The 115,343-nt window shown below is 38.9% G+C and carries 113 protein-coding genes, 2 tRNA genes and 1 other RNA gene (1 of these 116 running past the window's edge); 75 read left to right on the forward strand and 41 right to left on the reverse strand.

Annotated elements, in window-relative coordinates; genetic code table 11:
• Together HMPREF1128_RS10370 and HMPREF1128_RS02510 are read left to right on the forward strand one after the other, a co-directional pair.
• Nucleotides 1-1,295, forward strand: a 1,295-nt coding sequence (locus tag HMPREF1128_RS10370; protein ID WP_007524913.1) for a YadA family autotransporter adhesin, incomplete at its 5' end; no start/stop codon positions are given.
• A 145-nt stretch (nucleotides 1,296-1,440) separates the two neighbouring features.
• Nucleotides 1,441-2,577 carry a DUF2827 family protein gene (locus tag HMPREF1128_RS02510; RefSeq protein ID WP_007524697.1) on the forward strand — a complete coding sequence of 379 codons (1,137 nt, stop codon included), beginning with the start codon at nucleotides 1,441-1,443 and terminating at the stop codon, nucleotides 2,575-2,577.
• A gap of 42 nt (nucleotides 2,578-2,619) precedes the next feature.
• Here HMPREF1128_RS02510 and HMPREF1128_RS02515 read toward each other — a convergent pair whose 3' ends face one another.
• Nucleotides 2,620-4,152 (reverse strand): glycosyltransferase, encoded by a 1,533-nt coding sequence (locus tag HMPREF1128_RS02515; RefSeq protein WP_007524916.1) that lies wholly within the window; start codon nucleotides 4,150-4,152, stop codon nucleotides 2,620-2,622.
• Nucleotides 4,153-4,181: 29 nt separating this feature from the next.
• Nucleotides 4,182-5,033: a DUF808 domain-containing protein gene (locus HMPREF1128_RS02520; RefSeq protein ID WP_007525143.1), complete on the reverse strand. Its 852-nt coding sequence runs from the start codon at nucleotides 5,031-5,033 to the stop codon at nucleotides 4,182-4,184.
• Nucleotides 5,034-5,234: 201 nt separating this feature from the next.
• On the opposite strand from HMPREF1128_RS02520, the gene infC reads away from it, so the two are divergent.
• The 7 genes from infC to HMPREF1128_RS02555 all read left to right on the forward strand — a co-directional run bounded on the left by infC (nucleotide 5,235) and on the right by HMPREF1128_RS02555 (nucleotide 10,309).
• Complete coding sequence (gene infC / locus HMPREF1128_RS02525) at nucleotides 5,235-5,777, forward strand: translation initiation factor IF-3 (RefSeq protein ID WP_081466978.1); 543 nt, start codon at nucleotides 5,235-5,237, stop codon at nucleotides 5,775-5,777.
• Nucleotides 5,778-6,180: 403 nt separating this feature from the next.
• A complete protein-coding gene (gene rpmI, locus HMPREF1128_RS02530) occupies nucleotides 6,181-6,378 on the forward strand; it encodes a 50S ribosomal protein L35 (RefSeq protein ID WP_005596065.1) in 198 nt (65 codons plus the stop codon).
• 63 nt (nucleotides 6,379-6,441) lie between these two features.
• A complete protein-coding gene (gene rplT, locus HMPREF1128_RS02535) occupies nucleotides 6,442-6,795 on the forward strand; it encodes a 50S ribosomal protein L20 (RefSeq protein ID WP_005596075.1) in 354 nt (117 codons plus the stop codon).
• Between the two features lie 118 nt (nucleotides 6,796-6,913).
• Entirely contained in the window at nucleotides 6,914-7,207 is a 294-nt protein-coding gene (locus HMPREF1128_RS02540) for a YajG family lipoprotein (protein ID WP_007524585.1), read from the forward strand.
• 161 nt (nucleotides 7,208-7,368) lie between these two features.
• Nucleotides 7,369-8,034, forward strand: coding sequence for a response regulator (locus tag HMPREF1128_RS02545; protein ID WP_007524445.1), 666 nt, complete (start codon nucleotides 7,369-7,371; stop codon nucleotides 8,032-8,034).
• The gene (locus HMPREF1128_RS02550) at nucleotides 8,027-9,394 is read left to right on the forward strand and encodes an ATP-binding protein (RefSeq protein WP_007525045.1); all 1,368 of its coding nucleotides are present in this window, start codon (nucleotides 8,027-8,029) and stop codon (nucleotides 9,392-9,394) included. The genes HMPREF1128_RS02545 and HMPREF1128_RS02550 overlap by 8 nt, the downstream gene beginning before the upstream one ends.
• Nucleotides 9,395-9,424: 30 nt before the next feature.
• Nucleotides 9,425-10,309, forward strand: coding sequence for an NAD(+) kinase (locus HMPREF1128_RS02555; RefSeq protein ID WP_007524885.1), 885 nt, complete (start codon nucleotides 9,425-9,427; stop codon nucleotides 10,307-10,309).
• A gap of 66 nt (nucleotides 10,310-10,375) precedes the next feature.
• Here the strand turns inward: HMPREF1128_RS02555 and ttcA are convergent, their stop codons facing one another.
• Nucleotides 10,376-11,311 (reverse strand): tRNA 2-thiocytidine(32) synthetase TtcA, encoded by a 936-nt coding sequence (gene ttcA, locus HMPREF1128_RS02560; protein WP_007524998.1) that lies wholly within the window; start codon nucleotides 11,309-11,311, stop codon nucleotides 10,376-10,378.
• Nucleotides 11,312-11,379: 68 nt separating this feature from the next.
• Nucleotides 11,380-11,814, reverse strand: coding sequence for a terminus macrodomain insulation protein YfbV (yfbV, locus tag HMPREF1128_RS02565; protein ID WP_007525357.1), 435 nt, complete (start codon nucleotides 11,812-11,814; stop codon nucleotides 11,380-11,382).
• 109 nt (nucleotides 11,815-11,923) lie between these two features.
• Here yfbV and HMPREF1128_RS02570 point away from each other — a divergent pair, with 109 nt between their 5' ends.
• From HMPREF1128_RS02570 to HMPREF1128_RS02595, 6 genes are all read left to right on the forward strand, one after another.
• Nucleotides 11,924-12,643, forward strand: coding sequence for a hypothetical protein (locus tag HMPREF1128_RS02570; protein WP_007524301.1), 720 nt, complete (start codon nucleotides 11,924-11,926; stop codon nucleotides 12,641-12,643).
• 1 nt (nucleotide 12,644) lies between these two features.
• Entirely contained in the window at nucleotides 12,645-13,184 is a 540-nt protein-coding gene (locus HMPREF1128_RS02575; RefSeq protein WP_007524642.1) for a septation protein A, read from the forward strand.
• Nucleotides 13,184-13,657, forward strand: coding sequence for an acyl-CoA thioester hydrolase YciA (gene yciA / locus HMPREF1128_RS02580; RefSeq protein WP_007524439.1), 474 nt, complete (start codon nucleotides 13,184-13,186; stop codon nucleotides 13,655-13,657). The genes HMPREF1128_RS02575 and yciA overlap by 1 nt, the downstream gene beginning before the upstream one ends.
• Nucleotides 13,658-13,710: 53 nt before the next feature.
• Nucleotides 13,711-13,992 carry a YciI family protein gene (locus HMPREF1128_RS02585; RefSeq protein WP_007524104.1) on the forward strand — a complete coding sequence of 94 codons (282 nt, stop codon included), beginning with the start codon at nucleotides 13,711-13,713 and terminating at the stop codon, nucleotides 13,990-13,992.
• An 86-nt stretch (nucleotides 13,993-14,078) separates the two neighbouring features.
• The gene (gene glnE / locus HMPREF1128_RS02590; protein ID WP_007524765.1) at nucleotides 14,079-16,928 is read left to right on the forward strand and encodes a bifunctional [glutamate--ammonia ligase]-adenylyl-L-tyrosine phosphorylase/[glutamate--ammonia-ligase] adenylyltransferase; all 2,850 of its coding nucleotides are present in this window, start codon (nucleotides 14,079-14,081) and stop codon (nucleotides 16,926-16,928) included.
• A gap of 38 nt (nucleotides 16,929-16,966) precedes the next feature.
• Nucleotides 16,967-17,344: a YacL family protein gene (locus HMPREF1128_RS02595; protein ID WP_007525442.1), complete on the forward strand. Its 378-nt coding sequence runs from the start codon at nucleotides 16,967-16,969 to the stop codon at nucleotides 17,342-17,344.
• Between the two features lie 75 nt (nucleotides 17,345-17,419).
• Here the strand turns inward: HMPREF1128_RS02595 and HMPREF1128_RS02600 are convergent, their stop codons facing one another.
• The 9 genes from HMPREF1128_RS02600 to proB all read right to left on the reverse strand — a co-directional run bounded on the left by HMPREF1128_RS02600 (nucleotide 17,420) and on the right by proB (nucleotide 28,890).
• On the reverse strand, nucleotides 17,420-19,153 hold the full coding sequence (locus HMPREF1128_RS02600) for an FTR1 family iron permease (protein WP_035530078.1): 1,734 nt from the start codon (nucleotides 19,151-19,153) through the stop codon (nucleotides 17,420-17,422).
• On the reverse strand, nucleotides 19,116-20,336 hold the full coding sequence (efeB, locus tag HMPREF1128_RS02605; RefSeq protein WP_007524879.1) for an iron uptake transporter deferrochelatase/peroxidase subunit: 1,221 nt from the start codon (nucleotides 20,334-20,336) through the stop codon (nucleotides 19,116-19,118). The genes HMPREF1128_RS02600 and efeB overlap by 38 nt, the downstream gene beginning before the upstream one ends.
• 14 nt (nucleotides 20,337-20,350) lie before the next feature.
• Complete coding sequence (efeO, locus tag HMPREF1128_RS02610) at nucleotides 20,351-21,199, reverse strand: iron uptake system protein EfeO (RefSeq protein ID WP_007525020.1); 849 nt, start codon at nucleotides 21,197-21,199, stop codon at nucleotides 20,351-20,353.
• A gap of 159 nt (nucleotides 21,200-21,358) precedes the next feature.
• Entirely contained in the window at nucleotides 21,359-22,768 is a 1,410-nt protein-coding gene (locus HMPREF1128_RS02615) for a YdgA family protein (RefSeq protein ID WP_007524531.1), read from the reverse strand.
• A gap of 58 nt (nucleotides 22,769-22,826) precedes the next feature.
• Nucleotides 22,827-24,944: a 3-hydroxyacyl-CoA dehydrogenase NAD-binding domain-containing protein gene (locus HMPREF1128_RS02620; RefSeq protein ID WP_007524632.1), complete on the reverse strand. Its 2,118-nt coding sequence runs from the start codon at nucleotides 24,942-24,944 to the stop codon at nucleotides 22,827-22,829.
• 12 nt (nucleotides 24,945-24,956) lie between these two features.
• Nucleotides 24,957-26,261 (reverse strand): acetyl-CoA C-acyltransferase, encoded by a 1,305-nt coding sequence (locus HMPREF1128_RS02625; protein WP_007525269.1) that lies wholly within the window; start codon nucleotides 26,259-26,261, stop codon nucleotides 24,957-24,959.
• A gap of 130 nt (nucleotides 26,262-26,391) precedes the next feature.
• The gene (nth, locus tag HMPREF1128_RS02630; protein ID WP_007525381.1) at nucleotides 26,392-27,027 is read right to left on the reverse strand and encodes an endonuclease III; all 636 of its coding nucleotides are present in this window, start codon (nucleotides 27,025-27,027) and stop codon (nucleotides 26,392-26,394) included.
• A 2-nt stretch (nucleotides 27,028-27,029) separates the two neighbouring features.
• Nucleotides 27,030-27,791 (reverse strand): TSUP family transporter, encoded by a 762-nt coding sequence (locus HMPREF1128_RS02635; RefSeq protein ID WP_007524013.1) that lies wholly within the window; start codon nucleotides 27,789-27,791, stop codon nucleotides 27,030-27,032.
• 7 nt (nucleotides 27,792-27,798) lie between these two features.
• The gene (gene proB / locus HMPREF1128_RS02640; RefSeq protein WP_007524282.1) at nucleotides 27,799-28,890 is read right to left on the reverse strand and encodes a glutamate 5-kinase; all 1,092 of its coding nucleotides are present in this window, start codon (nucleotides 28,888-28,890) and stop codon (nucleotides 27,799-27,801) included.
• A gap of 91 nt (nucleotides 28,891-28,981) precedes the next feature.
• Between proB and folA the strand changes: the two genes are divergently transcribed.
• Nucleotides 28,982-29,485 (forward strand): type 3 dihydrofolate reductase, encoded by a 504-nt coding sequence (gene folA, locus HMPREF1128_RS02645; RefSeq protein ID WP_007524762.1) that lies wholly within the window; start codon nucleotides 28,982-28,984, stop codon nucleotides 29,483-29,485.
• Between the two features lie 7 nt (nucleotides 29,486-29,492).
• Here the strand turns inward: folA and radA are convergent, their stop codons facing one another.
• Nucleotides 29,493-30,875: a DNA repair protein RadA gene (radA, locus tag HMPREF1128_RS02650; RefSeq protein WP_035530214.1), complete on the reverse strand. Its 1,383-nt coding sequence runs from the start codon at nucleotides 30,873-30,875 to the stop codon at nucleotides 29,493-29,495.
• A gap of 178 nt (nucleotides 30,876-31,053) precedes the next feature.
• Here radA and ppdD point away from each other — a divergent pair, with 178 nt between their 5' ends.
• From ppdD to HMPREF1128_RS02700, 10 genes are all read left to right on the forward strand, one after another.
• On the forward strand, nucleotides 31,054-31,524 hold the full coding sequence (ppdD, locus tag HMPREF1128_RS02655) for a prepilin peptidase-dependent pilin (protein ID WP_007525164.1): 471 nt from the start codon (nucleotides 31,054-31,056) through the stop codon (nucleotides 31,522-31,524).
• Between the two features lie 28 nt (nucleotides 31,525-31,552).
• Nucleotides 31,553-32,941 (forward strand): GspE/PulE family protein, encoded by a 1,389-nt coding sequence (locus HMPREF1128_RS02660; RefSeq protein ID WP_007524435.1) that lies wholly within the window; start codon nucleotides 31,553-31,555, stop codon nucleotides 32,939-32,941.
• On the forward strand, nucleotides 32,934-34,130 hold the full coding sequence (locus tag HMPREF1128_RS02665) for a type II secretion system F family protein (protein ID WP_007525394.1): 1,197 nt from the start codon (nucleotides 32,934-32,936) through the stop codon (nucleotides 34,128-34,130). Before HMPREF1128_RS02660 ends, HMPREF1128_RS02665 begins: the two co-directional genes overlap by 8 nt.
• 4 nt (nucleotides 34,131-34,134) lie before the next feature.
• Entirely contained in the window at nucleotides 34,135-34,761 is a 627-nt protein-coding gene (locus HMPREF1128_RS02670; RefSeq protein WP_007524322.1) for an A24 family peptidase, read from the forward strand.
• Between the two features lie 68 nt (nucleotides 34,762-34,829).
• Nucleotides 34,830-35,462: a dephospho-CoA kinase gene (coaE, locus tag HMPREF1128_RS02675; RefSeq protein WP_007524804.1), complete on the forward strand. Its 633-nt coding sequence runs from the start codon at nucleotides 34,830-34,832 to the stop codon at nucleotides 35,460-35,462.
• The gene (gene yacG / locus HMPREF1128_RS02680; RefSeq protein ID WP_007525090.1) at nucleotides 35,459-35,641 is read left to right on the forward strand and encodes a DNA gyrase inhibitor YacG; all 183 of its coding nucleotides are present in this window, start codon (nucleotides 35,459-35,461) and stop codon (nucleotides 35,639-35,641) included. Before coaE ends, yacG begins: the two co-directional genes overlap by 4 nt.
• A gap of 125 nt (nucleotides 35,642-35,766) precedes the next feature.
• Entirely contained in the window at nucleotides 35,767-36,426 is a 660-nt protein-coding gene (locus tag HMPREF1128_RS02685; RefSeq protein WP_007524396.1) for an amino acid ABC transporter permease, read from the forward strand.
• The gene (locus HMPREF1128_RS02690; protein ID WP_007524761.1) at nucleotides 36,416-37,084 is read left to right on the forward strand and encodes an amino acid ABC transporter permease; all 669 of its coding nucleotides are present in this window, start codon (nucleotides 36,416-36,418) and stop codon (nucleotides 37,082-37,084) included. Before HMPREF1128_RS02685 ends, HMPREF1128_RS02690 begins: the two co-directional genes overlap by 11 nt.
• A gap of 9 nt (nucleotides 37,085-37,093) precedes the next feature.
• The gene (locus HMPREF1128_RS02695; protein ID WP_007524141.1) at nucleotides 37,094-37,858 is read left to right on the forward strand and encodes an amino acid ABC transporter ATP-binding protein; all 765 of its coding nucleotides are present in this window, start codon (nucleotides 37,094-37,096) and stop codon (nucleotides 37,856-37,858) included.
• On the forward strand, nucleotides 37,842-38,693 hold the full coding sequence (locus HMPREF1128_RS02700; RefSeq protein ID WP_007524178.1) for a cysteine ABC transporter substrate-binding protein: 852 nt from the start codon (nucleotides 37,842-37,844) through the stop codon (nucleotides 38,691-38,693). The genes HMPREF1128_RS02695 and HMPREF1128_RS02700 overlap by 17 nt, the downstream gene beginning before the upstream one ends.
• 76 nt (nucleotides 38,694-38,769) lie before the next feature.
• On the opposite strand, the gene dcd is transcribed toward HMPREF1128_RS02700, so the two are convergent.
• Complete coding sequence (dcd, locus tag HMPREF1128_RS02705) at nucleotides 38,770-39,354, reverse strand: dCTP deaminase (protein WP_007525168.1); 585 nt, start codon at nucleotides 39,352-39,354, stop codon at nucleotides 38,770-38,772.
• A 1-nt stretch (nucleotide 39,355) separates the two neighbouring features.
• Nucleotides 39,356-40,012, reverse strand: a complete 657-nt coding sequence (udk, locus tag HMPREF1128_RS02710) for a uridine kinase (RefSeq protein ID WP_007524984.1) — start codon at nucleotides 40,010-40,012, stop codon at nucleotides 39,356-39,358.
• A 216-nt stretch (nucleotides 40,013-40,228) separates the two neighbouring features.
• On the opposite strand from udk, the gene HMPREF1128_RS02715 reads away from it, so the two are divergent.
• Complete coding sequence (locus tag HMPREF1128_RS02715) at nucleotides 40,229-40,837, forward strand: NlpC/P60 family protein (RefSeq protein WP_035530215.1); 609 nt, start codon at nucleotides 40,229-40,231, stop codon at nucleotides 40,835-40,837.
• 60 nt (nucleotides 40,838-40,897) lie between these two features.
• Here HMPREF1128_RS02715 and cmoB read toward each other — a convergent pair whose 3' ends face one another.
• Both cmoB and ycaO read right to left on the reverse strand, forming a co-directional pair.
• Nucleotides 40,898-41,860, reverse strand: coding sequence for a tRNA 5-methoxyuridine(34)/uridine 5-oxyacetic acid(34) synthase CmoB (gene cmoB, locus HMPREF1128_RS02720; RefSeq protein ID WP_007525513.1), 963 nt, complete (start codon nucleotides 41,858-41,860; stop codon nucleotides 40,898-40,900).
• A 74-nt stretch (nucleotides 41,861-41,934) separates the two neighbouring features.
• On the reverse strand, nucleotides 41,935-43,698 hold the full coding sequence (ycaO, locus tag HMPREF1128_RS02725; protein ID WP_007524459.1) for a 30S ribosomal protein S12 methylthiotransferase accessory factor YcaO: 1,764 nt from the start codon (nucleotides 43,696-43,698) through the stop codon (nucleotides 41,935-41,937).
• Between the two features lie 162 nt (nucleotides 43,699-43,860).
• Here ycaO and rng point away from each other — a divergent pair, with 162 nt between their 5' ends.
• From rng to HMPREF1128_RS02760, 7 genes are all read left to right on the forward strand, one after another.
• Nucleotides 43,861-45,336, forward strand: a complete 1,476-nt coding sequence (rng, locus tag HMPREF1128_RS02730) for a ribonuclease G (protein WP_007524431.1) — start codon at nucleotides 43,861-43,863, stop codon at nucleotides 45,334-45,336.
• A gap of 127 nt (nucleotides 45,337-45,463) precedes the next feature.
• A complete protein-coding gene (lysS, locus tag HMPREF1128_RS02735) occupies nucleotides 45,464-46,966 on the forward strand; it encodes a lysine--tRNA ligase (RefSeq protein WP_007525135.1) in 1,503 nt (500 codons plus the stop codon).
• Nucleotides 46,967-47,166: 200 nt separating this feature from the next.
• A complete protein-coding gene (gene lolA / locus HMPREF1128_RS02740) occupies nucleotides 47,167-47,805 on the forward strand; it encodes an outer membrane lipoprotein chaperone LolA (protein WP_007524345.1) in 639 nt (212 codons plus the stop codon).
• A 67-nt stretch (nucleotides 47,806-47,872) separates the two neighbouring features.
• Nucleotides 47,873-48,181 (forward strand): trp operon repressor, encoded by a 309-nt coding sequence (gene trpR / locus HMPREF1128_RS02745; protein ID WP_010129902.1) that lies wholly within the window; start codon nucleotides 47,873-47,875, stop codon nucleotides 48,179-48,181.
• On the forward strand, nucleotides 48,168-48,944 hold the full coding sequence (gene mtgA, locus HMPREF1128_RS02750) for a monofunctional biosynthetic peptidoglycan transglycosylase (RefSeq protein WP_010129901.1): 777 nt from the start codon (nucleotides 48,168-48,170) through the stop codon (nucleotides 48,942-48,944). Before trpR ends, mtgA begins: the two co-directional genes overlap by 14 nt.
• An 8-nt stretch (nucleotides 48,945-48,952) precedes the next feature.
• Entirely contained in the window at nucleotides 48,953-49,672 is a 720-nt protein-coding gene (gene nfsA / locus HMPREF1128_RS02755; RefSeq protein WP_007524924.1) for an oxygen-insensitive NADPH nitroreductase, read from the forward strand.
• Complete coding sequence (locus HMPREF1128_RS02760; RefSeq protein ID WP_007524814.1) at nucleotides 49,669-50,592, forward strand: ATP-grasp domain-containing protein; 924 nt, start codon at nucleotides 49,669-49,671, stop codon at nucleotides 50,590-50,592. Before nfsA ends, HMPREF1128_RS02760 begins: the two co-directional genes overlap by 4 nt.
• 97 nt (nucleotides 50,593-50,689) lie before the next feature.
• Here the strand turns inward: HMPREF1128_RS02760 and HMPREF1128_RS02765 are convergent, their stop codons facing one another.
• The 5 genes from HMPREF1128_RS02765 to frr all read right to left on the reverse strand — a co-directional run bounded on the left by HMPREF1128_RS02765 (nucleotide 50,690) and on the right by frr (nucleotide 54,532).
• Nucleotides 50,690-50,899, reverse strand: a complete 210-nt coding sequence (locus HMPREF1128_RS02765; protein ID WP_007525241.1) for a TOBE domain-containing protein — start codon at nucleotides 50,897-50,899, stop codon at nucleotides 50,690-50,692.
• Between the two features lie 68 nt (nucleotides 50,900-50,967).
• Nucleotides 50,968-52,002 (reverse strand): ABC transporter substrate-binding protein, encoded by a 1,035-nt coding sequence (locus HMPREF1128_RS02770; protein ID WP_007525110.1) that lies wholly within the window; start codon nucleotides 52,000-52,002, stop codon nucleotides 50,968-50,970.
• A gap of 21 nt (nucleotides 52,003-52,023) precedes the next feature.
• A complete protein-coding gene (locus tag HMPREF1128_RS02775; RefSeq protein WP_007524944.1) occupies nucleotides 52,024-52,812 on the reverse strand; it encodes an ABC transporter ATP-binding protein in 789 nt (262 codons plus the stop codon).
• Nucleotides 52,812-53,798 carry a FecCD family ABC transporter permease gene (locus HMPREF1128_RS02780; RefSeq protein ID WP_007524589.1) on the reverse strand — a complete coding sequence of 329 codons (987 nt, stop codon included), beginning with the start codon at nucleotides 53,796-53,798 and terminating at the stop codon, nucleotides 52,812-52,814. The genes HMPREF1128_RS02775 and HMPREF1128_RS02780 overlap by 1 nt, the downstream gene beginning before the upstream one ends.
• A 176-nt stretch (nucleotides 53,799-53,974) precedes the next feature.
• Complete coding sequence (gene frr / locus HMPREF1128_RS02785; RefSeq protein ID WP_007524556.1) at nucleotides 53,975-54,532, reverse strand: ribosome recycling factor; 558 nt, start codon at nucleotides 54,530-54,532, stop codon at nucleotides 53,975-53,977.
• Between the two features lie 153 nt (nucleotides 54,533-54,685).
• Here frr and HMPREF1128_RS02790 point away from each other — a divergent pair, with 153 nt between their 5' ends.
• On the forward strand, nucleotides 54,686-55,534 hold the full coding sequence (locus HMPREF1128_RS02790; RefSeq protein ID WP_007524370.1) for a DUF4189 domain-containing protein: 849 nt from the start codon (nucleotides 54,686-54,688) through the stop codon (nucleotides 55,532-55,534).
• A gap of 73 nt (nucleotides 55,535-55,607) precedes the next feature.
• Nucleotides 55,608-56,489 carry a DUF4189 domain-containing protein gene (locus tag HMPREF1128_RS02795; RefSeq protein ID WP_007524150.1) on the forward strand — a complete coding sequence of 294 codons (882 nt, stop codon included), beginning with the start codon at nucleotides 55,608-55,610 and terminating at the stop codon, nucleotides 56,487-56,489.
• A gap of 61 nt (nucleotides 56,490-56,550) precedes the next feature.
• On the opposite strand, the gene pyrH is transcribed toward HMPREF1128_RS02795, so the two are convergent.
• A complete protein-coding gene (pyrH, locus tag HMPREF1128_RS02800) occupies nucleotides 56,551-57,264 on the reverse strand; it encodes a UMP kinase (protein WP_007524599.1) in 714 nt (237 codons plus the stop codon).
• 88 nt (nucleotides 57,265-57,352) lie between these two features.
• Here pyrH and HMPREF1128_RS02805 point away from each other — a divergent pair, with 88 nt between their 5' ends.
• The 7 genes from HMPREF1128_RS02805 (at nucleotide 57,353) to HMPREF1128_RS02835 (ending at nucleotide 64,445) form a co-directional block, all read left to right on the forward strand.
• Nucleotides 57,353-58,903, forward strand: a complete 1,551-nt coding sequence (locus HMPREF1128_RS02805; RefSeq protein WP_007524410.1) for a phosphoethanolamine transferase — start codon at nucleotides 57,353-57,355, stop codon at nucleotides 58,901-58,903.
• The gene (gene yejK, locus HMPREF1128_RS02810; protein WP_035530087.1) at nucleotides 58,903-59,904 is read left to right on the forward strand and encodes a nucleoid-associated protein YejK; all 1,002 of its coding nucleotides are present in this window, start codon (nucleotides 58,903-58,905) and stop codon (nucleotides 59,902-59,904) included. Before HMPREF1128_RS02805 ends, yejK begins: the two co-directional genes overlap by 1 nt.
• Nucleotides 59,905-59,968: 64 nt before the next feature.
• Complete coding sequence (gene bamE / locus HMPREF1128_RS02815; RefSeq protein WP_007524003.1) at nucleotides 59,969-60,325, forward strand: outer membrane protein assembly factor BamE; 357 nt, start codon at nucleotides 59,969-59,971, stop codon at nucleotides 60,323-60,325.
• Between the two features lie 79 nt (nucleotides 60,326-60,404).
• Entirely contained in the window at nucleotides 60,405-61,034 is a 630-nt protein-coding gene (locus HMPREF1128_RS02820; protein ID WP_007525345.1) for a hypothetical protein, read from the forward strand.
• Nucleotides 61,035-61,336: 302 nt separating this feature from the next.
• Nucleotides 61,337-62,686 (forward strand): NADP-specific glutamate dehydrogenase, encoded by a 1,350-nt coding sequence (gene gdhA, locus HMPREF1128_RS02825; protein ID WP_007525492.1) that lies wholly within the window; start codon nucleotides 61,337-61,339, stop codon nucleotides 62,684-62,686.
• Nucleotides 62,687-62,823: 137 nt separating this feature from the next.
• Nucleotides 62,824-63,840 carry an HTH-type transcriptional repressor PurR gene (gene purR, locus HMPREF1128_RS02830; protein ID WP_007524936.1) on the forward strand — a complete coding sequence of 339 codons (1,017 nt, stop codon included), beginning with the start codon at nucleotides 62,824-62,826 and terminating at the stop codon, nucleotides 63,838-63,840.
• Nucleotides 63,841-63,842: 2 nt separating this feature from the next.
• Nucleotides 63,843-64,445, forward strand: a complete 603-nt coding sequence (locus tag HMPREF1128_RS02835; protein ID WP_007525097.1) for a DedA family protein — start codon at nucleotides 63,843-63,845, stop codon at nucleotides 64,443-64,445.
• Nucleotides 64,446-64,491: 46 nt separating this feature from the next.
• On the opposite strand, the gene holA is transcribed toward HMPREF1128_RS02835, so the two are convergent.
• From holA to leuS, 3 genes are all read right to left on the reverse strand, one after another.
• The gene (gene holA, locus HMPREF1128_RS02840; RefSeq protein WP_007524355.1) at nucleotides 64,492-65,517 is read right to left on the reverse strand and encodes a DNA polymerase III subunit delta; all 1,026 of its coding nucleotides are present in this window, start codon (nucleotides 65,515-65,517) and stop codon (nucleotides 64,492-64,494) included.
• 35 nt (nucleotides 65,518-65,552) lie between these two features.
• Nucleotides 65,553-66,059, reverse strand: a complete 507-nt coding sequence (locus HMPREF1128_RS02845) for an LPS-assembly lipoprotein LptE (RefSeq protein ID WP_007524077.1) — start codon at nucleotides 66,057-66,059, stop codon at nucleotides 65,553-65,555.
• Between the two features lie 87 nt (nucleotides 66,060-66,146).
• Nucleotides 66,147-68,735 carry a leucine--tRNA ligase gene (leuS, locus tag HMPREF1128_RS02850; RefSeq protein ID WP_007524895.1) on the reverse strand — a complete coding sequence of 863 codons (2,589 nt, stop codon included), beginning with the start codon at nucleotides 68,733-68,735 and terminating at the stop codon, nucleotides 66,147-66,149.
• A 258-nt stretch (nucleotides 68,736-68,993) separates the two neighbouring features.
• On the opposite strand from leuS, the gene hemA reads away from it, so the two are divergent.
• The 5 genes from hemA (at nucleotide 68,994) to purF (ending at nucleotide 75,196) form a co-directional block, all read left to right on the forward strand.
• On the forward strand, nucleotides 68,994-70,304 hold the full coding sequence (gene hemA, locus HMPREF1128_RS02855) for a glutamyl-tRNA reductase (RefSeq protein ID WP_007524644.1): 1,311 nt from the start codon (nucleotides 68,994-68,996) through the stop codon (nucleotides 70,302-70,304).
• A gap of 239 nt (nucleotides 70,305-70,543) precedes the next feature.
• Entirely contained in the window at nucleotides 70,544-72,550 is a 2,007-nt protein-coding gene (mnmC, locus tag HMPREF1128_RS02860) for a bifunctional tRNA (5-methylaminomethyl-2-thiouridine)(34)-methyltransferase MnmD/FAD-dependent 5-carboxymethylaminomethyl-2-thiouridine(34) oxidoreductase MnmC (protein ID WP_007525192.1), read from the forward strand.
• Nucleotides 72,551-72,558: 8 nt separating this feature from the next.
• Nucleotides 72,559-73,026 (forward strand): ribonuclease HI, encoded by a 468-nt coding sequence (gene rnhA / locus HMPREF1128_RS02865; protein WP_007524807.1) that lies wholly within the window; start codon nucleotides 72,559-72,561, stop codon nucleotides 73,024-73,026.
• Between the two features lie 126 nt (nucleotides 73,027-73,152).
• Nucleotides 73,153-73,659, forward strand: a complete 507-nt coding sequence (locus HMPREF1128_RS02870) for a CvpA family protein (protein WP_007525477.1) — start codon at nucleotides 73,153-73,155, stop codon at nucleotides 73,657-73,659.
• A 13-nt stretch (nucleotides 73,660-73,672) separates the two neighbouring features.
• Nucleotides 73,673-75,196 carry an amidophosphoribosyltransferase gene (purF, locus tag HMPREF1128_RS02875; protein ID WP_007525228.1) on the forward strand — a complete coding sequence of 508 codons (1,524 nt, stop codon included), beginning with the start codon at nucleotides 73,673-73,675 and terminating at the stop codon, nucleotides 75,194-75,196.
• A gap of 139 nt (nucleotides 75,197-75,335) precedes the next feature.
• On the opposite strand, the gene HMPREF1128_RS02880 is transcribed toward purF, so the two are convergent.
• From HMPREF1128_RS02880 to HMPREF1128_RS02890, 3 genes are all read right to left on the reverse strand, one after another.
• Nucleotides 75,336-76,367 (reverse strand): ATP-binding cassette domain-containing protein, encoded by a 1,032-nt coding sequence (locus HMPREF1128_RS02880; protein WP_007525141.1) that lies wholly within the window; start codon nucleotides 76,365-76,367, stop codon nucleotides 75,336-75,338.
• An 8-nt stretch (nucleotides 76,368-76,375) separates the two neighbouring features.
• Nucleotides 76,376-78,385 carry an ABC transporter permease gene (locus tag HMPREF1128_RS02885; protein WP_035530219.1) on the reverse strand — a complete coding sequence of 670 codons (2,010 nt, stop codon included), beginning with the start codon at nucleotides 78,383-78,385 and terminating at the stop codon, nucleotides 76,376-76,378.
• 81 nt (nucleotides 78,386-78,466) lie between these two features.
• The gene (locus tag HMPREF1128_RS02890; RefSeq protein WP_007525190.1) at nucleotides 78,467-79,513 is read right to left on the reverse strand and encodes an ABC transporter substrate-binding protein; all 1,047 of its coding nucleotides are present in this window, start codon (nucleotides 79,511-79,513) and stop codon (nucleotides 78,467-78,469) included.
• Between the two features lie 199 nt (nucleotides 79,514-79,712).
• Between HMPREF1128_RS02890 and HMPREF1128_RS02895 the strand changes: the two genes are divergently transcribed.
• Nucleotides 79,713-79,788 (forward strand) — tRNA-Gly (locus HMPREF1128_RS02895).
• A gap of 23 nt (nucleotides 79,789-79,811) precedes the next feature.
• A tRNA-Cys gene (locus HMPREF1128_RS02900) sits at nucleotides 79,812-79,885 on the forward strand.
• A 74-nt stretch (nucleotides 79,886-79,959) separates the two neighbouring features.
• Here HMPREF1128_RS02900 and HMPREF1128_RS10440 read toward each other — a convergent pair.
• The 6 genes from HMPREF1128_RS10440 to znuC all read right to left on the reverse strand — a co-directional run bounded on the left by HMPREF1128_RS10440 (nucleotide 79,960) and on the right by znuC (nucleotide 87,444).
• On the reverse strand, nucleotides 79,960-80,088 hold the full coding sequence (locus HMPREF1128_RS10440; RefSeq protein WP_424320154.1) for a transposase-like zinc-binding domain-containing protein: 129 nt from the start codon (nucleotides 80,086-80,088) through the stop codon (nucleotides 79,960-79,962).
• A 105-nt stretch (nucleotides 80,089-80,193) separates the two neighbouring features.
• Complete coding sequence (gene sucD, locus HMPREF1128_RS02905) at nucleotides 80,194-81,063, reverse strand: succinate--CoA ligase subunit alpha (protein WP_007524543.1); 870 nt, start codon at nucleotides 81,061-81,063, stop codon at nucleotides 80,194-80,196.
• Nucleotides 81,064-82,230 (reverse strand): ADP-forming succinate--CoA ligase subunit beta, encoded by a 1,167-nt coding sequence (gene sucC / locus HMPREF1128_RS02910; RefSeq protein ID WP_007524364.1) that lies wholly within the window; start codon nucleotides 82,228-82,230, stop codon nucleotides 81,064-81,066.
• 108 nt (nucleotides 82,231-82,338) lie between these two features.
• Nucleotides 82,339-83,565 (reverse strand): 2-oxoglutarate dehydrogenase complex dihydrolipoyllysine-residue succinyltransferase, encoded by a 1,227-nt coding sequence (gene odhB, locus HMPREF1128_RS02915; RefSeq protein ID WP_007524073.1) that lies wholly within the window; start codon nucleotides 83,563-83,565, stop codon nucleotides 82,339-82,341.
• Nucleotides 83,566-83,634: 69 nt separating this feature from the next.
• Entirely contained in the window at nucleotides 83,635-86,448 is a 2,814-nt protein-coding gene (gene sucA / locus HMPREF1128_RS02920) for a 2-oxoglutarate dehydrogenase E1 component (protein ID WP_007525267.1), read from the reverse strand.
• A gap of 189 nt (nucleotides 86,449-86,637) precedes the next feature.
• On the reverse strand, nucleotides 86,638-87,444 hold the full coding sequence (znuC, locus tag HMPREF1128_RS02925; protein WP_010129894.1) for a zinc ABC transporter ATP-binding protein ZnuC: 807 nt from the start codon (nucleotides 87,442-87,444) through the stop codon (nucleotides 86,638-86,640).
• Between the two features lie 126 nt (nucleotides 87,445-87,570).
• On the opposite strand from znuC, the gene mepM reads away from it, so the two are divergent.
• The 8 genes from mepM to rdgB all read left to right on the forward strand — a co-directional run bounded on the left by mepM (nucleotide 87,571) and on the right by rdgB (nucleotide 96,446).
• Nucleotides 87,571-89,118, forward strand: a complete 1,548-nt coding sequence (gene mepM, locus HMPREF1128_RS02930; protein WP_007525392.1) for a murein DD-endopeptidase MepM — start codon at nucleotides 87,571-87,573, stop codon at nucleotides 89,116-89,118.
• Between the two features lie 18 nt (nucleotides 89,119-89,136).
• Nucleotides 89,137-89,829, forward strand: a complete 693-nt coding sequence (gene dsbC / locus HMPREF1128_RS02935) for a bifunctional protein-disulfide isomerase/oxidoreductase DsbC (protein WP_007525022.1) — start codon at nucleotides 89,137-89,139, stop codon at nucleotides 89,827-89,829.
• Nucleotides 89,830-89,933: 104 nt separating this feature from the next.
• Complete coding sequence (recJ, locus tag HMPREF1128_RS02940) at nucleotides 89,934-91,649, forward strand: single-stranded-DNA-specific exonuclease RecJ (protein WP_007524872.1); 1,716 nt, start codon at nucleotides 89,934-89,936, stop codon at nucleotides 91,647-91,649.
• Nucleotides 91,650-91,766: 117 nt separating this feature from the next.
• Nucleotides 91,767-92,618 (forward strand): OmpA family protein, encoded by an 852-nt coding sequence (locus HMPREF1128_RS02945; protein WP_007524601.1) that lies wholly within the window; start codon nucleotides 91,767-91,769, stop codon nucleotides 92,616-92,618.
• Nucleotides 92,619-92,710: 92 nt separating this feature from the next.
• Nucleotides 92,711-93,529, forward strand: a complete 819-nt coding sequence (locus HMPREF1128_RS02950; RefSeq protein ID WP_007525209.1) for a pyridoxal phosphatase — start codon at nucleotides 92,711-92,713, stop codon at nucleotides 93,527-93,529.
• Entirely contained in the window at nucleotides 93,529-95,256 is a 1,728-nt protein-coding gene (gene narQ, locus HMPREF1128_RS02955; RefSeq protein ID WP_007524164.1) for a nitrate/nitrite two-component system sensor histidine kinase NarQ, read from the forward strand. The genes HMPREF1128_RS02950 and narQ overlap by 1 nt, the downstream gene beginning before the upstream one ends.
• Nucleotides 95,257-95,311: 55 nt before the next feature.
• Nucleotides 95,312-95,845 (forward strand): GNAT family N-acetyltransferase, encoded by a 534-nt coding sequence (locus HMPREF1128_RS02960; RefSeq protein WP_007524749.1) that lies wholly within the window; start codon nucleotides 95,312-95,314, stop codon nucleotides 95,843-95,845.
• A gap of 10 nt (nucleotides 95,846-95,855) precedes the next feature.
• Entirely contained in the window at nucleotides 95,856-96,446 is a 591-nt protein-coding gene (rdgB, locus tag HMPREF1128_RS02965) for an RdgB/HAM1 family non-canonical purine NTP pyrophosphatase (protein WP_007524636.1), read from the forward strand.
• Nucleotides 96,447-96,475: 29 nt separating this feature from the next.
• Here rdgB and HMPREF1128_RS10205 read toward each other — a convergent pair whose 3' ends face one another.
• Genes HMPREF1128_RS10205 through HMPREF1128_RS02975 form a run of 3 tightly spaced genes read right to left on the reverse strand, consistent with a single transcriptional unit; the run spans nucleotide 96,476 to nucleotide 97,682 of the window.
• Nucleotides 96,476-96,628, reverse strand: coding sequence for a YoaH family protein (locus tag HMPREF1128_RS10205; protein ID WP_007525180.1), 153 nt, complete (start codon nucleotides 96,626-96,628; stop codon nucleotides 96,476-96,478).
• Entirely contained in the window at nucleotides 96,621-97,367 is a 747-nt protein-coding gene (gene truC / locus HMPREF1128_RS02970; protein WP_007524921.1) for a tRNA pseudouridine(65) synthase TruC, read from the reverse strand. The genes HMPREF1128_RS10205 and truC overlap by 8 nt, the downstream gene beginning before the upstream one ends.
• A gap of 3 nt (nucleotides 97,368-97,370) precedes the next feature.
• Nucleotides 97,371-97,682, reverse strand: a complete 312-nt coding sequence (locus HMPREF1128_RS02975) for a YqcC family protein (protein ID WP_007525159.1) — start codon at nucleotides 97,680-97,682, stop codon at nucleotides 97,371-97,373.
• Between the two features lie 67 nt (nucleotides 97,683-97,749).
• Here HMPREF1128_RS02975 and trpCF point away from each other — a divergent pair, with 67 nt between their 5' ends.
• The 15 genes from trpCF to HMPREF1128_RS03045 all read left to right on the forward strand — a co-directional run bounded on the left by trpCF (nucleotide 97,750) and on the right by HMPREF1128_RS03045 (nucleotide 112,974).
• Entirely contained in the window at nucleotides 97,750-99,168 is a 1,419-nt protein-coding gene (gene trpCF / locus HMPREF1128_RS02980; protein WP_007524966.1) for a bifunctional indole-3-glycerol-phosphate synthase TrpC/phosphoribosylanthranilate isomerase TrpF, read from the forward strand.
• A 46-nt stretch (nucleotides 99,169-99,214) separates the two neighbouring features.
• An RNA gene (gene rnpB / locus HMPREF1128_RS10155) (RNase P RNA component class A) lies at nucleotides 99,215-99,591 on the forward strand.
• 74 nt (nucleotides 99,592-99,665) lie between these two features.
• Nucleotides 99,666-100,289, forward strand: a complete 624-nt coding sequence (locus tag HMPREF1128_RS02985) for a DUF1007 family protein (RefSeq protein WP_007524347.1) — start codon at nucleotides 99,666-99,668, stop codon at nucleotides 100,287-100,289.
• A complete protein-coding gene (locus HMPREF1128_RS02990) occupies nucleotides 100,280-101,278 on the forward strand; it encodes a nickel/cobalt transporter (protein WP_007525362.1) in 999 nt (332 codons plus the stop codon). Before HMPREF1128_RS02985 ends, HMPREF1128_RS02990 begins: the two co-directional genes overlap by 10 nt.
• A 100-nt stretch (nucleotides 101,279-101,378) precedes the next feature.
• Entirely contained in the window at nucleotides 101,379-102,824 is a 1,446-nt protein-coding gene (locus tag HMPREF1128_RS02995) for an alanine/glycine:cation symporter family protein (RefSeq protein WP_007524748.1), read from the forward strand.
• A gap of 162 nt (nucleotides 102,825-102,986) precedes the next feature.
• Nucleotides 102,987-104,780 (forward strand): translation elongation factor 4, encoded by a 1,794-nt coding sequence (lepA, locus tag HMPREF1128_RS03000; RefSeq protein ID WP_010129889.1) that lies wholly within the window; start codon nucleotides 102,987-102,989, stop codon nucleotides 104,778-104,780.
• 93 nt (nucleotides 104,781-104,873) lie between these two features.
• A complete protein-coding gene (gene lepB, locus HMPREF1128_RS03005; protein WP_007524376.1) occupies nucleotides 104,874-105,830 on the forward strand; it encodes a signal peptidase I in 957 nt (318 codons plus the stop codon).
• A 108-nt stretch (nucleotides 105,831-105,938) separates the two neighbouring features.
• Complete coding sequence (rnc, locus tag HMPREF1128_RS03010) at nucleotides 105,939-106,610, forward strand: ribonuclease III (protein ID WP_007524262.1); 672 nt, start codon at nucleotides 105,939-105,941, stop codon at nucleotides 106,608-106,610.
• 48 nt (nucleotides 106,611-106,658) lie between these two features.
• Nucleotides 106,659-107,564 carry a GTPase Era gene (gene era / locus HMPREF1128_RS03015; protein ID WP_007524849.1) on the forward strand — a complete coding sequence of 302 codons (906 nt, stop codon included), beginning with the start codon at nucleotides 106,659-106,661 and terminating at the stop codon, nucleotides 107,562-107,564.
• 23 nt (nucleotides 107,565-107,587) lie between these two features.
• Nucleotides 107,588-108,316, forward strand: a complete 729-nt coding sequence (gene recO / locus HMPREF1128_RS03020; RefSeq protein ID WP_007524640.1) for a DNA repair protein RecO — start codon at nucleotides 107,588-107,590, stop codon at nucleotides 108,314-108,316.
• A gap of 128 nt (nucleotides 108,317-108,444) precedes the next feature.
• Nucleotides 108,445-109,668, forward strand: coding sequence for an ATP-dependent RNA helicase RhlB (gene rhlB, locus HMPREF1128_RS03025; protein WP_007524614.1), 1,224 nt, complete (start codon nucleotides 108,445-108,447; stop codon nucleotides 109,666-109,668).
• 10 nt (nucleotides 109,669-109,678) lie between these two features.
• On the forward strand, nucleotides 109,679-110,119 hold the full coding sequence (locus tag HMPREF1128_RS03030; RefSeq protein WP_029495359.1) for a hypothetical protein: 441 nt from the start codon (nucleotides 109,679-109,681) through the stop codon (nucleotides 110,117-110,119).
• A gap of 27 nt (nucleotides 110,120-110,146) precedes the next feature.
• On the forward strand, nucleotides 110,147-111,631 hold the full coding sequence (locus HMPREF1128_RS03035; RefSeq protein WP_007524575.1) for a helicase HerA-like C-terminal domain-containing protein: 1,485 nt from the start codon (nucleotides 110,147-110,149) through the stop codon (nucleotides 111,629-111,631).
• A gap of 31 nt (nucleotides 111,632-111,662) precedes the next feature.
• Nucleotides 111,663-112,421, forward strand: a complete 759-nt coding sequence (gene udp / locus HMPREF1128_RS03040) for a uridine phosphorylase (RefSeq protein ID WP_007524307.1) — start codon at nucleotides 111,663-111,665, stop codon at nucleotides 112,419-112,421.
• An 85-nt stretch (nucleotides 112,422-112,506) separates the two neighbouring features.
• Nucleotides 112,507-112,974, forward strand: a complete 468-nt coding sequence (locus HMPREF1128_RS03045; RefSeq protein WP_007524532.1) for a hypothetical protein — start codon at nucleotides 112,507-112,509, stop codon at nucleotides 112,972-112,974.
• Between the two features lie 40 nt (nucleotides 112,975-113,014).
• On the opposite strand, the gene HMPREF1128_RS03050 is transcribed toward HMPREF1128_RS03045, so the two are convergent.
• Nucleotides 113,015-113,473, reverse strand: a complete 459-nt coding sequence (locus HMPREF1128_RS03050; RefSeq protein WP_007525552.1) for a MarR family winged helix-turn-helix transcriptional regulator — start codon at nucleotides 113,471-113,473, stop codon at nucleotides 113,015-113,017.
• 151 nt (nucleotides 113,474-113,624) lie between these two features.
• Between HMPREF1128_RS03050 and HMPREF1128_RS03055 the strand changes: the two genes are divergently transcribed.
• Nucleotides 113,625-114,464, forward strand: a complete 840-nt coding sequence (locus tag HMPREF1128_RS03055) for an ABC transporter six-transmembrane domain-containing protein (RefSeq protein WP_010129888.1) — start codon at nucleotides 113,625-113,627, stop codon at nucleotides 114,462-114,464.
• A gap of 113 nt (nucleotides 114,465-114,577) precedes the next feature.
• Here the strand turns inward: HMPREF1128_RS03055 and HMPREF1128_RS03060 are convergent, their stop codons facing one another.
• Nucleotides 114,578-115,063 carry a hypothetical protein gene (locus HMPREF1128_RS03060; RefSeq protein WP_007525212.1) on the reverse strand — a complete coding sequence of 162 codons (486 nt, stop codon included), beginning with the start codon at nucleotides 115,061-115,063 and terminating at the stop codon, nucleotides 114,578-114,580.
• 203 nt (nucleotides 115,064-115,266) lie between these two features.
• On the opposite strand from HMPREF1128_RS03060, the gene HMPREF1128_RS03065 reads away from it, so the two are divergent.
• A protein-coding gene (locus HMPREF1128_RS03065) for a TIGR02117 family protein (RefSeq protein ID WP_007525373.1) crosses the window boundary here: on the forward strand, nucleotides 115,267-115,343 show its beginning. 601 nt of this gene lie beyond the right edge of the window; the window shows 77 of its 678 coding nt (coding positions 1-77); it begins with the start codon at nucleotides 115,267-115,269; its stop codon lies off the right edge, out of view.

Genomic DNA, 115,343 nt, shown 5'->3' on the forward strand with positions numbered 1-115,343 from the left:
CGACAGCAGCAGGTTCATCTGCAACAGCAGCTGAAAGCTCAGCAACAGCAGCAGGTTCATCTGCAACCGCAGCAGGCTCATCTGCAACAGCAGCAGGTTCATCAGCAACAGCAGCAGAATCTTCAGCGACAGCAGCAGGCTCATCTGCAACTGCGGCAGAATCTTCAGCGACAGCGGCAGGCTCATCTGCAACAGCAGCAGGTTCATCTGCAACAGCAGCAGGTTCATCTGCGACAGCAGCAGAATCTTCAGCGACAGCAGCAGGCTCATCTGCAACAGCAGCAGGTTCATCAGCAACAGCAGCAGGTTCATCAGCAACCGCGGCAGGCTCATCTGCAACCGCAGCAGGCTCATCTGCAACAGCAGCAGGTTCATCTGCAACAGCAGCAGAATCTTCAGCGACAGCAGCAGGCTCATCTGCAACAGCAGCTGGTTCGTCTGCAACAGCAGCGGAATCTTCAGCGACAGCGGCAGGTTCATCAGCGACAGCGGCAGGCTCATCTGCAACAGCAGCAGGTTCATCTGCAACAGCAGCAGGTTCATCTGCAACAGCAGCAGAATCTTCAGCAACAGCAGCAGGTTCATCAGCAACTGCAGCAGGTTCTTCAGCAACAGCAGCAGCATCTTCTGCAACAGCAGCAGAAACTTCAGTGAAACGTATTGAAGATTCTGGTTTGATCAGTAAAGACGGTAAAACAGCATCTGCAGCTGATAACACCAGCAAACGCGATAGTGCGAAAGCGAAAGGTAAAGATGCAACAGCTGTGGGCTATGGTTCAAATGCAAGTGGTGAAAACGGCACTGCGTTAGGCAATAACTCACAAGCGTCAGGTAAAAACTCAACAGCTGTGGGTCAAGGTGCTAAAGCTACTGCAAATAACTCTGTAGCACTTGGTCAAGGCTCTGTAGCAAATGAAGCGAATACTGTTTCAGTAGGTAGCCAAGGCAATGAGCGTCGTGTAACGAATGTTGCGGATCCAATCCGTAGCACTGATGCAGCGAATAAACAATATGTTGATCGTTCAGTTGGTGCAGTTCGTAGCGAATTGAAGAAAACTGATAAGAAACTTCGTGGTGGTATCGCAGGAGCAACAGCTGCAGCGAATATTCCACAAGTGACTAAACCAGGTGGCTCAGTGCTTGGTCTTGGTGTAGGTAACTACAAAGGTCAAAGTGCGGTAGCTGTAGGTTACTCTCGTGCGAGCGATAACAACCGTGTTATCTTCAAAGTGAGTGGTGCGGCAACTACACAAGGTGACTACAATGTTGGCGCAGGTGTTGGTTACCAATGGTAATTAAGCGCTAATTAGTGAATAAATCACTCGGGGTAACCCGAGTGATTTTATTATTTGATGGTTTTTATTTGTAAAATTTGACTAGAATAAGACCGCTTGTGAAAGCTATCAGATAATAAAATTAGAAAGAAACAGGATTAAAAATATGCGTAAATATAAAATTGGGATTACATTTAATTTAGAATCTGATGTGACCGATATTTGGGCGAATGGCGCTAATCAAAATGTCATTCATCTTTTTCATTTATTTCAACATTCATCTATTGTAGAAGATGTGGTTTTAGTATCTTGGGGGCCAGAGAAACGAACCACACCTCCAGAAGGATTTATGTTGGATGGATTGAATCTTAAATATGCTTATATTGAAGATGTTATTGATCAATTAGATGTGTTAATTGAAGGTTCATTGATTATTGAGCCTCATCAAGTGGCTCGTATGCATGAACATGGTGGAAAAGTGGTTTGTTATAAAATGGGTAATGATTTTATTATGGACATGGAATATTTTCTTTTTGATAAGAAAGCCGGCAGAGTCTTTAATGGAACCTTATTTGATGCAGTCTGGATGATTCCACAACATGAAAATACTTGTAAATCTTATTTTTCAATAATGTATCGCTGTTCAGCTTATGTTGTACCGGCAATTTGGTCTCCAATTTTTTGTGATAAAGTAATTAAACAGATTAAAGATGAGCACAATTTAACTTTTGGCTATCAACCTGATCCAGATAAAAAAGCAAAACGAATTGCATCTTTTGAAGCGAATATTAATGTAGTAAAAACTTGTTTTACCCCGATATTGATTGCGGAGCAAGCTTATCGTGAACAGCCAGATAAAATAAAAAATGTTTATATGTGTAATACTTATGATAAAAAAGATAATCCAACTTTTTTTAATTTTATAGGTAGAACAGAGTTAGTTAAAAATGGTGTGATGACAGTAGAAAAGCGTTATCAAATGCCAGATTTTTTGACGCGTTATGTGGATATAGTGTTAAGTCATCAGTGGGAAAATGGTTTGAATTATGCCTATAATGATGCTTTGTATGGTGGCTATCCATTTATTCATAATTCAAAACTAATCCCTAAAGGTGTAGGTTATTATTACGATCAGTTTGATGCATTTGAAGGCGCGAAAGTATTACTTGATGTGATTGATAACCATGATAAACATCATGATGAATATGTAAAAAGAGCAAATGAATACTTGGATTCTCAGTTACCGACAAATCCAATAAATATCTATTTATATGAGAAAGAAATCAAGCGGTTATTTTCTTAGTGAGATTAACAAAAATCCCTCAGCCCGAGGGATTTTTTTGATTTATTTATCTATGTTTGTGAGTAACTCTTTCAACTTGTTAAATTCATCTTGATATGTTTTTTGATGTTCTTCAGCCAGTAATGTGAAAGAATCATAGATAAACTGTTTTTGTTTAATTAAGTATTCACAAAGTCCTTTAGCTAAAGGCGAATTCTTCATATTTTCAATTTTATTTAGTTTTTCTAGTACAATATCTATTAAATCTTTAGTGTTTTTAGGCTTCACAAATTCAGTAATTGATCCTAATCGTTTAGTTCTATAGGTATAAAAATAGCTATCATAAATTGCATAGCTTAAGATATACGGAGCAAGATTAAAGCTCCAATCTAAATCTTCATGATTTTTTCCTTTTGGAAAAAAAAGTTGATTATCGATGATGATTTTTCTTTTAATTACCTTATTACATGCTGAAGGTCTATATATATTTCGATTAGTTAATAGATAAAAGTCAGTAATATAATTCCCGCTTAACCCATCTTTAGAAATAGGATAATGTTCTTTTTTATTATCTTTATAACTAAATGTAAGGTCATAGGTGATAAGATCTGGATTTTCTTTCGAAATATTAGCAAGGTCAGAAAGAATATTTGTGCCTTCCCAATAATCGTCACTATCTAAAAACATTAAATACTCTCCTCGAGCTATTTGAATGCCTGCATTTCTTGCATCAGATAATCCACCGTTAATTTTATGGATAACAACAATATTAGAATATTGTTTAGCATATTTGATGCAAATATCAATAGAATTATCTGGAGAACCATCATCAACGAGAATGAGTTCATAATTGGAGTAATCTTGTGCTAATACAGATTCAATACATTGGGTTAGGTAACGCTCAACATCATAGATAGGCACGATAATACTAAATAGGGGATTTTCTATTTTGGGTTGTAATGTTTTTTGAGGCAGTTTACCTAATAAATAACAAGCTTGGGCTATGTTTTTAGGATCGTAAAATGCGGTGAATTGATCAGCAAGCCAATAGGGCTTAGTTTCATTTAAAAGGGTAGTTAACTTTTTAGCCACATCTTTACGAATGAGATATAGTGAACAACCATAGTTATATTGATTAGTATCGCCATAAATTATGGCATAGGGTTCATCACCAGTTTGAAATAAGCGCTCTCCAGAACGATGAGCACCGTCGTGCTGTAATTTTATAATTCCATAATCAGGATATTTATTAGCATAGTTGATAGCAAGTTGAGTAAAATTCTCAACGAGTTGTATTTCACTTTCAGCAATTAAGGCAAAATCATTCTCTTGTAACTGTTCATTTTCAGCAATAGCTTTCCAGCATTGAATATGAGAAAGCGTACGAGCAATTTCTTTGTCATTAACCAATCTATTACGCTCTTCATTATTTTTATTTATATTAAATAATGCTGATGAATTACCTAATAATTTAACTTGTTCTTTACTTATGGCAGTTATCGGGATAACAACAGAATTATCTGCGCATTTTAAAAAATGGTTAAGCGTCTCAGCCTTTTCAGCGTCATAAATAATGTAACTGGTTAATTTTTCCATAATAGTCTTCTTCTGTATTAAAGTTAAAATTATTTTTTTAATAATCTGAGAATAGGTAAGCTAATTAAACAAAGCAACAAGCCAACTAATGCACCTACAATAAAATCACTCAGTGAGAATAATAAGGGGGATAGATTTAATTGCTCAATAAAATGATGAACAAATGGAAGATTATGTGAGAAAATGCCTCCTCCAACCATAAACATGGCGATAGTGCCTAAAATAGAGAGACTTCTCATCAACCATGGCATGAGAAAAATAATGCTATTTCCAACCATTTTAGCTAACGCATTTTTCTTCTCTAGCATCCATAAACCAATATCATCTAGTTTTACGATGAGCCCAACTAATCCGTAAACAAAAATAGTAATGCCGAAGCCGATTGCGGAAAGGGTAAGGATTTTTGTTAATGTAGAGGAATCTTGTACTGTACCCAATACGATAATGATGATTTCTGCTGAAAGAATAAAATCAGTACGAATTGCACCTTTAATTTTACTAGCCTCAGATACTGCTTCATGATGTTCAGAGGATTTTCGATGAAACAGTGAATGGAGTACTTTTTCTGCACCTTCAAAACAGAGATAAGCGCCACCTAATAGTAATAACACTGTAATGGCTTGAGGTAGGTAAATAGAAAGTAGTAAGGCGAGTGGAATTAAAATGATTTTATTGATAAGGGAGCCTTTAGCAACAGCCCAAACAATCGGTAATTCTCGTTCTGGTCGAATATCTTTACCACTAACTTGATTGGCATTCAGTGCCAAATCGTCTCCGATAACACCGGCAGTTTTCTTTGCTGCAACCTTAGACATAATGGAAACATCGTCTAATACTGCAGTAATGTCATCTAATAATGTAAGTAATGAGCTAAATGCCATTGAGATTCCTAAATAAAGGTAAAAATTAAACTTTGCTATTTTACGCTATTTCACCGTATTACGAAAGAATGCGCTCTGTTATTGCATAATAAAATAAAATCCTTTAAAATCCACAACGTTTATGTCGAATTTACGACGGAATATTCAATTTTGTTGCATAAAACAAAATTGCAAATGCAAACTAACTAGAGGACTAGAATTATTAAACCTGTCAAACGTGTACAATCGAATCGTGCACATCGTCTTAACGATGAAATTCGTGGTGTGAAAGAAGTTCGTTTAACTGATGAAAATGGCGAACAAGTTGGTATCGTTTCCATTCAAGATGCGTTAGCAAGAGCAGAGGAAGCGGAATTAGATTTAGTGGAAATTAGCCCTAATGCTGAACCACCAGTTTGTCGTATTATGAACTACGGTAAGTTCATTTACGAAAAAGAAAAAGCGGCTAAAGAGCAAAAGAAAAAGCAAAAAGTAGTCCAAGTGAAGGAAATTAAATTCCGTCCAGGTACTGATGAAGGTGACTACCAAGTTAAATTACGTAGCATTCTTCGTTTCTTAGAAGATGGCGATAAAGTAAAAATTACCGTTCGCTTCCGTGGTCGTGAGATGGCGCACCAAGACATTGGTTTGGATGTGTTAGAGCGTGTAAAACAGGATACTGCAGAAATTGCAGTGGTTGAAGCTGCACCAGGTAAACTGGAAGGTCGCCAAGCAATTATGGTGATTGCACCGAAGAAGAAATAATAAACAATAAAAAAGCAACCTTGAGGTTGCTTTTTTACTTTGTGTGCAATGCCTTTATTTTAGCTTTTTTAATGCCTCACAGCCTTCTTTGCTTTCCCATTCACAAGATTTTTTATAATTCTTTTCGTCTTCATCAACATCAATTTGGTTTTCATACACAATATTCTCTATAAAAGTGAAGAAACATCAAAATTATATTGAAAAAAATAAAAAAAAAAGTATAATGCCCAAGTTTTTCTGTGTAAATAAGAAAAACTAAAGCAAACAGGCAAACTCAGCAGCCTGAGTTGCTTTTTAGATGGCGATGTAAATCGCAAAGTAGTGTAATTAGTGCTAGCAAGTAATTCGCAAGAGTTCGCCTGATTATTCATTTAAACCAAAAACAATGCGGAGTTTTTTAACAATGCCTAAAATTAAAACAGTACGTGGTGCTGCTAAGCGTTTCAAAAAAACAGCTTCTGGCGGTTTCAAACGTAAACAATCTCACTTACGTCATATTTTGACTAAGAAAACCACTAAACGTAAACGTCACTTACGCCACAAATCAATGGTAGCGAAAGCAGACCAAGTATTAGTAGTAGCGTGTTTACCATACGCATAAGCGTTTGCGTGAAGACGTACTTTAGTGAATTTTAGTTTTTAATATACATTAGGAGATTTAATAATGGCTCGTGTAAAACGTGGTGTTATTGCAAGAGCACGCCATAAGAAAGTTCTTAAGGCTGCTAAAGGTTATTATGGTGCGCGTTCACGTGTTTATCGCGTTGCGTTCCAAGCAGTAATTAAAGCTGGTCAATATGCATACCGTGACCGTCGTCAACGTAAACGTCAATTCCGTCAATTATGGATTGCTCGTATCAACGCCGCGGCTCGTCAAAACGGTTTATCTTACAGCAAATTCATCAATGGTTTGAAAAAAGCATCTGTTGAAATCGACCGTAAGATCTTAGCTGACATCGCTGTATTCGATAAAGTAGCATTTGCTGCATTAGTTGAAAAAGCAAAATCTGCACTTTAATTTTAAAGTTAGATAAAAATTAGGACGCCATTGGCGTCCTTTTTTATTATAATTTAGGATAAAATCGCATAACAAGCGGTCTAAAAAATAGATTTTTTGCAATTTATAAGGAATCATGATGAAAAAATTAATGTTATGCAGTTCAATAGCTTTGCTTGCAGCTTGTTCTACACCGCCACAGCAAAGTTCTGTGCCAATGGATATGCAAGCCGTAGCAGCTTATCAGCATCGTGTTGCAACAGGCAAAACGATTGATAAAAATAATCCTGCGAATAATGAAGCTTTAAATCAAAGTGATCGTCGTTCTAAAGAAGTAAGAATACAGTCAGTACCAGCTATTTATCCATCAGTGGGATATGGTTATGGCTGGGGACGTCATCATATTGGTTTGGGTTCTGGATATTGGTATTAAAATAAAAAAATCATTTAGCTTAAGATTTCTTTAAGCATTTCTTGATTTAATAGTTTTAGTACAAAGATTGATGTGGTTGAAAATCACAATAAATGAGCCACAAGCGGTCGTTTTTGTAAATAATTTTGCAAAATCGACCGCTTGTTCTATGAGGAAATTCGATGCGAGTATTATTGATTGAAGATGATAGGCTAATTGGAGAAGGCCTAAAATTAGGGCTAACTAAACAGCAATTTGTTGTGGATTGGTTTGAAGATGGTAAACAAGGATTTGAAGCGCTATTTATGACAGATTATGATGCCGTAGTTTTAGATCTGACATTACCAAAAATGGATGGTATGGATATTTTAAAAAAATGGCGAAAAGAAAACCAAGATACACCTGTTTTGATTCTGACTGCTCGCGATACTTTAGATGAACGAATTTCTGGTTTTCAAGCGGGGGCAGATGATTATTTATGTAAACCCTTTGCGCTAATGGAAGTTGTTGTCAGATTGCAAGCTTTGGCTCGCCGCCGTTATCAGCAAAGCAGCACGAATTTAACAATTGGCTCATTAGTAATTGATCAAAATGCACATACTGTCATGCTCAATAATCAGCCAATTTCATTAACAGCTAAAGAATTTAAATTGTTAGAGCTCTTTGCAAATAATCAAACAAGAGTGCTATCTAGAACAATGATTGAAGAAAAATTATATAGTTGGGATAGTGAGCTAAGCAGTAATGCGCTTGAGGTTTATATTCATAATTTACGTAAGAAATTAGGCAAAAGCTGGATTAAAACGGTGCATGGAATTGGTTATAAATTAGGGAATAGCGATGAATAAAATCTGGGCAAATAAAAGTTTGCGGTTACGGCTAATGCTTGCGTTATCCAGTATTACGCTGTTGATTTGGCTGATTGCGACGGCCATTGAATGTGTCAGTTTTAAAAAAGAGATGAATCGCCAATTTGATACCCAGTTGGTTTTTTTTGCTGAACGGCTCGCTTCCTCTAATTTAATGCAAGGTTTCCATGAAGTTCAAGAGCCTGAAAAACGTTATGAAAAGCATGTTGATGATGATGCATTGGCTTTTGCAGTTTTTACCGAACGTGGTGATCTGATTATGAACGATGGGCGTAACGGGCAATTTATTGCTTTTACTCCTAAAAAAGGGTTTCATACTAGTCAAATTTTAGAGGCCGATGATGATGAAAGCGAAGCGTGGCGAATATTCTGGTTAAAATCTAACGATGTATATATTGCTGTAGCGCAGGAGTTAGATTATCGCGATGATATTATCATGGAAATGATGCTTTCTAAGTTATGGGGAGGTGTAATTGCGTTACCTTTATTGTTGATTGCTATTGGTAGCATACTTTCTAAAGAACTTTCACCGTTAAGACGATTAGAACAACAAGTTTTACAACGTAAACCAGATGATACGAATCCAATAATGGTTCCATCTTTACCAAAAGAAATCCAGCCATTGGTCGCAAGCTTAAATCATTATTTTGAACGTAGCCATACGATGCTCAATCGTGAACGCCGCTTTACTTCTGATGCAGCGCATGAGTTACGCAGCCCACTTGCAGGTTTACGAATTCAAACTGAAATTGCACAAATGACACAAGATGATCCTAAGGCACATAAGCGTGCATTAAACAATTTATTGGGGGGTATCGATCAAATCACACAACTTATGGATCAGTTGTTAACGTTGTCTCGATTAGAAAGTTTAACGGAGCTTGATTCGTTAGAAGAGATTAACTGGCAAACATGGATTGAGCAAGGTGTGAGTCAGTGCTATCATCAAGCAGAATTAAAAGGTTCAGATATTCAATTTAATTGCATTGGAATTCCTAAAGGGCAACAAGGGAAAGGGACTTTATTAGCGATGGTATTGCGTAATCTGCTTGAGAATGCAATAAACTACACGCCAGAGAAAAGTCTAATTCAATTAACATTAAGCCCCAAAAGCTTCATTATTGAAGATAATGGACAGGGGGTGAGTGATGAACATCTAGCTAAACTCGGTCAACCTTTTTATCGCCCTGCAGATCGCCCTGTAGAGTCTGAACAAGATAAAAAAGGCAGTGGTTTAGGTATCTCGATTATTCAGCGTATTTTAACCTTACATGGTTTACGTTTTGCTTTGTCTCGTAGTTCTTTGGGCGGGTTAAAAGCTGAAATTTTCTTTGATTAGCTTAAGGCTATCAATATAAGTAGAGCAACAATGAATAAAAATAGACATTTTCAGACAATTGGAATTGTTGGAAAACCGCGCTATGAAAGCGCATTAGAAACGCATTTAGCGGTATATAATTGGCTTAAAGATCGTCATTATACGATTCTTGTAGAAGCTAAAATTGCCCAATCACTCAATCTACCTAATTCAACAGAATTAGCGGAGATTGGGCAAAAAGCTGATCTCATTATTGTGATTGGTGGTGATGGAAATATGCTAGGAATGGCGCGTTATTTCGCACCACATCAAGTGCCATTGATTGGCATTAACCGTGGTAACTTAGGTTTCCTAACTGATATTGCACCACAATTTGCTTTTGAGCAGCTTTATAGCTGTTTAGAAAAAGGTGAATATGAACTAGAAGAGCGTTTTTTACTTGAAGCAATTGTTGAGCGTAATGGTAAAAAAATTGCTAGCAGTAAAGCGCTCAATGAAGTGGTCATTCACCCAAGCCAAGTGACCAGAACCATTGAATTTGAAGTGTATATTGATGGTAAATTTGCCTTTACTCAACTTTCTGATGGATTAATTATTGCAACCCCAACTGGTTCTACGGCATATTCGCTTTCTGCAGGTGGGCCAATCCTGACTCCTAATATGAATGCGATTGCATTGGTACCGATGTATCCGCATACGCTTTCTTCTCGTCCGTTGGTTATTGATGGAGAAAGCCATATCTCAATGCGTTTTGCACAACATAAACAGCTAGCATTAGAGGTAAGTTGTGATGGACAAGTTGATCTGCCGTTTACTCCAGACGATCGCATAGTTGTTCGAAAAAGTAGTGCGAAATTAAAGTTGTTACATTTAAAAGATTATAATTATTTTACAGTACTTGCTTCAAAGCTGGGGTGGGGAAGTAAGTTGTTTTAGTTAACAGCATTGTTCGTTAAACGAAGAAGGGTTGAATTCAATAATTGAATTCAACCCTTTCTTACATTATGCGACAGACTTAAATTGAATTAAGCCATTATCTGCATAGTCGTTGTCATCATCTGCTTCAAGTGCAGCTGGAACGGCTGGTAGTTCTTCTTCGTCAAATGCAGTGTCTCCTTCAACCCCCGCAATGATTTGACCATGTTTAATGCCTTTGAAATCGAATAACTTCGGATCACAAAGATGAGAAGGTACGATATCTTGCATAGCACTGAACATCGTTTCTAAACGCCCTGGATATTGACGATCCCAAGTGTTTAACATTTCTTTCACCACTTGGCGTTGTAAGTTCGGTTGTGAACCACATAAGTTACACGGAATAATTGGGAATTGTTTTGCAATGGCGTATTTCTCAATATCTTTTTCTTTGCAATAAGCTAATGGACGAATCACAATTTGTTTGCCATCATCTGAAATCAATTTTGGTGGCATAGATTTTAATTTACCACCGTAGAACATATTCAAAAAGAGTGTGGCTAACATGTCATCACGGTGATGTCCAAGTGCAATTTTAGTTGCTCCTAATTCCGTTGCGGTACGATATAAAATACCGCGACGCAGACGAGAGCAGAGTGAGCAAGTTGTTTTGCCTTCAGGAATTTTTTCTTTCACGATGCCATAAGTATTTTCTTCAACAATTTTGTATTCCACCCCAACACTTTGTAAGTATTCTGGTAATACATGTTCAGGAAACCCAGGTTGCTTTTGGTCAAGATTAACGGCCACAATATCAAAATTGATTGGTGCATTGAGTTTTAGATTTAGCAAAATATCTAACAAAGTGTAGCTATCTTTTCCGCCAGAAAGGCAAACCATGACTTTATCGCCTTCTTCAATCATATTGAAATCAGCAATGGCATTTCCTACGTTGCGGCGTAAACGTTTGTGTAATTTATTTAGGTTGTAGTTTTGTTTTTTATCTTTATCAGTTTCAGTCATAACAATTCAATCTAAAGTGAAAATAAAAGGCACAAGCAATGCTTGCGCCGGTGTTAAAATTGGTCGAATTATAACTCATCGAAGTATTTATTGCCCCACGTTTTTTCAGCTAAAGCAAGCAAATTTGCAAAATCTTGGTAAGAAGGCACCGCTTGTACATCGATTTTGACTTGCTCACTCAGTAGTTTTTGGCGCAAGGTTTCATACCAATCTAAAAAATGCAGTGGTAGCGGAGAGTTAGCACGCCGACCTAGCCAAAATAGCCCTTGAAACGGAATACTAAGTGCAAAAAGGGCAGTAATGATGGCGTTAATGAGCACGGATTGGCTTGCATCGTTAAAAAAGTATTGCCATAAAATCGCAAAGCAGGCGAATGCGGGCATAAAACGGTTAGCAAATTTAACCAAACGAATCAGACGATAATCAGGCATAAAAAGCGAGAGTTTTTTCTGATTCGGATAAGTTTGCAAATAGCGCAGACCAGCCTTGAGCATTTCGTTCATGATAGTTCTCAATCAGGGAAATTCAGCTGTTAGAGTAAGGCAAATTTTAATGCACTTCAAGCCATCTGTTGCTATACTTTGCTAACTTTTATTTTGGAAAGGATTTTCTATGCCAATCAATTTTCTACAACTTTTAGAAGAGAGTTGGAATTTTATACGTAATCAAACCCAATTTTCGATTATCGCTGTTGGTTTGTTTTTATCATTGAGTATTTTTAATCTTTATATGGCAGAACAATTTACGTCGGTTACATTAGAACCCACGCAAGGGCAGTCATTATTGGCGATTATACTCAGTTTATTGAATCTTTATGTTTCGGTGTTGATCATTTTAAATATTAAAGCGATCAACGATGGCAGTTTCCGCCATTTCTTTCAATCTGTAGGCATGGCACTTGCTCGTTTACCTGCTGCGATTGGCGTGAGCATGTTGGCGGTATTGCCTCTTTCTTTAGGCGCATCTTCTATTATTGTTGGGAATATGATGGGAAATGGCGTTTCAGTCGTTGGTTTGCCGTTATTAGTATTTGGGATCTATATTTTCCTTCGATTATGCCCAGCGCTGTATGCGACCTTGATTGAAAATTTACCGGTAATGCAAGCGGTCAAATTAACTTGGCGTTTAACCAAAGGCAAAATGTTAGTGATGATAGGCTATGCTGTATTCGCTTATCTTATTCCGCAGCTACTACCTGCATTATTGTCTAACTTGGGTAAGAATTTAGTTTTCCAAGTAATTTCTATTGGATCCAGTATTTTCTTTGCCTTGTTTTTAACGATTTTTGGCTTCCGTTTTTATCAAGTGCTTCGTCAATCTTATGAGGGCTAATATGAAACAGTTGATTGAATTTATTCCGCTGATTCTCTTTTTTGTTGTTTATAAATTATTTGGCACTCAAGAAGCGGCGATTGTTTTAGTGGTTGCAACGCTAGTGCAATTAGTTTTACTTAAAAAGCTGTACGGAAAAATTGAAAAAATGCAGCTGTTTATCGCAGGTTTTGTGGTTGTTTTTGGTGGATTAACCGCTTATTTTAATAACGATGAATTTTTAAAATGGAAAGTGACACTAATTAACGCACTTTTTGCCTTAGCGTTATTATTTAGCCAATTTGTGCTTAAAAACCCTTTAATTAAGCATATTTTAGGTAAAGAGATTCGTTTACCGGATGCCGTGTGGGCAAAATTAAATTTAGGTTGGGCAGGCTTTTTTATTCTCTGTATGCTGTTAAACCTATATGTGAGTTATTATTTATCTAGTGATGCTTGGTACACCTTTAAAGTTTTTGGACTGACAGGGTTGAGCTTAGTTGCCACTTTAGTGACAGGCATTTTTATTTACCCTTATCTTAAAGAACAGGAAAAGTCATAATGAAACAGACGCTTTATACAAAACAACCAGAAGGAAAATTACTACTAAGAACTTTAGCAATGCCTTCAGATACTAATGCAAATGGCGATATTTTTGGTGGTTGGATTATGTCGCAAATGGACTTGGGCGGCGCGATTTTAGCAAAAGAATTAGCAAAAGGCCGTGTGGTCACCGTAACCGTAGATAAAATGATTTTCCACCGCCCAATTTCAGTAGGTGATGTGGTGTGTTGCTATGGCACTTTAGTTAAACTAGGCCGCACTTCAATGCAAGTTAAAGTTGAAGTGTTTATCAAAGAGGTTTATCAAGGCATCAATGAACGTTTTAGAGTCACTGAGGCGCTCTTTACTTATGTAGCGATTGATAAAGAAGGCAAACCAACTCCTGTGCCACGCGAGAATAATCCAGAATTAGACGAAGCGATTCGTATTATGGAAAGTTTAAGCGATGAAGAGCGTGGTATTGTCTCTTAATATTTTTTATTGAAAATTGAACCAAACTATTTAACCCAAAAAAGGAGTCGAACATGTACTATGTAATCTTTGCGCAAGACAATCCAAATATGCTTGAAACCCGTATGGCGGTACGCCCAGCGCATTTAGCCCGCTTAGAAAAATTACAAGCGGAAGGTCGTTTATTAACGGCTGGCCCAAATCCTAGTGAAGATGGCAGCACGGTAACAGGTTCAACCGTGATTGCAGAATTTGATTCATTGGCTGATGCACAAGTTTGGGCATCAGAAGATCCTTATGTAGAAGCGGGTGTGTATGGTGATGTCATCATTAAACCATTTAAAAAAGTGTTCTAAAATTTTGGGGTAACATTTACCCCGCTTATATTTCAGCAAGTGGGGCAATCATGCCCCTTTTTTATTCAATCTAAGGATGCCGCCCAATGCTATTATCCGATTTGCAAAATCTCGCACAAAACTCACCGCTTGCACTTGCTCAAATGCTTTCCCCTTTTGTTGAACAAACCTTACAAAAACAGCCGAAACTGCTTGCCGAGTGGCAGAAAAAAGTGCCAATAGCTGAAAGCACAGGCAATTATGCCGAACGTTTGGCGCAAGTGTTAGCAATGGTTGAAGATGAAGAGGCATTGGCACATCAGTTACGTTTGTTTCGTCACCGTGAAATGGCCACTCTGAGTTTTTTGCAATCGAATAAATTGGCTTCCGTAGATTGGATTTTTGGCCAGCTTTCTGAACTTGCAGAAGTGTTAATTTTAGGTGCTAGAGATTGGCTTTTTGCACGCTGCTGTGAAGAATACGGCACACCGATGAATAGCTTAGGTGAGCCACAAGAGTTATTGATTCTTGGCATGGGAAAATTGGGGGGACATGAACTGAATTTCTCTTCGGATATTGATTTGATTTTCACTTATCCAGATGCAGGAGAAACCGTTGGCGGGCGTAAATCGATTGAAAACAGCAAGTTTTTTACTCGTTTAGGCCAACGATTGATTAAGGCATTAGATCAAATTACCCTAGATGGCTTTGTTTACCGGACAGATATGCGCTTACGCCCGTTTGGCGATAGTGGCGCACTCGTGCTGAGCTTTGCGGCAATGGAAGATTATTATCAAGAGCAGGGAAGAGATTGGGAACGCTATGCGATGATTAAGGCGAAAATCCTAGGTGAAGATCTGCAAAATATCAATCATCGCTATTTGAAATCGATGCTGCGTCCTTTTGTTTATCGCCGTTATTTGGATTTTAGTGCGATTCAATCGTTGCGTGAGATGAAGGAAAAAATCAGCCGAGAAGTGGTGCGTCGTCAGCTAAATGACAATATTAAATTAGGCGCGGGCGGCATTCGTGAAATTGAATTTATTGTTCAGACCTTCCAAATGGTTAGAGGCGGTCGCGATAAAATTCTTCAAGAGCGAAGCTTATTAAAAGTGTTGCCACATTTAGCGACACTAAAATTATTACAAGCAGAGCAGGTTGAACAGTTGCGCAATGCTTATCTTTTCTTGCGCCAAGTAGAAAATGTATTACAAGCGATTGAAGATAAACAAACTCAAACGCTACCAACAGATGCGCAAGATCAAGCTCGGCTTATTTTTGCTTGCCGTGAATATTGGCAAGGAAGTGGCGAAAATGCGCAATGGATTCAACACGATATGTCAGATTGGTCTACATTTTTAGCGGTATTAGACAGTTATCAGCAACAAGTGCGAGCGGTGTTTAATCAGATTATTGGTGAAGAGGATGATGAAGACGACACGCCATTAAATGCGCAATTAGCTGTTTGGCAAGATATTTTAACCGCTGAAATGACAGAAGAAGATTTAGCAAGCGTATTGCTCAATTATCCAGTCAAACCAGAGGATTATCAGACAATTTTCCAATTACTTTCAGCAACATTCCAAGATTGGGTTAAGCGCCCAATTGGGGTTCGAGGGCGCAAAGTACTCTCTCAACTCATGCCAAAAGTGATTGATGCAATTTGTCAGCGTGAAGATTACTTAGTATTGCTGCCTAGGATTTTAAATATTCTAGATAAAATCACGTTACGAACAACCTATTTAGAGCTTTTGCAAGAAAGAGATCAAATTCTACCGCTATTGCTCACGCTCTGTGGCCAGTCAATAATGATCGCCGAACAAATTGCGCGCCATCCAATGTTGTTAGATCAACTCATTATTCAAAATAGCCTAACACAAGTTATTGCATTAAGTGATTATAAAACGGCACTCAATGAATTTTTGATTCGAATTCCAGAAGATGATGAAGAAGCACTAATTGATACCCTTCGTCAATTTAAACAGAGCCATATCTTACGCATTGCCAGCGCAGATATTTTAGGCGTGCTGCCGGTGATGAAAATTAGTGATCATTTGACTTATTTAGCTGAGGCGATTATTGGTGCTGTAGTGAAAATGGCTTGGAAATCGGTACAACAACGTTTTGGGCAGCCTTCACATTTAGGCGCTGGCGAACAAGGTTTTGCGGTAATTGGTTATGGTAAACTTGGCGGCATTGAATTGGGGTATAATTCAGACTTAGATTTAGTGTTCTTGCATAATGCGCCATTAGATGCAGAGACGGTCGGCGGCAAAAAATCGATCAGTAACCATCAGTTTTATTTAAAACTCGCACAAAAAATCAATGCAATGTTTAACTTAAATACCAGTGCTGGTGTGCTCTATGAAGTCGATATGCGCCTTCGTCCTTCTGGCGAAGCGGGGCTATTAGTGAGCACCTTTAGTGCTTATGAAAGCTATCAGCAGACAGAAGCATGGACGTGGGAATCTCAAGCATTGGTGCGAGCGCGTTGTGTTTATGGTGATGCTGAATTAACCGAAAAATTTGAACAAATTCGCCAAAAAACGCTAGCAAGTGAGAGAGCAAGCGGTCAATTACGCCAAGAAATTTGCGAAATGCGCCAAAAAATGTATCAGCATTTAAGTGCTCACCATAGTGAAAGTTTCAATTTAAAAACCGATAAAGGTGGCATTACGGATATTGAGTTTATTGCACAATATTTGGTGCTTAATTATGCGCATCAGTCACCGAAAATGGCGGTGTGGTCGGATAATGTGCGTATTTTTGATGCTGCGGTTGAGTGTAACATTCTCAGTGAATCTGAAGGGGAATTGCTGAAACATTGCTATACGACCTTGCGCAATCGCATTCATCATCTTAATTTGCTCGGACAACCGAGTATTGTGCCACAAGCCGAATTCGTTGAAATGCGCCAGCAAGTTGAGCAAATGTGGCAGAAAATTTTTTATGAATAATGCTTTATCGGCATGACAGATTTTAAATGAGGAAATATATGGAATATCAATTTACCCATAGTATGCACGGCGTGATTGCTCGTTGTTCTATGGATCATGAGGCTTTTGCCCGTTGGTTAAATACTGAAATAACGGAAAACAGCAAAGATTTATCGCTTATTCTGACAGAAATTGAGCGCTGTAAACAGGCATTTCCTAATCAATACCAAGCGGTTTTTGAAGGGCGAGAATATACGTTAATTTTAGATAGCGATGAAGTCATCGTTAAAGCCAATAATTTGGAAGATCCGATAGATGAGGATTTAATGGAAGAAGGATTGCAATTTTACGATCAAGAAAGCATTGCTTTTTGTGGCTTAGAAGATTTTGAGGCATTTTTAAATGCTTATCGTGAATTTATGCAACGTTATCATTAAGATTTGCAAATTTTCTGAGAAAATTGACCGCTTGTCACTTAAAAGAAAGCCTCCGTATTTACGGAGGCTTTGACTTTATGCTTTTTCTGAATGGTTAAAACATTTAGCGATAATTGGAATGAGGCAGAGATAGAGCAGTTGTGCACCAATGCCTTCCCAACTTGGGTAAAATCCAATTTCAGGCAGGGAGAATGTGAAACCTTCTACAATATGCGTTGGTAAAATATTGGTAAGTTGGAGTGCATGCACACTGACACCCAAAATTTTGAAACCTAATGCATAAATCAGGAATGTCATCACTTTAAATAGGTGATGAATTGGCAATTTGGTTGCACTTTTTGCCATCACAAACGCTAAAACAATTAAACAGAGAATTGCAAGCCCAATCCCGAGGAGCAAATCATTTAGGCTAATGAGTGGTAGCATACCTACATAGAATAGGATAGTTTCAGCCCCTTCTCGGAACACCGAAAGAAAAGCGAGCGAAAGCATTGAAAGCAAGCTCCCTGTGGCTAAAGCTTTACTTACGTGTTTTTGGACAAAGTTTTTCCACCCTGTAATAGAGGATTTTGAGTGTAACCAAGCACCAACTAAGAGCATCATTGCAACGGCTAGAATCCCTACACCGCCTTCGATGATTTCACGGTTACTACCGGCAGAAATCGCAGGGAAGAGCTGTTGTAAAGCAATCGCACCTAATATGCTTGCCACAATACCAAGAATGCTACCCGCATAAACCCAGCGTTTGGCTTTCGGTTGGTTTGCAACATTTAAGGTGGTTAGCAACGCCATAATAATGAGTAATGCTTCGACCCCTTCTCTTAATAGAATCAGCATGGCATCTACAACGCCGTAGCTGCCAGAAACATCAATCGCTTTTAGCTCGCTAATCAATTGTTGGAATTTGGCTGTATTTTCCAGCGTATTACCTTTAGCAAGAATAACCGGTAATTCACTTTCTACTTTGGTATAAAGGGCACCATCACGGGTGCTGACTTCACCTTCAAAAATCGGCCATTGTTGAATAAATAGGGTTAAATCAGCTTGTGCACTTGCACTATCATTTTGTGTTAGTGCGGCGTAGCTTTTCTCTAACAAGGCAATACCTTCAGCTAACGTATTTGGTGCATCGGTGCGTTTTTCGACTTTTAATACGTTGCCACTTTTAAAATCAAGCAAGGCTGCTTTAAGTGCTTGGGATTGCGTTTCCATTTCTGCAAAATTGGCAGGATCACTTAACATGGCAATTCGCATTAAAGTCATTGCAGTTTCAATTTTCCCATAATGCCCGATACTGCTTTCACGTACAGCCATTTCATTTGCCGTCCAAGTGTTATTAAAACGCTTGTAGGTTTCTTGTGTTTGCTCAAGATTTTTCGCTTTAATCGCATCTGCTAATTGCTGATAAACTGGCATGACGCGTTTAGCAAACTGTTGGCGTTTAGCCGTATAATCAACAGGGTTTTGCTCTTTTTCAAACGCGACTAAGGCTTTTGAAAGGACAGCTAAGTTATCTAAATCTGGCTGAGAAATAGCCTGATTTAATGCTTCTGTGACCAGTTTTCCTTTTTCAGATTGATGTGCTTCAAGGGCTGAAAATTCCTGTTGCAAGGCTTTCAGTTGCGCTTGCGCTTGTTCTGTTTGATTTTCTTTGGTTGCAGTCATTACATCCGAAAGTTGAACAAACAGATGGCTAACGTTAAGCGCGCCGAAGCTCGGCGCGCCAAATAGCATCAAGCATAATAGCAAGAGGCTTTTAAAGGAAAAACGATTAAACTTGTTCAAATAAGGCTTTGCCCAGATAGTCATCTTGATCTTTTACTCCTGCGAAACAAGCAAAAATACCGCTACCAACGTGGGTAATGTACTCGTTCATTTTGTCGATATTGCCCAGCATTTTTTGGATTTTGATAAAGTTTTCCGGATTATGCTGGAAGGAAATGAATAATAAACCGGTATCAAATTGCCCAGTTTTTTGATCTACACCGCTAGCATAAGAGTAAGAGCGACGTAAGATTTCCATGCCCGCTTTTTTAGCTAAATGAACATGTGAATCTTCTGGTAGTATTGGCTTTTCATCTGTACCAAGCTCAACTTTATCAAATTCTTCTTTTTGCCCGTAAGCTGCGCCATTTTGTTTATAGCGCCCGAAGGTATTTTGTTGTTCATTAAGATTGGTGCGATCCCATGTTTCTAAGAACATTTGTACGCGACGAGCAATTAAGAATGACCCCTCTTTTAACCAGTTATTACCTTGATACCAAACTACTTTATCTAGCGCTTCACCCTGTTGATGGTTTGCAGTGCCATCTCTAAAGCCGAATAAGTTACGAGGGGTATGTTTATCAAAAGAGTTAAAACCAGATTGGCTCCAATGCATGGTGATATGGCTACGTGCCACTCTCACTAAATTACGTACGGCATGGAATGCCACTTGAGGATCATCTGCGCAAGCTTGGATACAAATATCGCCGCCGCTATATTCTTCACGTAACTGATCACGAGGAAAATGTGGTAAATCGACTAATTCTGGTGGGCAGAATTTTTCGATATTTAATTTTTTAAAGAAACTTGGGCTAACCCCAAAGGTCAGTGTCAGATTGTAGGTTGGGAGATCTTCTGCTTCACCTGTATCTTTTGGCGGGATATAGCCATTTTCACTATAACCTTCTACCATTTCACCTTTGGTAAGTTTTTGGCTGTATTTTGTCCAAGTGTGGAACATTTCTTTAATTTCATTGATGTCTTGGCTGTGTAAATCCAACACCATAAAATAGATATGTTTTTGCGCAGGCGTAGTGATACCGGCTTGGTGAGTGCCATAAAATGGCGTTTGTTGATGGTCATGATTGCAAGCAGAGGAAGCAGAAGAGGCGGTGGTTTGTGCCACCGCAGGAAGGCTTGAAGTGCCGGCAAGAAGTCCGGCACCAAGAAATCCAGCTTGCTTAATGAAATCACGACGCCCACGAAGTTGTGAATCTTGTTTTTTCATTATTTTTGCCTCGATTATTTACCTAAAATAATACCCATTTGAGAAAGTGGTTCACCTAATTTGTTTACCGCTTCAGCTAGTGCTTTAGTATCCGCTTGGGTAAGTTTGTCATAACCAACATAGTGATAACCATCTTTAGATTGGTTATATTTAGCTAAAAGCGTATTTACATGAGCAAATTTTGATTCAATATCTTTAGCTAATTTAGCATCTTTTTGAACGATGGTTGGTTTGAGTAAAGCAAAGATTTTTTCAGCCCCTTCAATGTTGGCTTTAAAATCGTAGAGGTCGGTTCTAGAGAAGATGTCTTCTTCACCAGTAATTTTACTGGTTGAAACTTCATTAAGTAGGTCAACGGCACCTGTGATCATCAATTCTGCAGTCACCTCTGTCGTTGGGATTTTTGCGCGTAATTCTTTTACATCTTTTAACAGTTGATCAGCAACAGCTTCTGTTCCTTTGGTAGTGTTTTCAGTCCATAAGATTTTTTCAATTTTATGGAAACCAGTCCATTCGTTTTCAACGGTTTTTTCATCACTTGGCTTGTTGTTGCTTTTTGCATCTTCTTGAAGATCGGCAAGACGAGCATCAATGCGTGGGTCTAATTCACCAAAGCTTTCTGCAATAGGCTCAGAACGCTCATAGTACATACGGGCAAGCGGGTAGATTCTTTTTGCTTCTTCCACATTACCTGCTTTTAATGCTGCCACAAATTTTTGTGTATCTGCTTCTAAGTGATCGATTTGCTCAATCACAAATTGTTTATAAGCTTCAGTTTCTTTTTGAAATGGTTGAGCGGCAGAAGCACTATTTACCATGAAAAGGGCAGTTGAAATGGCAAATGCTAGTGATTTAATACGCATACAAACTCCTAGTGTGTATAAATGAAATAATTCTCATTTATCTTACTATTATTGAGAAATAGATACAAGAAAGAATTTTTCAAACAAGCGGTCGTTTTTAAAGAAAATTTTGCAAAAAAAACCTAGCACAGGTGCTAGGTTTGTATAAAAAGCGAGAGGTTAGTGACCAAAAATTGACATGCCACTAAACATAATTGCTAACATTGCAGTTTGTAATTGTTCTTCAGAAACGGCTTCACCATTGAAATACATTTTTTGATCATCACGCACTTCAAGTAATCCGTGAATCTGTTTACCATCTTTTGATAAAAGGCCTGACTGTTCAGCATTTTGGCGAATTTGTTCTATCTGTTCTTTTACTAACTCTTCTGATTTTGCACCTTCATCAAATTTAGCTGCTTGGGACAGAATCTGTTCTAGCGAACTTAAATCAATTTTGAGCTCAATTTTTGATGGATTAAAGATTTTGAATGTTTCTGAGATAGTCTGGCTTTGCGCAACATCTTCAGGTTTAAATGGCTTGAGACTAATATCTACGGTTAATTGCTGTTTTCCTTTTTCATTAGTTAAAGAGAAATCATTAAGTTTAAATACTGGAGCATGGTAAAGAAGGTCTGCCTCTTTTTCTAGTATCGCGATAGAATCTTCTTCTGTCATGTTTTTTTTCTGTTCAATGACTGCAGAAAGTTCTTCCAATGTTTTCGCATCTAGGTTCATTGCTAAATCTGAATGGAATTGTCCAACTTTCACTAAATTATTCGCATTTGTGCCGAATTTAGCATCAAGTTGAAGGTCCATAGTCCCATCAACGCGATCATTCTTAACTTGGCTATCGCCTTTTATACGGATCTGATCAGCAACTAAAACAGTACCTTTACCATTGATAGTTAGATTATCAATGTTTAAAGAATAAGGACCAATGCCGGTCAGACGAGGATAAGTACTATTTGAGGTAAAATCTGAAGAGTAGTGGAGACCTGAAATGATAGAGTTCTCTTCATCTGTTCCAATTTTGATTTTATCTGCCTGAATACTTTGTTTTGAGGTATTAGAGAAATTACCACTTACCTTGATTTCTGAGCTAGAAATAGTTGAAGTATTGATTGGCGCAATAACATAATGACTATTTGGTGTACCATCATAGCCAACATCGGTTGTGCCTGAAATTAATTCTTTTTGACCAAATAAAGTTTTAGTTTCCTCATTTGCGGCAAAAATATGGTTTTCTGCACTGAATAATACTGGGGCTAAATCTAGTTTAGCTAAGCGATTTAATGGGAAAGGCCCGTGATGGAGTTTATCTTTACCACTAAATTGGTAAGTTTCGCCATCATAGGTGCCTTCTACGGTATAGGTAACATCAGAGCTAAAAAAGCCTTTTGTTAATACAACATCCTTAATTTGCGCGTTTTCAATATTGTATTGAGCAAGTAACTTGAGCTCTTTATTTGAGTTTTCAATCAGTTGCGCGTAACGTTGTTCAATTTGAGAACCTGTAAACCACGCACCGCCGACTGCGGCTACACCAAGTGCTGCTACAAGTGAAATGGCAATTGTCGATTTTTTCATATAAGTCCTTATGAAGTTAAGAAAATAAGTAAAATTTTATTAAAATATGACCGCTTGTTTAGCCTTTAGCTTGCTCAATGAGCCAGTCACAAGGAGCAAAACGTGCGCCATATTGTTGGCTGTGCAGTTTTAATTGATGCACAATTTCTTTCGCACCAATGTGATCCATATAAGCATAAATGCCTCCTAAAAATTCAGGAAAACCGATACCTAATACTGAGGCAACGTTACCTTCTTCTTTAGATTGAATCACATTATCTTGTAAACACCATGCTGCTTCGTTAAGCATTCTCAGCAAGCAACGGCGAACAATTTCTTCGGCTTCTAAATCATTACGCGCGATAGTTTCCATGACATGATAAATACTTTTATCTTCTTGTACACGCTCATTATATCGATCATAAAGATAGAACCCGCGTTTATTTTTCAGCCCTTTACGTTCGTTACGAATCAATAAATCTACTTCATCTGGCAAGTCAAAACGTTGCCCGAGGGAGGCTGCTAATGTAGGTGTTGCGCGTGTTAAAATATCTAACCCCATTTCATCAATCATGGCTAAAGGCCCAATTTCAAAACCGAATTCTTGTAATGCTCGGTCAATAAATTCGATGGATTCACCTTCAACTAAGCAATGAATGGCTTCGTTTAAAAATGGGATTAACAAACGATTGATAAAACCGCCTGGCGAATCTGAAACGAGTAGCGGAATTTTGCCTTGTTGAATGGCAAAGTGAATTGCTGTCGCTATCGTATGTTCGCAAGTGCTTTCATGGGGAATAATTTCCACCATTTTCTGTTTAATTACTGGGCTAAAGTAATGAAAGCCAATTACATTTTGGGGACGTTCAGCAACTTTTGCAATTTCCGCAATGCGGAAGGTTGAGGTGTTCGTGGCTAAAATCGTCTGTTCACTGTAATACGATTCACTTTCTTTAATGAGCTGTTGTTTAAGCGGCAGATTTTCATAAACCGTTTGAATGACAAAATCTGTTGATTTTGCACCAACTAAACGTTCTCCCCCAGTAATAAGATTCATCCGTTGCAGCATTTCACCTGCAGATAACTGCTGATTTTTGACCGCTTGTTGCATCAATGCATAACTTTTCTGTAACGCTTTTTGAATTTCCGATGGATGAATATCCTTGATGCGCACTGGGATTTTAGCATTAAATGCCGTTAAATAGGCAATATCTGCACCAATATAACCTGAACCAAGGATAGTTACTAACGAAACATCTCGCACGTTACCTCGAATGCGGTATTTATCTCGCATTAAACGTTCGGTGCGCTGTAAATCAATCAACACTTTAGAAGTGTTAGAATGCAGCAATTTAGCAAAAGCTACTTGCTCAAGTTTTAACCCCGCTCTAAAGTGCGGCTCTTTAAGTAATTCTAGCAATTCAGTAATTGCTGGGTAGTGCCCAAAGGTTTTCTGCCAGGTTTGGTTTTCGATGCGATCTAATAATTTATTTCGCAGAAAAGTATTGCCTTCTAACTGTTTACGCCATTGTTGTATCCATGTTCGCGTTTTCTTTGGATCTGCTTTTTTGACTTGTTGATTTAACAGTAATTGATAAGCGATTGGCAATAACTGTGGCGAAGGCACAATTTGATCGATAAGCGAAAGCTTTAATGCGCGCTCAGTGTTAATTTTTTCGCCTGTAAGCAATAAATTTGCTGCTTGCCATAAACCAATTAAACGCGGTAGGCGTTGTGTCCCTCCAGCAAACGGGAGTAAGCCTGAGCGCACTTGTGGCATAGCAAATTGCGTATGCACCGATTCTGCCGCAATGCGGTAATCGCAGGCTAAAGCGAGTTCGAGCCCTACACCAAAGCAGTTGCCTTCAATCGCAGCAATAACGGGTACTTTCAGCATATTCAGTTCGCGCATTAAATTTTGAGCATCTTCTGAAAAGCTTAATAGTTGTGCTTCGCTATATTCTTGCAATAAGCTTGGCTTGAGGCCTTGAATAAAGGTATTAGGGCAGTCGGAATACAAAATAACGCCCTTTGCCTGTGTATATAAAATCTTGCCAATTAAATAACGCAGTTCGCTAATAAAATTAAGTGATAACCAGTTGGCTTCAGCATTTGGCGTACGAATTCGAATTAAGGCAATTTGATTTTCATCTATTTCAAAATGAAAGCTATTTTCTGGAGAAAGTTGTTCTGTCATTGTTACGCCTGCTTATTCTGTTTCTAAAACCATTGCGGCACCTTGTCCGCCCAAACCACTTGAAGCCACGAGAGAAATTCCCCCACCTTGGCGTTTTAACGCATGAAGTGATTGAATAACGGTGCGCAAACTGGTTACTGCGCGTGGATTACCAAAAGCAATGGAGCCACCTAAATGATTGAGCTTAGTTTGGTTAATTTCACCTAAACAAGCGGTGCGATTTAGATGATTTTTTGCAAAATCATTGTCTTCAAACAGTCGAATATTCATCAACATTTGGCTTGCAGAAGTTTCATGAATATCAATTAAATCCATATCTTTTAAAGTCAAACCTGCACCAGTTAAGGCTTTGGAAGACGCAATCGTCGCACCCGCAAACATATTTTGCCAAATATCGTTGCCAGTAATCGCATAACTTCGAATGTAGCCAAGCGGGGTATAACCGAGCGCTTTTGCCTTGCTTTCATTCATCAATAACACTGCCGCTGCGCCATCCGTAGGTTGTGGCATATTTGCTTCTGTTACTGTGGCATAGGGTTTATTGATAAGCGGAGAAAAACGCTGATAATAGGCTGGTTTAGCCGCTGCTGCTGTTAAGGTATCTGAAACAACAAAATCGGTATAAGGACGAGGGCAAGATTGCATCACTTCTTCTTTTAATAACCCAACTTTCCACGCATTCAATGCTTTTTCATTTGAATGGCGGGCGTATTCATCTTGCGCTTCACGGCTAATTTGATGCTGTTGTGCCATTTGCTCAGAAAGTTCAGCAACCGACATTTGTGTAGTGAAATCTTTAAGGTTTACGCCATGCAATTTAAGATCTCGCCAAGAAAATTGACGAAAACGGCGATACTTTTCTTCTAATGTCTCTGCAGTAAAAATTGACTTAAGCTTATAAATTACGCGAGGGCTCAAGCTTAATGGCGCATTAGAAATGGAATCCGCACCACCTGCGATTCCGGTTGTACTTGCGCCACTTAATATGCTGTTAGTCACATTCACAATCGCTTGCAATCCGGAAAGGCAAGAGCTACTAATACTGTAGGCTTGAATTTGCGGCATATTTAATGCTAATGCAATTTCACGGGCAGGGTTTGGAATATCGGGCTGTTGAATCACTTGCGCAAAAACTAACTGATCAATTTCTTGGCGAGAAAGTGCCGTGCGACTTAATAATTCATTGGTCACCATCGTACCAAGACTGGTGGCATAGGCATCTTTAAAGCCAGTATCTCGACGAGCAAAAGGCGTTCTTAAGCCAGAAACGATGGCAATACGTTCTCCTTTTGCGGTGCGAAGTGATTGATTTAACATGGATTATCCTTATTAGCGGTATTTGGGCTGGATTTTATCAGCCAAACCCTAAATAAACAAACCGTCTGCAGAAATTAGAAATTCTACAAGCGGTTGTTTTTTGAGTGCGTTTTACCAATTTTTTATTGAATTAAATGTCGGTTTTTTCTTTATATTCGCATAAATCTTCAATAATGCAGGAACCACAGCGTGGCTTGCGAGCAATGCAAGTATAACGCCCATGAAGAATGAGCCAGTGGTGGACATCGACTTTAAATTCGCTGGGTACAACTTTATTGAGTTTTTCCTCAACTTTAACCACATCTTTGCCAGGGGCAAAGCCTGTACGGTTGGCAACGCGGAAAATATGGGTGTCAACTGCAATGGTCGGATGACCAAATGCAGTATTTAAAACCACATTTGCCGTTTTTCTTCCTACGCCTGCAAGCGCCTCAAGGGCTTCTCGATTTTCTGGCACCTGACTATGATGCTTTTCTACTAAATCTCGGCACGTCTTTATAATATTTTCTGCTTTACTATTAAATAACCCGATAGTTTTAATATACTCTTTTAATCCATCTACCCCGAGCGCTAAAATTGCCTCGGGTGTATTAGCTACGGGGAATAATTTATCAGTCGCTTTATTGACCCCTTTATCTGTGGCTTGTGCAGAAAGAATGACGGCAATCAGCAATTCAAATGGGGTTGAAAAATTGAGTTCCGTGGTTGGATGTGGGTTTTCGTTACGTAAACGAGTTAAAATTTCAATACGTTTTGCTTGATTCATATTTAGAAAAATCCTTGGTCGTAGAGCATTTTAGCGACCATTAAAAATGAAATTGTTACTAACATTGGACGAATTAAGCGCTTACCTTTCGTAACAACCATTCTAGCCCCCAGCGTACCGCCGATAAATTGACCTATCATCATCACAATACCAACTTGCCAAATGACTGCACCACCTAAAATAAAGAAGATGAGCGAGGCTAAATTTGAAGTAAAGTTTAGTACTTTTGCATGGGCGACGGCTTTGGTTAAGTTAAAACCAAGTAATAACACAAAAGAAAGCGTATAAAATGAGCCAGCAGCAGGACCAAAAACACCATCGTAAAAACCAATTGTAGCACCCACTAATACCGCAAAAAGTGGATAGCTAATCCGTTGTTTCTTATCATCATCACCAATGCTAGGTGCAAATAAAAAATACAACCCAATTGCGAGTACTAAAAACGGCAAAAATACTTTAAGCGATTGTACATCAATGCGTTGAACTAAAATTGAACCGATTGCCGCACCTAAAAAAGTTAAGGCAATGAGTAAAAGGATTTCACGCAAGTTCACCGCTTTTTTTCTTACAAAATAGAGTGATGCTGAAAAAGAACCGCCGCAGGCTTGTAATTTATTTGTACCAAGCGCAAGGGCGGGGTGCATACCGGTTGCCAGCAATGCCGGTATGGTCAGTAATCCGCCACCCCCTGCGATAGCATCAATAAAACCTGCAAAAGTAGCTACCGAAAAGAGTAGCGCTAAAAGCTCAATAGAGATTTCCATTTAAACCTCAATAAACAACCATTTCGTCACTATGTAAAGCAACTGAACCGAATTCATAACCTAGAATAGTTTCAATATCTTGTGACTTTTTGCCCTTAATACGTGCTAAGTCATCGCTACTGTAACGAGTCAGCCCGATAGCAAGCGCTTTACCGTCGGCATTAAAAATTTTCACGACTTCGCCGCGAGAGAATTCCCCTTTAATTTGAATAATTCCAACGGGTAATAATGATTTATGTGCAGATAGCGCAGTTTCGGCACCGCTATCAACATAAATAGAACCTACTTGTGGGGCAGCAAATAGCCACTGTTTTCTGCCTTCCAAGCGGTCGGATTGGACTAAAAATTTACTACCAATAGCTTTGCCGTTGGCTAAATCAACCAGTACATTTTCACGTGAGCCAGAGGCAATGATGGTTTCTACACCTGAACGCGTGGCAATGTCGGCCGCAATAATTTTGGTACTCATTCCGCCTGTACCAAGGCCTGTTGAGCTACCGCCAGCAATTTCACGGATATGCGGAGTAATTTTCTCAACGACGGAAAGTAGCATCGCATTTGGATCTTTACGAGGGTCGGCACTAAATAAGCCCTCTTGGTCAGTTAATAGGTAAAGTTGATCTGCTTGCGCAAATATCGCAACAAGGGCGGAAAGGTTATCGTTATCGCCCACTTTAAATTCTTCGGTGGCAACGGTATCGTTTTCATTGATGACGGGGATAATTCCGTGTTCAAGCAGGGCGTTAAGCGTATCACGCGCATTTAAAAAACGTTCGCGATCATCAATATCGGCACGAGTCAGTAAAATTTGCCCAATATGAATGCCATAAATATCGAACAAACTTTCCCAAGTGCGAATTAACTGACTTTGCCCTACGGCAGCTAGCATTTGTTTATTGGCTAAAGTTTTTGGTAATTCCGGATGGCCTAAATAATCTCTTCCAGCGGCAGCAGCGCCGGAGGTTACAACAATCACGCGGTGGTGTTGGTGTAATTGGGCAATTTGTTTTACTAATTCCAGCATATATGGACGGCTTAAACTTTTTTGTCCATGAGTAAGCGTGCTAGTGCCAAATTTAATTACAATCGTTTTTTTCATTATTGCCTCAAATAAGTCGTGAAATTTTTGCAAAAGTAGCACTTTTGTTTGTTAAAATCACGCGTAATTTTTTAGAAAACGGAAGAAATTCATGATTAGTTTAATTGTTGCACGGACTCAAAATCATATCATCGGAAAAGAGAACCAAATGCCGTGGCATTTACCACGAGATTTAGCTTGGTTTCGTCAAAATACATTAGAAAAGCCCGTGATTATGGGGCGTAAAACTTATGAATCTATCGGGCGCTTATTGCCTAAGCGCCCCAATATTATTCTTTCTCGTTCAGGTTTTGCCGTAGAAGGTGCATATTCTGCCACTAACTTAGAACAAGCGGTCGAAATTGCACAACGTTTTGCAAATGCGGAAAATGCCAATTTTGAAGTGATGATCATCGGTGGAGGCGAGCTGTTTAAACAAGCACTATCGATGGCTAAACGCCTTTATTTGACCGAAATTCAAGCTGAGATTGTAGGCGATACTTTCTTTGAGTTTGATGAAGAAAATTGGCAGCAAATAAGTTCAGAGCGCGTTGAAGCGGATGCGCAAAACGCTTATGCCTGCCAATTTATGATTTTTGAACGCAAAAAGCCCTAAATAGGCTTTAAAGGTTACCAATGATATCAAGTGCATCACTAAGTTTTTTCACGGTAATCACTTCCATGTCTTTAATCGCTTTTTTCGGTGCATTGGCATAAGGCACAATAGCACGTTTAAAGCCATGTTTTGCAGCTTCAGAAATTCGCTCTTGTCCACTGGGTACAGGGCGAATTTCTCCTGCCAATCCCACTTCGCCAAAAACGACTAAATCTTGTGGTAGCGGGCGATTTCTAAAGCTAGAAATCAACGCCAAGATCAAGGCTAAATCTGCGCTGGTTTCGGTGACTTTTACCCCACCTACTACATTAACGAAGACATCCTGATCCGACATTTGTAAACCACCGTGGCGGTGTAATACGGCCAATAATAGTGAAAGACGGTTATGATCTAGCCCAACAGCCACACGGCGTGGATTGGCCAGCATGGAATGATCGACTAATGCCTGAATTTCGACTAAAAGTGGTCTGGTTCCTTCCCACAATACCATGACGGAACTGCCTGGTACTTGTTCATCACTACGGCTTAAAAAGATGGCGGAAGGGTTTTTGACTTCTTTCAGTCCTTGCTCCGTCATCGCAAAAACGCCTAATTCATTTACTGCACCAAAACGGTTTTTTTGCGAACGTAAAGTTCTAAACCGTGAATCGGATTCACCTTCCAGTAAGAGTGAGGCATCAATCGCATGTTCTAACACTTTCGGGCCAGCAAGCGTGCCATCTTTAGTTACGTGACCAACCATAATAATCGCCACTTGCCTTGTTTTGGCATAACGGGTAAGAAATGCAGCACATTCTCTTACTTGGGCGACTGAACCTGGGGAAGATTGAATATCCGCTAAATGCATTACTTGAATAGAGTCGATAACCATCAGTTTAGGTTTTTCTTGATCGGCAATATTACAAATATGTTCAACAGAAGTTTCTGAAAGCATTTTCAAATGTTCAGTCGGTAAACCTAAGCGATTAGCTCGCATCGCCACTTGTTGAAGAGATTCTTCGCCTGTTACATATAAGGTAGGTAAAGCTTGAGATAAGCCACACATGACTTGTAGTAATAATGTCGATTTCCCTGCACCGGGGTGACCGCCAATAAGAATTGCTGAGCCGGGTACGACACCACCACCTAACACGCGATCTAACTCTTGAAAGCCACTGCTAAATCTTGGCACTTCTTGTAAGCTAATTTCTGAAAGCGCTTGAACTTTGCCCGAAGTTTCACCCGCATAACCGCTAAAACGATCGCCTTTTGATTTATTCTCTTTGGCTGAAATTAAGCGAACTTCGCTAATAGTATTCCAAGAAAGACACTCTTTACATTGCCCCATCCATTTTGAGTATTCTGCGCCACAATCATTACACACATAGGCTGTTTTCGGTGCTTTAGCCATATCATCCCCAATAATCTGTAAAAACAGCCAGATAATAGCAATTTTCACTGAATAAATAAACATGCCTCTAAATTATTTCTGCGATCTCGCTCGAAAATTTGAAAAGCCTTTCTCGCAAAAAATTCGAAAACTTGCAAACTAGCGCCGCGTGAATGGCACGCTTAATAAAGGAACTTTTATGCATTTTTCATTTATGACAAAACCGCTTCAGCGGGCATTTACTTTAATTGAACTGATGATTGTTATCGCCATTATTGCCATTTTGGCAACGATTGCGATTCCGGCATACAGTAATTACACCAAAAAGGCAGCACTGTCTGAGTTATTACAGGCTTCTTCTACATATAAATCGGATGTAGAAATCTGTATTTATAACACTAACAATGTGGCTAGTTGTTCTGGCGGTTCAAATGGTGTTCAAGCAAATAAAACCTCGGCAGATGATTCTAAATATTTAGCTAGTGTTTCTGTAGCGAGTGGCGTGATTACCGTAACCGGTAAGGGAAGCCTTAACGGCTATAGTTATACGATGACGCCAAAATTTAACGCTAATACGATTAGTTGGACAACCAGTTGTAAAGGAGATGATGTGGGGATATTTCCTGCGAATTTCTGTGGTGCAACAACAGCAAGTTCTGGCACAAATTAAAGCTTAGGTAATAAATAAGGAAATCAAAATGTCTTACTCGGTTTGTGATATTCAAAACCAAAGAATCTTTGAAATTTCAGAACAGCAATGGACAAAAAATTGCCATGAAAAGAACATTTTATTGCGCTATTTGGCGATTCCATTGAAAGAAGATCATGAAACCCTTTGGTTAGCAATAGATAACGAAAATAATCTCAACGCTTGTGAAATTTTTGCATTTATTGCACATAAACGAATTGAGCCCGTTTTGATTTCCTCTTTGGAACTAAAACGACTACTTGGCTTGTTATCGCATGAGGAGTCCGTTAATGAAGAAATAGATGAAATTGCGCATTATCAAATTGTGAGTGAAGAAGAGAACATTGATTATCAAGACCCCATTATTCAAGTACTAGAGAAGCTTTTTAAATATTGTTTAAAAGAAAATGTTTCAGATATTCACATTGAGCCGAAAAAACAAGATTTAGTGGTTCGTTTAAGAATTGATGGCGTATTGCATCTTTATAAAACCTATTCACAGCAATTTGCTAGCCGCATGATTTCCCGCATTAAACTATTGTCCAAACTAGATATTAGTGAATCTCGCTTACCGCAAGATGGCCAGTTTAGCTTTAAAACTACGTTGGCAGAAACTTTAGATTTCCGCGTTTCAACTTTACCAACGGCATATGGCGAGAAATTAGTTTTACGATTACAAAAAAATAAGCCGACTCATTTTGATTTTTTAACGCTAGGACTCACGGAATCGCAGAAATCCAGTTTATTAAATGCTTTAGCGCAGCCACAGGGACTCATTTTAGTCACAGGGCCTACTGGGAGTGGTAAAAGTATTACGCTATATAGTGCATTAAGCCATTTAAACCAGCCGGATAAGCATATTTTAACGGCAGAAGATCCTATTGAAATTGAGATTGAGGGCATTATTCAAACGCAAGTCAATCGAGGGATTTCACTTGATTTTAGCCAGTTGTTGCGCACTTTTTTGCGGCAAGATCCAGACATTATTATGTTAGGTGAAATTCGCGATGAAGAGAGTGCAGAAATGGCGCTTCGTGCTGCACAAACGGGGCATTTAGTGCTTTCTACATTGCATACTAATGATGCACCTTCAGCGTTTGAGCGGTTGCTGCAATTAGGCATTAAAGATTATGAATTAGAAAATGCACTGTTGTTAGTGATTGCGCAGCGACTTGTCAGAAAATGTTGTGTTCATTGTGCTGGTCAAGGTTGTGCAGAGTGTCATCAGGGCTATAAAGGCAGAACTGGGGTTTATCAATTTTTTGCAAAAAATGGTAAAACTTTTGAAAAATCGACCGCTTGTTTAGATTTCCAAACGTTAAGAGAGAGCGCAGAACAAAAACTACGTATGGGAGAAACGAATGAAGCTGAAATTTCTCGGGTGTTAGGCTATGTTTAAAATTGCGCAATTTGATTGGAAAGCAACAGATCGTCACCAGCGTATTCAACGTGGAAAAATGTTGGCAAAAAATAGCGAAGCTGTAGAACAAGTTTTACTGGCAAAAGGTTATTTGCCGATTTTTATTCGCCGTAATTTTATTTTAGCAACCAAACCAAAAAAATCAGAAGTAACACAATGTTTATTACAATTGAGTTTATTATTAAATGCAGCGATGCCATTAAAACAAAGTCTGCATTTAATTTTAGATGGCCTTGAAAACATTCCGTTATTTAATTGGCTAAATAGTGTTATTTCACAAGTAGATGCAGGTTTCCCTTTTTCTCATGCGTTAGAAAAACAAGCTCAATACCTTTCTAATCAAGAAATTCAGCTGATTAAAATGGCGGAAAAGACAGGTAGTTTAGCAAAAATGCTAGATAATATTGTTCAAACGCGGTTAAAGTCAGAAAAAATCTTTAAAAAAGTAAAACGAGTCTTGTTTTACCCTATCTTTATTTTAATAGTTTCTTTTTTACTTTCATTAGCGATGTTAATTTTTATCGTCCCGTCATTTGCTGAACTTTATCAAGGAAAAGAACAAAGCCTGCCATTTATTACAGAGGTTTTATTTAGGCTCTCTCAATTGTTGAGAGAACATGGTGTTTTATGGCTAATTATTAGTTTATTGATAATTGGATTGTTATTTGGCATTAACCAAATAAGTGATGTACTTAAAAAGCTAAAAACAAAAATGATTGCGCATATTCCAATCTTTTCTCAGATTATTCAGCAGGCGCGTATTATTTATTTTACGCAAAATGTGGCATTGATGCTCAATGCGCATATTCGGTTAAGTTTAATATTAACGTCTTTTTTATCTGAAAAACAAACTGACAAAATACTTGAACAAGAAATTCATTGGATGAGTCGATTACTCTCACAAGGTTATTCTTTTGCAGAAGGATTAAATCCTGCGGTTTTTACTACACAAGTGGTTCAGATGATCGCCATTGGTGAGAAAAGCGGTAAATTGGCTACGATGTGTGAGCATGTAAGTGAAATTTATCAACAACAATTAGATCATCAAATAGATATGCTTTCACAAATGCTAGAACCTATGTTGATGTTAATCATGGGCGTAATTGTGGGCACTATTATTATCGGTTTGTATTTACCGATTTTTGATATGGGAAGTCTGGTGGGATAAGTTTATGCAAGCGGTCATTTTTTCACTTTGTTTTGCAATTTGGTGTCGCTGGGATTTGAATCGATTTTGTGAACGAATTAATCGGCAAGTTTTTCAAGATTATCAATTTTTACGAGGAAATATTGAAACGTTTTCGCATTTTAAACAACACTCCCGTTTAAAACCAAAATCAATGCCATGGGCAAAAAGTATTTGGTGGTTATTCCCATTATTTGCCTTCATACATGAAAATCCTATTGTTGCCTTTTTATGGATGTTGCTCTATTTTCTTGCTTTACTCGATAGCTATTATTACTTAACAGATAGCCGATATATTTCGGTTATTTTTGTATTGGCGTTATTACAACCTATTCCGCAAATTGATACATTAATTTTTACAATATGCTTTTTTACGGGTTTAACTTTACTACTATTGTTATTTCGCCGAACAGAGAGCTTTGGAATGGGAGATAGCTTACTTTTTATTGCTGTTTCTCCGCTTTTTTCGGTTACGGAAATGCTCCAAGTTATTCTATTTGCTTGCCTCTTTGGTTTGTTTTTTGCACTGATTGTTTTTTGTAAAACGCAGCAAAAAATTGACCGCTTGCCGTTTATTCCTTTTATCAGTTTGGCAGTGGTATTTCTCCTCTAAAACCGATTAGGAAATTCGCGTTACACTTGAACAAGTGCTAAGATACGCACCGATAATAAGGAGACGTTATGCGCTATGTAGTGGGGTTAACTGGTGGAATTGGTAGTGGGAAAAGTTTAATTGCCAATCTCTTTACTGAACTGGGTGTATCGATAGTCGATGCTGATGTAGTGGCAAGAACTGTGGTGGAGAAAGGTTCGCCATTACTTGCAAAAATTGCTGATCATTTTGGTGAATCTGTATTAAATGAGAAAGGCGAGCTCAATCGGGCTTATTTACGCTCATATATTTTTGGACATCCAGCAGAAAAAGAGTGGTTAAATAACTTACTGCATCCAGCGATTCGAACAGAAATGTTAGCCCAAATACAGGCAGTGGAAGCCCCTTATCTTTTATTAGTTGTGCCACTGCTAATTGAAAATCAGTTAACAACGTTATGCGACAGAGTGCTAGTTGTGGATGTGCCAATGGAAGTACAAATTGCTAGAACCACAGAGCGTGATGGGAGTGCGCTTGAAACGGTTAAGCAAATCATTGCCGCACAAGTTAATCGAGAAACCCGTTTGCAATATGCAGATGATGTTATCGAAAATGCACTTCCGTTAGCACAGAATTTAGTGAATTTAAAAGCCCAAGTGCTACAATTACATCAACGTTATTTATCATTAGCTGCACAGAAACAGAAAAAGGAAACTTTATGACAACTATTGTAAATTGCCCAACTTGCCAAACTGAAGTGATTTGGGCGAAAGAAAGCCATTATCGCCCATTTTGTAGTGAGCGCTGCCAGCTGATTGATTTAGGCGAATGGGCAAATGAAGAAAAGCGCATTGCAGCAGTAGAAGATGAGCCAATGAGTGGAGAATTAGAATCTTGGTAATAGAGAAAGCGAAGTTAGACTTCGCTTTTTTATTGCCTAAAATTATAAATAAGATATTTTCATTCTTTTGTGTTCTATTCGTTCTCTTCTAATATTCCTACATAACAATAGTGATGGATGTCGTTATGAATTGGGAATATATCTGGTCTGTTTTACCTCGTTTTGTCGATGCGACAGCTATGACGTTGCATCTTGCCTTTTGGGGCATTTTCATTTCTTTAGTGTTAGGGCTGTTATGTGCTGTGATTACAACTTATCGGATTAAACCTTTCGATTGGATTGTAAAAGGGTACATTGAACTTTCTCGCAACACCCCATTATTGATTCAAGTTTTTTTCCTCTATTTTGGCTTATCGAAAATAGGTATCAAGCTCGATGGCTTTACCTGTGGCGTTATTGGCTTAGCATTTTTAGGTGGTAGCTATATGGCTGAAGCGATTCGGGGCGGATTAGAAGCGGTTTCTAAAGGGCAGATTGAGTCTGCATTAAGCATTGGTTTAACTCCGTTGCAAGCTTTTCGTTATGTAATTTTCCCGCAAGCTTTTGCGATTGCGATACCGGCTATTGGCGCTAATTGCTTATTTTTAATGAAAGAAACTTCGGTAATTAGTGCAGTCGCTGTTGCAGAACTCATGTTTATGGCAAAAGAAATTATCGGAATGGATTATAAAACCAATGAAGCGCTATTTTTGTTAGTTGTGTTTTATCTGATTATTTTATTGCCGGTATCCATTTTAATTCGTTATATCGAGCGTCGTATGCGAGGAGCAAAATATGGGGCTTAACTTATTATGGGAAGGTAGTAATCTGAGCCGTTTGTTAAATGGGCTGGCGATTACCGCAGAAATCGCATTTATTTCCGTCTTCTTCGCTTGCATTTTTGGCGTGGTTTTTGGGCTGATAATGACGATAAAAAATAAATGGGTTCAAGCTATTAGCCATTTCTATTTAGAGTTCGTGCGCATTATTCCTTTACTCGCCTTACTCTTTATTGCCTATTTTGGTTTGGCAAAATGGTTCGATATTCATTTAAATGGCATAACCGTTTGTATTTTGGTCTTTATTTTTTGGGGCACGGCAGAGATGGGCGATTTAATGCGTGGTGCGCTCACTTCAATAGAAAAGCATCAATTGGAATCGGCCTACGCATTGGGATTAAATCGTTTACAAACATTTTACTATATTTTGCTGCCACAAAGCATTAAACGTGTCACACCTAGTGCAATTAACTTATTTACTCGAATGGTAAAAACAAGTTCATTAGCAATGCTAATTGGGGTGTTAGAAGTGATTAAAGTCGGACAACAAATTATAGAAACTTCTTTATTTACCGACCCAAGCGCAGCATTGTGGATTTATGGCGTGATTTTTATGCTTTATTTTGTGATTTGTTATCCATTGTCACTCTTTTCGCGTTATTTAGAAAAACGTTGGATAGATTAAGGAATTTTTATGGCGTTATTAGAAATTAAACAGTTAGTGAAAAACTATGGCGAAGTGGAAGCTTTAAAAGGAATTAACCTAAGTGTAGAAAAAGGTGAGGTTGTTGTCATTTTAGGGCCATCTGGCTGTGGTAAGAGTACTTTCTTACGCTGTATTAACGGCTTAGAATCAATTCAAAGTGGACAAATTTTACTCGAAGATGCAGGTGAATTAGGGAAAGATATTTCGTGGACAAAAGCGCGTCAACGTATTGGTATGGTTTTTCAAAGCTATGAATTATTTTCTCATCTTTCAGTCATTGAAAATATCTTGCTTGGCCCACTGAAAGTGCAGCATCGTGATCGCGTAGAAGCAGAAAAGCAGGCTGATGAATTATTAAAACGAGTTGGGCTTTATGAGCGTAAAAATGCTTATCCACGAGAACTTTCAGGCGGACAAAAACAACGAATTGCGATTGTGCGTTCGTTATGTATGAATCCTGAAATTATTTTATTTGATGAAGTGACAGCAGCACTAGATCCGGAAATGGTCAGAGAGGTGCTAGATGTGATTTTAGGGTTGGCAAAAGAGGGGATGACCATGTTAATTGTAACCCATGAAATGAGTTTCGCTCGTCAAGTAGCTAATCGTATTATTTTTATGGATAAAGGCGAGATTATTGAGCAATCCACGCCAGAAGATTTCTTTACTAATCCAAGCTCTAATCGAGCAAAAACTTTCTTAAACATTTTAAATTATGAACCAAGAGGAACAAACTATGAAGACAACATTTAAGAAAATCAGCGCAATTTTAGCTTCTGTATTACTCGCAGTGGGCATTACTGCTTGTAATGAAAAGGAACCTGCAAACGCACAAAAAACAACATCAACAATTGAACAGCTCAAACAGGCTGGCAAAGTTCGTATTGGGGTATTTAGTGATAAACCACCATTTGGCTATGTTGATGCACAAGGTAAGAGCCAAGGCTTTGATGTTGAAATTGCCAAAGCAATAACGAAGGATTTATTAGGCGATGAAAACAAAGCAGAATTTGTTTTAGTTGAAGCAGCAAACCGTGCAGAATATTTAGTTTCTAACAAGGTTGATATTATTCTTGCTAATTTTACGGTTACGCCAGCACGTAAAGAAGTGGTTGATTTTGCTAACCCATACATGAAGGTGGCATTAGGTGTAGTGTCTAAAGATGGTGGAGTCATTACAGATATTGAGCAGCTAAAAGGGAAAACCTTATTACTAAATAAGGGGACAACAGCGGATGCTTATTTCACTAAAAATTACCCAGACATTAAAACCTTAAAATTTGAACAAAATACGGAAACTTTCGAAGCATTACGTGATGGGCGTGGTGATGCATTAGCGCATGACAATACTTTGCTATTTGCATGGGCAAAAGAAAATCCAGGCTTTACTGTGGGTATTAAAAATCTAGGCGATCAAGATACGATTGCGCCAGCAGTGAAAAAAGGTGATACCGAATTGCTAAATTGGTTAAATGCAGAAATTCAGAAATTAGGTAAAGAAGGTGTTTTAAAACAAGCTTATGATAAAACTTTATTACCAATTTATGGCGATGCAATTAGCGAAAAAGATGTGGTCGTCAGTTACTAAGTGATTTTGCAAAACTTTTCTGAAATGAGACCGCTTGTTAGCGAAAAAGCCTCAATCTGCTGATTGAGGCTTTTGTTTATTTATCTTCGTTAATACGGCTTGAAACAGCGCTTTGTTGGTTTTTGTATTTAGCATCTTTGCGGGCATAATAAGGTTTTTCTGCGTGTCCGCTTAATACCTCAAAACTTAATGCACCAATTGCCATATTGGGGCGCAATGCTAGTGGTAATTTTCCAGCATTGAAAAATTCTAAAACGATTTTTCCTTCCCAACCCGGGTCAATTCGATGTGCAGTTACATGCACCATTAACCCTAAACGCGCAAGCGATGAACGGCCATCTAACCAGCCGACAATATTTGAAGGAAGTTTTACGGACTCAAGTGTGACTGATAGCGCTAGTTCACCAGGATGTAAGAAGAAGGCTTCATCATCTCCAATCACAATTTCTTCACTCATGACCTTATTTAGTTGCGCTGTGACTGCCTCACGAGGGCCACTGACATCAATATAAGGGGTAGAGTGTTCTCTGAAAATACGGAATGAATTACCTAAACGAACATCAACTGTTGCACCGGAAATTTTATCATTCGTTGGGCGAGGGGTAATTTCAATTAACCCTTCGTCTAGATAACGAACAATATCAGTATCACAAAGACGCATATTATTTTCCTTTATGAAGTAATTGTTTGATTTGCGCTTTTAGAATATTGATAGCAATACGGTTTTTACCGCCTTTTGGTACGATAATATCTGCATATTGTTTAGAAGGTTCGATAAATTGTAAGAACATCGGACGAACCGTTTGGCGGTATTGTTTAATAATTGATTCCATTGAGCGACCACGCTCAACCATGTCGCGCTGTAAACGGCGAATGAAACAAATATCTAATGGGGCATCAACGAAGATAGACACATTGATTTCGTTACGAATTTCTTCATCAGTGAGCAATAGAATCCCTTCTAGGATAATGATTTTTTTTTGCTCGAAATGTTTGGTCGTTGTTTTGCGGTTGTGTTCGGTATAGTCGTATTCTGGAATCTCAATAGATTTATTTTGTTTGAGTAAACGTAAATGTTCGACTAATAAATGATGATCCATAGAACTTGGATGGTCATAGTTGGTTTTTATCCGCTCTTCCATGGTAAGATGGCTTTGGTCTTTGTAATACGCATCTTCTGAAATAATCCCGATATCATGCGTGCCTAATTCTTCCTGAAGTTCTTTATAAATGGTTGATGCGATAAGACTTTTTCCTGAAGCGGAAGCGCCTGCAATAGCAATAACAATACAAGCTGGGGTTTCATTTATTTCTAACATGGGATTCTCTCATCAAAAAAATTTGCAAAATTATACCTGATTTTGCCATATATCTCTGCCTATTTATGCAAAAAAATGAATAAAGTTTAGACTTTGATGTATTTTTAGCATATACTTGCCGAGTTTTTCTAAAAACCATTTTTATTATGGTTTTTTATTTTACGTATTAAATAGGATTATTGACGCTTAAGGTGTTCTGGCGAGACAAATATTATGATGAATAAAACAACTGCTTTAACTAAACTCAAACCACTTTTTTTACTTTCTCTTTTTACCGTTTTTAATGGGTATCATGCTAGTGCGCAAGCCAGTTTAAGCAGTCATCAACCTATCTCCTCTCGTATTGTGGCAACAGCAGCAACGCCAGAACAGATTCAAGCAACGGCTGCAACTCAAGCTCAAGCTCAAGTTCAAGCAATTACAGCACCAAGTGTAAAGACTTCAACTTTATCAGGTGAATCTCATCACGTAGCAAATCAAAAAATCAATAAAGTTTATCGTCAATGGGCGGGAACGCGTTATCGTATGGGCGGTACAGGTAGCGGTGGCATTGATTGTTCTGCCTTTGTACAAAAGGCAATGAGTGGCGCATTTGGATTAGATTTACCCCGTTCAACCTCAGAACAACGTTATGAAGGTCATTCTATTTCAAAATCAGACTTACGTCCTGGCGATTTAGTTTTCTTCCGTAGAAATCATCACGTTGGTGTGTATATCGGTAACGGTTTATTCGTTCATGCAAGCACTAGCCAAGGTGTAACGACTAGCTCATTAAGCGAAAGTTATTGGGCAAGAAATTATACCCAATCTCGTCGCGTACTATAAATTTAACGTGTGTTGTTAAGATAAAAAGAAACCATGCTCTCAAGCATGGTTTTTTGTTTTTTAGCTATTAGCAAGAATAACGGCACGTTTAGGTGCTGGGAGCCCTTCAATTGTCTTGCTATGATCGTTAGGATCTAAGAAATCCACTAAGCTTTCATTTTCTAACCAGTCAGTTTTACGCTGTTCGTCAAGTGTAGTGGTGGCTTGATCGACGCAACGTACATTTTTAAAGCCCACTTTCTCTAGCCAGTTAATGAGCGCTGGAACTGATGGAATAAAGTAAACATTTTTCATTTTGGCATAGCGATCAGCTGGGACTAACACATCATTAACATCGCCATCAATTACTAGCGTTTCTAAGACCAATTCTCCGCCTTTGACTAATTGCGCTTTAAGTTGTGAAAGATGATCTAAAGGCGATTTCCGGTGATATAACACGCCCATAGAGAAAACAGTATCAAAGGCTGCAAGCGGTTGCATTTCTTCAATACCTAGCGGAATTAAATTAGCACGACGGTCATTGCCTAAGAGTTTTCGTACGACTTCAAATTGGCAAAGGAATAATTCAGTAGGGTCAATTCCTACAACCATTTTGGCGCCTTCCCCAACCATTCGCCACATATGATAGCCACTCCCGCAGCCGACATCTAAAATAGTTCGGTCTTTTAAAGGTGCAAGGTGAGGCAGTACGCGATCCCATTTAAAATCAGAGCGCCACTCGGTATCAATATGAATACCATGCAGATGATAAGGGCCTTTACGCCAAGGCATCAGCTGTTTGAGGTGGTATACGATGCGCTGTTGCTCACCGGCTGAAAGGGGAGCCGTTGGAATGGATTCCACTTTGTCTTTTAGGTTAATACAAGCGGTCGAATTTGGCATAAAATCTGCAATTTTTGCCCACTTTGCATAATCGCCATGAGTTGTTTTTTCCCATTGCTTGAGTTGAGCTGGTAGGGTTTCAAGCCACGCAGAAAGATTCGTGGTGGCAATTTGTTGGTAAAATGGACGGAAGTCTATCATAGTGTTATTGAATGTTATGCTATGGTTTTAGCATAAGTTATGTATAAATCAGCCCCTGATGGGGCTGTGATAAATTAACGAGAAATAGGATTTACTTTCGCTTTTTGCAATTTGCGATAAGCATTCAGTAATTTCTGATGTGCCGCCATATTTTCAAGGGCTTCATCAGAGGCGGTTAAACCGTTAAATGGATTGCCTCCATTGATGGCATTCCAGGCAAATTCAACGGCTTGGCTGCCATACATTTTCTCAAAGACTGAGCGATATTGCGCCGGTTCGCGGTTTTTATCTAAGAACAATTCAATACTTTGAATTAAGCAGCGATAGTAGTTATTACGCTCTGCTGAGAATACTGAACCATTCATATTTGCAGTCCAGTTTGCCCAATCTAAGGCTTCCTCTAAATTGCCTAAAGCTAAATGTAGCATCGATTTTAATTCACCAATACGTAAAGTCTGCATGGCTGAACCTTTTTCTGCCACGATACCGATAAATTCGCGCACGCGAGTTAAATCATCAATACCTTGCTCATCTAACTCATCTAAAAGCTCTTGATAAGTTTCTTTATCATGATGGAAATGCGGGAGGTCTAATAAAATCTCACGCCAATCCATGCCCATATTGTTATTGGCATAGATAAGGTCGTCTGACGGGTAAATGTTTGACATACCTGGCGCCAAAATACGGCAGGCATAAACGCCTAAGTGCTCATAATCCATAATATAAACAGGCTGTTCATATTTATTGAAAATAGCCATTAAGTGATTAAATTCTTGTTCGGTAGTACCAGAAAAATCCCAATGCACAAATGGATAATCTGCGTCTTTTTTGAAAAGATCCCACGAAATTAGACCGCTTGAATCAATAAAATGTGTTTCAAGGTTAGCATGTTCAGCTACATCTTCATTATTAAATGAAGGTGGGGCAAATACATCTAAGTCTTTTAAACTACGACCTTGTAAAAGCTCGGTAACCGTACGCTCAAATGCTACTTGGAAACTCGGGTGTGCGCCGAAAGAGGCAAAGCAAGTGCCGTTATTTGGGTTTAATAAGATCACACAAATAACAGGGAATTCACCGCCTAATGATGCGTCATAACATAAAATAGGGAAACCTTCTTGCGCTAATTTTTCGATTGAAGCTTTAATTGTTGGGTAACTTTCAATCACTGATTGTGGAATTTCCGGCAAGCTGATGGCTTCGCTAATAATGCGGTTTTTCACAAAACGCTCAAAAACTTCAGATAAGCCTTGTACACGCGCTTCATTTTTGGTGTTACCCGCAGACATTCCGTTAGAAACAAAAAGGTTTGCAATGATGCTTTGTGGAATGTAAACCGTTTGATTGTCTGATTGGCGCACATAAGGTAAGGCAACGATACCGCGATCGTAGTTACCCGATTGCAAATCCACTAATAATTCAGGCGTTAATTCACCATTAGGGTCAAAATATTCCCATAAAAAATCATCCATCATTTCTGCTGGTGGAAGCGCTTCATCTTCAATCGCAAACCATTTTTCACTTGGGTAATGAACAAAGTCGCTATTTGCAATTTCTTGACCTAAATAGAAATCTGCCCAGAAATAGTTGGTCGATAAACGTTCGAAATATTCGCCTAAAGCGGAAGCAAGCGCTGCTTTCTTACTTGCGCCTTTACCGTTGGAGAAACATTGTGGGCAATCGGCATCACGGATATGTACTGACCAAACATTTGGTACAGGATTTAACCAAGAGGCTTCTTCAATATTAAAACCAAGCGTTTTTAGTTTATGTTGAAATGAGGCAATACTGTCTTCAAGTGCAGCATCTTTGCCTGTAATAAAAGTTTGTTCAGACATTCAAATAGACCTTAAATGAGGTAAAAAATCGGCGTATTTTAGCAAACTTTAGGGCAAATAACTAAAAAAGATTGTGAGGCGTTAATCGGTATCTGATTTTCTTTTCGATAAGCGAAGTGGTAAACTAAATTCACTAAAATGAATAAAAAGCAATAAATTAAAATGAATAGCGCAGAATTATTAGTCAACGTGACGCCCCACGAAACGCGAGTGGCGTTAGTTGAAAATGGACTTTTAAAAGAGCTTCATATTGAACGAGAAGCTAAACGTGGCATTGTGGGCAATATTTATAAAGGTAGAGTTACTCGTGTTTTACCGGGAATGCAGTCTGCTTTTGTGGATATTGGATTGGAAAAAGCGGCTTTTTTGCATGCTTCGGATATTGTTTCACACACCGAATGTGTGGATGAAAATGAGAAAAAGCAATTCGTTGTAAAAGATATTGGGCAATTGGTGCGAGAAGGTCAGGATATTATTGTTCAAGTAGTAAAAGATCCGCTCGGCACGAAAGGTGCACGCTTAACAACAGATATTACATTACCTTCTCGCTATTTGGTCTTTATGCCAGAAAATAGCCATGTTGGGGTTTCTCAACGTATTGAAAGTGAAGCTGAACGTGAGCGCCTTAAAGCCTTAGTTGAGCCTTATTGCGATGAGTTAGGTGGGTTTATTGTTCGTACTGCAGCAGAAGATGTTGCCTCTGAAAGTATTGAACAAGATACGATTTTCCTAAAACGTTTATGGCGTAAAGTGTTAGAGCGTAAAGCAAAATATCCGCCGAAATCAATGTTATATGGGGAGCTGGCGCTTGCTCAACGGGTGTTACGCGATTTTGTTGGCACGCATATTAGCTCGGTAAAAATTGACTCTAAGATGACTTATGAGCGCGTGAAGGAATTTTTATCAGAATTTATGCCAGAATTAACGGACAGTGTTTCGCTTTATAGTGGTACACAAACGTTGTTTGATGCCTATGGTGTGGAAGAAGCCATTCAAAAAGCATTAGATAAACGAGTGAATTTAAAATCAGGCGGTTATCTGATTATTGAACAAACTGAAGCCATGACGACAATCGACATCAATACAGGCGCTTTTGTCGGGCATCGAAATCTATCGCATACTATTTTCAACACTAATATTGAAGCAACACAAGCGATTGCTCATCAATTACAGCTACGAAATCTTGGCGGTATTATCATTATTGATTTTATTGATATGCAAGAAGAAGAACATCGTCAGCGTGTATTACAATCATTAGAAGATGCACTAAAAGGTGATCGAGTCAAAACGAATGTGAATGGATTTACGCAGCTTGGTTTAGTTGAAATGACACGTAAACGCACACGTGAAAGCCTTGAGCGCGTACTCTGCTGTGATTGTCCAACTTGTCATGGGCGTGGCACAATCAAAAGTGTGGAAACGGTTTGTTATGAAATTTTGCGAGAAATTGTACGAGTGCATCGCTCATTTAGTACAGAAAGAGTACGTGTTTATGCATCCAAAGAGGTTGCAGAATACTTAATTGATCAAGAGTCACATGGCTCGATTGCTGAATTAGAGGCTTTCATCGGAAAAAATATCGAAATTAAATTAGAGCCATATTATCATCAAGATCAGTTTGATGTGGTGGTGATGTAACTGTCTGCAAGCGGTTTATTTTTGCAAATCTTTTGCAAAATTAGACCGCTTGTTTCCTATTCAATCCCTTGAAAATTCGCTATAATTACAAAGTTTTTCAATTTAAATAAAATCCAAAGGTATTCGAATGTCTGAAGTAGAAAATACAGAATTAGATCTTAATGGCGAAATGATTGCTCGCCGTGAAAAATTAGCGCAATTACGTGAGCGCGGTAACCCATTCCCAAATACTTTCCGTCGTGAAGATAAAGCAGCTGATTTACATCAAAAATATAACGACGTTGAGGGTGAAGAATTAAAAGAAAAAGCAATTCCAGCAGCGGTGGCCGGTCGTATCATGTTACGTCGTGTAATGGGTAAAGCGACTTTTATTACCATTCAAGATGTCAGTGGTCAAATTCAGCTTTATGTCGCGCGCGATAATTTACCAGAAGGTGAATATCAAAACACTGTTGGCTTATTAGATTTAGGCGACATTATTGGGGTGAAAGGAACCTTATTTAAAACCAAAACTGGCGAGTTAACTGTTCGTGCTTCAGAATTACAGTTATTAACCAAAGCACTCCGTCCGTTACCAAACAAACATAAAGGGTTAACCGACCAAGAAACTCGCTATCGTCAGCGTTATCTAGACTTAATTGCAAATGAAGAGTCTCGTCGTACCTTTGTGATTCGTTCTAAAGTGGTTTCTGGCATTCGTCAATTCTTCTTAGATAAAGGCTTTATCGAAGTTGAAACCCCAATGTTACAAGTGATTCCAGGTGGTGCAGCCGCAAAACCTTTTATTACTCACCATAATGCATTAGACGTAGATATGTATTTGCGTATTGCTCCTGAGCTTTATTTAAAACGCTTAGTAGTAGGTGGTTTTGAACGTGTGTTTGAGTTAAACCGTAACTTCCGTAATGAAGGTGTTTCTGTTCGTCATAATCCTGAATTTACGATGATTGAATACTATCAGGCTTATGCAGATTACATTGATTTAATGGATAACACTGAAGAATTATTACGTAAATTAGCAATTGATATTTTAGGCACTACCACCGTACCTTATGGCGAATATGTCTTTGATTTTGGTAAACCATTCGAGCGTATTACGATGCATGATGCGATTGTTAAATATGGCAACGGTATCAAACGTGAAGATTTAGATAACTTCGAAAAATCGGTTGAAATTGCTAAAGGTTTAGGCATCGAAATTCAAAAATCTTGGGGTCTAGGTTCAGTAGTGAATGCAATTTTTGAAGAAGTGGCTGAACACCAATTAATTCAACCAACTTTCTTAATGGCGCACCCAGCAGAAATTTCTCCGCTTGCTCGTCGTAATGATGTGAATCCAGAAGTGACAGATCGCTTTGAATTATTTATTGGCGGTCGTGAAATTGGTAATGGTTTCTCAGAATTAAATGATGCTGAAGACCAAGCTGAACGTTTCCAAGCGCAAGTTGCAGCAAAAGAAGCTGGTGATGATGAAGCGATGTTCTATGATGATGATTTCGTGGTTGCATTAGAACATGGTTTACCACCAACAGCAGGTGAAGGTTTAGGCATTGACCGCTTAGCGATGATTTATGCCAATGCACCGTCAATTCGTGATGTAATTCTTTTCCCTGCGATGCGTCAGAAATAATCAATAGAAAATAAGATAAAGGCGAAGAGAGATTCTTCGCCTTTTTTATCGAAAAAATTAAGCGAGTAGTCATTGCTAAAAGCAAATGAACGGTAGATTTTCATCTGTTTAAATGCAATACTACGCTAGTGCAATGGTCGAACTTTTTTCGATTTTATTGTCAAAGAAGCAACTTTCTTTGTCTTCTAAAAGGAATATTTATGAAAACATTTTTTAAAAAATCGTTAATTGGTTTAGCTTTTTTCTCATTATCACAAATGGCATTAGCAGATGCTCAAGCGGTAAGCGAATTACAAAGTCGCTTAGAAAAAGTAAGTCAATATAGCGCGGATTTCGAACAAACAGTACGCTCAAGCAAAGGAAAACAAGTACAAAGTGGAAAGGGCAAATTTCAAGTAAAACGTCCTAACTTATTCCGTATGGATACTAAGTCACCACAAGAAAATTTGATTGTTTCGGATGGTGAAAATGTATGGTTCTATGATCCTTTTGTTTCACAAGTAACGGTAAATACGGTGCAAGATGCAGTAAATAATACGCCATTTGTACTTCTTACCAGTAATAACGAAAATCACTGGGCACAGTATGATGTTACACAAAATGTTGATACTTTCGTACTTAAACCAAAATCGAAGAAAAGTAGCTTAAAACAATTTGATGTGCGTATTGATGCGAATGGATTATTAAAAGGGTTCAGCACCATTGAGCGCGATGGTCAAAGCAATCTTTATAATTTACGAAACATTAACAACAACCCAATTGCAGCTGATCTCTTCAAATTTGACGTGCCAAAAGGCGTAGAAGTGGATGATCAACGCGGCGGTAAAAAGAAAAAATAGCATATAACAAGCGGTCTGATTTTGGCAAAATTTTGCGAAAATGAGACCGCTTTTCTGGTGGCTGATTATGAAAATACTAGAAAATCAACGAGATGCAAATGAGTGGCAAGATTTTATTGATTTACTCAAAGTCGCGGTAAAAGAAGAACGGTTAGATGAATTTTTTTCCTGTTTTCTAACGCCTGATGAGCGAGAGTCAATGGGGCTTCGTTTAAGAATTGTGCAAGCTCTGTTAAAAAATGATTGTTCGCAGCGTGAGATTCAACAAAAGCTTAACACGAGTGCTGCAACCATTACGCGTGGGTCAAATATGTTAAAAACGTTAAATCCCGATTTTTTAGTTTGGATAAACGAGAATTTAAATGGCAAAGCGTAGAAAATCCAGTTGGATGAATCGTCTTTTGCAACAAGTCATTCGTTTTTTTGTGCCAAAGCAGATTCGCTCAAAAATGGGCTGGTTCTGGTTTGGCTCAACTCGTTTAGGGACTAGCCTTGTAGGGGGATTTTTAGCACTCGTGATGCTATTTAGTGTATTACCGGTGCCATACTCTGCTTATATGTTGCAACAGAAAGTTTATCATTTGTTTGCTGATGAACGTTATGACATCCAAAAAAAATGGGTCAGCCTAGATCAAATTGCGTGGCAGATGCAAATGGCCGTGATTGCTAGTGAAGACCAAACCTTTGAAAGCCATTTTGGCATTGATTTAAATGCGATTCAGCGCGCGTTGATCCGCAACGGTAAATCGAAAAAGGTTGTAGGGGCTTCAACCATTTCTCAACAAACCGTTAAAAATATGTTTTTGTGGCATGGACAGAGCTGGATTCGTAAAGGTATTGAGTTACCGATGACTTTAGTGGTGGAAAATGTTTGGGGCAAAGCGCGGATTTTAGAAGTATATCTCAACGTGGCAGAATTTGGTGATGGGATTTTTGGTGTTGAAGCGGCAGCCCGACATTTCTTTAATAAATCGGCTAATCAACTCAGTCTCCAAGAAGCTGCACTATTGGCGGCCTCTTTACCGAATCCACAAGTTTATCGAGTGAATAAACCTGGCCCAACGATGAGAAAACGCCAAGCGTGGATTATGCGCCAAGTGAACAATTTAGGTGGCAAAAATTATTTAGAAAAACTTTAAGAGGTAATATGCAAAGCAAATCAACATTAGAAACGGCATTGGCTCATCGTTCTATTCGAAAATTCACAGATGAGCCGATTTCGGAAAATCTATTCCAACAGCTTATTGCTGCAGGGCAGTCAGCATCAAGTTCCAATCACTTGCAATGTGTAACCGTAATTCGAGTGACAGATCAAGATATTCGTCAACAAATTAGTGCTTTATCCAGTATGGCATATGTCGCGGAATGTGCTGAGTTTTTAGTGTTCTGTATTGATTTTTCAAAACATAAACAGCTTCAGCCAGAATCACAGTTGGATTGGGCAGAGGTTTCATTGATTGGTGCAGTTGATGTTGGCATCTTCGCGCAAAATGTACTGCTTACAGCAGAGTCTTTGGGATTAGGCGGTGTGTATATCGGTGCCTTGCGCAATGAAATTGAAGCAGTCGCAACATTACTTCACTTGCCTCAATATTGCGTGCCATTGGTTGGGTTGTGTTTGGGTTACCCTGCGCAAGATCCTGCATTAAAACCTCGTTTCCCTCAATCATTAGTTTGCTTTGAAAATCAGCATCAACCTTTAAATGAGACTGAATTTGCAAAATATAATGCAGAATTGACCGCTTACTATCAAGCGCGTACGGGGCAAGCTCAAGGTTGGGAAGTGGCACTGAATAAAACATTGAATCAACCGGTTCGCCCACATATTTTGCCATTTTTACAATCTAAAGGATTGATAAAACGATGAAATGGTTGGTACTTTGTCGAGAGCCTCGTTTATATAGTTGTGAACGTTTGAAGCAAGCTTGTGAGGCAAAAGGGATTGAACTGGATATTCTTGATCCAAATAAAATGTCGCTTAAGTTAGTAAAGCAGCAAAATAACGTGCAGTGCGAAGTATGGTATCAAGCGGGTGATAATCCTAAAAATCGCCAAGTTCCAGTTGAAATTAGTGATTACCAAGCTGTTTTACCTCGCTTTGGCACTTCAAGTACAGAAATGGGTTGCAGAGTTGTACAACTTTTTGAGGCGCTAGGCATTCCAACGCTGAATACAGCGCAAGCCATTGGGCTCGCTCGAGATAAATGGCAGAGTTTACAAGTTTTAGCTGCTAATCATATTCCTATTCCGACGAGCTCTTTATCTGGCTCTCTCTTTGAAAAAAAATCGGCAGTGCAATGGCATTCATCACCTGTTGTGATAAAAACTTTAGTTGGTTCGCAAGGCATTGGGGTGATGTTATCTGACAATCAGCCACAAGCGGTCAGTTTATTAGAAACTTTTACGCAAGCAAATATTCAAGCCTTGTTACAAGATTTTGTGCCAGAAGCCAAAGGGCAGGATATTCGCGCTTTTGTTATCGGTAACCAAGTTATAGCCGCGATGCAGCGTTCAGGCGCAGAAAATGACTTCCGAGCCAATTTACACCAAGGTGGACAGGCTAAAAAAATTGAGTTATCTCAAGCGCTACAAGATTTGGCAGTACGTGCGGCTAGAGTGATTGGGTTAGATGTAGCTGGTGTTGATTTAATTCAATCTGCAGATGGCTTTTTAGTGCTAGAGGTTAATGCTAGCCCAGGATTAGAAGGCATTGAACAGGCTACAGGTATGAATATTGCAAAACAGATGGTAGAGTATTTATTTGCGAAAAAAGAGAAAACCGTTTAAGTTTTTTGGGATATTTGAAGTCCTATTTATACCTTATTTGCTTGTTAAAGCACAAAAAAATAGCCGTATATTACGGCTATTTTTTTATAGTAAGAGATTATTCAACACCAACCATTACAGAGGTTGCTTTGATAATCGCATATGCCTCTTTACCAACTGCTAAACCTAATTCTTTTACTGCATCGATAGAGATGGTAGAAGAAATTACGTTACCGTTACCGATATCAATGTGTACAATTGCGTTCACTGAACCAGTTTCGATTGATTTTACAGTACCTTTAAGTTGATTTCTTGCGCTAATTTTCATTAAGCATTTCCTTATGTTTGAGTTAAACAGAGTAGGTATTATATAGGTAAATATATAAGTTGAAAATACTACTTAATAGGTGATAAGCCTTTTAAGATTCGCTCGGCATTTTCTTTACTTAACGCATAGCCGTAATATTTTTTGTAGAAGGCTTGTGTTTTTTCCACCATATTCAAATCTTTAAATTGTTCAGGATGGAAAAGTTGAGCTGCCCAAAGAATTTGTAACGCTTCTTCTGCACTATAGCGATCCCATGGGAATGTGCCGGTTGGGTTGGCATAAATACGATTATTTTTGACCGCACTTATTGATTGCCATGCTGGATCAGCTTTGATTTTTTCGATTGCCGCTTGGGCTTTATTGCCGCTGCTGCCAATAATAATAACATCTGGATTCGCTTGAATAATGCTTTCTACGGTCACGGTTACCATATTGGCTTCATCTGGTAACACGCTTTTACCGCCGGCTAATTTAATCCATTCGCCGATCATGGATTTTCCGCCGTCAATCATCAACAAATCAGAGCCTTTAGTGATATGTAACACCGTTGGGCGTTGTTCATCTTTGAGGTCTTTAAGACGACCCTCCACAAATTGAATGTTACCTTCTAATTCTTTGATATAGCTTTCTGCGATTTCAGGGGCTTTATCACCTAACACTTCAGCTGTGATGCGTACAGTTTTCTTCAAGCCATCAAAATCTTGGAAACTTACACGAACACCTTTTAAGCCCGCTTGTTCCACTTCAGTTAACATGGATTTTTTCGAGAGCAATACTGCATCTGGTTTGTGGCTCAATAGTTCTTCCGTTTGAATGGTTTCGCCGTTGGTTAATACCGGTACGTTTTTGATATTGGGATATACTTCGCTATACCAAGGATTGGCTGCGATAGATGTAGTCGTGCCAACCAGTTTATTTGCACCGCCTAATAACAATACGATTTGGTTATTGGCATGCCAAAGATCGGCAACGCGTTGAACGTTGTCTGGTAGTTCGATTTTGTTTCCTTCAACATCCGTGATAACTTTCGCTTGCAGCGGTAGGGCAAAACAGGCAGCAAGAGAAAGGGCAATCAAGCCTTTTTTTAGAGAATGTTTCAACATATGAATTTCCTTCTAGTGGGTTTATAAATGGGTTATCGCACAAATTTGGCGCTGTAATGCCGGCACATCAACTAAGCGTAAATCCGTTTGATAAAGCGCTTTCAGGTTGGCTTCGGTAATGATTTCTGGTGCCGTACCTGTTTGTAATTTGCCGTGTTCATTTAAGATGCTTACACGGCTGTGGGGCAGTGCGCTATGCAACAACATGGGATGATCGGGATTGTGTGTTGTCATGATAATGGTAAAGCCTTGTTGTGAGAGCTCTTTTATTAGGCTTAAGGTTTTAAACACATTGCCATAATCCAATGCCGAAGTGGGTTCATCAAATAAAATTAGTTGCGGTTGTTGCACCAAAATACGCGCAAGATTGACCAGTTGCTTTTCACCGCCACTCATTTGCATATAAATTCTGTCAGCAAAATGGCTAATGCCGAGTTTATTTAAAGCTTCATCAACCAATGCAAAATCAGTTTCATTAGGTTTATCAAGCACACCTAAATGCGCAGCGCGTCCGAGAACCACATAATCACGCACGCGATATTGATAGGTTTGCGGGCTATGTTGCGAGACATAAGCAATTTTTTGAGCAATTTGCTTACTGCTCATTTCGCTTAATTTGCAATTATCCAACAAAATCTGACCGCTCTTTGGTTTCAAAAGCCCCGCGATACAGTTTAATAACGTTGATTTACCACGACCATTAGCACCAAGAATGGTTAGCAGTTCACCTTTCTGTAAAGTGAGATCAATACCATTGAGTAGCGAATGTTCAACGTTGTGCCAGTAATACAGATTGTCAATTTTCAGCATTAGTCCACCACCTTTTGTTTAATCAGAACCCAAGCAAAGAATGGCGCACCGATAAAGCCGGTGAGAATGCCGAGCGGAATTTCTTGAATGTATAAGTTGCGGGCGAGAGTGTCGATAACGAGCAAGAAAATAGCGCCGATAAGTCCAGCTAGCGGTAAACTTTTAACATTGTTATCACCAATGAAAAGACGCGCTAAATGCGGAATCACTAAACCTAGCCAACCGATTGTCCCGCTTAAGCAAACGGATGAAGCGGTCAACAACGTGGCACAAACTACCATTAATCCACGCTCTAATCGAATATTTGCCCCAATTAATTTTGCTTCACGATCCCCCAATGAAAGCACATTGATACGCCAACGCATTAAAAATAAGCCAAGGGTAGTAAGTAAAATGATTGGTGAAAGGACGAGCAAGTTATCGTAGTTAGATTTGGTTAGGCTACCTAATTGCCAGTAAACGATATCAGCCAGCTGAGTTTCAGGATCAGCAAGATATTTCAATAGGCCTAATGTCGCCATCATAAAGCCCGAAACGATAATGCCGGAAAGCACTAAAACAATGGTGGAGTCGCGTTGAATTAAACGTGGTAAATTCATGGTGAGTAAGACGGCAATCAAACCACCGACAAAGGCAAAGGCTTGAATGCCCAGCATCCCTGAACCGATTAAAATCGCCAATGCCGCACCAACACAAGCGCCATTAGATACCCCTAAAATATCAGGTGAAACCAAAGGATTGCGGAAAATACCTTGATATACCACACCCGCAATAGCTAATGAAGCACCGACAAGCATGGCAGCAATTACACGAGGCAAACGAAGGTTAAAAATAATGTTGTTTTGCACATCATTGATATTATTGCCAATAAGACTTTGTACAACATTCTCAAGCGGAATCGCAAAACGCCCCCAAGAAAGCGAACATAAAATGAGCCCAATAAGCAGGCAAAGTAAAAGGGGAAAGGTAAGGGAGGATTTTTTCATGCTCTAATTAAATGGTTATTTATATAATTATATAATGAATTGCATGATAAACTCTTTATGTATTTTTGTATATAGCATTATTGGGTTAAGGAATGTAAGATCAATAAGCAATAAAAAAGCACCTACATTGCTGCGGGTGCTATACAAGCGGTGTGTTTTTTAACGCATTTTGCAAATTAGAAATCGAGTAACTCTTTTTCTTTTGCTGCTAATACTTCATCAACTTTTTTCACATAGCTGTCGGTTAATTTTTGAATTTCTTCTTCTGCTTTGTGTTGTTCATTTTCGCTGATTTCTTTGTCTTTTAATAATGCTTTGATTTGATCATTGGCATCACGACGTACGTTACGAACAGCAATTTTACCTTGTTCGCCTTCAGATTTAACGATTTTGATTAAATCGCGACGACGTTCTTCTGTTAATGGTGGAAGTGGAACACGGATAGTGGTACCAGCAGAAGATGGGTTTAAACCTAAATCTGAAGTTAAAATGGCTTTTTCTACAGCACCAATCAGGCTTTTATCAAATACGTTTACTGCTAAAGTACGTGCATCTTCAGCAACAACGTTAGCAACTTGACGTAATGGTGTTGGTGAACCGTAGTATTCTACTTGTAAACCATCTAATAAAGATGGTTGTGCACGACCTGTGCGGATTTTTGAAATATGGCTTTTTAACGCTTCTAAGCTTTTTTCCATACGAGCTTGTGCATCTTGTTTGATTTCGTTAATCATTCAATTGTCCTTTCAATAGATAAAGATAAACATCGTGATTTTACTGGATTTTTAGCAAATTTTGAATCTTTTATTTTTTCTATAGAAATTTATATTGTGTAAGGTGCAACTTTATAGTATGCTTCAGGGGCTTTAATACCAAAGGAGATTAGTATGATTTTTAGTGGAAAACGTTTATTGCATGTCTCAGCAGCATTATGTGCTTCAATGTGGTTATCTGGCTGTGCAACTTATGCTCATCTAGGTACAACATTATATTGGTCAGGTAAAGATATTAACGAATTTATAGCAGATAAAGGGGTTGAGCCAGATACTAAAAAGATTTGTAAGGATAAAGATAAGCCATTTCTTATTTATGGTTTTGCTAAACCTATTTACCATACATATGACCGTGAAGTAGGCCGAGGCCATCATGCTTATGGTACAACTATTTATACGCAAACAGAACATCAATTTACAGGTAGATATAGATGGAATTATGTATTTACTGACATTGAAGGCAAAATTACTTCTGACCGTTCTGATACGGGGTTTGGTGATATTGATAAAGAATTTAATTGTCAAAATATGGATGAGGTAGCCTATGATGAGGCCAAATTAGCACAAACGTTAACACGACAAAGTTTATGGATGAGTATTGCTAACTCTGCGGATAATAACAAAATGATGTGGGGATCGGATAAAGCATATAGCTCGCGAAAAGAGGCTGAAGAAGATGCTTTAGAGCAATGTAAAGATGATGGCGGTAAGGCTTGTAAAGTAGTTGTATCTTATAGCAACCTCTGTCTATCAAGTGGAACGGGGGAGCGTAATGGGGCTTACTTTGATGTGTTTGGTGTAGGTGCCAATAAAGCAGGCGCAAATAAAGATGTGATTGCGCAATGTCAGTCAAAAGGTGGGCGTAACTGTAAAACGGTCATGGAAGGCCTTTGTGCAACAGCTTGCGATATGGAGAATGAGACAGGTTGTATATTGCCAAAACCAGAAGTCATTACACCATAATATAAAACAAACCGCTTATTGTTAAAGTAAGCGGTTATATTTTCACTAAAAAATTCGATATAAAGAGTTTCATATGAAATATTCAATAAAACCATTATTAAAGCTCGCGTTTTTTACTTCTATTTACGGATTATTAAGCAGTTGCTCCACTTATGTTCATCTTGGTACAACACTTTATTGGTCAGGAAAAGATGTCAATGAATTTATGGAAAGCAAAGGGCTTTATCCAGATGATATTAAACAATGTTCAAGTGAAAAGGAGACTTTCTTAATTTATGGTTTTGCTAGACCGCTTTACAATGTTTTAGAATATGAAGTAGGGCGTGGCCATCATGCTTATGGCACAACCATTTATACCAAAAAAGAAAAAGTCTTTACAGGTAACCATAAGTGGACTTATGTCTTTACCGATATGAATGGCAAAATTAAATCTCATCGTGCTGAGACTGGGTTTGGTGATATTGATAAAGAATTCAAATGTAATGGATATTACGATACAAGCAAACTAGAATTAAAACCTCGCACTTGGTCTGTTGTTGCCGTAAGACAAGGAAATAAAAAACAAGGAATATGGGGTAATGATGTTCCTACTCCAAATTTAGCCAATGCCAAAAAAGAAGCCATTAGCCAGTGTGAAAAAGAAAGTGGTGAACGTTGCGAGTTTCTATTTGGATTTAGTAATGCTTGTTTAAGTGTCGCACATGCAGAGAAAAATGGACCTACATCTTATTTCGGATTAGGGATTCTTGGCCAGCGCTCCAAAGATGACGCCTTAGCAAATTGCAAAGAAGATGGCGCTTCAAATTGCCAAGTATCAAATATTTATCCTGTGTGTTCTACGCCATGCGATTATGAGAAAGATAAACAATGCTTCTTTGATAAGCCACAATTAGCCAAACCAGGCAAAAATGGTCAAGATGACATTTTTAATGCTGGGGAAAAGAACTTATTTTAATTAACAAAAAACGGTAGAAATCATCATTTCTACCGTTTCTTTATTTTTTATTCAGCTTCTATTAGCGAATGGTTGTACCTTCTTCTTCACCTAAAATCACTTGGCGTAATGCACCTGGTTTGCCCATATTAAATACACGAATCGGCATACCGTGGTCACGAGCAAGCGTAAACGCTGCTAAGTCCATCACTTGTAGTTCTTTATCAATCACTTCTGCATAAGAAAGGCTGTTGAATAACTGAGCATCATTGTGTTTTGCTGGGTCTTTATCATAAACACCATCTACTTTAGTAGCTTTTAATACTACATCGGCTTCAATTTCAATACCACGTAAGCAAGCTGCAGAGTCAGTTGTAAAGAATGGGCTACCTGTACCGGCAGAGAAAATGACCACGCGTTTTTCACGTAACATTTTGATTGCTTCAGACCAGTTATAAGTATCACAAATACCATTTAATTGGAAAGCTGACATCAATTTCGCATTCACATCTGCACGGTGAAGCGCATCACGCATTGCTAAACCATTCATTACCGTTGCAAGCATCCCCATGTGGTCGCCTACAACACGATTCATACCCGCTTTAGCTAATTTTGCGCCACGGAATAAGTTACCGCCACCGATGACTACGCCGACTTCTACGCCCATTTCAATGAGTTCTTTAATCTCAAGCGCCATACGATCTAAAATAGACGGATCGATACCAAATCCTTCTTCGCCTTGCAGCGCTTCGCCGCTTAATTTTAATAAAATACGGTTATAAATTGGTTTACTCATTTTAATTGCCTCTATGATTGGTGTACTAAAAACAAAATTGCGTTATTATAGAACAATCTTGTTTAACTAGAAATAGAGAATTCAAACAATGTCTGGAAAGAAAATTGGGTGGGCGTTGCTCGCCTTTTTATTGGCATTTAGTGCAGCTTTTTTAATGTTAAAAGGCTCTGGTTTTTTCCCTGAACCTAACATTTTAGATGTGCTTAGCTTAATGGTGCTTATCATTACCTTAAGTGCTAGTAAAAAAACATTCTACTTTTTGTTACTCCCAATCAGTATTGGTTATGCCCTTTATACGCCAGTAGGAATTACCTTTGGTGCGCCAACTTATCAATATATTGCATCGATTTTTGCGACCGATTTAATGGAAAGCAAAGAGTTTCTCATGCAGATCTCGTGGTTGAACTATGCGAGTGCAGTTGCGATTTTACTAGCGGTCATTTTTTATCGAAAAATTACAAATGAGTTTAATCTTCAGCCGATTAAAAATAAAACTTTTGTGATTTTTGGGGTGCTGTTATTGGCTTTACCATCTAGTGGACTAAAATTTTTCCAAGTTTTTTATACCGAAAGTATGAAGGTAAAAAAAGAGCTAGATGTGCTTAATAACTTAACCATTGAGCCGAAATGGGGTAAATCCACTTTATCAAGTGCATCGAAATATGATGATTATGTGTTAATTATTGGTGAAAGTGCGCGTAAAGATTATCATCATGCGTATGGCTATCCATCTGGAAATACGCCTTTTATGAGTCAGGCAAATGGCACATTAATTGATGGTTTTACCTCTGGTGGAACTAACACAATTGCTTCTTTGCGGTTAATGTTGACTAAACCCGATACGAAAAACTGGGAAAGTAATTATGAGTTGAGCTTGATTGATTTAATTAAATCGGCGGGTATTCAAACTTATTGGCTTTCTAATCAAGGTTATTTGGGTGAGTTTGATACGCCGATTTCATCGTTAGCAAATAAAAGTGATGTGAAAATTTTTACTAAAGCTGGCGATTCATTAAATCAGAATATCAGTGATTTTGAGTTGCTTCCAAAATTTGATGAAGTGCTTAAGCAACCACATCAAGGCAAGCGCTTTATTGTAGTGCATTTGTATGGTTCGCATCCAATTAGCTGCGATCGCTTAACGGATTATCCGAAAATGTATGATGATGAAAGCTTGCCGAAAAAATATTTCAACGTGAATTGTTATGTTTCTTCAATTAAGAAAACAGATGAAGTCATCAAACGTATTTATGAGGCTTTACGCCAGAATGAAACGACATCTAATCGTAGTTTCTCAATGATTTATTTCTCTGATCATGGCTTATCGCATGAAATCAGTGAAGATAATATTAAAATTCACAATAGCAGTGGTAAAAGCAAGCTGCATTTTAATGTGCCGCTGTTTAAAATTTCGAGTGATGATACAGAACGTCATGTTTATAAGGTATTTAAATCTGGTTTAAACTTTACGGATGGTATCGCAAAATGGATTGGTATTGAAAATCCATTGCTGAATAAAGAAGTGGATTTATTCAGTAATCAACCAGATAAAGACGATTATGGTTTAAAAGCCATCATTGATAAAATTGATGCGCCGTTAGATCCAGCAGTTGAGATTCCTAGTCAAGAGAAGAAATAATGAGTATAAATGTAACAGAGATAGTGCTTCACCAACTTCAACAAGGAGAAGGTGAAATGCCAAGTTTAACCACTCATCTAAGAGATAATTTGTTAGTGGTTAATGCTGATGTTGAGCAGATGATGCTGCAACTTCATCAAGCATATCAAGCAAAAGCGAAAGCCTATGGCATATTTAAGTCGGAGTCAGTTTTTGCCCAACAGCTTAATCGCTTGTTAGAACAGGAGGTAGATTTTCTGCCATTTAGCCAAAGCTGTGCCAATATGTTAGCCACAGAGTTAGCTAAATATCCATTTGCTTCAGGTGGAACTTTTATTCTTTGCCGCTATAATTTTTTAGCGACTGACTATTTATTTGTTGCGTTAATTGATAGCAGAAGTTCGATGTTAGTCAATGAACAGCTAGAGATTCAACAAACGCAATATTTAGAGATCACGCAATATGACATTGCTTGTCGAATCAATTTAACTGAATTGAAACTTAACGCGCAATCTAATCGCTATTTAACCTTTATTAAAGGGCGAGTAGGGCGGAAAATTGCAGATTTCTTTATGGACTTTTTAAGTGCAGAAGAAGGTTTTAACCCGCAAGTACAGAACCAAACATTATTACAAGCAGTAAGCGATTACTGTGAACAAGGGGAACTTTCTGCCCCTCAAACGCGCGAAGTAAAAAAACAAGTGTTTGATTATTGCAAAGGTCAAATTGCTAGTGGCGAAGAAATTGTGCTGACAGAACTTTCAGAATCAATGCCAACGTTAAATGAGTTAGATTTTGCGCAATTTGCTCAAACACAAGAATATGGTTTAGAAGAATCTATTCCCCCTGTGCGTAATGCGTTGAAGACGCTCACCAAATTTTCAGGATCTGGAAAAGGGGTCACAATTAGTTTTAATGCTGAACTTTTAGGAGAACGCCTGATTTGGGATGAACTAAACGACACATTAACAATCAAAGGATTGCCGACGAATCTTCGCGATCAGCTTGAGCGTAATAAATAATCGTCTTTTTCTAGCTAATTTGGTATGATGCGCCAAATTACAGTTTTTCAAAGGTCAACTATATATGAAAATGAAATCTCTTCTTGCAGTGCTTGCATTAGTGATGGGTGTTAGCGCCTGTTCTACGGTAAAAAAAGTCGTCTATCGTATTGATGTACCTCAAGGTAACTATTTAGAACAAGATAAAATTGATCAGATCAAAATCGGTATGACGCCAGTTCAAGTGCAATATTTATTAGGCACCCCAATGTTGAAAAACGTATTTGGCGAAAATCGTTGGGATTACGTCTTTATTAAGCGTGAAGGTTATAACGATCCGATTCAGCGTACTTTATACGTTTACTTTGATAATCAAGGCTTAGTGAGTGATGTGAAGTTAGATCAACCTCTCACTGATAATGCGCCAAACCCAGCTCAATAAGGTCAGCAAGCGGTAGAATTTTTGTAAAATTTTGCAGAAAATCTACCGCTTGTATTTAGTTCGAACTTAGGAGTTTAGTATGAAAAAAATTATTCTATCTAGCCTATTCGCGATAAGCGTATTGTCGCTTTCAGCTTGTCAAAGTCAAGCGGCTTATGTAGAAAGGCCAATGCCAACTGAGAAATTGGTGAATAATCAACTTCCAGATATACCAGAGGCTTTATTAAAGCCTATTTCCATTTCTAATATGAAATCCCCAACAGGTAAAGATGATTTCACAAAATTCTTCAAGTGGATGTCTGATACGAATAGTACTTTTATGCCGAATTTCGAAGAGCAGCTTTTATCAAGCTGTGAAAAATTTTGTGGTGATTTTGATAAGAAGAATATCAAAATGGTGATTGAGGACTATAAACAAAATGTTTGGAATCAATCGGAAAAAGAAGTTAAACAATTAACGGAATTAAAAGCCAAAGTGAAGGATAAAGAGGTAAAAGCAATTATCCAATATCTAATTGATGTATATCATTTCTCTATGGATAGCTGGGCAAAAATGGCAAATACTTATATTAAGCCAGAAAAAGCTTCAGCCGATGAATTCCGTTTATTTAAAGAAAAAAATATTGAATTTGAACGGAAAGCCCAACCTATTAAAAATATCTTCCTTAATGCAATTTCAAAATTTATGAAAAAGTATGAAGAAAAGTAGTTGTTGAAGAAACACTTTTAATTACCCATCAGGCCTATAAGCTTGATGGGTTTTTGTTATAAATTTTTCTAATCCATAAAAACTTCTAATAGAGTGCTAAGTGATTAAAAGCGTGATTTTTGTCACAAAAAAATGATAAATTCGCTCTAGTTGAGTAAAAAATAGGCATTTAAACTTAATTTTTCTAATTTATTGCATTATTTTTTGTAATTATACTTTTCAAGTAAAAAAAGTATTGATAAACTCAAAACCACTTTAAAACACAACATTCTTTTAAAATTATAACTAAACAGGAGCCAACCATGAGCGATTTACACGCATTAGATTCATTGTTCCAAAAAATTAAACAACGCGATCCAAATCAAGCACCATTCCACCAAGCGGTTGAAGAAGTGTTTATTTCTCTAGCGCCATTTTTAGCTAAAAATCCACAATATACTAAACATGGTATTTTAGAGCGCTTAGTTGAACCGGAACGAGTGATTACTTTCCGTGTAACTTGGGTTGATGATAATGGTAACGTACAAGTTAACCGTGGCTACCGTGTCCAAATGAACTCAGCAATTGGCCCTTATAAAGGTGGGATTCGTTTCCATCCGACGGTCGATTTAGGCGTATTAAAATTCTTAGCTTTTGAGCAAGTATTCAAGAATGCATTAACAACATTGCCAATGGGTGGTGGTAAAGGTGGTTCAGACTTTGATCCAAAAGGCAAATCAGACGCTGAAGTAATGCGTTTCTGCCAAGCATTCATGACCGAACTTTCTCGCCATATTGGTGCAGATACTGATGTTCCTGCGGGTGATATTGGTGTAGGTGGTCGTGAAATCGGTTATATGTATGGTCAGTATAAAAAATTACGTAATGAATTTACTTCTGTACTAACAGGTAAAAGTTTAACTTGGGGCGGTAGCTTAATTCGACCTGAAGCGACCGGTTATGGTGCGGTTTATTTTGCTGATGCAATGCTATCAACCCGTGGGCAAGGTTTTGAAGGCAAACGTGTAGTCATTTCTGGTTCAGGTAATGTAGCGCAATATGCGGCTGAAAAAGCTATCCAAAAAGGGGCAAAAGTCTTAACTGTTTCAGATTCAAATGGCTATGTCTTATTCTCTGATGCAGGCATGACCGAATCTCAACTAGCTGCTTTATTAGTCTTGAAAAATGAACGTCGTGAACGTTTATCTGTGTATGCCAAAGAGCAAGGATTACAATACTTTGAAGGTCAAAAACCTTGGGGTGTAAAATGTGATATTGCATTGCCTTGTGCAACACAAAATGAATTAGATGGCAATGATGCAAAAGAATTGGTTAAAAATGGTTGCATCTGTGTAGCAGAAGGTGCGAATATGCCAACAACTTTAGACGGTGTTGAAGTATTCTTAGCGGCAAAAATTCTTTATGCGCCAGGTAAAGCGGCAAATGCTGGTGGTGTAGCAACTTCAGGTTTAGAAATGAGCCAAAATGCAATGCGTTTATCTTGGACTCGTGAAGAAGTTGATCAACGTTTATTCGGTATTATGAGCGCAATTCATGAAAACTGCGTTGAAAATGGTCGCGAAGCCGATGGTTTTGTGAACTACGTAAATGGTGCAAACATTGCGGGCTTCAAAAAAGTGGCAACAGCAATGTTAGAACAAGGTGTATTATAATTTATTTGTTCAAGCAATTTGAGAAACCCTCCTCGGAGGGTTTTATTTTTTTGTGTAAAAAAATTCTAATTGTTCACGCTCTTGTTTAAAATCGTTATAATAAAACGTTACTATTTTAGAATAAAAGTGAGTTTTTTATGGCGACGATTAAAGATGTTGCAAAACATGCTGGCGTGTCAACCACGACAGTTTCTCATGTTATTAATAAAACCCGATTTGTAGCAGAAGATACAACTAAAGCGGTATGGGATGCTGTGAAAGCATTAAACTATTCGCCTAGTGCAGTTGCGCGTAGCTTAAAAGTGAATACGACTAAATCTATCGGGATGATTATTACAACCAGTGAATCGCCATATTTTGCTGAAGTGGTGCTCGCAGTTGAAGAGCAGTGTTATCGACAAGGTTATTCTCTCTTTTTATGTAATACACAAAATGAGCCGGAGAAAATCCAAAATCACTTAGATATGCTAATTAAAAAACGCGTAGATGGTATTTTAGTTATGTGTTCAGAATATACTGAAAAATCTTTAGCGTTATTTAATGGAACTAATGTGCCTATGGTAGTAATGGACTGGGGCGTACACGATGGTAAAAGCGATCGTATTTTAGATAATAGTGTTGAAGGTGGTTATTTAGCTACGCGTCATTTGATTGAAAAAGGACATAAAGCCATTGGTGTTATTGCTGGATCTTTAGAAAAAACAATCTCTAAATTGCGTTTAGAGGGATTTACTAAAGCTATGGAAGAGGCTAATTTACCTATCAATCAAGATTGGATTTTTGATGGTGACTTTGAACCAGAAGATGGTTTTGAATGTATGAATAATATGTTCCGCCAAAAAGAATTGCCAACTGCTATTTTCTGTTTTAGTGATGTTCAGGCTTTAGGCGCAATTTCATCTATTACTGAAAAGGGGCTATCTGTGCCAAGTGATATTTCTATCATAGGTTATGATAATATTCATAGCTCTCGCTTTTACGCGCCACCGCTAACCACGATTCATCAATCAAAATCTCGTTTAGGTAGAGCTGCCTTAGATTTATTGTTAGAACGTATTCAAAATAGCGAAAAAGCAAGTGAGCCACATACATTAGAATTCCACCCGGAATTGGTTGTGCGTCACTCAGTAAAAGATCTTAATCAACAAGGATAGACATGGAATTTTTAATTGAATTTTTTAGTAGTTATGGTTATTGGGCGGTATTTTTAGTTTTATTAGCCTGTGGTTTTGGTGTACCGATTCCCGAAGATGTTACTTTAGTTTCTGGTGGTGTAATTTCTGGACTGGGTTATACCAATGTTCATTGGATGCTTGTTGTGAGTATGCTTGGCGTATTGGTAGGTGATAGCACTATGTACTGGTTAGGGCGTATTTACGGTGAGAAAATTAGACAATTCCCGCTAATTCGTAATATTGTGACTGAAAGCCGTTATGTGGCAGTGCAAGAGCGTTTTGAAAAACAAGGTAATCGCCTATTATTTTTAGCGCGTTTCTTACCAGGATTAAGAGCGGTTGTTTATTTAGTTTCAGGCATTACTCGTCGCGTAAGCTATACGCAATTTATTGCAGTTGATTTCTGTGCAGCAATTATCTCTGTTCCGATTTGGGTTTATTTAGGCGATTATGGTGCGAAAAATTTAGAATGGTTAGAGCATCAAGTGAAAAATGGACAACATATTATTTTTAGTATATTAGGCGTTTTAGCGCTCTATTTCGGCTGGAAATGGTATCGAAATCGTAAAAATAAATCAGCTTAAAACCAAATTTAATATGAAAGAAAACCTAGCCAAATGGCTAGGTTTTCTATTTAAATAAAGCTGAGAATTGGGCTAATCCTATCCAAACTTGTTCATCGAAGGTTTGTTTGACTTGGCGTTCTAATTCAGCAAGTTTTTGAATAAGTTGATATAGTTGTTGATAGGTTAGGCGTTGGCACGCTTGTTGATAAGCCATTCTCCGATTTTGCCAAATTTTCAAGCGGTCGAATTCTGCACGTAAATTACCAATATAAAGCGGTGTTTGACTATGTAAAACAGGTGCTGGTGAGCGAGTCAGTTCTAGTAGAATCATTAGTTCTTTTTGAATAATACGTAGTAACATAACTGGCTGAACATCTTCATTTTTTAAATGCGCCAGAATACGTTCTGCACGGGCAATTTTCCCATTTAATAACGCATCTACCCATTGAAATGGGTTAAATTGTGCGGATTGCTCAACAATTTCTTTTGCTCGATTGAGCGTGATTTTCCCATCAGTAAAATGTAATTGAAGTAATTGTAATGCTTGTTTGAGTGCTAATAAATTCCCTTCATAGCTATAACAGAGCAATTGAACAGCCTCTAGTTCAATTTGAAGTGATAAGGTCTTTGCACGCATACCTACCCAAGCAGGTAGTTTACTGATTTCGGGCGTTTGGCAGTTTACTTGAATGGCTTGCGCATCAATCTGATGTAGCCAATTTTGCTTTTCAAGTGCTTTTGTCCATTTTGGTAGGCAAAAAATCAATAATAAATCTGAATGGCTGAGCTGACAGAGTGTTTCTAGCTGTTTAGCCTGTTGGGTTGTGATGTTGTCAGGCAGATTAAGAATAATAATCTGGCGATTGAAAAATAAACCCATAGATTGTGCACTTTCCAAAAGCGTGTCCCAAGGCGTTTCTTGATTCACGGTAAATTCCGTTTTTTCATCAAAACCTTGTTCTCTAGCTGCTTGGATAATTTGCACTTTCGCTTCATCTAACAAAAGTAAATCGGTTCCTGTCAGTAAATAATAGGGTGATAGGACTTTGTTGAGCTGTAAAGTGAGTGCTTCAGGAAAGATTCTTTGCATAGTGATAAGAAAATCCCCCAAAATGGGGGATTGGGTTATTTTGCCTGATGAAGTTCTTGATGTAAGCCCGTCATTTTAATAATTAACTGACGTGCAGCTTGTTCATACATATCTTTCATAATCATCTCTTGTTCTGCAGATTTTGCTAATGCAGCACGAGAGTCATCAAAGAAAGTACGGTGTACCGAAACTTCTAGCGGGTAAGCACCTTTGTTTGGAACATCTACAACAGCTTGTACATTTAATGTTAATAATTTTTCTGCCTCGCGAGCCTGTTTAAATACAGACACCACTTTGCTACCACTTGAAGCATTAACTAAACGTAATTTAGCAACATGGTCTTGGCTAGAAACTAATTTTACGTCGTTAAGCTGTAATTGATTACGCAGAACGCGAGACATATCACTGTGTTGATCGGCACTTTCAAATGTTAGTGTGCGCAATTCAGTTGGTAACATTTCATTATTCTTAAAATGCCATCCACAAGCGGTCAGAAAAACCGTTGCCCCAACTAAGCAGATCGTTTTGATTGATTTCATCATAAAAATTACCTGTAAAATTCACCGCACTTTATTTTGTTTAAGAGTCCTTTATGCAACGCTTAGAATAAAATGCGGTTATTTTATGGATTATTGCGGTTTAACCACCACATTTAACAATTTACCTGGTACATAAATCACTTTCACGATTTGTGTATTGTCAGTAAATTTCTTCACATTTTCATCTGCAAATGCAACAGTTTTCACGGTTTCTTCATCCGCATCAGCTGCAACAGTCACTTTGCCACGAACTTTACCGTTGACTTGTACCACGATAAGTTTTTCGTCTTCTACCATCGCAGCTTCGTCAGCTTTCACCCATTCTGCATGGTCGATATTGCTTTCGTTACCTAAAGCTTTCCATAATTCAAAGCAGATATGTGGTGTGATAGGGTAAAGCATACGTACTACAGCGCTTAATGCTTCTGCCATAACCGCACGATCTTGTTCGCTTTCTAATGGTGCACGGGTTAATTTGTTCATTAACTCCATCACTGCCGCGATAGCGGTATTGAAGGTTTGACGGCGACCAATATCATCGCTCACTTTCGCGATCGTTTTATGCACATCACGGCGAAGCGCTTTTTGGTCTGCAGAAAGTGCGGTCACATCTAAAGCGGTTTTTGCAGGATTTTGGCTGTATTCATACACTAAATTCCATACACGGCCTAAGAAACGTTTCGCACCTTCTACGCCGGATTCTTGCCATTCAAGCGTCATTTCTGCAGGAGACGCGAACATCATAAATAGACGCACAGTATCTGCACCGTATTTTTCCACCATCTCTTGTGGGTCGATACCGTTGTTTTTGGATTTCGACATTTTGGTCATACCGGTATGCACCAATTCACGGCCTTCCGGATCGGTTGCTTTGATAATACGACCTTTTTCATCACGCTCAAGGGTCACTTGCGTTGGGCTCACCCAAATACGCTCGTTAGTCGGACTGGTGTAGTAGAACGCATCCGCTAATACCATGCCTTGGCATAATAATTTTTGTGCCGGCTCATCGCTCGTTACGAAACCTGCATCACGCAATAATTTGTGGAAGAAACGGAAGTAGAGCAAGTGCATTGTCGCGTGCTCGATACCGCCGATATATTGATCCACCGGTAACCAGTAATTCGCTTCCTCTTTATCCAACATGCCTTCCGCATAGCTTGGTGAGGTGTAGCGCGCGTAGTACCAAGATGATTCCATAAAGGTATCAAAGGTATCGGTTTCTTTTAATGCAGGTTCACCGTTGAAGGTGGTTTTTGCCCAGTTTGGATCCGCTTTAATTGGGCTTTTCACGCCATCCATGACCACATCTTCCGGCAGAATAATCGGTAAATCTTCGATTGGTGCTGGCACAGTTTCACCGTTTGGTAAGGTGAGCATTGGAATTGGTGCCCCCCAATAACGCTGACGAGAAACGCCCCAGTCACGCAAACGATAGTTAACTTGGCGTTTACCCACGCCTAATTTTTCTAATTTGTCCGCAATACCGTTGAATGCAGCATCAAAATCCAAACCATCAAACTCAGCAGAGTTCACTAATTTACCGTGTTCAACGAAAGCTTGTTTGGTTAAATCAATTTCTTCATCTGCAAGCGGTGCGATTACCTGTTTAATTGGCAAATTGTATTTTTGAGCAAATTCAAAGTCGCGTTGGTCGTGTGCTGGAACCGCCATTACTGCGCCAGTACCGTAGTGCATTAACACAAAGTTCGCGACCCAAATTGGTAATTTTTCACCGGTTAATGGATGAATAGCGAATAAGCCCGTTGCCATCCCTTTTTTCTCCATAGTGGCAAGGTCTGCTTCGGCCACTTTGGCATTTTTCGCTTCACGGATAAATTCAGCCAATTGAGGATTTTTTTCTGCCGCTAATTCTGCTAATGGGTGCGCTGCCGCGATACCTAAATAGCTCACACCATAGAAAGTATCTGGGCGGGTGGTATAAACCGCAACTTTTTCTGCGGTATCTGCCACATCAAATGTAATTTCCACCCCTTCAGAACGACCAATCCAGTTACGTTGCATGGTTTTTACCATATCCGGCCATTGTGGCAGTTGGTCTAATCCACCTAGTAATTGTTCTGCATAGTCAGTGATTTTAATAAACCATTGTGGGATTTCTTTTTGTTCGACCGGAGTGTCACAACGCCAGCAGCAACCTTCGTGCACCTGTTCGTTAGCCAATACGGTTTCATCGTTTGGACACCAGTTTACAGTTGAGGTTTTTTTATAAACTAAGCCTTTTTTATAAAGCTCGGTGAAGAACCATTGTTCCCATTTGTAGTATTCTGGACGGCAAGTCGCAATTTCGCGATCCCAGTCATAACCAAAGCCCAACATTTTGAGCTGGTTTTTCATGTATTCGATATTTTCGTAAGTCCATTTTGCGGGTGCAGTTTTATTTTTAATTGCAGCACCTTCAGCCGGCAAACCAAATGCATCCCAACCAATTGGCTGTAATACATTTTTGCCGTTCATACGTTGATAACGAGAAACCACATCACCGATGGTGTAGTTACGCACGTGACCCATGTGTAAACGGCCTGATGGGTAAGGGAACATTGAAAGACAGTAATATTTTTCTTTAGACGTATCTTTGATCGCTTTGAAGACTTTATTTTCAGCCCAATATTGTTGAACAGCGGGTTCAATCTGGCTTGGGTTATATTGTTGTTGCATAAATGTTAACCTTGTTTGTTCGCAAAAATGATGAGAATCATACCGCAAAATCGCGCTTTTTTGAATGGTAAGCGGTCGGATTTTCCGAAAAGTTTGCAAATTTGCATGATTCATCAGCTAAAGCTGAAAAATGAGCTTTTCTCTATCCCTATTTCTAGGTGGTTTATTGTGATAAATCAAAGCAGCTCTTACAATTATTTGCGTGCTTATAGCTGATTAGCTAGAATAGAAGTCTATTTTTACTGGAATGACGATAACATGACCATATTAGCACTTGGCATTAACCATAAAACCGCATCTGTTGATGTGCGGGGAAAAGTGGCGTTTGATGATATCAAACGCCAACTTGCGTTTATGCAAATTCAAGAAAGAGCGTTGGCAGAAAGTGTGGTGATCTTATCGACCTGCAACCGTACAGAGCTTTATTTCCATCAGCCAAATATTACGCCTCAAGAAGATCATATTGATAACCAAAGCTGGCGAGAGCAGTGTTTAAAATGGTTCGCGGAAATTCACCAAATCAGTGAAAGTGAATTACGTGAATGCATTTATTTTAAACAGAATTTAGAAGCTGCTCGTCATTTAATGAGTGTAGCTTGTGGATTGGATTCTTTAATTTTAGGTGAACCCCAAATCCTTGGACAAGTAAAACAGGCTTATCAATTTAGTGAAGCTTTTTATGCTTCTCAACACCAAAGCATTTCAACTAAATTATCTCGTTTATTCCAACGGACATTCTCCACGGCAAAGCGTGTCCGTTCAGAAACAGAAATTGGTGCGAGTGCGGTGTCTGTAGCTTATGCAGCCTGTGGGTTAGCTCGCCAAATTTTTGATCGTTTTGATAAATTACGTTTTTTATTAGTTGGTGCAGGTGAAACTATTGAGCTTGTTGCGCGCTATTTAATTCAACATGGCGCAAAAAATATTATGGTGGCCAACCGTACTCATGTTCGTGCTGAAATGTTGGCAGAAAAACTTGAAACGCCAATGCAAATCCTTTCACTAAGTGCCATGCAGTTAGGATTAAATCAAGCTGATGTGGTTATTAGCTCAACGGGTAGCCCAGATGTGTTGATTAGTAAAGAAATGGTCGAAATTGCCCAAAAGCAGCGCCAATATGATCCTTTATTGCTGATTGATATTGCGGTCCCTCGTGATATTGATGAAAACGCGGGTGAATTAGATTCAGTATATGCTTATAGCGTGGACGATCTGCAAAATATTATCCAACGCAACTTAGCCCAACGTGAGTTAGCAGCAAAACAAGCGGCAGATATTGTAGATGAAGAGTGTAAAGCATTTTTTGTTTGGTTGAAGCAACAACAATCAAGCGATTTAATTAAGCGTTATCGCCAAGATGCAGAACAACTTCGTCAGCAATTATTAGCAAAAGCTATCCAAGCGCTACAACAAGGGCAAGATAGTGAAAAAGTATTGCATGAATTAAGTTATAAACTGACAAACAGCTTATTACATACGCCAACACAAGCGTTACAAAGTATGGCAAAAGCAGGGAATTCAAAAGGATTGCAAAGTTTTTCTCAAGCTTTAAAAATTGAGGCAGAATAATTTATTTCAGCTATGCTGGAAAACTTGGTTTGCTCAATAATTTTGAGTATAATCAAGGCGTATTTTTTTAAATTGACAAAGAGGTTCTTATGGGTACTTTAGGTTATACCATTTTAACAGTGGCTTTTTCATTAGGTATGATCGTTTTATTCGCATCACTCATTTTCTAATAAAAAGCTTCGGTAGATGGCACAAGCAGAAACTTGTGCCTTTTCTTTTTTATAACCCTAATTTCTTTTATGCAAAAGCTTACTTTCGCCACATTAGATTTTAATGCTCAAAATACACCGGTTTCGACCGTTTTTGACGATATTTATTTTTCAAGCCAAGATGGTTTGGCAGAAAGCTATTATGTTTTTCAAGAAGGCAACCAACTTTGGGAACGCTGGTTAGCTTGCCAGCAAGCGGCTTTTGTTATTGCGGAAACTGGATTTGGCACTAGTTTAAATTTTCTTGCCGTTGCAGAGAAATTTCAACAATTTCGCCAAGCGTATCCAAATAATCCTTTAAAGCGTTTATATTTCATCTCTTTTGAAAAATTTCCGCTTACTTCGGTGCAATTAGCTCAAATACATCAATCTTATCCGCAATTTTCAGTGCTTTCAGAAAAGTTGGTTGACGTTTGGCGTCCACGCCAAACTGGTTGCCAGCGCTATCATTTTAATGAAGTTTATTTAGATCTCTGGTTTGGTGAGTTGGCAGAAAATCTACCGCAATTAGGTGATTTCTATCAAGGCGAAATTGATGCATGGTTTTTAGATGGTTTTTCGCCTGATAAAAATCCAGAAATGTGGCAAGAAAATCTTTACCAGCAAATGTTTCGATTAAGTCGAAATGGCGGAACCTTTGCAACCTTTACTGCAGCAAGTAAGGTAAGAAAAGGATTAGTCGCGGCAGGATTTGACGTATTCAAACGTAAAGGATTCGGTAAAAAAAGAGAAATGCTGTGGGGGCAGAAACCATTAACGGCAGAACACCAAGCGCCGAGTTATCCATATTTCTATACAGAAATAACGCAAAATAGCGATGATATTGCTTTAGTTGGTGGTGGTGTGGCGAGTTTATTTTTGGCGCTTTCTTTATTAGAACGAGGGAAAAAAGTCACACTATATTGTAAGGATCCTGACGTTGCAATGAATGCATCAGGGAATTTACAAGGCGCTATTTATCCACAGCTAAGTGATGATGATGAACGCAATGTGCGTTTTTATATTCATAGTTTTGATTATGCATTGCAGCGCTTAAAACAGCTTTCACCGAAAATTCAATTTGAACAGGGCTTAACTGGCGTTGCGTTAATGGCGTATAACGAGAAAACCGCGCTGAAATTAGCGAAAATAGCCAAACAAATTGATGATTCGAATTTATTTGAACTTTGCACAGCAAAAACCTTAAGTGAAAGAATCGGTTTACCAGTACAAGATGGTGGGGCATTTATTGCTGAGGGGGGCTGGCTTTCACCACATCAATTAGTTAAAAATGGTTTCGATTATTTGATTCGTCAAGGACTAAAAATTGTCTTTAATCACGAAGTTAAATCCCCTATTTTCCGTGATGGTCAGTGGCATTGGCAGTGGCAAAACCAAGATTATGCGCATGATATTTTGGTGCTAACAAATGGCAATGGTCTGATGGCATTTGAACAAAGTAAAGGTATTCCGCTTTACCCGGTTCGTGGGCAAGTTAGTCAGATTCCAACAACGCCAGATTTACAAAAACTACAGTGTGTGGTTTGTTATGATGGTTATTTAACGCCAGTTTCAGCAGAGAATATGCATTGTTTAGGTGCTAGCCATGTGCGTAATAATGATGAACGCCATTTTTCATTGAGCGAACATCACGAGAATTTAGCAAAATTACAGCAAAATATGACCGCTTGCGATTGGACGAAAAATATTGATTTATCCGCAAATTGGGCGAAACAAGGTGTTCGTGCAGCATTGCGTGATCGATTACCGATTGTGGGGGCAGTGCCGGATTATGTGGCACAAAAACAGCAATATGCGAACCTGTACAATGCACTTCGTCGCAAACAAGCGGTTGAAAATGCTAAAAATTTTACTAATCTGTATCTCATTAACGGGCTGGGATCGCGCGGCTTAACTACCGCTCCACTATTAGCGGAAATGTTAGCTGGGTTAATTTGTCGAGAGCCGATTCCGATGGGGGACGATATTTGGCGGATGTTATCACCTAATCGTGCTTGGATGAGAAAATTATTAAAAGGCAGTAAATTAGATGAGTAAGAGGGCAAATGAAGCAGGTTGAAATTTTTACTGATGGGTCTTGTTTAGGCAACCCAGGGCCGGGAGGTATTGGGATTTTGCTGCGCTATCAGGGACATGAAAAAACACTCAGCCAAGGGTATTTTCAAACGACCAATAATCGAATGGAACTTCGGGCGGTCATTATTGCCTTACAACGGCTAAAAGAATCTTGCCATGTTCAGTTACATTCTGATAGCCAATATATGAAAAATGGCATCACACAATGGATTTTTAGCTGGAAGCAGAAAGGGTGGAAAACGGCAAATGGTAAGTCTGTCAAAAACCAAGATTTATGGCAACAGCTTGATAGTGAAATTCGACGCCATCAAATTGAATGGTGTTGGGTAAAAGGGCACGCTGGGCATCGTGAAAACGAAATTTGCGATGAATTAGCAAAAGCAGGTGCAAATGCACCGACACAAGCAGATGAGGGTTACCAAGTAGAGGCTGATTAAAGTATATTGGTAAAATTTTAGTAAAATCAGACCGCTTGTTAAATTATTGTATTTTTATGGTGTTTGCTCTACGCAAACGTTTTCTTTTTTTGTAGAATAGGGGCTGTTTTGCCCATAGAGGTTTTTATGGTTGATATTATTATCATCGGAATTATTGCATTTTCTATCTTAGTGAGCCTATGGCGTGGTTTCGTTAGCGAAGCACTTTCACTAGGTGGCTGGATTATTGCATTTTGGATAGCAAGTAGCTTCTATCCTTATCTTAGCAGCTATTTAGCACAGATTAATTCCGTGTATTTGCAAAATTCTGAATTTTTACGTAATGGCGTAGCTGCGGCAATTTTATTTATTATCACCTTAATTGTTTGCGGCATTATTAGTGGTTTATTGCAAAAAATGGTGGATATGACAGGCGTACTTTCGACTACAGACCGAATTTTAGGCGGTGCTTTTGGCGTATTGCGTGGCGTATTGATTGTTGCAGCGCTTTTATTCTTTGCAGATACCTTCACTTCTATCAACCAAAACGAATTATGGACGGAATCAAAATTGATTCCTCACTTTGATTTTATTGTGAAATGGTTTTTTGAACAGCTACAAGCCAATTCGAGTTTCTTAAAAACGACTAACTAAGAGGTAATTTATTATGTGCGGCATTGTTGGTATTATCGGGCATTCGCCTGTTAATCAGGCTCTTTATGATGGGTTAACACTACTTCAACATCGGGGGCAAGATGCCGCAGGTATCGTTACCATTGACGCTGGAAACTGTTTTCGTTTACGAAAATCAAATGGCTTGGTAAGTGAAGTATTCAGACAAGAACATATGCTTAGACTGCAAGGTAATGCAGGTATTGGGCATGTGCGCTATCCCACAGCAGGCTCTTCTAGTGCATCAGAAGCACAACCATTCTATGTAAATTCACCATTCGGTTTAACGTTAGTGCATAATGGGAATTTAACTAACAGCGCTGAACTTAAAGAGCATCTTTTTAAAGAAGCTCGCCGCCATGTTAATACCAATTCTGATTCTGAAGCTTTACTCAACATTTTTGCACACTATCTTGATCAATATCCTACCAACCACCTTACTCCTGAAAATATTTTCGAAACGGTTCGTCAAACGAATAAAACAATTAAAGGCGCTTATGCCTGTATTGCGATGGTCATTGGCCATGGAATGATTGCATTTCGTGATCCATTTGGAATTCGACCATTAGTGTTAGGCAAACGTGAAGTAGATGGCAAAGTGGAATATATGTTTGCCTCTGAAAGTGTCGCGTTAGATATTGTAGGTTTTGAGTTTGTGCGTGATGTGCAACCTGGTGAGGCGATCTACATTACCTTTGATGGTGAATTATATTCTGCTAGTTGTGCAGAAGATCCGAAACTAAATCCGTGTATTTTCGAATTTGTGTATTTTGCCCGTCCAGACTCGGTTATTGATGGCGTTTCTGTCTATGCATCACGTGTGCATATGGGAGAAATGTTGGGTGAAAAAATCAAAAAAGAGTGGGGGCGCATGATTGATGAAATTGATGTTGTTATCCCAATTCCTGAAACTTCAAACGACATTGCTGTGCGCATTGCAAATGTATTATATAAGCCATATCGCCAAGGTTTTGTAAAAAACCGCTATGTTGCAAGAACCTTTATTATGCCAGGGCAAGAGCAGCGTAAGAGCTCCGTACGCCGTAAACTCAACCCAATTTCGGCTGAATTTAAAGGCAAAAATGTTTTATTAGTTGATGATTCTATTGTTCGTGGAACAACGTCGGAGCAAATCGTCGAAATGGCAAGAGCGGCAGGCGCGAAAAAAGTGTATTTTGCCTCAGCAGCTCCAGAAATTCGTTATCCTAATGTTTATGGCATTGATATGCCAACTAGTGAAGAATTAGTTGCTTATAAACGTAATGTAGATGAAATTGCTCAAATGATTGGCGTTGATAAACTAATTTTCCAAGATTTATCTGCATTGATTAAATCTGTTCAATTAGAAAATCCAGCGATTAAGCAGTTCGATGCTTCTGTCTTTACCGGCGAATATATTACGGGTGATATTGATGAAACTTATTTGAGTGCAATTGCCTCAGCGAGAAATGACAACGCTAAAGCAAAATTAGCTGCACAATCAGCTAATCTAGAAATGCATAATATTAGTTCTAACTAATTATTGTATTAGCCTTAAATAACAACGCCCGTATCAATCTTGAGCGGGTGTTTTGTCCTATATGCCACCAAAATTTAACCGCTTGTTATGCCAAATAATTGGTTACAAGCGGTTATTTTTTATGAAACTTTTACTCATTCTACGCAGGGAGTAAAAACAGCCCTTTCGGTGCAAAAGCCATTTCATAATGGGTAATTTCGCGCTCAAAACTAGCAGAAGAGACCTTCGCTAATAAGGGCGAACCTTGCCAATCCAAATGCAGTTCCAAATAAGCGCCCATATAATCGGCTTTGAGCACTTTGGCTGCGGTATTTGAATCTGGTTTTGCAGGAGATAATCGAATGGCTTCTGGGCGAATGCCTAATCGGCAATCACCATCAGCTAATGTACTTTCTAACCTAATTGTTTGTGAACCCACCGTTATTTTATCGCCCTTTTTCTTGGCTGGAACAAAGCTAGCCTCACCCATAAATTGGGCGATAAATTGATTTTTTGGTGCTTGATAAAGCTGCTCTGGGCTGCCTTGTTGAACAATCTGCCCTTTATCCATCACCACAATTTGATCTGAAACGGCAAAAGCCTCACTTTGGTCATGTGTGACATATACCGCAGTGATATTTAATCGTTGTTGTAATGCGCGAATTTTCTCACGCATAACTTGACGCAAATTGCTATCTAAATTAGAAAGTGGCTCGTCAAACAATAAAATTTTCGGTTTCAATACCAAAGCTCTGGCTAGCGCCACACGCTGTTGTTGCCCACCCGAAATCTGATCGATAAAGCGATCTTCAAAGCCTGCAAGCTCAACTAATGCTAAAGCCTCTTTTACTCGCTCAAGTCGCTCTGTTTTCTTTACACCAGCCATTTTCAAGCTAAATCCTACATTCTCACCAATCGTTAAATGTGGGAAAAGCGCATAAGATTGAAACACGATGCCAATATCTCGATACTGCGGGGCAAGTTGTCCAATTTCGTTATTTTCTAACAAAATCTGACCGCTTGTTGCAAGCTCAAGGCCTGCAATTAGGCGTAAAATCGTTGTTTTACCACAGCCAGAGGGGCCTAGAATTGTCACCATTTTGCCTTTTTCGATGCTGAGATTAAAATCGGTCACAATTTTATTTTGCCCAAATTGCTTGGAAATCTTTTTCAATTCAAGAAATGCGCTCATATTCCTCCTTATCGCACACTATCTGCGCGCATTCTTGGCGCCAGTAATAAGTTAAAAATTAAGATAATACTCATCATCGTCACAATTAAGGTTGCCCCATAAGCGATAGCTAAACCGTAATCCCCATCTTCGACACGATTTAAAATATAAGAGGTTGCGACTCGGGTTGTTGGCGTCACTAAGAAAATAATCGCACTAATGGTTGTCATTGAGCGCACAAAACTGCTGACTAATGCCGACAACAACGCGGGTTTTAATAATGGAAATACAACATAAACCAACGTTTTCCAACCATTTGCTTTAAGCGTGAATGCCGCTTCTTCTAACGATTTATCAATTTGATTTAATGCTGCAATTGCAGAACGCATCCCAACGGGCATATTGCGAGTCACCATTGAAAGCACAATAATCGCACTCGTGCCCGTTAAATAAATTGGCGATTGATTAAATGCTAATAAATACGAAACACCAGCCACAGTGCCAGGAACCGCAAAACATAATAGCGTTAAAAAAGCTAAACTCTCACGCCCTTTAAATGTTTTACGGGTAGTTAAATAAGCTAATAATAAACCAACTAATGCTGTGATTGGCGCGGCACAAAGTGCATATAACACAGTTTGAATCAAAGAAGGGAAACCGCCAAAATCAATGCCTTGTCCGAATAATTTTTGGTAATTTTCAAAGGTAAAACTATGATTTACTCCCCAGTTCACGGTAAAACTGCCAAAGAAAATTGAGCCATAAAGCACTAAATTAAATAATGCCCAGCAACTTAATGCCACAATCACGAGATATTTTATGCCCAGTGGTAGCGCTTGACGATTCGCATGGCTCATTTTGCCAGATTGCGTAACATAAGATTGCTTACCAAGCCAATAATGCTGGACAAAAAAGATGGCCAGTGAAACCAGCAACAAAAGACTACCCAAAGTTGCCGCAATCGCATAATCAGGATTTGCGCCCACCATATAAAAATAAATTTGGCTGGCAAGAACATCAAAATCCCCACCCAATACAAATGGCGTACTAAAATCAGCTAATGATTGAATAAACGTAATCAAAAAAGCGTTCGCTAGTGCAGGTTTCAGGAGTGACAATAATACATAAAAGAAAATTTGGTTACGTGAAGCGTGTAAAGTATATCCAGCCTCTTCTAGCGTTGCCGGAATCGCTTTTAGTGCGCCTTCAATAATCATGAAAGCCATTGGTGTTAATGCCAAAGTATGAGAAATTGCAATACCATTAAAGCCATAAAGCCAATTTTTACTCATACCGAGATAATTAACTAAAAACTCTGTCACATACCCTGCGCGACCAAACAACATTGCAATACCCAGTCCAACCACAAAAGGTGGAGTTACAATAGGCAACATCGAAAAGGTCTTACTAATAAAGCGAGTTCGCTTACCAATTCGCGTGGTGTAAAGGGCGAATAGCAGTCCGAAGAAAGTAGAAAGCAGCCCAACCGCACCTGAAACTGACAGTGAATTTAAAATTACTCGCCCCATTTGTGGCTGGGAAAATACACTTAAGCTATGGGAAAGATTGAATTGCCCTTCGCTATAAAACAGTGTGCTAAAAAGTATCCCCGTAGGATAGACAATAAATAGCCCGATAATAATTAACATGCCAATAAAGGCAGCAATAATAAAACGGTCACCTTGCATAAACTGGAGCTTAGCCAGGTTTTCAACCAGAAGTGCGGTTAGGGTAATAAAAAGTACAATGCTAGAATAGCCTAAACTAAATTGAGTCAGTTTAGCTGAAATCAACACAAACAGTGTAATGGCTATCAGAAAGATAACGTTCCACTTTGGGCGTTGTAATTTAGCAAGAATTGGCAACAGCCAAGGCAAGGCAAACCAGAACCAACTAAGATTATATTGCGCATAGCCCATCGCCGCATGAACTTCATCTACGGTAGATTCGGCCAAACCATAATATAGCGCTCGACTCGGCAAAACAAAAAAGGCAAGTAGCGACAGCCCAAGCCATAAATAAGAAGAAATACGCAACATAAAGAGAAAACAAGCGGTTAATTTTGTGTAACTTTTTGCAAAGTGTAACAAAGAATTAACCGCTTGCGACATTTCATTAGATTATTTTGTTAATTTATTAGCAAGTTTGACATCATTTAACCATTTATCAATCAAACGCTTGCCTTCTTCGCTCGAACCAAATTTATCAAAATCAAATTCGATTAAATCTAATTTTTTCGGCTCTGGCGATTTCTCTGAGGCTTGCGCATCTACGGTGACTGGAATTTGGTAAAGTTTGTGATCACGCCATGGCATTTCTTGAATTTCTTTAGATAGCACAAAATCTGCAAATAATTTCGCGTTTTCTAAATTACGTGCATTTTTGATAATGCTTGTTCCACCTAATGCATAACCCACTTTGCCTTCTGGAATCACATATTCAATCGGTGCCCCTTTTTCTTTTTCCGTAGTATAAGCATGAATAAAACCAATACTTTCTGTAATTTCACCACGTGTTAAATTCGTGGTGACTAAATTACTTTTTGGATATTGCGAAATGTTTTGATCTAATTTCTTCAAATATTCAAAGGCTTTTTCCTCTCCCATTAAAGAGATAAAGGTTGCCATTGCTGTAAAGGTTGTGCCTGATGAACGAGGATCTGGCAGCTGAATTTCACCACTAAGTTTTGGGTCAAGTAAATCATCCCATGTTTTCGGCATTGGTAAGCCTAATTTTGCAAGTTTCTCCGTATTTACGCCAATTCCCAACACTAACATATATGTAGCAGAGGTATATTCCCCTTTCGATGAACTCATTAAATTTTTAAATTGAGGCAGAATATTAGCCTGATTTTTCGGACGATATGCCTCAAGTAAACCTAACTCTCCTGCTTGAAAGTGAGGTTCAATCGTACCGCCATACCAAACATCAGCCTGTGGATTATCTTTTTCAGCTTTTAATTTACCTAATACAGTACCTGTACTAGCTTGAATAAAAGAGGTTTTCACATCATACTTTTGACTAAAGCGCTGCGCAACATCTTCACATGCTTGATTTTGCACAGTGCAATAAATGGTAAGTCTTCCTTCTGCCTGAGCACTTTGCGATGTAAGTGCAGCGATTGCTAAGCTGCTAGCTAATGTGATTTTTTTTAATGCGTGTTTCATGTGTTATAATCCTACATATATTAGGGGAATTGAGTTGCCAAGTGTAGCATTTAATTTCCTTATTGCAATGTATCTTGCTAATAAAAGTTCGGCATAATGCAGAATTTTTCGGCATATAAAATTATTTTTAAAATTTCTGTTTGACAGCACTCTTAAAATCCGTAAAATACGCAGCATCTCTTCTAGAGAACCTCCAAACGCGGGAATAGCTCAGTTGGTAGAGCACGACCTTGCCAAGGTCGGGGTCGCGAGTTCGAGCCTCGTTTCCCGCTCCATTTTCTTCATCGTTCAAATCTTAGGCGTGTTAGCAAAGCGGTTATGCACTGGATTGCAAATCCATGTAGCTCGGTTCGACTCCGGGACACGCCTCCATTATCTATTTTTTAATACTTAATTTAATATATCTCGGCATATAGGACAAAACCAACGGAACAATCTAACCAAATTTAGTTAGGATTTAATTTAGATTTAAACGTAAATGTTTTATTGCAATGGAAACATTTATAGCGTTGAAGATTATTTTGTCTGACATGCTTCTGAATAGAAGAGTGTAAGCAAAAAGGACAGTTTTTTATTCATATTTCAAAAAGTGTGCTTAAAGCCTTGTACTATAAGGCTTTAAGCACCTTTTTACCAACTATTTTGTCCTATATGGCTAAAAATTTACAAAATACTGAAGGTTAGCCAAGTAAGCTTTTAAGCGCTTGGCCGATATCGGCTAGGCTTCTTACCGTTTTCACGCCTGCGACTTCTAAGGCTGCAAATTTTTCATCGGCTGTGCCTTTTCCACCACTGATAATTGCGCCTGCGTGCCCCATTCGTTTACCTTTTGGTGCAGTCACACCAGCAATGTAGCTCACAACAGGTTTCGTTACATTTGTTTTAATGAACGCTGCCGCTTCTTCTTCTGCAGTGCCACCAATTTCACCAATCATGACAATCGCTTCTGTTTCAGGATCTTCTTGGAAGAGTTTAAGAATATCAATAAAGTTAGAACCTGGAATTGGGTCACCACCGATGCCTACGCAAGTTGATTGCCCAAAACCTTCATCGGTAGTTTGTTTTACCGCTTCATAAGTAAGCGTACCTGAACGGGAAACAATGCCGACTTTACCTTTTTTATGAATGCTGCCTGGCATAATGCCGATTTTGCATTCACCTGGTGTAATGACGCCTGGGCAGTTAGGCCCAATCATACGCACGCCAGTTTCTTTTAATTTTTGTTTTACTAGCACCATATCCAAGGTTGGAATGCCTTCGGTAATACAAACAATTAATTGAATACCAGCATCAATCGCTTCTAAAATGGCATCTTTACAAAAAGCAGCTGGTACATAGATAACCGTTGCTGTTGCGCCAGTGGCTTCTACGGCTTCACGCACGGTGTTAAATACAGGTAAGCCTAAATGTATTGTGCCACCTTTATTAGGAGAGACACCACCTACTAATTGGGTACCATAAGCTAAGGCTTGTTCACTATGGAATGTTCCTTGTCCACCAGTAAAACCTTGGCAGATTACTTTTGTATTTTTATCAATTAAAATCGCCATTTAATTTTCCTCCGCTGCACGAACAGAAAGTGTTGCTGCTTCTGTTAAACTTTTTGCTGGAATAATGCTTAATCCACTTTTGGCAAGAATTTCACGCCCTTGCTCTGCGTTAGTGCCTTCAAGTCGAACAATGACTGGCACATGCACGCCCACTTCATTGAAGGCTGCAATAATACCATCGGCAATTAAGTCACAACGCACAATACCGCCGAAAATGTTAACTAACACGGCTTTCACTTTGCTATCCGAAAGAATTAGTTTAAATGCTTGGGCAACACGCTCTTTCGTTGCGCCACCACCAACATCTAAGAAGTTAGCAGGTTGACCGCCATGTAATTTCACAATATCCATAGTGCCCATTGCAAGCCCTGCACCGTTTACCATACAGCCAATATTGCCGTCTAATGCAACATAGTTAAGCTCCCATTCAGCCGCTTCTGCTTCTCGTGGGTCTTCTTGTTTTGGATCTTGCATCGCTTTTAGCGCAGGTTGGCGATAAAGAGCGTTATTATCCACAATCATTTTGCCATCTAAGCAAATCAACTTATTATCAGGGGTAAGAATTAACGGGTTGATTTCAAGTAGAGCTAAATCTTTCTCAACAAAGAGTTTAGCAAGTTTCACGAAAAGATCAGCAAATTGATGAACCGCTTTTTCTTTTAACCCTAATTTGAAGGCTAACTCTCTGCCTTGATAGGGTTGTCCGCCTACAAGCGGGTCGATTTCGGTTTTAAAAAGCAAATGTGGTGTTTGAGCTGCGACTTCTTCAATGTTCATTCCACCCGCAGAAGAAGCAATAAACACGATTTTTTGTGCACTGCGGTCAATCACGGCACTTAAATAAAGTTCTTGTGCAATTTGACAGGTTTCTTCAATGTAAATGTAATCAACAGGCTGGCCTTGCGCATCGGTTTGGAAAGTCACTAAACGTTGACCTAACCAAAGATCGGCAAAGCGACGAGCTTCTTCTTCATTGTGAACTAATTTCACACCACCGGCTTTTCCTCGACCACCACCATGAATCTGACATTTGGCTGCCCATGATTCACCGTTTAGGCGTTTTAAAGCACTGGCAACTTCATCGGCAGATTGGCATACAATACCTTGGCTAATTGGAAGTTGATATTCCGCTAAAATCTGTTTGGCTTGGTATTCATGTAGATTCATACCTTCTCCTTTTACTAAATAAGTCGAGACTAAATTTTTGTGAAAATTTGCAAATGCCAGTATAAAAATGACCGCTTGTTTATTTCAAACGGCCATTAGTAAAAAGGCTTAAATTTCAAGTAATAAGCGTGTTGGATCTTCTAATAAATCACGTACAGCAACTAAGAAGCCGACAGACTCACGACCATCAATTAAACGGTGATCGTAAGAAAGCGCTAAATACATCATTGGGCGAATTACCACCTGACCATCTACAGCAACAGGACGCTCTTTAATCGCATGCATGCCTAAAATGGCGCTTTGCGGTGGGTTGATAATTGGCGTAGACATCAATGAACCAAAAACACCACCATTGGTAATCGTGAAGTTACCACCAGTTAAATCTTCTACGGTGAGTTTGCCGTCACGCCCTTTTTCAGCTAACACTTTGATGGTTTTTTCAATATCTGCCATCGAAAGTTTGTCGCAGTTGCGTACTACTGGAGTAACTAAACCGCGTGGGGTAGAAACAGCAATACTGATGTCGAAATAGTTGTGATAAACCACATCGTCGCCATCAATAGACGCGTTAACTTCAGGATAGCGTTTTAATGCTTCCACCACAGCTTTAATGTAGAACGACATAAAGCCTAATCGCACACCATGTTGTTTTTCGAATTTATCGCCATAAGTTTTGCGTAAATCCATAATCGGTTTCATATCCACTTCATTAAAGGTGGTAAGCATTGCAGTACTGTTTTTCGCTTCTAATAAACGTTCTGCGATACGTTTACGTAAACGGGTCATCGGCACGCGTTTTTCACTACGTGCAGAGTAAGCAACGGTGCTGATTGTATTGGATTCGCTTGCTTCAGTTCTTGCAGTTTGTGCTTGTTGTTTAGCAATATAAGCATTGATATCTTCGCGCGTTAAACGACCGCCCACGCCAGTGCCTTGTACTTTGTGTGCTTCAATCCCGTGTTCAGCTAATAAACGGCGAATGGCTGGGCCTTGAGAATCTGCATCAGAATGGTCGTTTTCAATCGCAGAAGTGTGGCGATCGCTCGGGGTTGGTTCTACATCAGGTTTTGCAGAAGTTTCAATAATATCGCCCGCTTGTTGTGTAGAAATTTTACCTAAAACTTGTTGTGAAATAACGGTTGCGCCAGTTTCTTGTAAAATTTCAGCTAATACACCATCAACCGGTGCCGGCACTTCTAATACCACTTTATCCGTTTCAATTTCCACTAAAACTTCATCGCGCTTAATGCGGTCCCCAGCTTTTTTATGCCAAGTTGCGACAGTCGCATCAGCTACAGATTCAGGTAATACGGGAGTAAGAATTTCAATAGTCATTTTGTTCTTCCTTTTTTATGGATAACCGAAGAAAGAATTTGCTTCGGTTATCATCAATCGTTTATGCGATTATAAACTTAATGCTTTTTCAATGATTTCACGTTGTTGCTGATTATGTAATGAAACATAACCCACCGCTGGTGATGCTGATGCAGGGCGGCTGACTAAAGTCAATGAAGCGCCTTTTGGAATAGAAGCTTCAAAGTTATGTTTACTACAATACCACGCCCCTTGGTTTAATGGTTCTTCTTGGCACCAAACGAAATCTGTAACATGCGCATAAGGTTCAAGCACTTTTGCCATATCGGTATAAGGGAATGGATAAAGTTGTTCGATACGAATAATCGCAATGTCGGTTTGATTATTTTTACGGCGCTCTTCAAGTAAGTCGTAATAGACTTTACCTGAACAAAGAATAACGCGTTTCACTGCTTTAGGGTTAATTTCATCAATTTCGCCAATCACATTTTGGAATGTACCATCGGTCAGTTCTTCTAAACGCGAAACAGCTAATGGATGGCGTAATAATGATTTTGGAGAAATCGCAACTAATGGACGACGCATTTTGCGTAATGCTTGGCGACGTAACATATGGTAAACCTGTGCAGGTGTACTCGGGATACATACCTGAATATTTTGTTCAGCACAAAGTTGTAGGTAACGTTCAAGACGAGCAGAGGAGTGCTCAGGGCCTTGTCCTTCATAGCCGTGTGGTAATAACATGACTAAGCCACACATTCTGCCCCATTTTTGTTCGCCCGAGCTAATAAATTGGTCAATCACAATTTGTGCACCGTTAGCAAAGTCACCAAATTGAGCTTCCCAAATAGTTAAGGTTTTCGGATCGGTGGTTGCAAAACCATATTCAAATGCAAGCACGGCTTCTTCAGAGAGTACGGAATCCCATACTTGGAAGCGACCTTGGTTAGCATGTAAATGGGTTAATGGTACAAAGCCTGTGCCATCGTTTTGGTTATGGACTACAGCATGGCGGTGGAAGAATGTACCACGGCCAGCATCTTCGCCTGAAATACGTACATGAGTGCCTTCATCTAATAAGGTTGCGTACGCCATGGTTTCAGCCATACCCCAATCGAGCAATTTTTTACCATCAGCCATCTCTTTACGATCAGCATAGATTTTTTCAACACGAGAATGTGCTTTTACGTTTTCAGGATATTCTGAAACACGTTTTGCTAAAGTGGTAAAGCGATCTACAGGGAATTTGTTTTCATATTCCGCAGTCCAGTCGTAGTTAAGGTATTGCAACCAATCTACCGCAGCCATATCCATTTCACGCCATTCAGGCACAACGCATTCGCCTTTATCTAAGGCATCGCGGTAGTTATTCATCATCTCGGTGGCTTCATCTTGATTTAAGACACCTTCTGCGGTTAAGCGATCTGCATAAACTTTACGTGGCGTTGGATGTTTTTTAATGATGCTATACATCATAGGTTGAGTTGCTAATGGTTCATCGGCTTCATTATGACCATGACGACGATATGAAATGAGGTCAATGAAAATATCTCGTTTGAATTTTGTACGATATTCCACCGCCATTCTTGCTGCAAATGCGACTGCTTCTGGATCATCGCCGTTAACATGAATAATCGGTGCTTGGATCATTTTCGCAATATCGGTACAGAATTCGGTTGAACGGGTGTCGTTCGGATTAGATGTCGTGAAACCAATTTGGTTATTGATCACAATACGAATCGTACCACCAACACGATAACCACGCGCGTTAGACATATTCAACGTTTCTTGTACAACACCTTGACCCGTAATAGCAGAATCTCCATGTACGGTAATTGCTAACACCTTCTCGAATTCTTTATCGCCTATGCGTTCTTGGCGAGCACGCACAGCACCAATGACCACAGGGCTTACAATTTCTAAGTGAGATGGGTTAAAGGCGAGGGTAAGGTGTACGCGTTTGTCATCAACCGCAAAATCTGAAGAGAAACCTTGGTGATATTTTACATCACCAGTACGATTATCATGTGCGTGTTTACCGGCAAATTCATCAAAGAGATTCTCAGGGCGTTTACCTAATACGTTAACCAACATATTTAAGCGACCACGGTGTGCCATTCCCATAACGATATCTTTAATGCCATTACGGCTTGCATGGCGGATAATCTCTTTCATCATTGGAATAAAGGCATCAGATCCCTCTAAAGAGAAACGTTTTGCACCAGGGAATTTCGCACCAATATAACGTTCTAAACCATCTGCAGCAGTTAACTCTTCTAATAGATTTACTTTTTCCGCTTTTGTAAATAACGGTTTGTTATTGATGGTTTCAATTTTGCTTTGTAGCCAGTTACGCTGTTCCATATCTTGAACATGCATAAATTCTAGGCCGATAGTACCTAAATAGGTTTCCTTTAACGCTTCGGCAAGTTCACCTAATTTCATGGTGTCTTTGCCATAAACATATTTCCCAACGGTCACGGTTTCATTGAGATCTTGCTCGCTAAAGCCATGGCTTTGATAGTCTAATTCCGGCACGCTAGAGGTTTTCCAACGATAATAGCCTAATGGGTCAAGATTTGCCTGCGTATAGCCACGGAAACGATAGGCGTTAATCCATTGCAATAAACGCACTTGGCGCGCACCTGCATCTGGGTCAACAACATTAATGGATTCTGGAATGTTTTCGCGGGCTAATTTTCGGAAATAATCACGAACTTGAGAGTGGGGTTGTTCAACCACTGAGGTTGTCGGGAAACTATTAAAGACGGCTTGCCATGAAGGGTCAACGGAGTGAGGATCGTCCAAATATTGTTCGTAGATTTCTTCAATATAGGACTGGTTGCTTCCCCCAAATGGAGAAGACGCTAACCAATCATCAAAGTTTTTGTATTGTTTTTGCATATGAACCTAACCTGTGTTGAGGGAGATTAGGCGCATTATACCCGAAAGCAAAAGTAAATAATGTGAGCTAAGTCAGATTTTTGAATTTTTTTAACAAAAAAACAACAAAAAAAGAAGTACTTCTCCCTTTTAGCTCTTATTTACATAAAAATTAGCAAAATATTGGAAAAATTTAACCGCTTGTTATGCTTATTTTTCACACTGACAAACACCACTACAGATATCGCCATGTAAATTATGGTGGTGATTATGGTGATGTGAGTAAAAGGCTACGTTCTTCGCAAATTGGTCACCAAAGAAATGAATAAAATGCGGATCATTGGTAATCATTTCTGGAGAACCCGCGCAACAGATGTGTTTGTTTACACATAATACCTCATCGGTATTGGCCATTACGATATTTAAATCGTGCGAAACCATTAAAATTGCGCAATTTAACCAGCTTCTAGTGTGATTTAGTAGTTGATAGAGTTCCGTTTGCCCTGTAATATCCACACCTTGCATTGGTTCATCAAGCACTAACAGTTGTGGGTGATTTAAAATTGCACGCGCTAAAAGCACACGCTGTAATTCTCCACCGGAAAGTTTTTGCATGCTATTTTCGGTTAAATGCGTAATCGAGAGTAGCGTTAAAACTTCTTGGATATTCGTTTCAGTACAATTGGGCTTGAGTGATAAAAACTTATGCACGGTAATCGGCATTGAATGATCAAGATGTAACTTCTGAGGAACATAGCCGATTTTTAAGCCTTTTTGATGAATAACGCTGCCTTTTGTAGGTGTGAGTAACTTCAAAAGTACCTTAAGCAAGGTTGATTTGCCGCCGCCATTCGGACCTACAATGGTTGTAATTGAATTTGGATAAATGGCAAGATTGATATTTTGTAACGCATGATTGCCGTTAAAAGAGACGTCAATATGCTTGAGCTGAACCAACGGTTCTCCTTGCGCAGTAGTATTTTTTGATGAAATAGGCGTGAGTTTAGAAATTTGCATCATAATAAGAAATTAAGAAAAATCCTCATCAAATTAGCGGATTTTGATTAAAATGACAAGAATGAATTTTTGAGCCACGATTTTGTCAATAATTAGCATTTAAAAGAAAAAGAATTAGGATATATTTTGCAACACGTTATTTTAGCCAGAGATCGGAGAAAGAAAAAAAATCGCTTAAAAGTGATCTTGTTTCTTTCTGCGATTTTTTCTGTTTGTATCGGTATTTTACTTGCCGTCAAAAATCAAACGCCAGTAAATGAGCCTGAGCAACAGGCTTATGTTGCGTTAGAAGAGCGCGCGCCGGCAGCAACGGAAACTCAGACAGAAACTCAAACGATAGTAAACGATACGCCAACAGAATCAATAAAAGCAACTGATCCGAACGAAATACAAACAGCGCAATCAAACGAACCAGAAGAACAGGAAGCAGATGAAGAGTCTGAAAGCATGGGTAAAGAAGATCAAAATGCGACTTCTTATGATGATGAATTAGCTTCTGAAGATGATGCAGAAGAAGGCGATGAAACTGCGAAAACAGATGATAAACCTGAAGAAAAACTACCAGCAGAAGCAGAAAAAGTAATTGAAGATTTGCTAGATGTTGCCGATGAAGCGCTACGCATTCAAGACCAATTTAGCTATACGGTTACCAAAGGGGATAAATTAAAAGACGTATTAGAACAATCTGGTTTAGGTAATTCTGTTGCTAAAGCCTTAATCCGCCAATATCCTTCACTTGGGAATTTGGAGGCTGGACAGCAATTTTATTGGGTGTTGGATAAACACGGCGAACTAGAATATATGAACTGGTTGGTTTCTGAAAAAGAAGAACGTATTTACGAACGCCAAAGTAACGGTAGCTTTGCTTATCAAAAAATTGAGAAGCAAGGGGTATGGCGTCAAGATGTAGTTCGTGGTGTGATTCAGGGCAGTTTTGCGTCTAGCTTAAAAGATGTTGGGCTATCGGATCGCCAAATTAACCAACTAGCGGTCGGATTACAGTCACAAATTGCAACTAGCAAATTGAAAAAAGGAGATCGTTTTGCTATTTTGGTGAAACGAGAATATATCAACGGCACTGTGACTGATTTAGGAAATGTGGAAGGGATTTTGGTTTCTAACGAAGGCAAAAAATATTATGCAATTCAAGCGGATAACGGACGTTATTATAGCTCACACGGGGAAACCTTAAGCCGAGGATTTGCGCGAATTCCGCTTTTATTTAATGCACGAGTATCATCCCCATATAATCCAAGACGACTCCATCCAATTACTAAGCGAGTTCGCCCGCATAATGGCGTGGACTTTGGCGTACCAACGGGTACACCAGTTATCGCACCTAGTGATGGGGTAGTTGAACATGTGGCATTCCAAGCACGAGGCGCGGGGCGCTACATTAAGGTTCGCCATGGACATATTACGACTGTTTATATGCACTTGAGTAAACCGCTTGTCAGAGCTGGACAATCAGTGAAAAAAGGGGAGCGTATTGCGCTTTCTGGAAACACAGGTGGCTCGACGGGGCCACACTTACACTATGAATTCCATATTAACGGACGTCCAGTTAACCCGATGACTGTTAAATTACCGGGATCTGGAACCGGAATGGAAAGCAAAGAACGTAAAAACTTCTTAGAACGCGCGAAAAGCGTGGAAGCGAAACTTAAACTTTAATTGAAATAGGAAAATTAAATGAAAAAGACCAAAATTGCCTTATTAGCCTTATCATTATTCGCAGGCTCGGCGATGGCAGATGATGCTTCATTAAAAAGCAGCTTAGAAAAAATCGGGGCAACGAATGTTCGTTTGTCTGAATCGCCTTTACCAGGGTTTAGATTGGCAACCTCGAATGAAGGTATAGTACACATTAGCGAGAATGGTCAATATGTTGTGCAAGGTAATTTTAACGTTCTGGAATTAAAAAACGGTAAAGCGACAGACATTACACATAAAGCACAAATGGCAAGCCTTAATGCGTTAAGTAATGAAATGATTATTTATCCAGCAAAACAAGAAAAACATGTTGTGACTGTATTTATGGATATTACTTGCCACTATTGCCATATTTTATTTGAAAATGTCAAAGCTTATAACGAAGAAGGGATTACATTACGTTTCTTAGCGTTTCCTCGTGCGGGCGTAAACACTCAAACAGCAAAACAAATGGAAGCAATTTGGCAAGCTAAAGATCGTATGAAAGCATTAGAAGATGCTGAAGCGGGTAACTTACCAAAAGAGTTAAAAACCCCAAATCTGGTGAAAAAACATTATGAATTAGGGATTCAATTTGGCGTAACGGGTACACCATATATGGTCACGGATAAAGGGGAAGTTATCGGGGGATATGTGCCGGCTAAAGAATTAGCGAAAATGTTAAGCGAATAAACCCCGATTTACGAAATATTCTATTTATAGACACAAGCGGTCTGATTTTGTAAAATTTTTACCAAATCAGACCGCTTTATATTAGAAAATTTTTAGAGAACATTGTGCAGCCTATTATTCAGCAACGCGCTAGACAGACAACCGCGCATCTATCAGATCATCCATTACTCAATCGTTTATACCAAAGTCGCGGAGTGAAATCTCCCGAAGAGCTTGTGCATACTTTCCCCGCCTTACTTACCCCTAATCGACTAGCAAATATTGAGCCAGCAGTTGAGTTGCTTTTAGGAGCTTTTCAAACACAAAAGCGGATTGTCATTGTGGGCGATTTTGATGCAGATGGTGCAACTAGCACAGCATTGGCGATGTTAGCTTTACGCCAGTTTGGTTTTAAGCATGTGGCGTATTTAATCCCAGATCGTTTCTCGCAAGGCTATGGTTTAAGTGTTGCGGTTGCTAAAATGGTATTAGCAAAAGGCGCTGATTTAGTGATGACTGTGGATAATGGGATCTCATCTTTTGAAGGCATTGCATTATTAAAATCGCATGGTGTTCAGGTATTGGTTACCGATCACCATTTACCAGCAGAACAGCTTCCTGATGCAGATGCAATGGTGAATCCTAATTTAGTTGATTGTGAGTTTCCGTCTAAATCACTTGCTGGAGTTGGTGTGACTTTTTATGTCATGATGGCATTAAGAGCCCAAATGCGTGAACGTAATCTATTTAATGGAAAAGAACCGAATATTGCGAATTTATTAGATCTTGTTGCATTAGGAACGGTGGCTGATGTTGTGCCACTTGATCAGAATAACCGCATTTTAGTTCAGCAAGGATTAGCAAGAATTCGCGCTGGATATTGTCGTCCAGGCATTCGGGCTTTAATTGAGGTGGGAAAACGTAGTTTAGATTCTTTGCAAGCAAGTGATTTGGGTTTTGCAATTGCACCTAGATTGAATGCTGCTGGACGTTTAGAAAATATGTCATTAGGTGTGGAGTTGTTATTAACTGACAATATGGATTTAGCGCGTCAATTAGCTTTAGAGTTAGATGAACTGAATCAAACCCGAAAATCTTTTGAACAAGAGATGAAGGCTGAAGCGTTAGCCATTTGTGCTAAATTACCACAACTTAATCAAGAAGCACAGGCGCATGGCATTGTGCTTTATCAACCTGATTGGCATCAAGGTGTTATTGGTATTTTAGCTTCTCGCATTAAAGATCAATTTCATCGTCCGGTTATTGTGTTTGCGCAAGAATCTGATGAGAGTGAATATTTAAAAGGCTCTGCCCGTTCAATTAGCGGATTGCATATGCGAGATGTGTTAGAACGAATTGATTCACAACATCCAAACCTGATTTTAAAGTTTGGCGGGCATGCCATGGCGGCAGGTTTAACCTTACATCAAGCTAATTTAAGCGCTTTTCAAAAAGTCTTTGATGAAACGATTGATGAGATGTTAACGCCAGAACAATTAAAAGGGATTATTTACACCGATGGTGAATTAAAAGCGGGTGAATTTTCTCTCGAAATTGCAGAATTATTACAACAATCTGGCCCTTGGGGACAGCATTTCCCTGAACCGACTTTTGAAGGGGATTTTCGCCTTTTGCAACAAAGATTATTAGCAGGCAAGCATTTAAAAATGATGGTGGAAAATGCCTATGGCCAATTATTTGATGCAATTTGGTTTAATGTTGATACTCGATTTTTCCCTGATTTTTCCTTAAAACAGGCTAAATTAGTTTATAAACTTGACATAAATGAATACAAAGGTAACCGTAATTTACAATTGCGGGTTGAAAGCGTAATTGTTTAATAAATATCATAGATAAAACTAGAATTAGAAAAAAGAGTGTTGTAGAATTTGAAAGCCTCAATTCAACTAGAACTGATGAGCTGAAAAGTTTTAACTCAAATAAAGGAATAAATAACGATGAAAAAAACAGCTGTTTTTCGTGGATTATTACTTTCAAGTGTAGCACTTGCAGTCGCAGCTTGTGGTAATTTAAGCAAGGTGACAGATGAAGGTACTACGGAGAACCCAGTGTTCCCTAAAATTGCCGAATCTGAATTTAACCATGATGGTTCACAATTTGGTTCATGGCCAAACTGGGAAAATGTGCGTCAAATTGAACGTGGTATGAACAAAGACCAAATCTATAACCTAATTGGTCGCCCACACTTTGAAGAAGGTTTATACGGCGTGCGTGAATGGGATTACGCGTTTAACTACCGTGAGCAAGGCGTGCACAAAATTTGTCAATACAAAATTTTATTTGACAAAAACATGAACGCACAAAGCTTCTTCTGGTACCCGAATGGTTGTAATGGTAACTCTTCATTTAACTTAAGCGGTGACTTCTTATTCGACTTCGATAAAGATACTTTAACTGCGAAAGGTCGTGAAGTGGTTGATAACGTTGCTCAACAATTAAAATCTTCTGGTGCTGCAAAAGTTAAAATTGAAGGTTATACAGACCGTTTAGGTTCAGTAGCATATAACTTAGACTTATCTAACCGTCGTGCTAACCGCGTGAAAAACCGCTTAATCGAACAAGGCGTGAACGCTGAATTCGAGGCAATCGGTCACGGTAAAGCAAACCAAGTTAAAGCTTGTGCAGGTATGAAAGGTCAAGCAGAGAAAGATTGTTTACGTCCTAACCGTCGTGTAATCATTTCTGCAAGTGGTAACGTATTAACACAACAAGAAGGTGCTAACGTTGCAGGTCCTAATGGTCCAGCGCCACTTTACCAAACTCCGGCTTACAACAACGGTAATAAATAATTTACAGGGTATTGAATACTCAGTAGAATGAGAAGGGTAGCGAAAGCTGCCCTTTTTTATTTCTTGTTAACTATCAGAATAAGGAACGATTTATGCAATATCAGGCTATCGCATTTGACCTTGACGGCACTCTACTTTCTCCGAATGCCACAATTTTAGCTTCTAGCAAAGAAGCTATTGAGAAAGCGCGAGCTAAAGGCATTAAGGTCTTTTTTGTGACAGGACGCCATCATACGGCTGTGCGACCTTATTATGCAGAAATTGATTTAGATACACCGGTTGTTTGTTGTAACGGCACTTATCTTTACGATTTTAAACAAGAAAAAGTATTAGCAGGCAATCCGCTTTCACCTACACTTGCCTCCTCCTTAATTAACAGTGCGCAAGCACAGGGCATTCATACAGCAGTTTATTTTCGTGATGCAATGACCTATGAACAGTTAAATCCACATTTTACCAAATTCCAAAAATGGGTTGCGAGTTGCCCTGAAGCGGTTCGCCCAGATGTCCATCAAGTAGAAAAATTCCAACAAGAAATTGATAAAGGTATAACAGTTTGGAAAGTGCTGATTAGTGATCCTGATTTAGCTAAAATGCGTGCTTTTGTTGAAACCTTGCCAACCGATCAAGTTAGTGCTGAATGGTCTTGGGTTGATAGAGTTGATATTACCGCGGTTGGTAATGGCAAAGGCACGCGATTATTAGAATTGTTAGAAATGGAAAATATTGATCCGCAAGCGGTTGTTGCTTTTGGCGATAACTTTAATGATATTTCTATGTTACAAGCGGTCGGATTAGGAATTGCAATGGCAGGTTCTGAAACCGATGTTCAAGCTGCTGCTAAACAAACTATCGGACCAAATAGTGAAGATAGTATTGCTCAAACCTTAAAAACGCTTTTTGATCTCTAATGCGTAGCGTACTTACTCAGTCTAAACACTCGATTGCTTATCGCATTGGGCGTTATTTCTTTATTATGATTGCCTTTGCTACACTGATTAGTGTCATCTCTTTTGGCATTATGTGGAGCAACCAATCCGATGCTAGCCTGATAAACTTATCAGGCTCTTTGCGTTTCCAAAGCTACCGTTTTTTATATGAAATGGATCAATACCCTGCACGGTTACCTGAACGCTTAGCTGATTATCAAAACGACCTTCAACAATTAGAAAAACGTGCCTTTTCCTCAAGTTGGCTTGTTTCAAGTGAAATGCAAGAGAGCTATAAAGAGCTTAAAGCAGACTGGCAAGAAATGGCAGATTATATTCTTAAACAGGATAAAGCCAGTTATTCTGCGAATATTAGCAATTACGTGGATAAAGCCGATCAATTTGTTGTGGCATTACAAAAACAAGCAGAGCGCAAACTAGATATTGCGATTGGCATTATCGTGCTTTCTATGTTGCTGATTGTCGCGCTCGCTTATTATGGCGTATGGTACACACGTCGCCACGTTATTCGACATTTAGATAAATTAGTTACAGCCAGCCAACAGGTGCAAAATCGAGATTTTAACCACATTCAATTAGCAACGGATGAACCGAATGAATTGGGCGTTTTTTCTCGCGCATTTACTGAAATGGCCGATGAACTCAGCCGTTTTTACACCTCATTAGAAGATAAAGTGCAGGATAAAACTCGTCGTCTTACGGCAGTAAACCGTTCATTGATGGTGCTTTATCATTGTTCCCAAATTTTAACTTCTAAACCAATTAACCAAAGCTTATTGAAACAGGTATTAGAAACGGTTTTAAATAATGAGCAGCTTATTGGAATTGGTATTGATGTTTATGGCGCAGATTATTGGAATGTTGAATTAGATAACGATCTGTTAAAAGCATGGCGTTATCATGAAATTGCGATTGAGAATGAAAAAGTTGCGATGTTGCGCTGGAAATCCTCATTGCTTTGTCCAGATGAGCGTTTAATTCACAGTGTCGCAGAAATGATTGGACGTAGCATTTATGTAGTACAAAATCATAAACAGCAACAACAACTGATTTTAATGGAAGAGCGGGCGATCATCGCGCGTGAGTTGCATGATTCTTTAGCACAATCGCTTACGTTCTTGAAAATTCAAGTGAGTTTATTAAAACGAAATTGTGAAGACCCGCAAAAGTTAGCGAATCAAAAAGCAATTTTGTCAGACTTAGAACAAGCGTTAAATGGTGCTTATAGCCAATTAAGAGAGCTACTTTCTACATTCCGATTAACGATTGAAGAAGCAAATCTTACACGGGCATTAGAAAATGTTTTGGATAGCTTACGAAGCCGAACATCAGCAAAAATAGTGCTAGATTGTCGATTGCCATCGTTAATGTTTAATGCTCAACAACAAGTGCATGTGCTACAAATTGTTCGTGAAGCCGTTACCAATGCAATTAAACATGCAAACGCTTCATTGATTGAGGTTATCGCAGAGATTAACGCTGATGGAGAACCTTGTCTGATTATTCGCGATAACGGTAAGGGAATTGGCCAAGCGATTGAGCCTAGTGGACATTATGGGCTCATGATTATGAAAGAGCGCACTTGTGAGCTTAATGGTGAGTTAAGTATTGGTGATCGTCCTGAAGAAGAAGGCATATCAGGCACGATGATAAAAGTTGTCTTGCCAAATTTAGCGAGCAAGCGGTAGGATTTTTTTGGATTTTTGCAAATTGAGATAAAAGAGATAAGGAGAGAAAATAACCATGCAAATTCGCAAATCAACAGAAGCGGATTTTGAAGCCATTTTAGCTATTTATAACTTAGCGATTCCAACTAAACAAATCACGGCGGATTTAACTTTCGCGACCAAAGAAAATCGCCGTGCGTGGTTCGATTTTCATTTAACCAGTGAGAAATATCCTATTTGGACAGTGGAAGATGAAACTGGTGTTGCAGGTTGGTTTAGTTTTTCTCCGTTTTATGAGCGCGCAGCATTTGCACCAACTTCAGAAATCAGCATCTATTTGGCTGAAGAGGCTAAAGGCAAAGGCTATGGTTCTAAGATTATTGAATTTATGCAAGCAGAAATGCTTAACCATGGCATCCATACTTTGATGGCATATGTGTTTGAATTAAATGAAGTCAGTCAGAATTTGATGAAAAAGCATGGTTTTGCTGAATGGGGGCGTTTTCTCAATATTGCAAATATGAAGCAAACAGAGCAAGAACCTGATTGCTGGCGAACATTATTGATGATGTCTTACCAAAAAGGCATTGAAACTCAGAAAAATGAATAAGGAAAATCCAATGGATAAAATGAAAGTAGTACTTGCCACAGGAAACCAAGGCAAAGTCAAAGAGATGGCAGATGTGCTAGGAAGTTTTGGCTTTGAAGTGTTGGCACAAAGTGAATTTAACTTAGATTCGCCAGAAGAAACCGGGTTAACTTTTGTAGAAAATGCATTATTAAAAGCACGTTATGCTTCTAAAATGACTGGTTTACCTGCGATTGCCGATGATTCCGGCTTAGCTGTTTTGGCATTAGGTGGTGCACCAGGGCTTTATTCTGCGCGTTATGCAGGTGAAGAGGCCGATGATGCACAAAATCGTCAAAAACTTTTACGAGAAATGACAGATAAAACAGATCGCCAAGCAAAATTCGTCTGCTGTTTAGTTTTCTTACGCCATGAGACAGACCCGAACCCAATTATTGCATTAGGCGAATGTCAGGGTGAAATTTTGTATGAAGAACGCGGCGAAAATGGCTTTGGTTATGACTCTCTCTTTTTCTATCCACCTAAAGGATGCACTTTTGCAGAGTTGTCATCGGCAGAGAAAAAATCGGTGTCTCACCGTGGGAATGCCTTAGCTTTATTAAAAGCACAATTAAGCCGTTAATCAAAAACGCCGTTTATCGGCGTTTTGTTTTATGGCTTATTCGCTTGATGTTGCTCGCGTAAGCGATTGGCAATAATTTGAATTGCTTCGCCCATTGGAATGCCTTGTTGGGCAAGCTTTTGAATCTCTTCTACGGCAGCTTGTTGCTGTTCATGTGTGAGTGAAAGTAACGCGTCATCCATTTAATGCTCCTGATAAAATATGCTGAATCGGCCAATTAAAATGTTGGCAAAGTTGTTGCCATTGTTCATCTAGTGGGGCGCAAATTGTAATTACTTGTTGCGTTTTGGGGTGCTTAAAACTTAGCTGATAAGCATGCAACATTAAACGTGAGCATCCAGTATGTGTAGTTAATGCGCGATTTTGGTGTAAATCGCCATATTTACTGTCGCCCATAATCGGATGAAACAGATGTTTCATATGCCGTCTGAGTTGATGTTTTCGTCCAGTTTTTGGGAAAAGTGCGACCAAACTATAACGAGCAGAACTATGTTTTCCCGCTGGATAAGGCATTTCGACTTTTGCAAGTTGTCGATAAAAAGTGACCGCTTGCTGAGCCTCTTTCTCTTGGCTGAATTTATCCGCAATCTTATCTAAAATCACTTTCAGCGGATAATCAATTTCGCCTTCTCCCTCTAAATAGCCACGCACAACCGCCAAATAACTTTTTTGTGTTTGATGCTGTTCAAATTGTTCGCTCATTAAGCGTGCCATTTCACTATTTAGCGCAAAAAGCAATACACCTGAGGTTGGGCGGTCTAAGCGATGAATCGGAAAAACATGCTGACCAATTTGATCGCGCAATGTTTGCATGGCAAATTGGGTTTCATGCTTATCTAACCAACTGCGATGAACCAACATTCCCGCCGGTTTATTGATTGCAATCAGCTCCTCATCTTGATAAAGAATATCTAACAGCATGGCTTAATCTTTCAGCAATAATTCAATGGCTAGCACAGGTTGTGTAATCGCACTTAGATAGATTTCGTTTTTTAATGCTTCTTCCAAATAAGGCGTAATAGCAAAATTACGAGGCAATGTGGCTTTAGCTTCTAATAAAGCATGCATGCGAGGAATAAAGATCCATTGTAGCCATTGTGTTGGGCTTAATGATTCTACACAAAACGGTTGAGTACTTGCTAAAGCCTCTGCGCTTGGGGCAATCGACTCCCATTGTTTATGCGCTTTTAAGGCTGTTTCTAAATCAATTAAATGTTGTTTTAAACGAGATTCCATATTTTCTATTTTAAATGAGTAAGGTAATATTGAACGCAATTTTAACACTTTTAAGCAGGTTCGACTAATGCAACAATTACAAACACAACCAACAATCTTACAAAAAATTGTGCAAGATAAAGCGATTTGGGTAGCGCAGAAGCAACAAGCATTCCCGCTTTCCGAATTTCAAGCGAAAATCACAAAAAGTGAACGTAACTTTTATGCGGCAATGAAGCAAGGCACGCATGATGTACCCGCGTATATTTTAGAGTGTAAAAAAGCTTCACCGTCAAAGGGCTTAATTCGTGCTGAATTTGATTTAGATGCGATTGCGCAAGTGTATAAACATTATGCTACTGCAATTTCCGTACTGACCGATGAACAATATTTCCAAGGCGATTTTGCTTATTTAAACCAAGTTAGTGCGCAAACCAGCCAGCCGATTTTATGCAAAGATTTCATGATTTCTGCTTATCAAGTCTATTTAGCGCGTTTTCATCAAGCCGATGCGATTTTATTGATGCTTTCAGTATTAGATGATGAAACTTATCGTGAACTAGCAGACGTAGCACACTCATTAGGTATGGGCATTTTAACGGAAACCAGTAACGAAGCCGAATTTGAACGGGCATTAGCATTAGGTGCAAAAGTCATTGGGGTAAACAATCGTGATCTTCATACACTAACCATTGATATGAATCGCATTGTACAGCTTGTTGAAAAATATCAAGCACAAATTCCGTCTGATGTTTGTTTAGTCTCGGAATCGGGGATTTATGATCACCAACAAGTTAAAACAATCAAGCCATTTGCCAAAGCATTTTTGATTGGCAGTAGCTTAATGGGAAGTTCAGATCTCAATAATGCAGTAAGAAATGTGATTTATGGTGAGAATAAAGTTTGCGGGCTTACTCGTATTGAAGATATTCAAGCGGTTTATCAGTTAGGTTATTTATATGGCGGATTGATTTTTGCAGAAGGTTCACCGCGTCAGCTTTCACTACGCCAAGCACAAGAGTTAGTTGTGCATGCACCACTGCGCTATGTGGGCGTATTCCAAAATCAAGCGGTCGAATTTGTTGAGAAAATTGCAAAACAACTTTCGCTATTTGCGGTGCAGCTTCATGGTGATGAAGATGAGATCTATATTGCCGAATTAGCCGAAAAATTAGGCGAAGGTATTCAAATCTGGAAGGCATTATCAGTATCAACAGAAGCTGGCCAAATTCACTTTACGGAAAACCCTCGCGTGAGTCGTTATGTTTTAGATTCACAACATGGCACACAACAGGGGGGGACGGGCAAAACGTTTGATTGGTCGCTTATTCCGCAAAGTCTTAAAAATAAAGCTTTATTAGCGGGCGGAATTTCGCCTGATAATATTGAGCAAGCCTTAGCACAAGGCTGCTTAGGGGTTGATCTCAACTCTGGAATTGAACAAAATAAAGGCGTAAAAGATCTGGTTAAATTGACCGCTTGTGCAATTCAACTTTTGAAAGCTTAAAAATCTACATATAGCTATTTCAATCTAGATTCGCTATACTAGCGCCCGAGTTGGTTAGACAATCGCTGGTTTATTGAAGCCCTTAACCGTGTTCGCACGACCTAGTGGGACAAGTAAACGAGAGGAAAGTCCGAGCTACACAGGGCAGAGTGCCAGATAACGTCTGGGCGGCGTGAGCCGACGACCAGTGCAACAGAGAGCAGACCGCCGCGTAAGCGGTAAGGGTGAAAGGGTGCGGTAAGAGCGCACCGCGTGAGTGGTAACATTTCACGGCAGGGTAAACTCCACTCGTAGCAAGACCAAATAGGAACTCAATGGATGGCCCGTCCAGAGTTCGGGTAGGTTGCTTGAGCACAATAGCGATGTTGTGCCTAGAGGAATGATTGTCCACGACAGAACTCGGCTTATCGACCAACTCACTAGATTTCAGCGAATCGTTTTTAAACGGTTCGCTTTTTTCTTATCTAGCCGATTAAAATCACCAAATGGGAATAAAAATGAAATTTCGCGCAATTTTTGCATTATCTAGTTTATGGTTTGCTACAGAGGCAAGCGCCCATCCTCATTCGTTTTTAGATATTCAAACAAAAGCACTCATGCAAGAAACTCAACTCACAGGGTTTCAGATGCATTGGACTTTAGATGAAATTGCTTCCGCTGAATTAATTTACGAAGTAAAAAGCAGTAAAAATCCAGAGGAAACCAAAAAGAAGATCACTCAAGAGATGATTGATACGGCAAAAAATGAGCATTATTTTAGCTATCTTTATAATGCTAACGGAGAGTTGCAGAAATTTACGGATAAACCAACAGACTATGCATTTGAGATTGCGCAAAACCGCATTGTGTTTAGGGTGAAATTTTATTTAGAAACGCCGCAAGAATTAAAAAATGCGCCAGCCACACTGATGAGTTATGAGCCAACTTATTACATGGGCATTGAATATAATCGCCATAGTGATGTCAGTATTAGTAATAGCGCATGTCAGATTCGTATTGAACAGCCAAAAGTCGATCAATCGCTGCGCCTTTATGCGTCTAATTTAGATAAAAATGAGACACCTGATGATCTTTCATTAGGGCGTCAATTTGCACAACGAGTAATAATGGTATGCGAGTAAAAACAGGATTAAGCGTCATTTTGTTATTGATAATAGCTGTCGGGCTTTATTGGCTCTATCCGACATTACTTTATCAGGTGATGGAATGGCAAAAAAGTTTTAACTTAAGCTTATCTTCCGCCTTACATGCCTTAAAAGCGCATGAGCAGCAAGCAGGCTGGACATTAGCTGGAATTAGCTTCCTCTATGGCGTTTTTCATGCGGTTGGACCTGGACATGGTAAGGTAATTTTAAGTAGCTATTTATCATTGGAAAATACAGCAATCAAACATGCCATGAAAATTAGTTTAGCATCAGCGTTGGTGCAGGGCTTAGTTGCGGTTTCATTGGTTTCTGTGATTGTAGTGGTATTTACCTTATCTAGACAGTATTTTAACTTAACATTGCTTTGGGTTGAGCGGATGAGTTTTGCTCTGATGTTACTTTTCGGGCTTTATTGGGTTTATCGCGCTTATCAAGCTCAGCGTAAAGCGAGCACTCCTAAAATGCAGTTCCGTCATTTCACGCCTTTGCAAAAAAATGTGCAAAATCGACCGCTTGTAACACGCTCTTCTTTGAATATATCGTCATCTCATGATAGTTGTGGTTGTGGCCATCAACATTTGCCTTCTCAAGCAGAACTTCAGAAGCCACAAGACTGGCGGACATCATTAATGTTAATTTTCAGTATTGGTATTCGCCCTTGTTCTGGTGCCATTTTAGTCTTATTTTTGGCCTACACATTAGATATTTATGCTTGGGGAATGCTTTCTGCGATGGCCATGGCGTTAGGCACTGGTATCACACTTTGCTTGTTCGCTTTATTGGTATTGGGACTTAGACAAAAAGCTGTTTCTTTAAGTCGCTTTTATTTTTCCACAAAAACAAACCGCCGTTTGCTTTCGATAATTAAGTTTGGACTAGGTTTATTACTTGTTGTCATGGCAATATTGTTACTGCATAGCAGCTTTTTAACAGAAAATGTACCAAATACGTTTTTTAAACGCTAGCTGACTTTTTTATGAATTAGATTTAAAAAACTTTTCAAATGTTGAAAATTCGTTACAATGCAAAAAGTTCATTTTTTAGCATTTAACATAGTGAGGTCTTATGGATACCATTATTTCAGGGTTTGAAAATCTATTAACCTGGTTCGTAAATACCGTAGATGGGCCACTTTGGGATATAACTATTTTGTTACTCCTTGGTGTGGGAATGTTCTTTACCATTACGACCGGCTTAGTGCAGCTACGCTTGTTGCCTAGAAGTATTCGTGAGATGTGGGGGGGGCGCGCTGCAGAAGGCGATTCGTTAACACCATTCCAAGCTTTCGCAACAGGGCTTGCTAGCCGTGTAGGTGTGGGTAATATTGGTGGGGTAGCGACTGCTATCGCATTAGGTGGGCCAGGTGCGGTATTTTGGATGTGGGTTACGGCATTTATTGGGATGAGCTCAGCATTTGCAGAATCAACTTTAGCGCAGCTTTATAAAACGCGTGATCCGAATGGGATGTTTCGTGGTGGGCCTGCTTACTACATCACTCGTGGTTTAAAATTTAAACCGATGGCAATTGCTTTTGCGGTAACTTTAATTTTTACTTTCGGTTTTGCATTCAATGCAGTGCAATCTAACTCCATTGTTGCCGCAACAACCAACGCATGGGGCTGGAAAGGCGAATATGTTGGTGCTGTTTTAGTAATCTTAACTGGCATCATTATTGCTGGTGGGGTAAAACGCATTGGGCAAGTTTCTTCTAGAGTTGTTCCTATGATGGCGCTGTTTTATTTAATTATCGCAGTGATTATTTTAGGAATGAACATGAGTCGTGTGCCTGCTATGTTCAGCTTAATTATTGATAGCGCTTTTGATTTCTCTGCGGTAGCTGGTGGAATGTTCGGTAGCTTAGTTTCTAAAACGATGCTGATGGGGATTAAACGTGGTTTATTCTCTAATGAAGCGGGTATGGGTTCTGCACCAAACTCAGCAGCAACTTCAGATGCAAAACACCCAGTAAGCCAAGGCTTAATCCAAATGCTTGGTGTATTTGTGGATACGATGGTCGTTTGTAGCTGTACTGCAGTCATTATTTTAATGTCAGATAACTATGGCAGCCAAACCTTAAAAGGGGTTGAGCTTACCCAAACGGCATTGCAATATCACTTAGGTGATTTCGGCGTACACTTCCTTGCTTTTATTCTCTTACTATTCTGCTATACCTCAATTATTGGGAACTATGCTTACGCAGAAACCAACATTCGCTATATCAGAAACAAAGCATGGTTTGTTTGGAGCTTTAGAGCAGTTGTATTATTCTTCGTTTACTTTGGTGCAGTACGTGATGGCGGGATTGTTTGGGCATTTGCTGATACCATCATGGCATCAATGGCTGTTATTAACCTCATTGCGATTTTAATTTTGTCACCATTAGTTTGGCGTGTATTAAAAGATTATCTACAACAAGCTAAAAATGGCGAAGAACCAGTCTTTAGAATTGAAGAACATAAAGATCTAATCCATCGCGGCGTTGACCCGTTAGTTTGGAAATCTAAAGAATAATTTTATCAAGCGGTTAATTTGCAAAAAAATCTGACAAATTAACCGCTTGTTTCATTTCTCCCCTTACTCTTCCTTTCCAAAGCCTTTAATTTCAAGTAAAATCACCCGATTAAATTTTTGGCTTATTAAATAATTAACAGGACATTTTTTGCCCTTATGAACATGAAAAATATTCGTAACTTTTCAATTATCGCGCATATCGACCACGGTAAATCAACTTTATCAGACCGTTTAATTCAAACCTGTGGTGGTTTATCTGACCGCGAAATGGCAGCGCAAGTATTAGATTCAATGGATCTTGAGCGCGAACGTGGTATTACCATCAAAGCACAAAGCGTAACCTTAAATTATAAAGCGAAAGATGGTGAAACCTATCAGCTTAACTTCATCGATACTCCAGGACACGTGGACTTTTCCTATGAAGTATCTCGTTCATTAGCGGCTTGTGAAGGCGCATTATTAGTTGTTGATGCAGGGCAAGGGGTAGAAGCGCAAACCTTAGCAAATTGCTATACCGCAATTGAAATGGATTTAGAAGTGGTGCCAATTTTAAACAAAATTGACTTACCTGCAGCCGATCCTGAACGTGTAGCGGAAGAAATTGAAGACATCGTTGGAATTGATGCAATGGAAGCGGTACGCTGTTCGGCAAAAACAGGTGTTGGTATTGAAGATGTGTTAGAAGAAATTGTTCACAAAATTCCTGCACCAGAAGGTGATCCAGAAGCACCATTACAAGCACTGATTATTGACTCTTGGTTTGATAACTATTTAGGCGTGGTGTCATTAGTTCGTGTGAAAAATGGCGTGATTAAAAAAGGCGATAAGATCAAAGTGATGAGTACAGGGCAATCGTACAATGTTGATCGTCTTGGTATTTTCACACCTAAACAAGAAGATACCACCGAACTTAAAACTGGTGAAGTGGGCTGGGTTGTTTGTGCAATTAAAGATATTTTAGGGGCACCAGTAGGGGATACCTTAACCCATCATCACAATTCAGCAACAGAAGTCCTGCCGGGCTTTAAAAAAGTTAAACCGCAAGTTTATGCAGGTTTATTCCCAATTAGCTCAGATGATTATGAAGCTTTCCGTGATGCGCTTGGCAAATTAAGTTTAAATGATGCTTCATTATTCTACGAACCAGAAAACTCCACGGCATTAGGCTTTGGTTTCCGTTGTGGTTTCTTAGGCTTATTGCATATGGAGATCATTCAAGAGCGTTTAGAGCGTGAGTATGATTTAGATCTCATTACAACAGCACCGACCGTAGTTTATGAAGTCCTACAAACCAATGGCGAAAAGGTGTATGTCGATAGCCCAGCAAAATTACCACCAATTAGCAACATTAGTGAAATTCGTGAGCCGATTGCTGAATGTAATATGCTTGTGCCACAAGAGTTTTTAGGTAATGTGATTACGCTTTGTGTGGAAAAACGTGGTGTACAAACCAACATGGTTTATCACGGTAACCAGATTGCGCTAACGTATGAAATTCCAATGGGCGAAGTGGTATTAGATTTCTTCGATCGCTTAAAATCTACCTCTCGTGGTTATGCTTCGTTAGATTATGGTTTCAAACGTTTCCAAACGGCGGATATGGTTCGCGTAGATATTATGATCAACGGCGATCGTGTTGATGCATTAGCGCTGATTGTGCATAAAGATAATGCACCATATCGCGGACGCGAATTGGTGGAAAAAATGAAAGATTTAATTCCACGCCAACAATTTGATATTGCGATTCAAGCGGCGATTGGGAACCATATTATTGCGCGTTCAACCGTAAAACAATTACGTAAAAACGTATTAGCAAAATGTTATGGTGGTGACGTAAGCCGTAAGAAAAAACTCCTTCAAAAACAAAAAGAGGGTAAAAAACGCATGAAATCACTCGGTAACGTAGAAGTTCCGCAAGAAGCGTTCTTAGCGATTCTTCATGTTGGTAAAGATTAGTGATTTAATCTGGAATTTCCCCTTATGCAAGCGGTCAGATAAGATGCAAATTTTGCAAATTGACCGCAATTTTTTGATAAAAGGAGACCCATTATGGGAGTAGTTATACCGGTAGTATTTATTGGTGTATTGTATGGAATTTGGAAATGGTTGGATTCACTACAAATTCCAAACGGCATTTCGATTATCCTTGTTGGCCTCGTGATTATTTGCGGTGGTTGCTGGTTATATGAGAAATGCAGTAGCGCTAAAGAGAAGAAAAACGGCATCAGCGAATTTTTTAGTTCGCTGTTTGGGGTGTTAACGTTAGTCACCATTTTACGTTCTTTCATTTTTGAACCCTTTCAAATCCCAAGTGGTTCAATGGAGCCTACGTTGCGTGTCGGTGATTTCTTGGTTGTGAATAAATTTTCTTATGGCATCAAAGATCCCATTTGGCAAAATACGCTAATTGAAACAGGACGTCCCGAACGTGGCGATGTAATTGTTTTTAAAACACCTAAACAAGCTTTATTAGAAAGTTCTCCACAGCAACGTTCAATTATAGCGAAAGAATTGGATGCGAAAGGCGATAATATGTCGGGTGTGGATTACATTAAGCGTATTGTCGGAATCGGTGGCGATAGAGTTAAATATGATGAAGCGAATCAATCTTTAACTGTAACGCATAAAGATGGTACGGTTAAAGTATTCCAATACGAAGGTGCAAAAGCTAATCCAGATTTCTTCTATCGTGGCGAAATGCAAATTGAGAAAACTGAAATTGGCGACATTACACATCAAATTCTCAACCACCCTAACGCATTCCATTACGCGCCTTACTTCTTCCAACAAGAAGGCCAGCCAACGAATGAATGGTTGGTGCCGGAAGGATATTATTTTGTGATGGGCGATAACCGCGATAACAGTGAAGACAGCCGTTTTTGGGGATTCGTACCAGAGAAAAATATTGTAGGTAAAGCGACATTTATTTGGTTAAGTTTAGATAAAAAACCAAATGAGTTCCCGAAAGGTTTACGTTTTGAGAGAATGTTTACCTCAATTCAATAATTAACAAGCGGTTAAATTTGCAAAATGTTTTGCAAATCTGACCGCTTTAAACCTTTGAAGGGCAAGCAATGCCCTTTGTAACAAAAACTTGGGAAATCCCAAAAAATTATGCAATTAGAACGATTACAGAAAAAATTGGGTTATCAATTTGAAACCCTTGATTACCTCACTCAAGCCTTAACCCACCGCAGTGCGGCATCAAAAAATAATGAGCGTCTTGAATTTTTGGGCGACTCCATCCTGAATTTTGCTATCGGCAAAGCGTTATTTGACCAATTTCCAAAAGCTAATGAAGGCGAGTTAAGCCGAATGCGTGCGACTTTAGTGCGTGAACACACTTTAGCAATGATTGCGCGTGAATTTAACTTAGGAGAATTTCTAAAATTAGGGCCGGGCGAGTTAAAAAGTGGAGGCCATCGTCGAGAGTCCATTTTAGCGGACTGTGTAGAAGCCATTATTGCTGCGATTTATCTTGATAAGGGAATTGAGCAAGCCATGCAGAAGGTATATGACTGGTATGCGGGATTCCTTGCAGAAATTAAACCGGGCGAAGCACAGAAAGATCCTAAAACGCGTTTACAAGAATTTTTACAAAGTCGGAAACAGCCTTTGCCAATCTATGAAGTGATTGATATTAAAGGCGAAGCGCATAATCAAACTTTTAAAGTAAGCTGCCAAGTTACCCAGCTTGATATGCTATTTATTGGTAGTGGGACAAGTCGCCGTAAAGCGGAACAAAATGCGGCGGAACAAGTGCTAGCGGCAATTACGAAAAAATAATCCATAATTGCCCGACTAAGTGGGCAATTGAATGAATAGGAATACAAAATGACAGAAAATCAAAAAACTTATTGTGGCTTTATTGCCATTGTTGGGCGTCCTAACGTAGGGAAATCGACCTTATTAAATAAAATCCTTGGGCAAAAGATCTCAATTACTTCACGTAAAGCACAAACGACTCGCCACCGTATTGTCGGCATTCATACTGAAGGCGCTTATCAAGCGATCTATGTGGATACGCCAGGGTTACATATTGAAGAAAAACGTGCAATTAACCGTTTAATGAACCGTGCAGCCAGTTCTGCTATTGGTGATGTGGATTTGATTATCTTTGTGGTTGAAGGAACCAAATGGACTGAAGATGATGAAATGGTACTAAACAAATTGCGTGCAGCCAAAGCGCCTGTTGTGTTAGCGATCAACAAAATCGACAATGTAAAAGAAAAAGATGAATTATTGCCACATATTACCGAATTATCACAAAAATTTGATTTTGTTGAGATTCTGCCGATTTCAGCTCAACGTGGTAAAAACGTTCATATTCTGCAAAAAATTGTGCGTGATTCTTTACGTGAAGGCGTTCATCATTTCCCAGAAGAATATGTAACAGATCGTAGCCAACGCTTTATGGCATCGGAAATTATTCGTGAAAAATTGATGCGTTTTACAGGAGAAGAATTACCTTATTCTGTGACGGTAGAAATTGAACAATTCAAAGTTAATGAGCGTGGTGTTTATGAAATTAACGGCTTGATTTTAGTTGAGCGCGAAGGGCAGAAAAAAATGGTGATTGGTGCTAAAGGGCAGAAGATCAAAACCATCGGTATTGAAGCGCGTGCAGACATGGAACGTTTATTTGATGCTCAAGTACACCTTGAACTTTGGGTAAAAGTAAAATCTGGTTGGGCAGATGATGAGCGTGCTTTACGTAGCCTTGGTTACATGGACGAATAGTACCCTCTGAATCGGAACTTGGTATGAATGAAAGCATTCCGTTAGAACGTGCTTTTGTGTTGCATCGACGAGAATATAGCGAAAGTAGCTTGCTCGTCGATTTCTTTACGGAGCATCATGGGCGTTTAACTTTATTGGCTAAAGGGGCAAGACGAGGGAAATCTCCGTTAAAAGCCGTATTGCAGTCTTTTACGCCTCTGCTTTTGCGTTGGACGGGAAAGGGCGAGTTGAAAACGTTAACCAAAGCGGAAGCTATTTCAATGACACTGCCGATGATGCCAATGGCTTTATATAGTGGTTTTTATGTCAATGAAGTGCTCACTCGGGTGCTAGAAAATCAAACGCCTTACCCGCAGTTATTTCAGCAGTATTTGCAATGTTTAACGAGTTTAGCGGTGCAACCTAATCAACTTGAACCGACTTTACGAACTTTCGAATTTCATACGTTAAAAGCGTTAGGCTATGGCGTTGATTTTACGCATTGTGCGGCGACTGGCGAACCTGTTTTAGCGAATATGTGGTATCAATTTCGAGAAAACGAAGGATTTATTGCTTCACTTTTACAGAACAATTTGAGTTTCTTAGGTAAAGATTTATTGGCTTTTGAAGCCTTAGATTTTAGCGAGAAATCCACACAACAAGCAGCAAAGCGGTTTACCCGAATGGTATTAAAACCTTATTTGGGCTCACAGCCATTAAAAAGTCGAGAGCTCTTTCAAACTATTTTGCCGAATAAGTTAAAAAGCGGATAACAACAGGCTTTCTAAAGCGTTTAAAAAGCGGTCTGATTTGCAAAAAATGTTGCAAATTCGACCGCTTTTTTCGCTTTCTGTGGCGCTTTGTGGTATCTTTCCAAGAATGATATTAAGAGGAAATATTTATGTCTAAACACCTCACTGAAACACGTTTTTCAGATTTACCGATTCATGAAAAAATTGTCGCTTCACTGAATCAAAGCGGCTTTGAATTTTGCACACCGATTCAGGCGAAAACATTGCCTATTACTTTATTAGGCAAAGATGTCGCAGGACAAGCGCAAACTGGTACGGGAAAAACCATGGCATTTTTAATTGCCACCGTCCATTATTTATTAACGCATCCTATTGAGAAAAAAGCCAATCAACCGCGCGCGATAATTATGTCGCCTACTCGTGAGCTGAGTATTCAAATTGCGCATGATGCTGAAAAATTACTACGTGATACTGGGCTACAATTAGCACTTGCTTATGGTGGGGAAGGGTATGATCAGCAAGTGAATACGATTACGCAAGGGGTTGATATTTTAGTAGGGACAACTGGACGCATGATTGATTATGTCAAACAAGGGATTATTAACCTTGATTGCGTACAAGTTATTGTGCTTGATGAAGCGGATCGTATGTTCGATTTAGGTTTTATTAAAGATATCCGCTATTTAATGCGTAAATCACCGAAGCCGGAACAGCGTTTGACTTTACTTTTCTCAGCTACACTTTCACCAAGAGTTAGAGAGTTAGCTTATGAAGATATGCATGAAGCGCAATATGTTGAAGTCGAACCATTGCAGCGCACAGGGCATCGCATTAAAGAAGAATTATTTTATCCATCTAATGAAGACAAAATGGCGCTTTTGCTAACCCTTTTAGAAGAAGAATGGCCAGAACGTTGTATTATTTTTAGTAATACGAAACATAAATGTGAAGAAATTTGGCGTTATTTACAAGCAGATGGGCATCGTGTTGGATTATTAACGGGAGATATCCCTCAGAAAAAACGTGTAGCGATCTTGGAAGGATTTACCGCGGGCAATGTTGATATTTTGGTTGCAACTGATGTCGCTGCGCGCGGATTGCATATTCCGCAAGTAACTCATGTATTTAACTACGATTTACCAGATGATCGAGAAGACTATGTTCATCGTATCGGGCGAACAGGGCGAGCAGGCGAGAGTGGTCATTCAATTAGTTTTGCTTGTGAACGTTATGCCGTGAACTTACCGGCGATTGAAGAATATATTGGCCATGCCATTCCGGTTAGTCAGTATGATAGCCAAGCGCTATTACATTTACCGAAAGTTTCACAACCACGGACAAGAAGTTATTCTCCAAATAAACGCAAACGTTAATAACCGCTTTATGCTTAGAAAAAGATGGATTTTAGGGATTTTGTTCTCTTTCTTGCTTAGTGCATGTGGAACAGCCAATTTGGATACTGTGTTAGAAGATTTAAATAACTTAGATAAGTTATTCGAACCAGAAGAGCGTCAAGGTGTCCCTGTTTTGAAAGAAAGTCCGCAACAAAATGCGCTGGTGAAAAAATCAAAGAAAACTCGAGCCAAACGAGTTCCTAATACGACAACAGAAAATATGGTAACAACGGTCAGATTAAATACTGCCCAATGCAGTGAACCAGATGATTGGTATTTAGACGGCTATCGGGTAGGGAAATCTTTCCGTTATCAAAAAGAGGCAATGTATCAACAGCGTGTGAACTATTGTCGCAATACGCTTTCTCATACGCATCAATACCAACAGCAGTGGGAAAACGGCTTTAAATATGGCATTAAAAAGGCATAGCCTTTTAAAACTACAAGAGAATCAATTATGGCACACTATGGCATCGCTCAAAGTAAAAATGGGCAAATTATTTCATTAAATTCTAAAATGGCAAACCGTCATGGTTTAATTACTGGTGCAACAGGAACGGGTAAAACAGTCACGTTACGCAAATTAGCAGAGGCTTTTAGTGATGATGGCGTACCAGTTTTTTTAGCAGATGTGAAAGGTGACCTTTCAGGCCTTGCACAAGCGGGCGGATTTAGTGGAAAAGTTGCAGAACGTATTAACCAATTTAATTTAGGCGGAGAGGATTATTTAAGCGGTTATCCAGTCTCTTATTGGGATGTATTTGGTGAAACAGGTATCCCATTAAGAACAACGATTTCTGAAATGGGGCCGATGTTGCTTTCTCGCTTACTTAATTTAAATGACACACAAGAAGGTTTATTAAATTTAGTTTTCCGTGTAGCTGATGATAAAGGCTTATTACTCATCGATCTGAAAGATTTGCGATCAATGCTTAAGTTTGTTGCAGATAATGCTAAAGCGTTCCAAGTGGAATATGGCAATGTTTCAGCCGCGAGTATTGGTGCGATTCAACGTGCATTATTAACCCTTGAAAATGAAGGTGCAGAGAAATTATTTGGCGAGCCAGCATTAAATTTGCAAGATTGGTTACAAACCCGAGATGGCAAAGGCGTTATCAATATTTTAAATTCAGAAAAATTAGTGAACTCTACGCGTATGTATGGTGCGTTCTTGCTTTGGTTTATGGCTGAGTTATTCGAAACGTTGCCGGAAGTAGGCGATTTAGAAAAACCGAAATTTGTACTATTTTTTGATGAAGCGCATTTATTATTTGACGGTGCGCCAAAAGTATTGGTAGATAAAATTGAGCAAGTTGTTCGCTTAATTCGTTCTAAAGGTGTGGGTGTTTATTTCGTAACACAAAATCCGCTAGATTTACCTGAATCAGTATTAGGTCAATTAGGTAACCGTATTCAGCATGCGTTAAGAGCCTTTACTCCACGCGATCAAAAAGCAGTAAAATCCGCTGCCGAAACATTCCGTGCAAACCCTGGCGTGAATGTTGTAGAAGCGATTACCACTTTAGGTGTTGGTGAAGCGCTTATCTCAATTTTAGATGAAAAAGGAATGCCAACACCAGTAGAAATTGCTATGGTTTACCCACCGAAAAGTCAGTTGGCACCATTGAGTAATGAAGAGCGAAATGCCTTAGTAAAACAAGATGATTTATATGCATATTACAGCCAATATGTTGATAATGAGTCTGCTTTTGAAGTATTAAATGGTCAGCAACAAGTGGCAACAGCAGAGAAAGTGGAAGAAGAGGATGAAGGATTCTTAGGTGGCATGCTTTCTTCAATTTTTGGTACCAAAAAGAAAAAAGAACAATCGCTAGCGGAACAAATGGTAAGTCAGGTAGCCCAACAAGTAGGACGTAATTTACGTAATCAGGTTACTAAACAGATTATGCGTGGAATTTTAGGCGCAATTACTAAGAAATAATTTTAATCGATCGAAAATAAGGAGATTGACTATGTCAGATGTATTTCATCTTAATTTAACTAAAGCGCAATTAAAAGGTGCAACATTAGCAATTGTTCCTGGAGATCCAGCTCGTAGCGAGCGCATTGCTAAACAATTAGATAATCCTGAATTTTTAGCGAGCACTCGTGAATATAACTCTTGGTTAGGTTATATCAATGGTCAGCCGATTGTGGTTTGCTCAACGGGTATTGGTGGGCCTTCAACCTCAATTTGTGTGGAAGAATTGGCTCAACTAGGTGTTCGTACTTTCTTACGTATTGGAACTACTGGTGCCATTCAACCGCATATTAACGTAGGGGATATTTTAATCACTACTGCTTCAGTTCGTTTAGATGGTGCAAGTCAACATTTTGCCCCATTAGCGTATCCAGCGGCGGCAAACTTTGAATGTACAACGGCACTCTACCAAGCAGCAAAACAAAAAGGCGTAACGCCTTATGTTGGTATTACAGCATCATCAGATACATTCTACCCAGGTCAAGAACGTTATGACACTTATAGTGGTAAAGTTTATAAAGACTATCAAGGCTTGTTAAAACTGTGGCAAGATCTCAACGTAATGAACTACGAAATGGAGTCTGCAACTTTATTTACGATGTGTGCGGCTTTAGGCTTAAAAGCGGGTATGGTTGCAGGCGTGATTGTTAACCGTACTCAGCAAGAAATCCCAAATGAAGCGACAATGAAAGAAACTGAAGAAAAAGCAGTTTCTGTTGTTGTAGAAGCTGCAAAACAGCTATTGGGTTAACTTGAAATAACCGTTTGCAGTTTATTGCAAGCGGTTATTTTTTTCTTAAAATTTGCAAAAGGAATTTATTGATTAAGGAATGAGCATGAAAAAGAATTTAATATTGGCTTTGATCACAACCGTTTTATCAGCGACATTTGTTACAGAAGTATCAGCGATGTCAAGAGACACTCCAGAGATTATCCTCTCCGTTTTTGATAAAAGACAAAATCCCTCTCCAGATTTACATAAAAAAGAAATTTCTCGTTCAAATAAAAATGAGTTAGTGTGCTGGGTGGCGACAGGGATATTTGATGAGCAGGAAATTGTCACTGAAACTCTTGAAGCTGAAGGAATACATGAATTGTCTACAGATGATTTGAAAAACGCCAAATTGGTTTCATCTCCAGATAAAAAAGTCAATTCAGTTACTTATACTAATCCAAGAAAGACTCCGAATACAATGTCAAATTGTTGGGAATTTGAGCCGCAAGATCCGATTGGTAAATATGTTCTTACTGTGAAAATTGGTAAACATGAATTGGAAAAACAAGTTTTCTATGTTGGGAAATAATTTCTACCATTACAACTGCCATGTTTTAGATTTTCACAATCTATACATGGCTTTTTTTATTATCTTTCTTTAAGCGTAGTATTTCACTTTGGCAGATTTGGCTAAATTCATGCATTAGCGTAAATAATTGGGTCGTTTTTTCTTCACCAAAAGTTGCTAGTGCATTATCACACAATAGATTAGTATTCTGCATGACAGGTTCAGCTTGTATTTTACCTGAATCAGTTAAGCACATGATTCGTTCACGTTTGTCTGTTTCACTTATTTTAAATTCAATCCAGCCTCTTTCTCGATAATCTTTACAAATATTAAATACAGTTTGTTTTGGGAGGTAGTGAATATCGCAAATTTCCTTTTGTGTACATTGCTGATTAGGGGTAGAAGCAAGCGTATAGAGTACAGCAAAATGTGCATAGCTTAGTCCTAATTCGCTAATCCAACTGTCCATTACAGCATCTATTTCCCCAATATGTTTCCCGATAAGATCAAAACTATACATTAACATTCCTTACTCTTTTTGTATTCAATAAAATTGTAGCATGTTTATATAATCAAATAAATAGTCTTAAAATTTACTTGTTTTTGATTTTCAAATGGATTAGACTTTTTGGATTAGTAATTTTTAGGACTTTTATGGCGTTATGTGGAGAATGTTAACAAATATAGCTAAAACTCATCAAAGAAAATTATTGGTGACTTTGGGCTTAGTTGGAGCAGAAAATCTATTATTAATGATTTATCCAGTTTTTGGTGGATGGGTTATTAATGCGGTTATAGACGGCAATATTTTTCAATCATTAATGTATGGTTTAGTTGTGCTATTGATGTGGATGATAGGTGCATTACGGCGGGCAGTAGATACCCGCACTTTTACAAAAATCTATACTCAAATTGCTGTTCCTGTAGTATTAGAACAACGAGAAAAGCAAATATTACATTCGGCAATTACTGCTCGGGTAGCGCTGTCTAGAGAATTTGTTAATTTCTTTGAAGAACATTTACCAATTGCAGCAACGTCTATTGCTTCTATTTTGGGTGCTTGTGTAATGTTACTTGTTTTAGAGTTCTGGGCAGGTGTATTGGCTTTAATTATTTTGGCATTGTTTAGTTGGTTACTCCCTAGTTTTGTAGCAATGAGTGAATCACTTTACTTTCGTTTAAATAATCGATTAGAAAAAGATAATTACTTTATTAAGGAAGGAAAATCTAATCAGCTTTGGCGGCATTATGATTTAATGGCACGTTTTCGGATATTGATTTCTAATCGAGAGGCAATCGGGTATTTAGCTGTTGGCATTGCCATGAGTATACTTTTTGGATTTGCTTTTTCATGGATGGCGATTCAAGGCAATGTAAATGCTGGGCATATTTATTCAGTTAGCACTTATCTATGGATGTTTGCGATGAGCTTAGATGATGTCCCGAGATTAGTTGAACAATATTCTAACTTAAAGGATATTAGCGAAAGAGTGAATTTAGTAAAAGAATAAAAGAAAATAACCGCTTGAGATTATTTATATAGCTGTTACTGGTAAAGCAAAATAGAATATGACCATGTTAGAGAAGGCATATTCCAGAAACATGGTCATTTTAAGATGAAAAATTATTTTTTAACGTAGAAAACTTGTTTTTCTAATTCTTTTTCACCAATTTTAACGGTAAGAACATATTTACCGATAGGATCTTGATTGTCTAATAACCAACAGTTCATCATATATTTACCGTTTTCTATTGTTGGGCGAGTATAGGTGATGGTATGAACTTTTTTATCTGATGATGAAACTACTTTAGCGCCCTCAATGTTGTTTATGGTAAATTTCATTTTTGCTGGCGAGTGGAATATTTCTTTTACGGTTTCTTGTTCTGCAAATGTGCCCGTTGCCACCCAGCAGATTTGCTCATTTTTATTTGAACGAGAGAGTTCTTTTTTGTTTAAATCTGGAGATGGATCTTGTGTTTTATCGAAAACAGAGAGATAAATCGTTGGCAGAGCAGCATTTTCTGATTTATCTTCTTGAGTTGATGTTGATGCGGCAAAGGTTGCTGATGAAATCATTGCGACTAAAGCAAATGTGGAGATTTTTTTCATGTTAATTCCTTAGTTAATGAATAGATTTATTAGCCTACATATTATACCGATACAATTCATTTCTGCTACTATTAAATAGTCATTTTTGCTAATAGGAGAAACTAAGTAAATTGAATAGCAACTAGGTAAAATTTAATGAAAAAATGGCTAATTTGATGGAGAATAACAAGATGAAATCGTTAATTTTTTATAAAACCTAAATAATGTGTTTTTTAACTAAATTGCTTAAAAAAATCGGTAAGTGGCTGCTAATCTTTCTACTTTTTGTTTTCTCTTATCT

Source organism: Haemophilus sputorum HK 2154 (assembly GCF_000287615.1).
Classification (GTDB): Bacteria; Pseudomonadota; Gammaproteobacteria; order Enterobacterales; family Pasteurellaceae; genus Haemophilus_A; species Haemophilus_A sputorum.

Bases quoted from the DNA above. Each gene is read 5' to 3' on its own strand.
- ppdD (WP_007525164.1), top strand. From the start codon at position 31,054: ATGCATTTTTCATTTATGACAAAACCGCTTCAGCGGGCATTTACTTTA.
- lepA (WP_010129889.1), top strand. From the start codon at position 102,987: ATGAAAAATATTCGTAACTTTTCAATTATCGCGCATATCGACCACGGT.
- dcd (WP_007525168.1), bottom strand. From the start codon at position 39,354: ATGCGTCTTTGTGATACTGATATTGTTCGTTATCTAGACGAAGGGTTA.
- HMPREF1128_RS02665 (WP_007525394.1), top strand. From the start codon at position 32,934: ATGTTTAAAATTGCGCAATTTGATTGGAAAGCAACAGATCGTCACCAG.
- rdgB (WP_007524636.1), top strand. From the start codon at position 95,856: ATGGATAAAATGAAAGTAGTACTTGCCACAGGAAACCAAGGCAAAGTC.
- odhB (WP_007524073.1), bottom strand. From the start codon at position 83,565: ATGACTATTGAAATTCTTACTCCCGTATTACCTGAATCTGTAGCTGAT.
- HMPREF1128_RS02870 (WP_007525477.1), top strand. From the start codon at position 73,153: ATGGTTGATATTATTATCATCGGAATTATTGCATTTTCTATCTTAGTG.
- HMPREF1128_RS02770 (WP_007525110.1), bottom strand. From the start codon at position 52,002: ATGTTGAAACATTCTCTAAAAAAAGGCTTGATTGCCCTTTCTCTTGCT.
- HMPREF1128_RS02945 (WP_007524601.1), top strand. From the start codon at position 91,767: ATGAAAAAAACAGCTGTTTTTCGTGGATTATTACTTTCAAGTGTAGCA.
- lolA (WP_007524345.1), top strand. From the start codon at position 47,167: ATGAAAACATTTTTTAAAAAATCGTTAATTGGTTTAGCTTTTTTCTCA.
- pyrH (WP_007524599.1), bottom strand. From the start codon at position 57,264: ATGAGTAAACCAATTTATAACCGTATTTTATTAAAATTAAGCGGCGAA.
- narQ (WP_007524164.1), top strand. From the start codon at position 93,529: ATGCGTAGCGTACTTACTCAGTCTAAACACTCGATTGCTTATCGCATT.
- trpCF (WP_007524966.1), top strand. From the start codon at position 97,750: ATGCAACAATTACAAACACAACCAACAATCTTACAAAAAATTGTGCAA.
- HMPREF1128_RS02620 (WP_007524632.1), bottom strand. From the start codon at position 24,944: ATGACAGAACAACTTTCTCCAGAAAATAGCTTTCATTTTGAAATAGAT.
- yejK (WP_035530087.1), top strand. From the start codon at position 58,903: ATGAGTATAAATGTAACAGAGATAGTGCTTCACCAACTTCAACAAGGA.
- HMPREF1128_RS03035 (WP_007524575.1), top strand. From the start codon at position 110,147: ATGGCACACTATGGCATCGCTCAAAGTAAAAATGGGCAAATTATTTCA.
- rnhA (WP_007524807.1), top strand. From the start codon at position 72,559: ATGAAGCAGGTTGAAATTTTTACTGATGGGTCTTGTTTAGGCAACCCA.
- HMPREF1128_RS02985 (WP_007524347.1), top strand. From the start codon at position 99,666: ATGAAATTTCGCGCAATTTTTGCATTATCTAGTTTATGGTTTGCTACA.
- HMPREF1128_RS02950 (WP_007525209.1), top strand. From the start codon at position 92,711: ATGCAATATCAGGCTATCGCATTTGACCTTGACGGCACTCTACTTTCT.
- proB (WP_007524282.1), bottom strand. From the start codon at position 28,890: ATGAAAAAAACGATTGTAATTAAATTTGGCACTAGCACGCTTACTCAT.
- znuC (WP_010129894.1), bottom strand. From the start codon at position 87,444: ATGCAAATTTCTAAACTCACGCCTATTTCATCAAAAAATACTACTGCG.
- rplT (WP_005596075.1), top strand. From the start codon at position 6,442: ATGGCTCGTGTAAAACGTGGTGTTATTGCAAGAGCACGCCATAAGAAA.
- folA (WP_007524762.1), top strand. From the start codon at position 28,982: ATGATTAGTTTAATTGTTGCACGGACTCAAAATCATATCATCGGAAAA.
- frr (WP_007524556.1), bottom strand. From the start codon at position 54,532: ATGATTAACGAAATCAAACAAGATGCACAAGCTCGTATGGAAAAAAGC.
- rng (WP_007524431.1), top strand. From the start codon at position 43,861: ATGAATAGCGCAGAATTATTAGTCAACGTGACGCCCCACGAAACGCGA.
- coaE (WP_007524804.1), top strand. From the start codon at position 34,830: ATGCGCTATGTAGTGGGGTTAACTGGTGGAATTGGTAGTGGGAAAAGT.
- HMPREF1128_RS02835 (WP_007525097.1), top strand. From the start codon at position 63,843: ATGGAATTTTTAATTGAATTTTTTAGTAGTTATGGTTATTGGGCGGTA.
- HMPREF1128_RS02885 (WP_035530219.1), bottom strand. From the start codon at position 78,385: ATGTTGCGTATTTCTTCTTATTTATGGCTTGGGCTGTCGCTACTTGCC.
- HMPREF1128_RS02625 (WP_007525269.1), bottom strand. From the start codon at position 26,261: ATGTTAAATCAATCACTTCGCACCGCAAAAGGAGAACGTATTGCCATC.
- ttcA (WP_007524998.1), bottom strand. From the start codon at position 11,311: ATGACTGAAACTGATAAAGATAAAAAACAAAACTACAACCTAAATAAA.
- HMPREF1128_RS02595 (WP_007525442.1), top strand. From the start codon at position 16,967: ATGGAATATCAATTTACCCATAGTATGCACGGCGTGATTGCTCGTTGT.
- HMPREF1128_RS02540 (WP_007524585.1), top strand. From the start codon at position 6,914: ATGAAAAAATTAATGTTATGCAGTTCAATAGCTTTGCTTGCAGCTTGT.
- HMPREF1128_RS02960 (WP_007524749.1), top strand. From the start codon at position 95,312: ATGCAAATTCGCAAATCAACAGAAGCGGATTTTGAAGCCATTTTAGCT.
- HMPREF1128_RS03045 (WP_007524532.1), top strand. From the start codon at position 112,507: ATGAAAAAGAATTTAATATTGGCTTTGATCACAACCGTTTTATCAGCG.
- yfbV (WP_007525357.1), bottom strand. From the start codon at position 11,814: ATGAACGAAATGCTCAAGGCTGGTCTGCGCTATTTGCAAACTTATCCG.
- HMPREF1128_RS02995 (WP_007524748.1), top strand. From the start codon at position 101,379: ATGGATACCATTATTTCAGGGTTTGAAAATCTATTAACCTGGTTCGTA.
- HMPREF1128_RS02575 (WP_007524642.1), top strand. From the start codon at position 12,645: ATGAAACAGTTGATTGAATTTATTCCGCTGATTCTCTTTTTTGTTGTT.
- yciA (WP_007524439.1), top strand. From the start codon at position 13,184: ATGAAACAGACGCTTTATACAAAACAACCAGAAGGAAAATTACTACTA.
- sucC (WP_007524364.1), bottom strand. From the start codon at position 82,230: ATGAATCTACATGAATACCAAGCCAAACAGATTTTAGCGGAATATCAA.
- recO (WP_007524640.1), top strand. From the start codon at position 107,588: ATGAATGAAAGCATTCCGTTAGAACGTGCTTTTGTGTTGCATCGACGA.
- sucA (WP_007525267.1), bottom strand. From the start codon at position 86,448: ATGCAAAAACAATACAAAAACTTTGATGATTGGTTAGCGTCTTCTCCA.
- bamE (WP_007524003.1), top strand. From the start codon at position 59,969: ATGAAAATGAAATCTCTTCTTGCAGTGCTTGCATTAGTGATGGGTGTT.
- HMPREF1128_RS02780 (WP_007524589.1), bottom strand. From the start codon at position 53,798: ATGAAAAAATCCTCCCTTACCTTTCCCCTTTTACTTTGCCTGCTTATT.
- HMPREF1128_RS02760 (WP_007524814.1), top strand. From the start codon at position 49,669: ATGAAATGGTTGGTACTTTGTCGAGAGCCTCGTTTATATAGTTGTGAA.
- HMPREF1128_RS02990 (WP_007525362.1), top strand. From the start codon at position 100,280: ATGCGAGTAAAAACAGGATTAAGCGTCATTTTGTTATTGATAATAGCT.
- cmoB (WP_007525513.1), bottom strand. From the start codon at position 41,860: ATGATAGACTTCCGTCCATTTTACCAACAAATTGCCACCACGAATCTT.
- HMPREF1128_RS02775 (WP_007524944.1), bottom strand. From the start codon at position 52,812: ATGCTGAAAATTGACAATCTGTATTACTGGCACAACGTTGAACATTCG.
- HMPREF1128_RS02975 (WP_007525159.1), bottom strand. From the start codon at position 97,682: ATGGAATCTCGTTTAAAACAACATTTAATTGATTTAGAAACAGCCTTA.
- HMPREF1128_RS02515 (WP_007524916.1), bottom strand. From the start codon at position 4,152: ATGGAAAAATTAACCAGTTACATTATTTATGACGCTGAAAAGGCTGAG.
- HMPREF1128_RS02890 (WP_007525190.1), bottom strand. From the start codon at position 79,513: ATGAAACACGCATTAAAAAAAATCACATTAGCTAGCAGCTTAGCAATC.
- efeB (WP_007524879.1), bottom strand. From the start codon at position 20,336: ATGAAAAAACAAGATTCACAACTTCGTGGGCGTCGTGATTTCATTAAG.
- HMPREF1128_RS02510 (WP_007524697.1), top strand. From the start codon at position 1,441: ATGCGTAAATATAAAATTGGGATTACATTTAATTTAGAATCTGATGTG.
- nth (WP_007525381.1), bottom strand. From the start codon at position 27,027: ATGAATCAAGCAAAACGTATTGAAATTTTAACTCGTTTACGTAACGAA.
- HMPREF1128_RS02685 (WP_007524396.1), top strand. From the start codon at position 35,767: ATGAATTGGGAATATATCTGGTCTGTTTTACCTCGTTTTGTCGATGCG.
- HMPREF1128_RS02660 (WP_007524435.1), top strand. From the start codon at position 31,553: ATGTCTTACTCGGTTTGTGATATTCAAAACCAAAGAATCTTTGAAATT.
- HMPREF1128_RS02820 (WP_007525345.1), top strand. From the start codon at position 60,405: ATGAAAAAAATTATTCTATCTAGCCTATTCGCGATAAGCGTATTGTCG.
- HMPREF1128_RS02880 (WP_007525141.1), bottom strand. From the start codon at position 76,367: ATGAGCGCATTTCTTGAATTGAAAAAGATTTCCAAGCAATTTGGGCAA.
- ycaO (WP_007524459.1), bottom strand. From the start codon at position 43,698: ATGTCTGAACAAACTTTTATTACAGGCAAAGATGCTGCACTTGAAGAC.
- dsbC (WP_007525022.1), top strand. From the start codon at position 89,137: ATGAAAAAGACCAAAATTGCCTTATTAGCCTTATCATTATTCGCAGGC.
- HMPREF1128_RS02635 (WP_007524013.1), bottom strand. From the start codon at position 27,791: ATGGAAATCTCTATTGAGCTTTTAGCGCTACTCTTTTCGGTAGCTACT.
- leuS (WP_007524895.1), bottom strand. From the start codon at position 68,735: ATGCAACAACAATATAACCCAAGCCAGATTGAACCCGCTGTTCAACAA.
- HMPREF1128_RS02795 (WP_007524150.1), top strand. From the start codon at position 55,608: ATGAAATATTCAATAAAACCATTATTAAAGCTCGCGTTTTTTACTTCT.
- hemA (WP_007524644.1), top strand. From the start codon at position 68,994: ATGACCATATTAGCACTTGGCATTAACCATAAAACCGCATCTGTTGAT.
- truC (WP_007524921.1), bottom strand. From the start codon at position 97,367: ATGCTGTTAGATATTCTTTATCAAGATGAGGAGCTGATTGCAATCAAT.
- HMPREF1128_RS03060 (WP_007525212.1), bottom strand. From the start codon at position 115,063: ATGAAAAAAATCTCCACATTTGCTTTAGTCGCAATGATTTCATCAGCA.
- purF (WP_007525228.1), top strand. From the start codon at position 73,673: ATGTGCGGCATTGTTGGTATTATCGGGCATTCGCCTGTTAATCAGGCT.
- HMPREF1128_RS02765 (WP_007525241.1), bottom strand. From the start codon at position 50,899: ATGAAAATTAGCGCAAGAAATCAACTTAAAGGTACTGTAAAATCAATC.
- HMPREF1128_RS02570 (WP_007524301.1), top strand. From the start codon at position 11,924: ATGCCAATCAATTTTCTACAACTTTTAGAAGAGAGTTGGAATTTTATA.
- mtgA (WP_010129901.1), top strand. From the start codon at position 48,168: ATGGCAAAGCGTAGAAAATCCAGTTGGATGAATCGTCTTTTGCAACAA.
- yacG (WP_007525090.1), top strand. From the start codon at position 35,459: ATGACAACTATTGTAAATTGCCCAACTTGCCAAACTGAAGTGATTTGG.
- HMPREF1128_RS02600 (WP_035530078.1), bottom strand. From the start codon at position 19,153: ATGACTATCTGGGCAAAGCCTTATTTGAACAAGTTTAATCGTTTTTCC.
- gdhA (WP_007525492.1), top strand. From the start codon at position 61,337: ATGAGCGATTTACACGCATTAGATTCATTGTTCCAAAAAATTAAACAA.
- HMPREF1128_RS02805 (WP_007524410.1), top strand. From the start codon at position 57,353: ATGTCTGGAAAGAAAATTGGGTGGGCGTTGCTCGCCTTTTTATTGGCA.
- glnE (WP_007524765.1), top strand. From the start codon at position 14,079: ATGCTATTATCCGATTTGCAAAATCTCGCACAAAACTCACCGCTTGCA.
- HMPREF1128_RS02790 (WP_007524370.1), top strand. From the start codon at position 54,686: ATGATTTTTAGTGGAAAACGTTTATTGCATGTCTCAGCAGCATTATGT.
- trpR (WP_010129902.1), top strand. From the start codon at position 47,873: ATGAAAATACTAGAAAATCAACGAGATGCAAATGAGTGGCAAGATTTT.
- radA (WP_035530214.1), bottom strand. From the start codon at position 30,875: ATGGCTAAAGCACCGAAAACAGCCTATGTGTGTAATGATTGTGGCGCA.
- HMPREF1128_RS03030 (WP_029495359.1), top strand. From the start codon at position 109,679: ATGCTTAGAAAAAGATGGATTTTAGGGATTTTGTTCTCTTTCTTGCTT.
- HMPREF1128_RS03050 (WP_007525552.1), bottom strand. From the start codon at position 113,473: ATGTATAGTTTTGATCTTATCGGGAAACATATTGGGGAAATAGATGCT.
- nfsA (WP_007524924.1), top strand. From the start codon at position 48,953: ATGCAAAGCAAATCAACATTAGAAACGGCATTGGCTCATCGTTCTATT.
- era (WP_007524849.1), top strand. From the start codon at position 106,659: ATGACAGAAAATCAAAAAACTTATTGTGGCTTTATTGCCATTGTTGGG.
- rpmI (WP_005596065.1), top strand. From the start codon at position 6,181: ATGCCTAAAATTAAAACAGTACGTGGTGCTGCTAAGCGTTTCAAAAAA.
- holA (WP_007524355.1), bottom strand. From the start codon at position 65,517: ATGCAAAGAATCTTTCCTGAAGCACTCACTTTACAGCTCAACAAAGTC.
- HMPREF1128_RS10205 (WP_007525180.1), bottom strand. From the start codon at position 96,628: ATGGATGACGCGTTACTTTCACTCACACATGAACAGCAACAAGCTGCC.
- rhlB (WP_007524614.1), top strand. From the start codon at position 108,445: ATGTCTAAACACCTCACTGAAACACGTTTTTCAGATTTACCGATTCAT.
- HMPREF1128_RS02550 (WP_007525045.1), top strand. From the start codon at position 8,027: ATGAATAAAATCTGGGCAAATAAAAGTTTGCGGTTACGGCTAATGCTT.
- HMPREF1128_RS02615 (WP_007524531.1), bottom strand. From the start codon at position 22,768: ATGAAAAAATCGACAATTGCCATTTCACTTGTAGCAGCACTTGGTGTA.
- lysS (WP_007525135.1), top strand. From the start codon at position 45,464: ATGTCTGAAGTAGAAAATACAGAATTAGATCTTAATGGCGAAATGATT.
- purR (WP_007524936.1), top strand. From the start codon at position 62,824: ATGGCGACGATTAAAGATGTTGCAAAACATGCTGGCGTGTCAACCACG.
- udp (WP_007524307.1), top strand. From the start codon at position 111,663: ATGTCAGATGTATTTCATCTTAATTTAACTAAAGCGCAATTAAAAGGT.
- HMPREF1128_RS02585 (WP_007524104.1), top strand. From the start codon at position 13,711: ATGTACTATGTAATCTTTGCGCAAGACAATCCAAATATGCTTGAAACC.
- HMPREF1128_RS02555 (WP_007524885.1), top strand. From the start codon at position 9,425: ATGAATAAAAATAGACATTTTCAGACAATTGGAATTGTTGGAAAACCG.
- HMPREF1128_RS02715 (WP_035530215.1), top strand. From the start codon at position 40,229: ATGAATAAAACAACTGCTTTAACTAAACTCAAACCACTTTTTTTACTT.
- HMPREF1128_RS02700 (WP_007524178.1), top strand. From the start codon at position 37,842: ATGAAGACAACATTTAAGAAAATCAGCGCAATTTTAGCTTCTGTATTA.
- HMPREF1128_RS02670 (WP_007524322.1), top strand. From the start codon at position 34,135: ATGCAAGCGGTCATTTTTTCACTTTGTTTTGCAATTTGGTGTCGCTGG.
- sucD (WP_007524543.1), bottom strand. From the start codon at position 81,063: ATGGCGATTTTAATTGATAAAAATACAAAAGTAATCTGCCAAGGTTTT.
- HMPREF1128_RS02690 (WP_007524761.1), top strand. From the start codon at position 36,416: ATGGGGCTTAACTTATTATGGGAAGGTAGTAATCTGAGCCGTTTGTTA.
- HMPREF1128_RS02845 (WP_007524077.1), bottom strand. From the start codon at position 66,059: ATGATGAAATCAATCAAAACGATCTGCTTAGTTGGGGCAACGGTTTTT.
- HMPREF1128_RS02520 (WP_007525143.1), bottom strand. From the start codon at position 5,033: ATGGCATTTAGCTCATTACTTACATTATTAGATGACATTACTGCAGTA.
- mnmC (WP_007525192.1), top strand. From the start codon at position 70,544: ATGCAAAAGCTTACTTTCGCCACATTAGATTTTAATGCTCAAAATACA.
- lepB (WP_007524376.1), top strand. From the start codon at position 104,874: ATGGGAGTAGTTATACCGGTAGTATTTATTGGTGTATTGTATGGAATT.
- efeO (WP_007525020.1), bottom strand. From the start codon at position 21,199: ATGCGTATTAAATCACTAGCATTTGCCATTTCAACTGCCCTTTTCATG.
- HMPREF1128_RS03055 (WP_010129888.1), top strand. From the start codon at position 113,625: ATGTTAACAAATATAGCTAAAACTCATCAAAGAAAATTATTGGTGACT.
- HMPREF1128_RS02545 (WP_007524445.1), top strand. From the start codon at position 7,369: ATGCGAGTATTATTGATTGAAGATGATAGGCTAATTGGAGAAGGCCTA.
- udk (WP_007524984.1), bottom strand. From the start codon at position 40,012: ATGTTAGAAATAAATGAAACCCCAGCTTGTATTGTTATTGCTATTGCA.
- HMPREF1128_RS02695 (WP_007524141.1), top strand. From the start codon at position 37,094: ATGGCGTTATTAGAAATTAAACAGTTAGTGAAAAACTATGGCGAAGTG.
- rnc (WP_007524262.1), top strand. From the start codon at position 105,939: ATGCAATTAGAACGATTACAGAAAAAATTGGGTTATCAATTTGAAACC.